This window comes from Crossiella sp. NPDC003009, from assembly GCF_053591555.1.
The window spans coordinates 1-112446 of the sequence record NZ_JBSFUA010000018.1 but is presented as its reverse complement, the minus strand read 5'-3'; the positions used below and the strand labels follow the sequence as shown (position 1 = coordinate 112446).

Here is a 112446-nt window from a genome sequence, read left to right as displayed (position 1 = left end):
CTCGGCGACCGTGCGGCCGTCCCGCGCGCCCTCCATGACGTGCGAGCTGAGCAGGGCGACCGCCTCGGGGTGGTTGAGCCGCAGCCCTCTGGCGCGGCGCCGGGCCGCCAGGTCGGCGGCCACGTGGACGAGCAGCTTCTCCTGCTCGCGGGGCGACAGACGCATCCTTCAGAACCTAGGCGGTGATCGGCTCGCGGCCAACGGTGCCGGTCCCGCCCGGCGCGGAGTTCACTCGCCCGAAACATTCCCCCGATCGACTGAACCCGAACGGCGGCGAAAGCTCCGCAGTCGTCGCACCCAGAACCACAGCGTTACGGCCACCGCGACCCCGAGCAGGTCGGCGACCGCGTCCGGCACGCCGCCGGTCCGGCCGATCGGCAGCACCGCCTGGAGCCACTCCGAGAGCCCGGCCCAGCCGATGAGTCCGAAGACGAGTGGACGCGGCGGGAACCTGGCGAGCAGCCCGGTCACCGCCAGTAGCGCGAACAGGCTGAAGTGGATCACTTTGTCCGTGCCGGGCGGCGCGGATGGCACACCTGACGCCGGAGTGAACAGAACCACAACGCTCAGTAGCGCGGCGGCGACAAAAGGGAACACCCGAACGTTCGCTTGACGCACAGTTCTTCATCTTGCCGGAACAAGGTGGACAAGTTCCCGTATCGGTACCGTGATCGGTACAGCCGCGAGCTAAGCTCCTAGACCGTGAGCCGACGAGCGAAGATCGTCTGTACGATGGGGCCCGCTACGGGGACCCCTGAGAAGGTGCGCGACCTGGTTGCCGCTGGCATGGACGTCGCCCGGCTGAACTTCAGTCACGGCACCCATGCCGACCACAAGCAGATCTACGACATCGTGCGCCAGGCCAGTGACGAGGCCGGCAAGGCGGTCGGCATCATGGCCGACCTGCAAGGACCCAAGATCAGGCTCGGGCGTTTCGCCAACGGGCCGGTCGAATGGCGCACCGGTGACCGGGTGCGCATCACGGTCGAGGACATCGCGGGCACGCACGACCGCGTCTCCACCACCTACAAGGGGCTGGCCGAGGACGCCAAGCCGGGCGACCGCATGCTGGTCGACGACGGCAAGGTCGGGCTGGTCGTGGTCGGCGTCGAGGGCCAGGACGTGGTCTGCGACGTGACCGAGGGCGGCACGGTCAGCGACAACAAGGGCATCTCCCTGCCCGGCATGGACGTCTCCGTGCCCGCGCTGAGCGAGAAGGACATCGAGGACCTGGAGTTCGCGCTCAGCCTGCGGGTGGACTTCATCGCCCTGTCCTTCGTGCGCTCGCCGGCCGACATCGACCTGGTGCACCAGGTGATGGACCGGGTCGGCAACGGCAGGCTGCCGGTGATCGCCAAGCTGGAGAAGCCGGAGGCGGTCGACAACCTGGAAGCCGTCGTGCTGGCCTTCGACGGCATCATGGTCGCCCGCGGCGACCTGGGCGTGGAGCTGCCGCTGGAGCACGTGCCGGTGGTGCAGAAGCGGGCGGTGCAGATCGCCCGCGAGAACGCCAAGCCGGTCATCGTGGCCACCCAGATGCTGGACTCGATGATCCAGAACTCCCGGCCGACCAGGGCCGAGGCCTCCGACGTCGCCAACGCGGTGCTCGACGGCGCGGACGCGGTCATGCTCTCCGGGGAGACCAGCGTCGGGCGCTACCCGATCGAGACCGTCCAGACCATGGCGCGGATCGTCCGGTACGTCGAGACCGAGACCACCACGGACACGGTCCCGCCGCTGACGCACGTGCCCAGGACCAAGCGCGGCGTGATCTCCTACGCCGCCCGCGACATCGGCGAGCGCCTCAACGCCAAGGCCCTGGTCGCCTTCACCCAGTCCGGTGACACGGTGCGGCGGCTGGCCCGCCTGCACACCACGCTGCCGCTGCTGGCCTTCACCCCGGAGGCCGAGGTGCGCAGCCAGCTGTCGCTGAGCTGGGGCGTGGAGACCTTCCTGGTGCCCGAGGTGGACTCCACCGACGCCATGGTCCGCCAGTGCGACCAGGCGATGCTGTCCATCGGCCGGTACCAGGAGGGTGACCTTGTGGTCATCGTCGCAGGTTCCCCGCCCGGGACCGTGGGCTCGACTAACCTCATCCGAGTACACCGCCTGGGTGAAGAGGACCACGCCTGAGTCACTCACCTGGGCCTAGCGCCCGATGGGGAGTGTCTAGACGTGACTGAGGCAGCCCGCGCCGCAGCCGCCGATCCGACCGGGGCCCAGGGAGCGCACCCCGCGCCCCTGGCCCTGGACGGAGTGCCGCACGGCCAGCCGATCCTCGACCGCCTGGTCGCGCTGCTCGACCTGGAGAAGATCGAGGAGAACATCTTCCGCGGGGTCAGCCCCTCGGTCTCGCCGACCAGGGTTTTTGGTGGTCAGGTCGCCGGTCAGGCGCTGGTCGCCGCGGGCCGCACGGTGTCGCCGGAGCGCAAGGTGCACTCGCTGCACGCCTACTTCATCCGCGGCGGCGACCCCAGGGTGCCGATCGTCTACGAGGTGGACCGGATCCGGGACGGGCGCTCCTTCACCACCCGCCGCGTGGTCGCCGTGCAGCACGGCAAGGCGATCTTCTCGCTGTCCGCCTCCTTCCAGGTGGTCGAGGAGGGTCTGGAGCACGCCAGCGAGATGCCGAAGGTGGCCGCGCCGGAGACCCTGCCAACGTATGCCGAGCGCACCGCGCCCTACCGCGAGCAGCTCAAGGCGTGGGCGACCATGCCAAGGCCGATCGACGTCCGCTACGTGACCGACCCGCCGTGGGTGTCCAAGGACTCCGGCCCGCGCGAGCAGGCCAACAACCAGGTCTGGATGCGCGCCGACGGCAAGCTGCCCGACGACGACCTGCTGCACGTGTGCCTGCTGGCCTACTGCTCGGACATGACCCTGCTCGACGGGGTGCTGGCCAGGCACGGCCTGAACTGGGGCTCCGACGGCGTGATCGGCGCCAGCCTGGACCACGCGATGTGGTTCCACCGGCCGTTCCGCGCCGATGAGTGGCTGCTCTACGACTGCGTGTCGCCGAGCGCCTCGGGCGGGCGCGGGCTCGCCACCGGCCGGTTCTTCTCGGCCGACGGCCAGCTCGTCGCCACGGTCGTGCAGGAGGGCCTCATGCGCTTGGCGACCGAGTCGCCGCTCTAGAGCCGGGACCAGTCCACCGCGAGCTCGTCGCGCTGGCCGAAGCGCACCAGGTGGCTGCCCACCACGTGCTGCATCCGCTCCAGGTTCTCCTCGGAGTCGGCGTGCACGCGCAGGCGCAGGATCCCGGTCTCGGCGGTCAGCTCGACCTTGCCCGCGCCGAAGGTGAGGTCGCCGCGTTCCTCGGAGAACTCGGCGGCCTCGATCTTGTGCGCGAAGTGCTTGCACAGCTGGGTGAGGTAGCGCGACGGGCGGTCGGTGCTGACCGCGGCCTCGGCGCTGAGCAGTGAAGCTGTCATGTCCTGAGCATAGCTAAAGACTTGTTAGGTTCACCTTAGTTATTCAGCCGGGGCTGGACCGGCCGTGCCGCCAGTACCCGACGAAGCCGATGTCCGGCTTGGCCATGCCGCGGTCGCTGACCAGGTGCCTGCGCAGCCCTGTGGCCAGCTTCGACTCCCCGGCGACCCAGGCGTAGCACGGGCCCGGCGGCAGCTCGGCCGCGCGGACGGTGTCCAGTGCGAGCACGCCCGGCCGCTGGTGCGGGTCCGTGCGAGGTAGCCAGTGCACTCGAACGCCGGGCGGTGCGGTGAGCTCCGCGCGGATGTCCGCGGCCCCGGGCACCTCCAGGAACACTTCCGCGGTCAGGGTTTCCGGGGCTTGTTCCAGGATCGACAGGGTGGCGGGCAGCGCGCTCTCGTCGGCGACCAGGAGCTGCCACCGCGCGTGCGCGGCGGGCAGGTAGGTGCGGCCGATGTCGAAGATCCCGGCCGGGTCGCCGGGCCGGACCCGCCGCACCCACTGCGACATCGGCGAGTCGCCGTGCACCGCGAACTCGATGTCGATCTCGCTCCGCTCGGGCCGGAACCGGCGGATGGTCAGGTTGCGCACCCACGGCCTGCGTGTCTTGGGCAGCAGCATGAACTCGGCCAGCCAGGCCTCGCTGGACAGCGTGGGCATCCGCAGGCCGGACTGCCCTTCGCGCGGGAAGAACAGGCGGACGCCCTGGTCGAACCCGGACGGCTCCAGGTGCGCCAGCTCAGGGCCGCCGAGGGTGACGGAGACGAAGTGCGGGCTCAGCGTGGTCCTGCCCAGCACCTCCAGAGTGATCATCTTCCGGGTACTGGGCTTGTGGACTTTGGGTAGCATCACGGCACCAATCTGGGTTTTCGCAGGTCAGGGCGCTATTATGAGCAATAACTCAGTTCGTGGTCTACTCGCTTTCGCCCCGCAGACCAGGAGGTGCCATGACGTCGGAGCGGCGCCGTCTCCACCCGCGCAAACAGCCCCGCCAGGCCAGGGCCGAGCTGACCCGGCAGCGGATCCTCACCGCCGCTGCTCAGGTTTTCGCCGAACACGGCTACGCCGCGGGCACCACGAACCGGATCGCCGAGCGCGCCCGGATCTCCATCGGCTCGCTGTACCAGTACTACCCGAACAAGGACGCGATCCTGCTGGAACTGGTGAGCAGGCACCTGGACGCCGGGATCACCGCAACCCGGCTGAGCAAACAGGCCGAGCTGCCGGAGTCGATCGAGGAGATCCTCCGGGTGTTCGTGCGCACCGCGATCGAGAACCACCGCGAGGACCCGCAGCTGCTCAGGGTGATGTTCGAGCAGGCGCCCCGCTCGCCGGAGCTGCTGGACAAGATCGAGCGGCAGGAGCGGGACCTGGTCGCCTTCGCCCGCGACCTGCTCGAGAAGCACCCCGAGGTCAGGGTGGCCGACACCGAGACCGCGGCCAGGCTGGTGGTCTCCACGGTGGAACTGGTGGTGCACCAGCAGATCGGCGCGCCCAGCCCGATCGACCTCGGCCGCTTGGAGCAGGAGCTGGTGGCCATGCTGACTCGCTACCTCACCGCGGGCTAGCCACCAGCGCCACCACCTTCGGCCGGGACAGCGCCAGCGCGGGCAGGGTCGCCGCGGCCGCCAGCACCGCGAGCCCCAGTCCCAGCCGCATGCCGGCGAGCGCGTAGCCGCTGGCCGCCCACAGCGTGGTGGCCAGCGCCGGGCCCAGCGCGAACCCGATGCTGCGGGCCAGCTGGATGGTCGCCGCGGTGGTCGCGATCCGGCTCCGCGGCGCGGCCGCCATCGCCAGCGACTGCACCGGACCGCCGTAGAGGCCCATGCCCAGCCCGGCCGCGAACAGCCGCCAAACCAGGTCAACCGGTTGCCAGGACTCGGAAAGCGGCAGCACCAGCAGCAGTCCGGCGGCCACCACGGTCACGCCGAGCAGGCCGGTGCGGCGGGCGCCCCAGCGGTCGCCGAGCACCCCGCCCAGCGGTCCGGCCAGCACCATGCCCACCGGGAAGGCCAGCACGGTCAGCCCGGTGGTGGCGGCGTCGGCGTGCAGCACCCGCTGCAGGTAGAACGGCAGGACCAGGTTCATCGCGGCGAAGGCCAGGCCGATGCCCAGCAAGGTCAGGTGCGGACCGGCCATTCCCGGGCGGCGCACCAGCTCCAGCACCTCGGCACTGGTGGATCGCCTGCGCCACAACAGGAACAGCGGCACCGCGAGCAGCAGCAGGCCGAGCCAGGGCAGGCCGTCGGTGGCCGCGAAGCTCACCCCGAGCAGCACCGCGCTCACCGCGCCCGCGACCAGCGCGGCCTCCGTCAGCCAGCTCCGGTCCGGCCAGCACAAGGGACGCCCGGCCGGGATGGCGCGCAGGCCGATTCCCAATACCAGCAAGCAGATCGGCACGTTCAGCAGGAACACCGCCGGCCAGCCGAAGGACTCCAGCAGCAGCCCGCCGAGCGCGGGACCGGTCAGCGCGCCCAGTGGACCGAGCGTGGCCAGCACGCTCATCGCCCGCGCCCTGGCCTCCGGCCGGACCGCGCGGCTGGCCAGCGCCGGGGTCAGCGCGAGCATCAGCGCGCCGAAGCAGCCCTGCAGAACCCGCACCGGCACCAGCACACCGAACTCACCGGCGGCCGCGGCGGCCACGCTGGTCAGCGCGAACCCGCCGACCGCCAGCGCCAGCGCGGGCCGGGGACCGACCAGGTCCAGCCAGCGGCCGCTGGGCAGCACCAGCGCGATCAACGGCAGCTGATAGGCGAGCACGATCCATTGCGCCGCGCTGGGCGGCACGTCAAATTCGTGTTGCATCGTCGGTAACGCGATGTTCACACTGTTCATCGTCAACAGCGAGGTGAACGCGACCATTCCGGCGGCGAACACCAGCGACCATTGATTGCGCTGGTTGATTTCCGGCATCAATCAGGCCACGTGCCGGCGGTGCGCGGCGCTCGCGGTGCCCGGACGCCCCCGTTTCAGCTGAGGGATATCAGCAACCGGAAACAAACCAGGCGGAATGTCGTAGTCCTCGTCCTCGACCAGGTCGGCGGGCGCCGGCCGGTGCCGGGAACCGCCGAAGCGGGCCAGCAGCACGATCAGCACCAGCCCGGCCAGCGCCACCAGGTGCGCGGCCACCCTGGTCGGCGCCACCCCGCCGCGCAGCAGGTCCAGCAGGCTCACCCCGAACAGCACCACCACGAACGTGGCCAGCACCGGGACCAGCCCGGCCACCTGCCGGGTGCGCAGCGCCGCCCAGCCGAAGGCCACCCCGAGCGCCAGGTTCCAGGCCGCGCTCTCGTGCGAGAGGTGGGTGGCGCCCGCGGCCAGCAGCCCGGCGCCGTGGTGGTCGCCGCCGCCGGGGCTGAGGAAGACCGACATGGCCAGCGTGACCTGGGTGATGCCGAGCAGGCCCAGCGCCCAGCGCAGCGCCGCGAGCAGGCTCACCCTGCGCCGCGGCGCAGCCTCGGCGAGCACGGCGGCGACCAGGTCCGGCCCGGCCTCGGCCACCCCGGTCCTGGCCAGCCTGGTGATCCGCGCCGCCCGCTCGTACCAGGCGGAACAGTCCTCACAGGTGTCCAGGTGCGCGTCCAGCCGTGCCGCGGGCGGCGGCTCCTCGCCGTCCAGCCGCGCGGAGAGCAGCTCCTGGTACTTCGAGCAGTCCACGTCTTTCAAGGTCGGACTGAACCCTCGTCCAGTTCCCTCCGTTCCCCTGTTCGTGGTTAGAGTTCCGGCCATGGCCGATGACACCCAGATCACCGAGTGGGCGCTGGCCGCCGGCCGGGGCGACCAGGTCGCGGCCGCGTCCTTCATCCGGGCCACCCAGCGCGAGGTCTGGCGGTTCCTGGTGCACCTGGCCGGCCGCGAGGAGGCCGAGGACCTCACCCAGGAGACCTTTGTCAGGGCGCTGCGCAGCGTGCACCGCTTCGCCGGCCGCAGCCACGCCCGCACCTGGCTGCTCTCCATCGCCCGCCGGGTCGCGGTGGACCAGATCCGCTCGGCGATGGCCCGGCCGCGGATCTCCGGCGGGGTCGACTGGCAGGACAGCGCCGAGCGCGCCACCCCGGTCACGCCGGGAGTGGACGAGGCGGTCGCGCTGCAGCTGGCCGTGCGCGAGCTGGGCGAGGACCAGCGGGCCGCGTTCGTGCTGACGCAGGTCATCGGCCTTGGCTACGCCGAGGCGGCCGAGGTGTGCGGCTGCCCGGTGGGCACCATCCGGTCGAGGGTGGCCAGGGCCCGCCAGGAGCTGGTGCAGGCGCTGGGCGAGGGCCCGCCGCTCCGCCGCCAGCGAGTGACGGGCTGACCCGGGTCCGGGGTTTGTCCGGTTCTTCCTCCTCGGCCGGGTAATTCCGTGACCCGTGCGAGCTGAGACCTGTTCGACATCTGCCGATCCGGGCCCTTTGCCGGGTTGTGGCTGACGCGTTCCCCTGAACAGCCCGGATGCCCGGAAGTAGCTATCCGAAAGGCTGCCAGCGGCCCGGTTTGTTGAGCCGTCAAACCAACGATGGGCAAGTTTTCAAGCAGCGATACGAGATTTTGAAGCAGGCACCCGGCAGTTCTGGCCGCTGCTAGGTTCCAGTAACGGATTCCCGAGCAAAGTTTTCGTGCTACCAAAGAACCACGCCTGCTCCGTTCGACCACTACGCGGTATGTGTCCTCCTCCTCCAAGGACACCTGCCGCCGAATGGCGCAGGCCGGACCGTGAGTACCGGCACAACAGAGCCGCGGAACTCGCCCCGGGTCGCCACCGACCCTGGTTAAGGACATGAGGAGGAGCTGTGCCGCTTTCAGACCACCCGCCAAGACCCGGGGAACCGGTCTTCCTGCACACGAGAGACTTCAAACGCGACCCGTACCCGGTCTACGCGCGGCTGCGCGAGCAGGGCCCGGTGCACCGGGTCGCCTTCCCCAGCGGCGTGGTGGGCTGGCTGGTGACCGGCTACGACGCGGCCGTGTCCACCCTGGCCGACCCGCGCCTGTCCAAGGACCACCGGCACGGCGGCGAGCAGTGGCGCAGGCTCTCGGCCAGCATGCCGGAGCCGTACCACGGCCAGTTGCAGGCGCACCTGCTGCACCAGGACCCGCCTGCGCACACCAGGATGCGCAGGCACGTCACCGACTCCTTCTCCCCGCGCCGGATGGCCGCACTGCGGGCCAAGGTCGAGGAGATCGCCGAGTCGCTGCTGGACGACGTGGTCGCCGAGGTGCGCAGGGGCGGCAGCGCGGACCTGGTCGAGCACTTCGCCGCGGAGTTCCCGTTCCTGGCGCTGAGCGAGGTGCTCGGCATCGACGCGGACTTCCGGGCCCGGTTCCGCCCGGAGTGGCGCAAGGTGGTCGCCCCGGTCGGACCGAACGAGCCCGGCCGCCCGGCGTACCTGGCACTGCTGGAGGGGTGCCAGGACTACATCGCCGAACTGGTGGCGCACAAGCGGAAACACCCGGCCGACGACCTGCTCTCCGCGCTGGTGCGGGCCAACGAGGCCGGTGACCTGGCCGAGCACGAGCTCAGCTCGATGATCTTCCAGCTGTTCGCCGCCGGGCAGGAGCCGGTGACCAACCAGATCACCACCATGACGGTGGCCCTGCTGGCGCACCCGGCGGAGTTCGCGGAGCTGGCCCAGCGCCCGGAGCTGCTGCCGGGCGCGGTGGAGGAGCTGTTCCGCTACGACGGCTCGTTCGAGATCACCACCTGGCGCTTCTTCCGCGAGGACAGCGAGCTGCACGGGATGCCGATCCCGGCGGGCGAGTCGGTGATCGTCTCCCTGGGCGCGGCCAACCGGGACGGGCGGCGCTTCGCCGACCCCGACCGGCTGGACTTCACCCGCTCGCCCAACCCGCACCTGGCCTTCGGGCACGGCATCCACTTCTGTCCCGGCGCGGCGCTGGCCAGGATCCAGGGCCAGACCGCGATCTCCGCGATGGTCCGCCGCCTGCCAGGGCTGCGCCTCGCGGTGGCCGCGCAGGACCTGGAGTGGATCCAGGCGGTGCTGGGCCGAGGGGTGGCCCGGCTGCCGGTGACCTTCGAGCACGCGCGGGCCCAGCCCGCACTCGCCTGAACTGACTGACCCGCCGGGGTCGTGACCCCCGGTTGTCCCGTCCGAGAACACATTTCCGTCCCCGCCGGGCGCGCACCCGGCGCGATGGGTGCTGCACGCAGCACTGGAGGCACGCCATGAGTCCCACCACGACCACCCTCTCCGCGGCAGGCTCCGACCACGCCTTAGCCGTGGCGGAGACCTGCGAGTCGATCCTGCGGATCCTGTTGCCGTACCGGCGCGCGGAGGCCGATGACACCTATGCCGACGACGAGGTCCGCACCGCCTTCGCCGACCAGCTCTCCCAGCTACGCGAGTTCGTCAGCGCGGGCGAGCCGATCGTGTTCACCCTGCCCGCGTTCCCGTGCAAGTCGCCCAACAACGACAAGGTGTTCGGCCACCTGCCCGACCTGGGCGAGCTGCTCTCGCTGCGGTTCCTGCACGGGCTGACCGAGCGGGTCCGCGAGGTCTACCCGCCCGGCGCGCGGATGCTGATCTGCTCCGACGGGCACGTCTTCGGCGACCTGATCAAGGTGCCGGACCACCACATCGACGAGTACGCCGAGACGCTGCGCCAGATGATCACCTGGGGCGGCTTCGACTCGATCGACACCTTCAGCCTGGAGAACGTCTACGGAGACGCCGGTTTCGAGGAGAAGCGGCGGATCCTGACCGAGGAGTTCGCCGAGCCGGAGGAGTCGCTGCGCGAGGAGGTCCGCGCCGGTGGCAAGGCGTTGCGGCTGTACCGGGGGATCACCCGGTTCCTGGTGGAGGACGCCGGCGACTTCGAGGGCACCAAGTCGGCGTTGCAGCGGGAGTGCCGCCAGCGCGCCTACGGGGTGATCCAGCGCAGCCGGGCCTGGGGCGACCTGATCGCCAAGTACCACGCCAAGCAGGTCCGGCTGTCCATCCACCCGCAGCCGGTGGGCGGGCCCAAGTTCGGCATCATGCTGCTCGGCTCGCCGGACTGCTGGCTGACCCCCTGGCACTCGGTGGCCGTGCAGCAGCGCGGGGAGCGCAACTACACCCTGATGAAGCGGATCGACGCGGCCAAGATCGGCGAGCCGGTGTGGCTCAACGGCCGTCCGTCGCACTACGTCGCGGTGTCCGCCTGATCTCCTCGGCCACGCCGGCGAGGCGGTCGTGCTCGCTGTTCCCGCCGGTGGTCACCACCTTCCACCGGTGGCCGTCCGCGGTGCGGTGGCAGCCCACCTCGACGTCCACCACCCCGGCTGAGTCGTCGATCCGGTAGCCACAGCGCTGGAGCGCCCGCCGGGTCCACACCTCGGCCAGCTCCGCGCCCGCGCCGGTGATCCGCGCCGTGCCGTGGACCTCGGCGCGAACCTGGAAACCGCCGGCCAGCGGGTCGAAGGTGTGGTCGCGGCCGCCGAAGGCCCGTTCCAGGACACCGTCCAGGACCAGGTCTTCCGGCGCGCCCGCGACCACACCGCCGCCGGGCAGCACCAGCCAGATGACGTCGGCGTTGCGCAGGGCCAGTTCCACGTCGTGGGTGGAGAGCAGGACCGCCAGGTCGGTGGCCCGGCCGAGGCCGCGCAGCATCGCGGTCAGCTCGGCCCGACGGGGTGCGTCCAGGAACGCGGTGGGCTCGTCCAGCAGCAGCACGGCGGGCTGCTGGGCGAGCGCCCGCGCGACCATCAGCCGCTGCCGCTCGCCGTCGCTGAGCTCGTCCAGCAGCCGCTCGGCCAGTGACTCCGCGCCGGTGAGCCGAAGTGCTTCTCGCACCACGGTTTCGTCCTCGGCGCTGAGCTTGCCGGACCAGCCGGTGTAGGGCGCGCGGCCCAGCTCGACCAGGTCGATCCCGCGCAGGTTGCCGACCTGGACCCTGGTGGTGAGCACCACGGCCAGCCGCCGCGCACGCTCCACTCTGGACAGTGAGGTGAGCGGAACCCCGGTCAGCTCCACCGATCCGGCCAGCGGTGGCTGCATCCCGGCCAGGGTGCGCATCAGGGTGGACTTGCCGGTGCCGTTGACCCCGAGCAGGCAGGCCAGCTCGCCCGCACGCAGGCCGAGGTCGATCCCGGAGAGCACGGTCCGGCTCCGCCGCCTGGCCCGGTAGCCAACCGCGAGATCGTTGGCGCGCAGCACTTCCGCGCCCATCACACCGCCAGCCCTCGGCCGCGGCCCAGGCGCACCAGCACCCAGGTGACCACCGGCGCGCCGAGCAGCGCGAGGGTGGTGTTCAGCGGCAGCACCGCCTCGCTGCCGGGCAGCTGGGTGAGGATGCTCGCGGCCACCGCGATGGTGGCGCCGAGCACGGCCGCGCCGGGGATCAGGTAGCGGTGGTCGGCGGTGCGCAGCAGGCCGCGGGCCAGGTGCGGGGCGGCGATGCCGAGGAAGGCGATCGGCCCGGCGTGCGCGGTGACCGCCCCGGCCAGCAGCGCGGCCCCGGCCATCAGCGTCCAGCGGAAGGCCCGCACGGACACCCCGAGCGACCCGGCGTAGCTCTCGCCGAGCAGGAACAGGTTGAGCCGCTTGACCGAGAGCACCGCCAGCGCCAGTCCGGCCAGCACCATCCCGGCCAGCACCGGCAGCGCCTGCCAGGTGACGCTCTGGAAGCTGCCCGCGCTCCAGTCGGTGAAGGTCTTCACCGCCTCCGGCTGGGCGTAGTAGACCAGCATGTCGACCATGGCCAGCACGAAGGCGTTCACCATCACGCCGATCACGATCACGATCACCGTGCTCCGGATCAGCGCGGCCACCAGCAGCATCACCGCCATCACCGCGGCGGCGCCCAGCGCGGCCGCGGCCACCGTGCCGATTCCCTCCACTGTGGACAGTGCGACGCCGCCGGTGAGCGCGCTGCCGCCGCCGAGCAGCACCAGGCTGACGCCGAAGCTGGCCCCGGCGTTGACGCCCAGCAGGTGCGGGTCGGCCAGCGGGTTGCGGAACAGGGTCTGCATCTTCAGCCCGGCCACCCCGAGCGCCGCCCCGGCCAGCAGCGCGGTGATCGCGCGCGGGATGCGGATCTCGGTGACGATGAACGCCCAGGACGGGCTTTCCGTTGGCTGGCCGAGGATCGCGCGCACCACGTCAGGCACCGGGATGCGCACCGAGCCGAGGCTGACCGCGAGCACCGCGAGCAGGAGGGCGACGCCGCCGAGACCGCCCAGCAGCGCCACTCGCCACCCGGCCCGGACGGGAGTGCGGACCGGCCGGGGTGGTGCCGTGGGTGGGGTGTCGGTGCCCGGCAGCGTCGCCTGGGTCATCAGCCGGCCTCGATCCGGCGCAGGAAGCTCAGCTGGTGACCGGGCAGCAGGTCCGGGTGCAGCACGCTGACCAGGTCGGCCAGCAGCTTGTCCGGGTTGACCAGGCCGGCCGCCGCGTACACCCTCGGATCGGCCCGGTCGATGCCCTTTCCGCTGCTCAAAGCGGTGATCCGGCTCAGCCGCGGCTCGCCTTCGAGGATCTTCTTGACGGTGGCGCCCTTGCCGACGAAGTCCGGCCGGAACCAGAACTCCGCGCTCGCGCCGCGCTCGATCATGGTTTCCATCGGCAGCCGCTGCAGGGCCTTGCCCGGCAGGTCGAACACGGTCCGGCCGCCGGCGTCGCGGACCAGGGTCGGTTCCAGGTAGTCGTTCTGCGGGGCCAGGAAGTCCCGGCCGTGCCCGTTGATGCCGACCAGCACGGCCGGTTTCGCGGCTGCCGCACCGGCTTTCGCGGTCAGCTCGCGGTAGCGGGACTCGACCGCGGTGTAGTGCGCGGTGGCCTTGGCCTCGCCGTTGGTGAACAGGGACAGGAACTTCACCGCTTCCGCACTGCCCAGCGGGGTCTCGTTGAACGGGTCGAAGAAGACCACGCCCACGCCGCCCTGGCCGAGCTTGTCGAAGCGCGCCTTGTCCCCGCTGGCGGCGAACATCACCTGCGGGCCCAGGTTGAGCACCCGCTCGGTGTCCAGCTTGTCGCCGTGCCCGACGCCGACCGCGGTCTTGTCCGTGATCCGCTTGTTGACCTGCGGCAGGTGCTTGTCCGCGGTCTCCGCGCCGGGGAACTCGCCATAGCCGGCCAGCACCTCGGGGGCCAGCACCTCGAACGCGCCGAGCAAGGTCGCCGGGTTGTCGATGGCCTTGCGCACCGGCACCCGGATCGCGGTGGCCCCGGCGAGCTCGCCGGTCAGCTCGGGCGCGGGGGTGCCGCACTGGTAGAGCACGTAGGAGCGCGGCGCGGTGTCGGTCTGCTCCAGGCTGGTCTTGGGCCCGGCGTTGACCTTGAGCAGCTTGTAGTGCTGCCGGTACTCCACCTGCCACTGCTTCGAGACCTGCGCGCTGACCTTGTCCGGGAAGTAGTCCCGGCCGGCTTCGTAGTTGCGCGCGCACCCTGCGTCCCCGCTCTCGGCCGCCGGTGCGCCCGCGCAGGCGCTCAGCAGCAGCAGCCCGGCGGCGGCCAGGGCGAGGGTGGTGCGGGTCATCGTTGACTCCTGAACGTGCGGGATCGGCTCTCGATGGTGATAGTCGGGCCGGGACCTGATTCAGTTCCCGCCGAGTTCACCGGGAAGTGTCCGCATGTCGACGCACTGTGACGCGGAACGCAGCCGTCACCGGTCCGGGCGTCACATGCGCTATTCCTCCGGCCAGGTCAGCGGTGTAAGGATGCGGGCATGCCCGTGCGAGTCAGAGCCGACCTTGCCGCGATGCCCGACTACGTTCCCGGCCGGAAGATCGCCGGGGCGATCAACCTGGCCAGCAACGAGGTGTCCTACCCGCCGCCGGCCGCGATCGTGGCCGCGGTCAGCGAGGCGGCCGCCTCGGTGCACCGCTATCCGGCGATGGGCAGCGAGGACCTGATCAGCAGGGTGGCCGAGTCCTTCGGCGTGGACGCCGCGCAGGTCGCGATCGGCTGCGGCTCGGTGGCGCTGTGCCAGCAGCTGGTGCAGGCGCTGTGCACGGCACAGGACGAGGTGCTCTTCGCCTGGCGCTCCTTCGAGGCCTACCCGATCGTCACCCAGGTGGTCGGCGCGATCCGGCACACCGTGCCGCTGGCCCCCGGCTACCGGCACGACCTGGCCGCCACCCTGGAGGCGATCAACGAGCGCACCCGGCTGATCTTCGTCAGCAACCCGCTGAACCCGACCGGCACCGCGCTGCGCCGGGACGAGCTGGTCGACTTCCTGGACCGGGTGCCCGAGGACGTGCTGGTGGTGCTGGACGAGGCCTACCGCGAGTTCGTCACCGACCCCGACGTGCCGGACGGCCTGGAGCTGGCCCGCGGCAGGCAGAACGTGGCCGTGCTGCGCACCTTCTCCAAGGCCTACGGGCTGGCCGGGTCCAGGGTGGGCTTCTGCGTGGCCTCGCCGGAGGTCGCCGGCGGCGTGCGCAAGGTGGCGATCCCGTTCTCGGTCAACCGGTTCGCGCACGCGGCCGCGCTCGCCTCGCTGGATGTGCAGGACGAGCTGATGGAGCGGTGCCGGTTGATCGCGGCGGAGCGGGACCGGGTCAGGGACGAGCTGATCAAGATCGGTTTCGACGTGCCGGAGTCGCAGGCCAACTTCGTCTGGCTGCCGCTGGCCGAGCGCGCGACCGCGTTCAACGAGCACTGCATTGAGCAGAAGGTGGTGCTGCGCTGCTTCGCCGGCGACGGCGTGCGGGTCACCATCGGCACGCCGGAGGAGAACGAGGCGATGCTCGCCGCGGCCCGCAGCTTCCCGGGCTGAGCCGATGCGGGTCCTGCGCGGCAGCGCCGAGCCACTGGCGCGGCGCTACCGGACCGCGCTGCTGGACCTCGACGGCGTCGTCTACCGCGGCTCGGTCGCGGTCGAGCACGCCGCCGAGGCCCTGACCGAAGCGCGCCGGCACGCCCTGCGGACCCTGTTCGTCACCAACAACGCCTCCCGCACCTCGGCCGAGGTGGCCACCCTGATCAGCGGTTTCGGCCTGCCGGTCGCTCCCGACGAGGTGGTCACCTCCGCCCAGGCCGCGGCCCGGCTGGCCGCCGAGCAGGTCCCGCCGGGCTCCCCGGTGCTGATCGTCGGCGGCCCCTCGCTGGAGCTCGCCCTGGCCGAGGTCGGCCTGCGCCCGGTCCGCTCGGCCAGCGACGACCCGGCCGCGGTGGTCCAGGGCTTCGCCCCCGACGTGGACTGGCGCCAGCTGGCGGAGGCCTCCTACGCGGTGGCCCGCGGCATCCCGTGGATCGTGTCCAACATGGACCTCGCGGTCCCGCGCGAGGGTGGCATCGCCCCCGGCAACGGCGCGCTGGCCACCGCCGTCCGCCTGGCCACCGGCAAGGAACCCCTGGTCGCGGGCAAACCACAACAGGCCATCTTCACCGAGTCCATCCGCCGAAGCGAACCCCCGCACCTGGTCGTCGGCGACGGCCTGATCACCGACATCGAGGGCGCCAACGCCAGCGGCCTGGACAGCCTGCTGGTCCTCAGCGGCGTCACCACCGTGCGCGCCCTGGCCGCGGCCCCACCGCAACACCGCCCCACCTACCTGGCCGCTGACCTGCGCGGCCTGCTGTTGCCCCACAACGACCTCACCGCCACCGGCACCACCGTCCACTGTGGATCCTGGACCGCCGAGCCAGCCCACGGCGAGCTGGTTCTCACCACCACCAACCCGGCCAACCACACCGACGGCGCCCGCGCCCTGTGCGCCGCGGCCTGGCTCGCCGCGGACTCCACAATGGACTGCGCACTGGAGACCGCCCTGGCCCACTGGACCGCGCTGGGCACGGACAGCCAGGCGGCCTGAGCCGTTCGAGTGTCACCCAGGTCACCTCCGAGCGGAGTTCGGCCAAACCCCACCACGGCCACCCACGGCCTTGCTACGTTCGCAACGCGCTGGGGGGCGACTGTTGGGGAATGGGCGAGCGTGAGGGGGAGGGACCGTCGTGTCGGCGGAGTTCGATTCACTGGTGGCGGAGTTCGAGCGTTTCCAGGAACAAGGCAGAAAAGCAGAGGCCCGCCTGGCGGCCTACGACGGCATGCGCGAGGAGATAGCCGCGGTGGAAGCCGTGGCCACCTCACCCGACCGGGGCGTCACGGTCACCGCGGGGCCAGGCGGCGCGATCCGGAACATCCAGTTCACCGAAGAAGCCCTCCGCCGAGGCCCACAAGCCCTCTCCGCCACGGTCATGGCCACCGTGCAAGCGGCCGTGGCCGAAGGCGCCCGCCGCCAAGCCGAGACCGTCCAACGCTACGTGGGCGACGACCTCAACATCCTGGACCAGGTCCTGGAAACCCAAGCCGAGATGCTGGGCGTCCCAGTAGAAGACCTCCGCACAGCCACCAGCCCCGCCCCTCGGCCCGCGGACCCGGACGAGGACTTCGCGGACCGCCAGTTCGCCAGGGACGAGGCGAACCCGTCCCGCCCGGCGCAGTCCCCGCCGCCCTCCTCGCTCAGCCCGGGGCAGGAGTTCCTGCGCAAGCTCTACGACGGGGAGGACCACTGATGTCCGGCAAGCTCAAGACCAACCTGACCGGCCTCGACAACTGCGCTGGCAAGGTCAAGGGCCTGGCGGGTAAGGCCGACGGCCTCAAGGGCAAACTGTCCGGCACCGAGGTCCCCGAACTCGCCTGGGGCCTGGTCGGCCAGGCACTCGCCGTGTTCTACCGCCCGATGGTGGCCGACTTCCGCGAGTTCCTGCACAAGATGGCCGAGGGCACCGGCAACGCCGGCGAGAAACTCACCGAATGCGCGGCCGCCTATCGCGAGGCTGACGAGTCGGCGCAGCAGTCGGCCAAGCAGCTCAAGGCGAAGCTGGGGGAGTCAAGATGACCACTCCTGGCTACTGGGAAGGCACCGTCGCGCCCAACCTGCCCGCCGGCATCGGTAGCGCGGTCAAGCTCGCGGACAAGGTGAACAAGCTCGACTTCAACAAGGACGCCGTCACGGTCGGCATCGAGGTCTCCGCGGTCGCCGCCGACGCCACGAGCCTGGTCAGCTCCTGCATCGGCACCGCCGTGAGCGCGGCCGCCGATCCACTGGGCTGGCTGATCAACCAGGGGCTCGGCTTCCTGATCAACATCTGCACGCCGCTGAAGCAGGCCATTCAGCTGGTCTCCGGCGATGCGGAGGCGTTGACGAAGTCGGCGCAGGGGTTCAGCGACCTCGGCAAGGAGATCGTCGGGTTCGGCAAGGAGTTGAGTGCCGCCCTGAAGGAGGACCTCAAGGACTGGCAGGGGGCGGCGGCCGATGCCGCCCGGACCCGGATGGCCGGTTTCCTGGAAGGAGTGGCCGGCGTCGCGGACAAGGCGGGGGACATCGCCGGGCTGCTCCAGATCTCCAGCATGGTGGTCAAGGTGGTCGAGGAGTTCATCCGAGGACTGCTCGCCGACCTGATCGAGTGGCTGATCATCACCTGGCTGGCCGCGCTGGCCACCGCCCCGATCACCCTAGGTGGGTCCACTGCCGTGGCAGGCGGGGTGACCGCGTACAAGGTCGCCAGCACCACGGTGAAGAGCACGCAGAAGGTCACCAGGCTCAGCCGGCTGCTCAACAAGATCAAGGAGCTGATCGCCAAGCTCCAGGGCTGGCTGAAGAACTCGAAGATCGGCCATGAGTTCATGGACACCGCCTCCGGCAAGGGAGGCAAAGCGCTGAAGAACATCCAGGACTCGGCGCTGGCCAAGGCCACGGACAAGGTCAACAACAAGCTGCCGGAGGGCGCCAAGCGGGAGCTCACCCGGGAAGAGTTCCGCAACACGCTGGAGCAGAGCAGCACTTCCACCGGGCAGGCGGTGCGGGCCGGATTTGGGCAGAAGCTCGGTGACTCGCTCAAGGACCAGGGCAAGAAGCTCATCGGTACGGACAAGGTCAAGACAGGTTTCGACTCGGAGGGCAACCCGGTGGACAAGGTTGATCCGAGCAAGATCGCCGGCAAGGTGGCGGGCTACGCCAAGGACGGGAAGAAGGCTTTCGACAACTACACCTTGGCGCCGGATCAGGACGAGGACAAGACGCGACGGGACCTCGATCTCTGATGGATCCGGGGCTTCTGGGTGTCTTGGTGGTCGGCGTGCTCCCGGTGTTCGGCCCGCTGGCTTGGCTGTTCGCGCACGAGATGCGCGTCCTCGCGTTCCGCCGGTTCCACCTGCGGTGGCTGGCGGGCAAGCACGGCTGGAAGTACCGGGTCTCGCCCCATCTCGTCACCAACAACCAGGAGACCTTGCGGTTCTCCGGTGTGTACCGCGCCCGTCCCTTCCGGTGCCGCGAACTGCGCGACACCGACGGTGGCAGCGCGGAGTCCTTCAAGGTCCTGATGGAGTTGCCCGGGTTCGGCCATCTGCCGGAATGCGAGATCCGGTATCGCCGAATCCGGTGTCGTGTCGAGTTGTGGCGCGGGGATGTCAGGGTGTTAGCGGAGACGGATCTGCGCCGGTGGATGCTGCGCCGACCGGTTACCGCCTGCACTGTCGAGGTGCGTGACGGGGTGCTGTGCGCGAGGTGGGGCTATCCGTTCCACGGCGGTGTCTTCCGGCGCAAGTTCGACTTCTTGCTCGGTGTGGCCAAGCGGCTGGAACAGGTGGCGGACTCGCGCCCGCCTGGGCGTCCGACCGGAACGTGAGAGCGCGACCACCCCGGCAACCGGCCCCACCTCATACCGCCAACCGGATCAGCCCAGGTCACCACCTGATCCCAGTGGTCCAGACCTATTGACGACCGTGGTCTGGACCTCTTACCTTTCGGGCACCCTGCACCACTGTGACCGCGCGCACGCGCGCACAGCCGCCTCCGCCGCCGCTGTCCCCTGGAGGTGAACCGTGATCAGGAAGGTGCCGCTTTTCGCCGCCCTGGTTGCCTTGCTGGCGAGTTTGATGTTCGTCGCGGTGCGGAGTCCGGAGTCGCGGGCCGAGGTGCCTGACACCGCGGCCAACGAGGACTGCCGCCCCGACGGGCTCTACCGCACGCCGAACGTGAACGTCCCCTACTGTCTGGCCTACGACGCCGAGGGCCGGGAGAAGATGGGCGCGGACCACCCGCGCCGGATCATCGGCTACTTCACCAGCTGGCGCACCGGCAAGAACGGCCAGCCCGCCTACCTGGCCAAGGACATTCCCTGGACCAAGGTCACCCACCTCAACTACGCCTTCGCGCACATCGGCGCGGACAACAAGGCATCGGTGGGCGCCGCCGGTCCGAACAACCCCTCCACCGGCATGGAGTGGCCTGGCGTGGCCGGGGCGGAGATGGATCCGTCGTTGCCGTACAAGGGGCACTTCAACCTGCTCAACAAGTACAAGAAGCAGTACCCCGACGTGAAGTCGCTGATCTCCATCGGGGGCTGGGCGGAGACCGGGGGGTTCATCGACGACAGCGGCAACCGGGTTGCCAGCGGCGGTTTCTACACCATGACCGACTCGCAGTCGACGATCAACACCTTCGCCGACTCGGTGGTGGACCTGGTGCGCCGCTACGGTTTCAACGGCGCGGACATCGACTACGAGTACGCGACCTCCATGCCGAACTCGGGCAACCCGCTCGACTTCTCCTTCTCCAACCCGCGCCGGGCCAAGCTGATGGCCGGGTACAACGCGCTGATGAAGACCCTGCGGGAGAAGCTGGACGCGGCCTCGGCCGCCGACGGCAAGTACTACCTGCTGACCGTGGCCGCGCCCTCCTCCGGCTACATGCTGCGCGGCATGGAGACCCACCAGGTGCTCCAGTACCTGGACTACGTCAACGTGATGTCCTACGACCTGCACGGCGCGTGGAACCACTTCGTCGGCCCGAACGCCTCGCTCTTCGACGACGGCAAGGACGCCGAACTGGCCGCGGGCAACGTCTACAGCACCCCGCAGTACGGCGGGATCGGCTACCTCAACGGTGACTGGTCGTACCACTACTTCCGCGGTGCCATGCAGGCCGGGCGGATCAACCTCGGCGTGCCGTACTACACCCGCGGCTGGCGCGGGGTCAGCGGTGGCACCAATGGCTTGTGGGGCAAGGCCGCGTTGCCTGACCAGGCCAAGTGCCCGGCAGGCACCGGCGGCTCGGTCGGGTCGACCACGCCGTGTGGCAACGGGGCGGTCGGGGTGGACAACCTCTGGCACGACCTGGACACCGCGGGCAAGGAGGTCCCGGCGGGCTCGAACCCCATGTGGCACGCCAAGAACCTCCAGGACGGCAAGCTCGGCAGCTATGCCGCGCAGTACGGCCTGAACCCGGCGGCCAACCCCGACCACGCGATCACCGGCGCCTACACCCGCCACTACGACAGCACCCTGGTCGCGCCCTGGCTGTGGAACGAGCAGAAGAAGGTCTTCCTGTCCACAGAGGACGAACAGTCCATCGCGGCCAAGGCGCAGTACGTGCTCGACCGCGGCCTGGGCGGCATCATGATCTGGGAGCTGGCCGGCGACTACGCCAAGGACACCGCGAAGAACGAGTACTTCATGGGGTCCACGCTGACCACCACGATGTACGACAAGTTCCGCACCGGCTCGGCCTACGGCAACCGCAAGGCCAAGCACACCACCCCGGCGGAAACCCTTGACGTGTCGGTGGAACTGGGCCAGTTCCCGGTCGGCGACGCGAACTACCCGATCAGCCCCAAGGCGAAGATCACCAACAACTCCACGGTGACCATCCCCGGCGGCGCAGACCTCCAGTTCGACTACGGCACCTCGGCCCCGGCCAACATGCAGCAGCAGTCCGGCTGGACGCTCGCGGTGACCCGCACCGACCACAGTGGACCGAACGTCGGCGGCCTCAAGGGCGACCTGCACCGGATCTCGCTGAAGCTGCCCGGCTGGCAGAGCCTGGCGCCGGGGGCCAGCGCCGAGGTGGCGATCGTCTACTACCTGCCGATCACCACCCCGTCCAACCTCACGCTGACCTTCGGCGGCAAGACCTACGGGCTCAAGCAGGACCACGCCCGCGGCGCCGGCGGCAGCACCCCCACGACCACCAGCAGCACGACCAGCACCACCACGAGCACGACGACCAGCACCACGACCACGACCACCACTCCGCCCCCGGCCTGTTCGGTGGCGGCTTGGAGCCGGGACGCGACCTACACCCAGGGCAACGAGGTCTCGCACAAGGGCAAGAAGTGGCGGGCCAAGTGGTGGACCAAGGGCGAGGAGCCAGGGGCCACCGGCGAATGGGGGGTGTGGCAGGACCTCGGCGCCTGCTGAGGCAGCCGAGTGGGCAGGGCGGCCGGAACTCGCACTCCGGCCGCCCCGCCCCGGTTACAGCCCTGCCGGATGACCAACGACGACAGCGTGGTCAGCTTCGACGGCCGCAGGTGCTGTTCGAGCCGGTCCGGACGAGGCGCACCCGGAGAAGCAGGCGGCCGGACCGCGCGCGGCCACCTGCGGGTACGCATCGCCGACTCACCCCGCTCCGCGCTGAGCCCCGGAGCCGACCCCTACGTGGTGACCTTCGGCCTTGGTGAGGGCGTGACCGCCGAGTCGCTGCCCTTCGCCGCCACCGTGCCAGCCGCGATCCCGCGAGCGCGCTGGCCGCCACCACCGACGAGGTGGTCGCCGCGATCCGCAAGCTCGGCGAGCTGCGCGAGGCCGGCCTGCTCACCGAGGCGGAGTTCGCCGCGAAGAGGACCGAGCTGCTCGGCCGCCGGTAGCAGCGGCGGCAGCCATTCGGCGGAAAACCGGCCGGAGCCATTGCCCGCGCTGGGCGTCCCGGGCCAGGTTCACCGCATGCCACGACCACGCCTGCTCGCCGTCCTGTGCGCCACCGCGCTGCTCGGTGGGCTCGTCACCGGCAGTGCCGCCGCCGGCGACGACCCGAGCACCCTGTCGCTGTCCGCGGACCTGGACCAGATCCTGGCCGACCCGAGGCTGGCCGGGGCAGGCACCGGCGTGGTCGTCCGCGAGGTGGACACCGGCCAGGTGCTCTACCGCAGGGGCGGCGCGGACCGGTTGCAGCCCGCCTCCAACGCCAAGCTGCTCACCTCCGCGGCCGCGCTGGAGGTGCTCGGCCCGGACCACCGCTTCACCACCAGCGTGCTGGCCGACAGCTCGTTGCGCGGCAAGGTCCTCAACGGTGACCTCTACCTGCGCGGCACCGGCGACCCGACTACCCTGGCCGCCGACTACGACGCGCTGGCGCAGCGGATCGCCGACACCGGCCTCCAGGTGGTCACCGGCCGGGTGGTGGCCGACGACTCCGCCTTCGACCCGGTCCGGCTCGGCCCGAGCTGGGCCTGGGACGACGAGCCGTTCTACTACTCCGCGCAGGTCGGCGCGCTGTCGGTGGCCCCGGACACCGACTACGACGCGGGCACCGTGATCGTCAGGGTCCGCCCGGCCGCGGCCGGGCAGCGGCCTGCCGTGGAGCTGACCCCGCCGACCTCGGTGATCACCGTCGACAACCGGGCCACTACCGGCGCGCCCGGCTCGGCGAGCACCATCGCGGTGGAGCGGCAGCACGGCACCAACACCGTGCTGGTCACCGGATCCGCGCCCGCCAACGGATTTGCCAGCGCGCACTTCTCCACTGTGGACGATCCGGCCCGCTACGCCGCCGACGTCTTCCAGGCCGCGCTGCTGCGCCGTGGCGTCCGGGTGCTGGACCCCAAGCCGGGCGCCGGCGTCACCCCGCCGCACTTCGCCGAGCTGGCCGCGCACCGCTCGATGCCGCTGTCGGAGCTGCTGGTGCCGTTCATGAAGCTGTCCAACAACGGCCACGCCGAGATCCTGGTCAAGGCCATGGGCAAGGCCGTGCACGGCAAGGGCACCTGGGCCGACGGCATCCGCGCGATGGCCCCAAAACTGGCCGCGCTGGGTGTGCCGCCCGCCGCGCACCGCCTCGTCGACGGCTCCGGACTGTCCAGAATGGACATGGTCACCGCCGATCAGCTCTCCGCGCTGCTGGCCGCCGCCCGCACCCGCCCCTGGTACCCGGTCTGGCACCACTCGCTGCCGGTGGCGGGCAAGGCCGACCGCCTGGTGGGCGGCACCCTGCGCAACCGGCTGCGCGGCACCCCGGCCGAGGGCAAGGTGCGGGCCAAGACCGGGTCGCTGACCGGGGTGAGCGCGCTGTCCGGCTACGTCACCGGCAGCGACGGCCGGGACCTGGTGTTCGCGGTGGTCACCAACAACACGCTCAGCGGCACCAAGGACCTGGAGGACCGGATCGCGGTGCGCCTCGCCGCCCACCCCGGCCCCGCCGCCCGCGCTGCGATCCCCGAGTCCCCGGCCGATGCGGACCCGTGGACCGAATGCTCCTGGCGCAAAGCCTGCTGAGCGCGGCAAAGAGGTCCACACTCGGAGGCATGGCCATCCCGCGCGACTACGACGACAACCCGGACCGCTACCGGCGTGGCATGACCGCCTCGCCGGGCGCGCCGGACCTGTACGCGGTGCTCGCCGCCGAGCTGCCCGAGGGCGGCGCGGTGCTGGACGTGGGCTGCGCCGAGGGTGTACTCAGCCGCGCGGTGGCCGCCGGTGGCCCCCAGCCGCGGTTGCTGGTCGGCCTGGACCGCTCGGCCACCATGCTGCGCGCCCACCCCGGCCCCGCCGTGCGCGCCTGCGCGACCGCGTTGCCCTTCGCCGATGGCGCTTTCGACGTGGTGGTAGCCGCCAACTCCTTGTGCCACCTCACCGATCCGCGCCCCGCGCTGCGCGAGGCCCGCCGGGTGCTGGCCGAGGGCGGCCTGTTCCTGGCCGCCACCGTCGCGCACAGCGACTCGCCGGAACTGGCCCCGGTCTGGCGACCGCCGCGCACCGCTTTCGACGCCGAGGACGCGCCCGGCCTGGTGCGCGCGGTGTTTGACCGGGTCGAGGTGCGGCGGTGGGACGCGCCCATGGTCCAACTGCCCGACCCGCCGGCCGTGCGGGACTACCTGGTGGCCCGGCTGATGCCCCCGGCCGAGGCCGAGATCAGCGCGCGCTGGGTCGAGGTCCCGATGACCGTCACCAAACGAGGCGCGCTGATCTTGGCTCGTTAGCCGGACTCCTCGTCCATCAGCTTCTCCCGCAGCGTGGCCAGCGTGCGGCCGAGCAGCCGGGACACGTGCATCTGCGAGATGCCGACCCGGTCCGCGATCTGCGTCTGCGTCATGTTGCCGAAGAACCGCAGCACCACGATGGTCCGCTCCCGCTCCGGCAGCTGGGCCAGCAGCGGTTGCAGCGACTCGCGGTACTCCACCTCGGCCAGCCCGGAGTCCTCCTCGCCGAGCGCGTCGCCGAGGGAGACCGAGTCGTCGTCGGCGATGAGCAGGTCGTCCAGGGAGGCGCTGCGGTAGGCGTTGGTGGCCTCCAGGCCCTCGTAGACCTCCTCGCGGGTGAGCTGGAGGTGGGTGGCGATCTCGCTGGGCGTCGGCGCGCGACCGAGCCGCTGGGACAGCTCGCTGGTGGCCGCGCTGATCGACAGGTGCAGCTCCTTGAGCCGCCTGGGCACCCGGACCGCCCAGCTGGCGTCCCGGAAGTGCCTGCGCACCTCGCCCATCACGGTGGGCACCGCGAAGGACAGGAAGTCCACGCCGCGCTCCGGGTCGAACCGGTCCACCGCGTTGATCAGGCCGAGCGTGGCGACCTGGATCAGGTCCTCCTGCGGCTCGCCGCGCTGGCTGAACCGGCGCGCGATGTGCTTGGCCACCGGCAGGTGCCCGGTGACCAGCGCGTCGCGCACCTGGGACCGGCGAGGGTCATCCGCTGCCAGCGCGGCGAACTCGCTGAACAGCGGCTTCAGGTGGTCGTATCGGCCGGAGTCGCTGGACTGCGGCTCGGCCGTGTGGTCGGCCTGGGTCACCCGCCCACCACCGAGTTGCTCCTCTTCGCCAGCTCGATGCGGACCAGGTGGAAGCCGTCCTGAGCCGGTTCCACGGTGGCCTGCACCGAGTCGGTGAGGGTGCTGAGCACCTGCCAGCCGAAGGAGTCCTTGCGGGGCAGCGCGTCGCTGGCCGACAGCACGCCCGCGCGCACCGTGATCTCCCCGGCGGCCGGCCGGAACTCACAGCTGAGCACCACTCCCGGCGCGGCCAGCCGGACCAGGGTCGAGCACACCTCGTCCACGGCCAGCTTCAGGTCGGCGATCGCGTCCAGGTCGAAGTCCTCGCGCATGGCGAGGTCCGCGGCGACCGCGCGCACCGAGGAGATCTGCAGTGCGGTGGCGGCGATGCGCACCTCCACCGGGGGAATGGCCGGTTCGGAAGTCGAATCGGGCTGCGACACGGTCACCTCGACATCTCGGAAATTGCGGTGTGCTGGCGCGATCACGCTACGACACCTGGACATCATCACCTCAGCTGGCCGGACAAAGATGGACATACCCCGGCGATTCGGGGGCCAACCCTCAGACGATGGGGTGCCGTGCCACCCGGTTTAGCGCTTCGGCGGTTCGGAGAACCCCGAGGGAGGAGGTGCTCCGATGAGGATCGCGATGGTGTCCGACCCGACCGTCTCCGACCAGGACCCACAGGTGACCAGACTGGCCGCCGGGCTGACCGGCGCGGGCCATCGGGTAACCGTGTACACCCGGTCGGACCGAGAGTCGCTACCCATGGGGGAGTTCACCGAATTCCTCGCCCGGCGGTTCCGGCAGCGGCCGCCGGATCTGGTGCACGCGCACTGCTGGACCGCCGGACTGGCCGCGCTGATGGCCGCCGCCGACGCGGGCGCCCCGCTGGTGCAGACCTATCACGGCCTGGACGCCGGGCAGAGCGACCGGCACACGATCGAGCGGATGCTGGGCCGCAAAGCCCGGCTGGTGCTGGCCGGGGACAACGACGAACGGGACCGCCTGGTGCGCATGGGCGTGCCGCGCGGCCGGATCTGCGTGGTGCCCTGCGGCATCGACCTGAACCGCTTCCACCCCGAGGGCGAGGTGGCCACCCGAGGGGCCAGGCACCGGCTGCTGGGCCTGGGCGCGGTGGTGCCCGGCCACGGTTTCGACCGGATCATCGAGGTGCTGCCCGCGGTGCCGGACACCGAGCTGGTGCTGGCCACCCCGAACGGCAGGTCCACAGTGGACGGTGACGAGCTGCGCAGGCTCAAGCAGCTGGCGCAGGCCAGGGGCGTGGCCGACCGGGTGCACCTGCTCGGCATGGTCACCGCCCGCGCGCTGCCGCCGCTGCTGCGCTCGGCGGACGCGCTGATGTGCTTGCCCCGCAAGGGTTCCTGCGGAACGATGCCGCTGGCCGCGATGGCCTGCGGCACCGCGGTGATCGCCACCGGCGAGGGCGAGCTGGCCGACACCGTGGTGCACGGCGTCACCGGACTGCACGTGCGCCCCGACGACCCGCGCGGGCTGGCCAAGGCGCTGCGCGGTTTCCTGGCCGATCCGGCGATGATCGAGTCCTGCGGGGTGGCCGGGCGGGACCGGGTCAGCGCCCGCTACTCCTGGGACCGGGTGGTCGCCGACACCGACCGGGTCTACGAGCGGGTGCTTGCCGGCGAGGTGGTCCCGGCCCAGCGGCGCGGTCGCTGATCAGGCGAGAGCGCCGTCGAGGGTCTGGTGGATGTCGAAGACCTCGCCGAGGCCGGTGGCGTGCAGCGGGCGGGTCACCGCGTGGGTGGCGCAGACCAGGCGCAGCTCGGCGTCCTGCCGCTGCACCACCTGGCGGGCCTCCACCAGCGCGGCCAGCCCGCTGGAGCCGAGGAAGCTGACCCCGGTGAGGTCCACCACCAGCCTGCGGCAGCTCTCGTCCACCTCGGCGCCGAGGAGCTCCTGGAAGGCCGGGGTGGAGGACATGTCCAGCTCGCCGACCACGGTGATCACCACGATGCCGCCCGGCCGGTGCGAGGCGGTGGTGTCGGCCACCTCTTCCCCCGGCAGGTCGATGGGGTGAGCCTGCTGGATGTGCTCGGTCACGGCGCCTCCTCCTGCCCTACTCGCGTGAATCTCTGCGTCGAGCCGCATCGGCAAGGCGTTGTAGTGCGGAATCCGGCGACCGGGCTGGGCCCGCGCGCCGACACGGCCATTCGGCCGTAACCACACCCACCGTAGAGACGCGCCCGGCCCCAGACAACCACCCGAGCGTGGTGACCCTGCGTGTCCGGGGCGTGAACCCCGCGCTGACCTGCGGAGGGTGCCGTGGGCGCGGATTTCGCGAACCACGTCACCCTCCGCGATCAGCCGGGGGTCAGGTGGTCGCGCCGGAGGTGACCGGGGTCAGCCTGCCGGTCTGCTGGTCCACCAGGTACATGCGCGGGCCGGCGATGTCGAAGAACATGCCGATGAGGTTCAGCCGCCCGGCCAGCACCGCCTCCCTGACCACCGGGAAGGTCATCAGGTTGTCCAGCTGCTGCGCCACGTTGGCCACGCTGAGCCGGTCGTGCGCGGCCAGCCCGGCCTCCTCCTCGACGGCGTGGAAGCGGATCAGGCTGGGCTGGATGTGCCGCAGCCACTCCGCCAGCCGGGAACCAGTGCGCACCGCGCCGGAGAGACCGGCCTTCATCGCGCCGCAGTCGGAGTGCCCGCAGACCACGATGGCCGCCACCTTCAGCACGTCCACCGCGTACTCCACCGTGGCGCCCACCGAGGCGTCCGCCGGTCCCTCGTCGTGCCGGGGCACCAGGTTGCCGATGTTGCGCAGGGTGAACAGGTCACCCGGTCCGCTGGTGGTGATCAGGTTGGGCACCACCCTGGAGTCCGCGCAGGTCACGAACAGTTGCCGGGGGCTCTGCCCGTTGGCCAGCTCGGCGAAGAACGGCCGGGCCAGCGGCGCGCAGCTGCGCTCGAACTCGTGCACGCCCAGCAGCATCGAGTCATCCAGCGCGCCGGAGGCGGCACGCGGCCGGGGAATCAGCGCCGTGGCCGAGTCGCCGTCCCGGCGCTGCCACACCGACCAGGGCGCGAACCAGCGCAGCAGCGGTCCGGGCAGCGAGCGGCGCTGCTCGGCGCGGCTGTGCTGGGCGCGGTGGAACCAGGTGTCGCCGTGGTCCTCGCTGACGGTCACCGCGCCGCCGAGCCGCTCGTGCGTGCGGCACCAGCCGTGGATGGCCTCGTAGGCGGCGTGGTCCAGGTAGTCCACGTGCAGGGTGAGCAGCACCTTCGCCCGCTCCGGCACGCGGTGCAGCTCGCTGGTCAGCCGGGCCACGCCGAGGAAGACCAGCGAGCCGCGCACGCTCACCGACCAGGTGTCCTCACCCTCGGCAGGCGGGTTCACCCGGATCGTGGCGTGCGTCAGTCGGTAGAGGGCCAGCGCGAGGGCCAGCAGGATGCCCAGCGTGACGCCCTGGACCAGGTCCAGGAAGACGACACCGGCGAAGGTGACCGCGTACACCGGGAACTCGCGGTGCCGCCACAGCTCGCGCATGTGGCTCAGCCGGACCAGCTGCACGCCGGAGACCACCAGCACCGCGGCCAGCGCGGCCAGCGGGATGCGCTCCAGCAGACCGGCCAGGACCAGCACGAAGGCGGCCACCCACAGCCCGTGCAGGATGGTCGAGGCGCGGCTGCGGGCCCCGGCGGCGACGTTGGTGGAGGAGCGCACGATGCCACCGGCGATGGGCAGCCCGCCGAGCGCGCCGGAGGCCATGTTGGCCACCCCCTGGGCGACCAGCTCGCGGTCCAGGTCAGCGCGCGGGCCGGTGTGCAGCCGGTCCACCGCGACCGCGGACAGCAGCGACTCCACGCTGGCCACCGCGGCGACCAGCAGCACGGAGAGCGCGATCCCGCTGGGCGTGCCCTCGGGCAGCACGGGCAGGGTGAAGGCGGCCAGCGGCTGCTCGGGCAGGTCCACCCTGGGCAGGTCGAGGCGGAAGATCCAGGCCACCGCGGTGGCCAGCGCGACCGCGACCAGCGCCGCCGGCACCAGGCGCACCCTGGGCAGGCGCGGCCACAGCAGCAGCACGGCGATGGCGATCAGGCCGATGAGGAAGGCCGAGTCGTGGTGCGCGGCGAGCTGGGCGGGCAGGTCGCGCAGGTTGGCCAGCACCGAGGTCTGCGGCTGCCCGCCGAGCACCACGTGCAGCTGGCTGATCGCGATGACCACGCCGATCCCGGCGAGCAGGCCGTGCACCACGGCGGGGGAGAGGGACAGGGCGGCCCGGCCGATCCTGGACAGGCCCAGCAGCAGTTGCAGCAGCCCGGCCGCGACGGTGATCCCGGCGGTGGCGGCGAACCCGTACTGGTGCACCAGCCCGGCGACGATGACGGTCAGTCCGGTGGCGGCCCCGCTGATCTGGAGCGGGGCCCCGCTGAGCGACCCGGCGACCACACCGCCGACGACGGCGGCGATCAGGCCTGCCATCAGCGGGGCGCCGGAGGCCGCGGCGATGCCGAGGGAGAGCGGAACGGCGGTGAGCAACACGACCAGGGACGCGGGCAGGTCGTGGCGGAGCAGGCTGAGCAGTCGGTTTCCACTCCTCACGCCGGGCGGGGAGTGCACAGGTGGCCGGCTGGAGGTGGTGTGCTCGCTGCTGCGGTGCCGGGGACGGGGTGCGCTGATCATGGCGCGGTGAACCTCCGATGGATGTGCGGTCTCGCGTGCCGCCGCGGGTGGCGGGCACGCGCGTCAGCCCCGGGCACGGCGGCCCGGCGGTGAAGGGGAGACGGGACGGCGGGCGCGTCAGCGCGCACGCGCGGGGAACATCAGCGGCGGGTTCGCCAAGGCCGGGCGGGCGCGGATAACGGCTCGGCGCACCGAGTCCCTGTCATGCGCGACCTCCGACTGCTGATGACCACCGCGGCGAACTCGTGGCACTTTTCCGCCGCTGTGGCCATCGTCACATGCCTAGTGATCTTCTTGTAGACCCGTCAACCAGTCGGGCAGGCAAGTTCACACCCCTCGGGGACAACCCCCGAACCCCTGGTCACAACCCCTAGACGAAAGTCAGGGACCCGATAACCGGAAGTCCGGGACGACGAACTGTCCGTTTCTGAAAGACTTGCCGGGCAGTCACAACACCCGAGGGGGACACGAAGTCATGGGGTTCATCACCGAGGCGCTGGAGTCGATCGCCGGCCTGCCCAAGCCCGCCGTGCTCATCGCGACCGGCCTGCTGACCTTCGGCGAGTGCGCCATCGGCCTGGGCTTCATCGTCCCCGGCGACACCGGCCTGCTGGTCGCCGCGACCACGGTCAAGACGGTCCCGTTCTTCCTCACCATGTGGGTGGTCATGACCATCTGCGCCGCCGCGGGCGACTCGGTCGGCTACCTGCTGGGCCGCAAGTTCGGCGTCAAGCTCAGAAACACCAAGCTGGTGGCCAAGATGGGCGCCGAGAACTGGGACAAGGCCACAGACCTCATCCGCCGCCGCGGCGCCTGGGCCGTCTTCTTCGCCCGCTTCCTCCCCGTCGTCCGCACCCTGACCCCAGCCGCCGCCGGCACCTCCGGCCTGGCCTACCGCAAGTTCCTCCCCGCCAGCATCATCGGCGCCACCCTGTGGTCCCTGCTGCACATCGGCATCGGCGCGGGCCTGGGCGAAGCGGCCAAGCGGGTCGAGGGCGTACTGGGCACCGCCAGCTGGGTCCTGCTGGCCGTCCTCGCCGTGGTGGTCACCATCGTGGTGCTCCGCAAGCGCGCCAAGTCCAAGGCCGAGGCCGCCGCGAAGGCAGAACCCCAGCTGGAAACCGCGAGCTGATCTTCCTCCGCTAGCTCTTCCGCTCCGCCTCGGCGATCTGGGCCAGCACCTCCATGGTGCGCTCCTCGCCGGGGCGGTGCCCGGTTTTCCGGTGGCTGGCAAGGGCTTTGGCGGCGTGCGCGCGAGCGGTCGGCAGGTCGCCGAGATCGAGGTGGATCCGGGCGAGCGAGGTGTGCGCTTGCCCGAGCCGGACGCCGTAACCGACCTCGGCGGCCAGGGTGAGCGCGGCCAGCGCGTGGTCGAGCGCGACCTGCGGTTCGCCCATCGCCTGATGTGTGTCGGCCAGCCCGAGCAGCGCGTCGGTCTCGAAGTGTGCGAAACCGGTGTCCCGGCTCAGTTCCAGCGACTGGTGGTGGTGGGCCACCGCTTGGTGGAACCTCCGCCGTTCCCGCGTCACGACGCCGAACACGTTGTGCCCATGGGCGAGCTCCTTGTGGTCCGCCGAGGACTCCGCTCGGGCCACCGCCTCCGCCACCAGGTCCTCGGCCCGGTCAAGCGCACCCAGCTCCGTGTGCACCGCGGCCAGGCCGATGAGCGTGTTCAGCTCCCCGTACCTGCCGCCCATCCGGTCGAAGACCGCCAACGCCTCGTGCAGCCTGGCGAGCGCCTCCTCGAGATCGCCCAGATCCCACAGGACGAAGCCGAGGTTGTTGTGCAGCACCGCCTCGGAGTTGGCCAGGCCCCGCCTGCGCGCGATCTCCAGCGCGCGCAGGTAGCAGTTCCGCGCGGTGTCCAGCTGGCCGAGCTCGCGCAGGACGATGCCGAAGTTGCTCAGCAGCGGCACCTGCCGGTACTCGTCGCCGAGCGCCACGTACATCTCCAGCGCCTGCCGGTAGCAGCGGATCCCCTGCCGGTGGTCCCGCCGGTCCACGTGGTTGATGCCCTGGTTCGCGATCACGTTGGCCAGCCGTACCTGTTCGGGGCTGTCCGCCAGGTCGGCCCGCGCCAGTTCCAGGTGCTCCATCGAGGTGTCTTGCTGACCGAGGAACCAGTGCAGCACACCGAGCCCGTGGTGCATGCACGCCTGTGCGATCGGGTCCTCCAGCCGGATCGCGCTGCGCAGACCGGCTTCGGTCGTGGTCAGCCAGTCGTTGAGCAGCCTGGCGTGCTGGAAGTAGCCGCGCAGCGTGTCGGCCAGTCGCCACGCGCGGTCGTCCCTGGACTCCTCCGCCGCGCGCAGCGTCGCGGCCACCAGGTTCGGCCGTTCCAGGTCGAACCAGTGCCGCGCGGCGCGGTGGTCGGGGAAGCCGCTCGGGCCGGTGCCAGGCGGTGGATCGTCCAGCCTGGTCCTGGACACCTCCCGGTACAGCAGCTCGGTGGCCCGGTCCGCGCCGTAGAGGTAGAAGTCGAACCAGCGCTGGAACGCCGCGTCCCTGGCCTCGACTGACTCCTCGGCGTGGCAAAGGTGCTCGGCGTAGAGCCGGATCAGGTCGTGCAGCTGGAACCGGCCGTCGTCCTGTCGCTGCACCAGGTTCGCCGTGGCCAGCTCTTCCAGCAGCGCGGCCGCGTGCCGCTCGGGCACACCGATCAGCGCCGCCGCGGACGCCGCGGTGAAGTCCGGTCCTGGTACCAGCCCCAGGAACCGGAACAGTCGCTGGTGCTCCGGCATCAGGGTCTGGTAGGAGCGGCCGAACGCCTGCTGGACGGCGGCCTCCGGATCCCCGTCGATCGCCAGCGAGGCCAACCGGTTCCCGCCGCTGATCTGCCGTACCCGGTTGGCCAGGCAGGTTCCGGTCGTCTCGGCCAGGTTCGCCGCCGCGATCCGCAGTGCGAGCGGCAGGTGCGCGCACAGTTCGGCGAGCTCGTCCAGCGCTTCCGGCTCCTCCGAGCCGAGCGTGCGGGTGAGCAGTGCCAGCGCGTCCTCGTGCCGCAGCACATCCAGGGTGATCGTCAGGCCGAGGCCGGGGAGCTGGTTGCGGCTGGTGACCAGGGCCGCGCAGCCCGGTTCGGCCGGGAGCAGCGGCAGCACCTGCTCCGCCGCGGAGGCGTTGTCCAGCAGCACCAGCACCCGCCGGCCGCGCAGCACCGAGCGGAACAGCTCCGCCTGCTGCTCCTGCTCCAGCGGGATCTGCGCGGGCGGCACGCCCAGCCCGCGCAGGAACCGGGCCAGCACGTCGGTGGGGCGCAGGGCGGCCTCGGTGGCGTAGCCGTGCAGGTTCACGTGCAGCTGGCCGTCGGGGAAGTCCGCGCGCAGCCGGTGGCCGACCCGGACCGCGAGCGCGGTCTTGCCCACCCCCGGCGGACCGGACACCAGCACCGGGCCGCCGCGGCGCAGCTCCTCGGCGATGCGGTGGCCGAGGCGGTCCCTGCCGACGAAGTCACCGATGTCCGGCGGAAGTTGACAGACGGGCTGCCAGGCGGCGACCGCGGTTGTCATCGGCGCGGGCGCGGCCAGGGCCGGGTCGTTGGTCAGCACCGACTGGCGCAGGTCGCGCAGGCGGGCGCTGGGTTCGACGCCGAGTTCCTGGCGCAGCACGTCCGCGGCCCGCTGGTAGGTCTCCAACGCCTCGGCCTGGCGCTGGGTGCGGTACAGGGCGAGCATCAGCTGGTGCCAGAACTCCTCGCGCAGCGGGTGCTCGGCGGTCGCCTTCCACAGGTCCGGCACCAGCGACTCGTGCCTGCCCAAGGCCAGTTCGGTGTCGAAGCGCAGCGCCAGGGCGTCCAGGCGCTCGGTGTCCAGCGGGTCGCCGTAGTCGCGACGCAGCCCGGCCGAGGTGACGTCGGCCAGCGCCGGGCCGCGCCACAGGGCCAGCGCGGAGTGCAGGACGGCGGCGCGTTCGGCCGGGTCCGCGGTCTGCCGCGCGGTGTGCAGCAGCTGCCGGAAGCGGTGCGCGTCGGCGGCCTCCGGCTCGGCCGCCAGCCGGTAGCCGCCGGCCACGGTGCTGATCAGCCCCGCGCCGAGCAGATGTCGCAGCCTGCGCACATAGGTTTGCAGGGCTCCGCGCGGATGTGCGGGACGGTCCTCGTCATCCCACAGGTAACCGACCAGCTCCGTGGCCTCGACCCGTTGCCCGGCCCGCAACACCAGGCACGCCAAAAGGGTTCGATGCTTCGCTGCCTCCACCGGCGCGGACCGTCCGGATAGGACGATCTCCACCGGTCCGAGCAGCCGGAACTCCACGCCGCGACCAGCCATTGTTGCCCCCCTCTGTAGTCCTTTCGGACCACACCCCGGAGGCAGACTAGCTGGTCAGCCGCTCAACCGTCGTCGGAAAGCGGCAAACAACCCACGCCTGGCCGCGGCCGCCACATCCGGCGCGGCAGGGAAGCGGTGCGGCGCGCCGTGCTGGCCCCGCTGCGCCGCGTCCGGGTCGAGCACGAACTCCGGGCGCAGGTGCTCGGTCTCGTAGTAGCGGTGGAAAACCGGGGTCAGCGAGCCGGACATCGGGGGGACGATCCAGCTCCAGTCCGCGGGGCAGGTCCGCCCCGCCTTCTCCTCCTTCTTGAGGTGGGTGAGGAAGCGCTCGGACTCGGTGTGGTGGTCGGTGATGGTGACCCCGGCCGAGGCGTAGGAGTGCAGCACCGCCCGGTTGATCTCCACCAGCGCCCGGTCCCGCCACAGCGTGGCCTCCGAGCTGGTGTCCAGGCCGAGGCGCTCGCCGATCTCCGGCAGCATGTCGTAGCGGTCGGCGTCGGCGAGGTTGCGCGCGCCGATCTCGGTGCCCATGTACCAGCCGTTGAACGGGGCGGCAGGGTAGGAGACGCCGCCGATGGACAGCCGCATGTTGCTGATCGCCGGGACGGCGTGCCAGCGCAGGCTCAGGTCGGTGAACCAGGGCAGGTCGGGATGCTCCAGCGGCACCTCCATGACCACGTCCCTGGGCACCGGGAACAGCCGCACCCCCTCGTGCGCGGTCTCCACCGCCAGCGGCAGCAGGTCGAACGGGCTGCGCTGCGTCGGCGGCCGCCAGCCCAGCTCGGTCACCGCCTCGGTGAACCCGGCGTAGCGCGGATCGCCGACCACGTTGCCGAAGGCGTCCCGGTAGCCCGCGTAGCGGACCAGCTGCTCGTTCCAGATGCACGGGCCGGGCTGCTCGGGGGTGTCCGGCGCGAACACGGTCATCACGGGCCGGACGCGGCCGGCGTTGGTGGCAAGGCGCAGGTGCTCGACGCACTCGGCGGCGATGTCCGCGGCGCCGGTGACCTGCCGCAGGTCGCGCACGGCCAGGCTGCGCCAGTACAGGCGGCCGATGCACCGGGCGCTGTTGCGCCAGGCGACCCGCGCGCCGAAGACGAGTTCGTCGGGAGTGTGCAGGTAGGTGCCGCGAAGGGCGATCTCGGCCCGCACCGCGGAGAGTCGGGGCTCCACCGGTCCGGCCTGGGGATTCTCGGCGTGGAAGAGCCGGAGGAAGTCCTCCGCCTCGTCAACGTCGACACCCTCGCCACCACCCGCCCGCACCCCCGTCTCCAGGGGCATCGCCCCGTGGGCGACTGGGCAGGCCATGGGGGCCATCGGTCGCTCGCTGAGGGTAGTCACGGCGCGGAAACTTAACCCGGCAAACATGTCACCGGTGACCGCCAGACGGGCCACGAGCTGCGGTTTAGTGGTGCACACTATCGAGGAATCTAGTTACGGAGGGTGCGGTACTTGACCGGTGCGGGGGGTGGCTTGAGGACCCGGCAGGGTGGTGTGGGGTGGGTCTGGACACGAGAAACGGGTTGTCTCGCCGCCGCCGAGACAACCCGTTTACTCGATGAAGTGGCAGTTCGTTGCGCAGGGGACGACGCAGAACCTCATCTACCGGGGTGGACGATGTCAGTCACACCGTCCCGCCCGGGACTGGGATGGAGGATGTCGGAGTCCTGGGTCGCGCCACCGCCCGGCTTGCTCGGGTGGACGATGTCGTTCGTGGCCGCGGCGCCCGAGCCGGGGCTGGGGTGGATGATGTCCAGAGTGCCCGGTGCCGCGTTGACTGACAGGTTCTGGACCTGCGTAGGCGACGAATAGATATCGGTGGATTGAGCGCTGCTGTCCGCGAGTGGAACAATTCCCGCGTAAAGTGTCATCAGAAGGGCAACGAACATGCCTGCCTCCTTGGGTTGCTGCCTGTCATGAGTTCTGCCGAACGTGTCAGCACCGAACGTGAGCTTGCCGCGACGTTCGGGGATCAGTTGCGCGCCTTGCGTACCGCGCGAGGACTCACGCAACGTGATCTTGCTGGCGAGGGTCTGTCCAGTAGCTACCTCTCGCGCCTGGAGTCTGGGCAGCGCATGCCCACGGCTAAGGTCGTCGAGCAGCTCGCTGCGCGCCTCGGCGTGCCGCCGGACGCCTTCGCCGGTCTTGGCAACGGGGCCAAGGTGAGCGGGGGCGGGTTCCTCACCGCCGTGGTGCGGGTGATCGAACACCTGCTCAGCGGCCGGACGGAGGCCGCGCTGGCGGTGCTCGACAATCTCCGTGCCGAGGCCCGCGACCCGCAGGCCCGCTGGCTGTGCGAGTACGCGGCCGCGGCCTGTGCGAGCAGGCTGGGGCGTACCCAGGACGTCCACCAGCGGTTGTCCGACCTCGAACCCATGTACCGGGGACTGCCGACCGCGGCCAGGGCGCTGACCTCGACCATGCAGACCGGCACCGCGCGCGAGCTGGGTCGCAACCGGGAGGCACTCGACCTCGGGCAGCGTGCGGTGAGCGAGGCCGACGCCGTCGCCAACGACAGCGGCTTCCGGGCTGAGCACGTCGCGGCGCTGCGGGTCAAGGCCCGGACCACCTACGCCGCGGCGCTCGGCGCCGCCGGCCGGATCTCCGAGGCGCTGGACTTCTGCAGGCAGGCTGTCGACCTGGCCGCCGAGTACGCGCTGAACCGGCCGGATGAAGGACACGACGACACCGCGCCCGAGCTGACCGTGGTGAGCCACTGGATGTACGCGGTCGCGCTCACCAGGGATGGGAAGTACGACGAGGCGAGTACTCAGCTGTCCGTCGCGCTGCGGGCCACCACCGAGGAGGTCGGCACCGAGCTGTGGTGCCGGGTGCGCCTGGCGGTGGTCTCGCTGTTCCTGGACCCCGGTGTGCCCAGTGAGAGCTCGCCCGAGGTCCTGCTGAACGAGGTCGCCGGGGTTCGCCACGCGGCCAAGGGACAGCTGGACGCGCAGATCTTCACCCTGCGGGCCGAACTGTCCCTGAGGTCCGGGGACATCGAGGCCGCGCTGGAGCACGCCCAGGCCGCACTCGACTCCGGGATGCTCGGTTCGGCCGACCGGATTCGCACCCTGATGACCGTGGTCAAGGTGAGCACCGACCTGGGGCTGGAGGAGAGGCGACTTTCCGCTCTTGACGAGTTGCTCCAGCACCTGGACACCGCGGATCCGGAGGAGGTGCGGCCCGCTTTGCTCAAGGAAGTGGCTGCGCTGTCCGTGCGGACTTTGCGCAACCACCACGGGCGCTCCTGACGTCTCCACCGTGACAGGCACGGCTCCGGCCGCCGTGCGGACGTTTGCGCGCGCGGCGGTGCGGCACTTTCCACGCACAGTCATGTCTAGCCCAAACGGGTGTCGACGCGGATCTGCATGCTGTGCCTCTGGTGAGTGTCGTAGCGGCCGTGGTGTTCACCCACGGTGGTTATGAGGCGAGGGTAAGAGTCCCGTTCGTGCTGCGTCAACGTGACAGGGCTGGGTTGGAGGGTGTGTCAACTGGTTGGCAATCCTTCGATCGGGGGGATTGGTGACTGTGGGTGGCGGTCGGCGGGGGGTCAGGGGTTCCGACGAATGTCGGTTGTGACATCTATGGGTGATCTGAACGGGTCTGGTCGTCGCCGGTTGTTGACTAGTTAATTGACCATCAGTCAGGGGGTCGGTACCATGCTGTTGTCATCAGTTGTCAACTCGATGATCAGCATTTGCCAGTCATGACTGGGGCCGTCTGAGCAGGGGTGTGTCATGTCGCTGAGCCAGCGTCCAGGCGCGGTGCGACCGGGGAGCTTCGGGCAGTCTCCGCGTGAGGGAGAACCACGCGCGCAGGCAATCAAGGTCCTGGTCGTCGACCGGCACCCGATCGTCGCGGACGGGCTGCGCGCCTGTTTCGCTCAGCACTCCGACATCGAGTTCACCGGTGCGCTCCAGGACGCGGAGCACATCGTGGACGAGGTGACCGCCCGTCGTCCCGACGTCGTCCTCGTCGATCTGGACCTCGGTGAGGTGGACGGGCTCGAGGTGGTCAAGGCGGTGCTGCGCACCCGGCTGCCCATCGTCGCCGTGGTCTTCTCCGACCAGCGTTCCCGGGTCGGCGCGGCGCTCCAGGCCGGCGCAATGGGCTTCGTGCTGAAGTCCGCGACGGGGGATGAGGTCGTCGCGGCGATCAGGCAGGCGCGCAGCGGTGTCACGTCGATGTCGCCACAGTTGACACCGCTGACAGTCACGCCGCTGCCCCGGGCCCAGATACGTTCCGTGCTGTCCGGGCGGGAACTGGACGTGCTGCGACTCGTCGCCGAAGGTCACACGAACGCGGAGATCGGCAGGCGCCTGTTCGTCGCCGAGACCACGGTCAAGACCCACCTCCAGCGGATCTTCGCCAAGCTGCACGTCAGCGACCGCGCCGCGGCCGTGGCCACCGCGCTGGCCACCGGGCTCCTGGTGGCGGGACCGGACGGCTTCGGCGGCCAGGTCTACTCCTTCCGGCCGCACAACGTCGCGGTCATGCCGCTGCGCCAGCAGGCGGTCGGCGGTTCCTGACCGGCGTCACCAGTCTTGGGGTCAGCGCGGCGCGGGTGCGTCGCGCTGACTGGCGTATCCGGGTGAGCCGCCGCCACACTCACCCGTCTGGCCGCGCCGTTGTGCTGCCCGTTTGGCAGGAACTTCGGGCACACTGGTGTCGTTGAAGCAAACAGAACTGTTCTGTTTGAGGTGGGGGCACCGATGCGGTATCAGGTCGCTGTCGATGGCGGAGCGATCGAGGTGGTGGTTCACCGGCCGGTCTGGCTGGGACCGCTGCCCTGTTACCTGCACCTGCCCAGCGGATATGACAGCCACGGCGAACTCTCCGACCTGGCCACCGAGGCCGGCTGCGCGATCGTCTCGGTCGAGCACCGCCTCGGCTTCGGGCACCCGTTCCCGGTTGCCCTCGAGGACTGCTACTCGGCGCTGATGTGGCTGCTGGACAACGCGGCCCTGCTCGAACTGGACGCCACCCGGCTCGCCGTCGGCGGCGCGCGCGAAGGTGCCGACCTGGCCGCGGCCCTGCCGTTGCTGATCAAGGAACGTGGTGGGCCTGCGATCAGTCTGCAGGTCCTGGAGCTGCCCACGCTGACCCCGGAGCCCGGCGCGGACCTGGCCGGTCTGCCGCCCGCGCTGATCGCGGTGGGTGAGGCGGACGGCGGTCGCGCCGCCGCGGAACGCTACGCCCGGCGGCTCACCAAGGCAGGGGTGCCCAGCACGCTGCACCGGCTCGGACCGGACTCCTTCGCGGCCCTGCCCTGGCGGATCGAGCTGGCCCGCACCCTGCGCGCCGCGCACGTGGCCACCCGGCTGCCTGCCTAGGTCGTGTCCGCACAGCCCCGCCCGCGCTAGCCGCGCCGGTTCGGCCGCTGGCGGCGCGGCCGGAACGCCCGGATACGGCCCGGTATGAGGGCGTCCCGGCCGCACCGTCAGCGGCCGAACCGATCACGACTCCCGCGGGCGGGGCTGTGCGGACACGACCTAGCGGGCGCGGTCCTTGGCGCAGGTCCACAGGCAGAGCAGCTGCATGCTGAAGCCGACCGCGAGCACGATCGCCATGTCGAAGGCCTCGGCGCTGGCCGCGAGCACGGCGAGCGCGGCCACCAGCACCATGACCAGCGCGAGCGCGTGCCGCCGCGGGTGCCAGGACCGGGTGACCGGCGCGGGGCGGGGAACGTGTGCCCGCCGGGGCCGGATGGCCGGGCGAGGCGGGTGGGTGAAGGGCACGGTCGCGGTGCGGCGGACCCGCCGGGCCGGACGCCACTGGAGTTCGACACGCACGCGGTCACGTGCCGGGCTCGGCTCGAGCAGAGCGGTACCTTCGTCAGGACCGCTGGGGCGGGGTGGCGCTGCGTTCACCGGACCGTCGTTTCCTCAATCACCCTGTGGTTGCGTCAACAAACGTTGTCGCATTGTTGCTTTTACGGGTTGACTTTAGTGCCTTTGGGCTAGTTGTCGACCCCGAATGTCGGTACTTGAGTCTCGAAAGTGCGCTAGGTCACGTTCGGATGGGGTGCGGAATGCGGCGTTGGTTCCTGGTCGCGATGGCGGCGGGACTGGCATTCACAGCAGGTTGTACGGCCAAATCTCCGACCGGGGCGCCACCACCGGCGACCTCCGCCCCGCAGCCGGGCGGCGCGCAGCCCGCCGCCGCGGACGCGGCCCGGGCGCGCACCGAGCTCGGCACACTCAAGGTGATCGCCTGGGCGCCGATGAAGGGCTACTCGCGGGAGCGCTTCAAGCACTGGACCACCCAGGGCGAGTCCTGTGACACCAGGGAGTTCGTGCTCCGCCGCGAGGGCGAGGACGTCAAGACGGACAAGGCGTGCAAGGTCATCTCCGGCCGCTGGCGCAGCGTCTACGACGACAAGGTGATGACTGGCCCGGAACAGCTGGACATCGACCACACCGTGCCGCTGGCCAACGCCTGGCGCACCGGCGCGGCGGACTGGAGCGACGAGCGCCGTTCGGAGTTCGCCAACGACACCCGCAACCCCCAGCTGATCGCGGTCTCCGCCACCAGCAACCGCTCCAAGGGCGACCAGGACCCCTCCCAGTGGAAGCCCCCGGCCCAAGGAGTCTGGTGCACCTACGCGGTGCACTGGATCCGGGTCAAAGCGGTCTACGCCCTCGGCGTGACCGAGGCCGAGCGCGGTGCGCTGACCGACATGCTCGGCCACTGCCCGAAGTAGCTCGAAGTACAGGGAAGCCGCGTTCGTCGCCCCTGCGCGGCGAACGCGGCTTCCCCTGTCGCGAGCCCGGTCAGCCGATGCTGCCCGTTCCCGCGTTCAGGCGGCGACGGGTCACCGGCACCAGCACGGCCAAGACGGCCATGAGTGCCAGCGATCCCGCCGCGGAGTACAGGAGGAACTCGCCCAGCGCGCCCCGGTTGAGGAAGCTGCCCAGTACCAGGGCGACCACGGCGCAGACGGCGCGGTCGATGATGGACTCGATGGACAGCAGGGTGGCGCGGTAGGGGGTTTCCGGAATGGCGTCGTTGATGAGCTGGCGCTGGATCGGGAAGGCGAACCCGCCGGCCAGTGCGAAGACGCAGAGCAGGGCGATGGTGCCGGGGATGCCGGCGAAGACGGTGGCGGCCAGGGTCAGGGCCATCACGATGGTGATCAGGAAGACGGCCTTGGTGTCGCTGAGGAAGCGGCGCAGCACGCCGGGGCGCAGGGAGCCCAGGGCCTCGAAGGCGGTCATCGCGGCGAGCACGGCGCCATGGGAGATCACCGGGAGCTGTTTGTCCAGCAGGATGGGCTGGAACAGGTTGACCTGGCAGATGCGGACCAGGGTGAAGATGGCCACGCCCTGCACGATCAGCAGCTGGAGCACCGGGGCCTCGCGCAGCACGGACAGCGCCTTGCGCATGGTGGCCAGTGGCGAGTGCGCGACCGGCTCCGCGTCCACAGTGGACGGTGGCAGGGCGGGCAGCCGGTAGGCGATCAGCACGGCGACCGCGGCGCTGATCGCGGTGATCCAGTACGGCGAGGGCAGGTGCCAGGCCATCAGCAGGCCGACCGCGGGCCAGGCGGCGATCCGGCCGATCAGGCTGTAGAACCGGGCGCTGCCCTCGGACTGTTTGTACGCGGCGCTGTCGCCGGTGCGCTGCAGGAAGGTGTACAGGTAGGCGCTGGTGGCCACGATGGTCAGCGAGCGGGCCACCGCGATCAGCAGGAAGTGCGCCAGGAAGCCCCAGTAGGACGGCGCGGCGACCACCAACAGGTTGCTGGCCACCAGGATCGCCGAGCCGGCCAGCATCGAGTTCCGGTAGCCGAGGCGGTCGGAGATCATCCCGGTGGGCACGGCGAGCAGGCAGAACGCCACGTAGTAGATGCTCTGGATGCCCAGGATCTCGGCCGCGGACAGGCCGAAGCGGCGCTGGTACTCGTAGAAGATCGGCGTCCACAGCAGCAGCGTGAAGAAGAACTGGAAGCCGATGGACAGCCGGATGACCCGCTTGGCGGCGTCGGACACCGGTGTCCTTGGCGCGCGGGAGAGCAGCAGTGGCATGGGTTTTCCCGCGCTCAGACCGAGTAGGGGCGCAGTTGGAGGATGTGCACGCGTTCGGCGCTGGTGACCCACTCGATGTCCACCGGCGCGGCGAAGGTGTAGTCCGGGGAGAAGTGCGACTGGAGCAACCTGCCTGCCAGCGCGAGCTTCTGCAGCATGGCCTGGATGGGCTCGGGCAGGTCTTGCCCGGCATCGCCAAGGGACAGCGTGCGGCCGCCGCCCTCGACCGTGCTGTACAGGTACTGCATCGGCAGCACCGTGCCCGAGACCACGTCGGTGACCTGCGGCGAGACGTTGACGTAGACGTTGCGGAAGTCGTTGCGCGCCATGGGGTTGGTGGTGACCAGCACGCCGCCGACCGGGGCGTCCACCTGCTCCTGCACGATCACGCCCATGTAGCAGTCATCCAGCGAGATGCCTGCCTGCTGGCGCAGCCGGACGCTGCGCGGGGAGACCAGCGAGGCCCAGACCAGCTTGATGCTGTCCAAGATCGCCTCGGCGGTGCTGACGTGGTTGACCGACTCGTAGATGCCCGCGGCGGAGAAGCCGTCCAGGTCCTCGGCGTTGGAGGAGCTGCGGACCACGAAGGTGCGCACGCCGCCGAGCTGTTCCACGATCGCGGAGTCGATCTCCTGCCGGATGTCTTCCGGCATGCGGGCGCCGCGGATCAGCTTCTGCAGCGCCAGGCTCAGCGGTTCGACCTCGGGCGCGTCCAGCTCCAGGGCCATCTTCAGCTTGCCGATGGTCTGCTGGATGCGCGCGGAGGACTCCAAGAACCGCTGCTGCACGGCGAACGGGATGGCGATGCCGCGCGGGATGCGCACGTTCTCCCGCAGGAACTGCCAGGCCGCGGTGGCGAGCTTGTCGTCGGCCGGCACGTCCAGGTTGCGGGCCAGGTAGCTGAGCAGGTTCGGCCGGGGCGGGCGCGGCACCTGGTAGAAGCCGAGCAGCCGGTCCGAGCCGTGGTCCAGCACGTGCCGCAGCTCGCCGAGGTTGGCCGCCTTGGTGCCGTAGCGGTGCCGGTCGGTGGCGCGCAGCTTGTGCATGTCCAGGATCGGCGTGCGCTCGGTCTCCGGCTCCTCCAAGGTGATCTGCTGCGCGCGCCAGGCGGGCGGCGCGGCCAGGTCAGCAGGGGCCTCGGTGCGGGACAACGAGATCTCGGTGCCGCCGGACTCCACCTGGTACTCGACCCATTGCCCGTCAAGGCCTTCCGCCTCGATGCGCTCCAGCACGCCGAGCTGGATGGCGTTGGGGATCTTCCAGCCGGAGGCGAGCACGTTGGTGTGCGACAACGGAGTGGTGTGCTGGGCGTTGATGATCCCGGCCAGCCGGGGGATGTCGTCGGGCACCCGGTCCATCACGATGATGTCGAACCACTCCAGGGTGTTCGCCGCGGCGGCGTAGTCCTTGCCCGTGGCGAAGGCGCGCAGGCGGCCGGTGGCCGAACCCGGGTTCAGCGGCACAAAACGGGTGGAGGCGAACAGCTCGTGCGCGGTCACCCTGGGCAGCTCGGCAGGCGGAATGCCGTCCAAGAACCGTTCCTGGAGGTGCGTGGCGGGCTTGAACACCAGCGGCACCGAGGGGTCGACCCATTCCCGGACGAAGCCGTAGAAGAAGCGGATCATCTCCGCGGACATGGTGTCCACCTCGACGGTCTCCAGCGAGATGAACTTGCGCTCGGCGCCGCCGTCGTGGCCGGATCGCTTGTGCAGGGCCAGGATGCCGAGGTAGAAGCGGCGGTCCGGGTCGTGGTAGACGCTGTCGTTGAAGGAGTTGACGTTGGCCGCCAGCTCGTCGAAGTCCATGCCCAGGATGTCCAGGCCGACGTACTGGACGTGGAACTCCCGGTGCGCGTTGTTGATGAAGTGGATGACGCCCTGTTCCCGATCGACCACCAACTTGACGAACGGCTGTCCGGCGAGCATGCCGGAGAGCTGGTCGAAAGCCGCCAGGGACAGCTTCTCGCCGATGATGGCGTGAACCAGGTCCGAGTCGGTCGGGGCCGCGGGCACGGGTCCTCTTCTTTCCGGGGGAGTCGGGGCGTGCCGGGACGGCGGCAGCGAACCAGGGGGAGAACAGCGGGTGAAGCTAGCAGGTTCTGACAAACCGGTCAGGTAGCCCGAATGGCCCTCTGGTAGGTCATTCGGATGACCTCGGCAATCGTCATACCATTCCTGCCATGTGGGAACGGCGGGTGCTTTCCCTGGCTGCGACGGAGTCCGGCTGTTCGGCACTCCCAGTCATTGAGAGGCTGATCTTGGGCGTGACCCGGCCCTGCCGCTGAGTGCTGTTGGACACAGTGCGCGGGACAACACCCGTTCAGCCCAACGGGTTTCGAGTGTCCACATCGGACCCTTCGGCCACGTCGTCACATGGTATGGGCAGCGGTGGGTGCGCGGCGAGGTAGGCCCTGGCCCCGGCGTCGCCGGTGGCCGAGGCGGCGGCCCCGGCCCAGTGCGCGCGGCCGAGCAGCACCGGGTGGCCGCGGCGGCCGTGGAAGGTGGCGGCGGCCAGCGCGGTCGGCGAGGCGTGTGCGAGCACGCGGCGGACGGCCTCGGCGGTGATGCCGGGCATGTCGACCGGGAGCACCACCACGGCGTCGGCGTCCTCGGGCAGCGCGGCGAGTCCGGCCCGCAGCGAGGAGCCCATGCCGGTGGGCCAGTCGGGGTTGCGGACCGGGGTGACGCCGGTGAGGCGGGCTCTGGCCAGCACCTCGTCCGCGGCGGCGCCGAGCACGGCGAGCACCGGGTGGCAGCCCGCTTCGGCGAGCACGGTGGTGGCGCGGTCGACGAACAGCGTGCCGTCGAGCTCGGCGAGGGCCTTGGGTCCGCCGTAGCGGCGGCCCGCGCCCGCGGCGAGCACAAGCCCGGCGACCCTGGGCGGCGGAGCGGCCATGGCCGGACCCTACCGCCGGGGCCGTCAGGCGGTGCGCTCGGCGAGGTAGAGCATGAAGGCCAGCCAGGCCAGCAGGACGGTGGCGCCGACCAGCAGCGCGCCCAGGGAGACTGAGCGGGCCGAGACGGCGCGGTCGGGGGCCTCGGGCAGGTAGAGCAACTGAACCGACTCGCCGACGCTGTGGTCGCCGCGGATCTCGGTGACGTGCTCGACGCCGCGCCCGTCCCGGTAGGCGACCGTGGCGTAGTGCTCGACCCTGGTCACCCATTCGGGGCCGACGCCGGGGTTGCGGTCCTCGTACAGCTGGGTGCGGCTGCTCAGCACGGTGGCGCTGGCGTTCACGCCCTGGGTGCGCCAGTGCAGCGTGCGCAGCAGCAGGATCGCCAGCACCACGCTGACCAGGAGGATCAGGGCGCCGGGTAGCCACTCCCAGTGCAAGTCGCCCGGTGTCATGCGCGGAAGCATCGTCGGGGTCGGGATGCCGGTCAACGGCGTGTGATGACTCCGTGACGGGTTGCTTGCCTGGCTGGAATATTTGTCAGGACGGCGTGATGAAGGTGTCCACGCCGAGTTCGCGCAGCTCAGCGGGCAGTTCGGTGGACGGGCGGGCCGCGGTCAGCGTTCGGCAATCGTTCTCCGGCAGGCCGTGTGCGGCGAGCAGGGCCTCGGCCGCGCCGGGGGTGAGCGCGTTGAACCAGCGCAGGGCCAGCTCGTGCCGGCCCGGGGTGGTCAGCGGGCCCCAGACGCGCAGCCTGCCCACGCCGCCGTCGGGGTGGATGTCCAGGCGGACCTCGGTGACCGGGCGGGGTTCGGCGAGGCGGAAGCGGTGGCCGGTGTCGGGCAGCAGCGGGGTCTCCGGCAGCAGCGGGGTCCACTCCCCGCCGGGGACGCGGCCCCAGATCGCGGCGCTGCCGGGGCTGTTGCCCTTGTAGTGCAGGGTGCTCAGGTCGATCACCCTGGGCAGTGCCTCGGCGGTCAGCCGGATCACCGCCCAGTCGTGGCCGGGGCCGCGGCGGCGGGCGGTTTCCCAGCCGTCGCTCATGAACCGGGACTCGCCGGGTTGCAGCATGTTGTCCGGTGGGGAGAAGAAGCCGTCGCTGGCCTCGACCGTGCGGCCGCCGTTGGCCAGAGCGGCCAGGTCCAGCGGCACGCCGATGAGCTCGCGCGGATCGGGCAGGGGCTCGCCGTGCACACGCAGCCGGGCCACGCCGCCGTCGGGGTGGATGGTCAGCCGGATGTGCGTGATGCGCAGCGGGGTGGCCACCGCGAAGGTGTTGTGGGTGTGACCCAGCAGCGGACTGCGCGGCACCAGCTCGACCCACTCGGCGGCGGCCAGCTCAGCGGGGCCGGGGTAGCCGTCCAGGGCCGCGCCGTGCACGGTGGCCTGTTCCGGGAAGTTGCCCTTGAAGAAGCTGGTGTCCACGGTGACCGAGCGCGGGATGCCGGGCACGCCGAGCCGGATGACCACCCAGTCCTCGCCGGGCACGCCGCGCCGCCGCCTGGTCTCCCAGCCGTCGTACTCCTGGCCCTTGGGGGTGAAGGTGTGCGGCCGGAACACCGGCGGCTCCGGCTTGATCAGGTTCTCCTTCTCGGCGAAGAACTCGTCGTTGGCGGCCAGCACCGAGCCGCCCAGGTTGCGGGCGGCCAGGTCGGGCAGGGCGGTGTCCATGTCAGCCTCCGTCGCGCCGCAGCAGCTCGCCGTGGGGTTGTGCGCCGATCTCCTTGCCGCGCAACCAGGTCCGGTGCACCACGCCGGTCAGCTCCCGTCCGGCGTACGGGGTGATCGGGTGCCGGTGGCGCAGTTCCCCTGGTGTCACGGTGAACCGCTCGTCGGCGGCGAAGGCGACGAGGTCGGCGTCGCCGCCCACCGCGATGCGGCCCTTGTGGGACAGGCCGACCAGGTCGGCGGGGCGTTCGGCCAGCCAGCGCACCACCTCGGCCAGCGGGCGGCCGCGGGCGCGGGCCGCGGTCCACAGCACCGGCAGGCCGAGCTGGAGCGAGGACACCCCGCCCCAGGCCTGGCCGAAGTCGCCGTCGCCCCGGCTCTTCAGGTCGGGGGTGCAGGGGGAGTGGTCGGAGACGACGCAGTCGATCACCCCGTCGGCCAGGCCGGTCCACAGCTGGTCCTGGTTGGCCGCGTCCCGGATCGGCGGGCAGCACTTGAACTCGGTGGCGCCGTCGGGCACGGACTCGGCGGTCAGGGTGAGGTAGTGCGGGCAGGTCTCCGCGCTCAGCCGGACCCCTGCCGCCTTGGCTTCGGCCACAATGGACAGTGCCTCGGCCGAGGACAGGTGCAGCACGTGCGCCCTGGCGCCGATGCCGGCGGCGATGGCGGCCAGCCTGGCGATGGCGGTGTTCTCCGCGCTGGTCGGCCGGGAGGCCAGGAAACCCTGGTAGCCCTTGCCTTCGGCCGCCGGTGCGGCGGCCAGCTCCTCGCTGTCCTCGGCGTGCACCACCAGCAGCGCGTCCAGCTCGACCAGCTGGTGCAGGGCCTGGTCGATCTCCGGCCAGGACAGCGGCGGGAACTCGGGCACGCCGGAGTCGACGGTGAAGCACTTGAAGCCGAACACGCCCTCTGCGTGCAGCGCGGGCAGCTCGTGCAGCTTGCCAGGGATCGCGCCGCCCCAGAAGCCGACGTCGACGAAGCAGCGGCCTCGCGCCGCTTGGCGTTTGAGGTTCAGCGCGGCCACGTCCACGGTGGGCGGCAGCGAGTTCAGCGGCATGTCGATGATGGTGGTGACGCCACCGGCCGCGGCGGCGGCGGTCGCGGTGGCGAAGCCCTCCCACTCGGTCCGGCCGGGCTCGTTGACGTGCACGTGCGTGTCCACCAGGCCGGGTAACAGGGCCAGCTCGCCGAGGTCGATGTCGACTTCGGCAGGCAGTTCGGCATCGACCGCCGCGACCGCGACGATTCGTCCATTGTGGACAGCGGTCGCGGCCGGTCGCTCGCCGTCGGGCAGGCAGGTTCGCCGGGAGCGCAGCACTAGGTCGTACACAGGGCTCCCTAGGTTCCGGTGAGGTGTTCTGGGCGGACGGGGACGCGGTCCAGGGGCAGGCCGCTGGCGGCGCGGATGGCGGCGGCGATGGCCGGGGTGACCGAGATGGTCGGTGGCTCGCCGACGCCGCGCAGGCCGTAGGGGGCGTGCGGGTCGGCCAGTTCCAGGACGTCGATCACCATCGGTGGCATGTCCAGGATGGTCGGGATGAGGTAGTCGGTGAAGGAGGGGTTGCGGATCAGGCCGTCCTGGGTCTGGATCTCCTCCATCACGGCCAGGCCGAGGCCCTGGGCGGAGCCGCCCTGGATCTGGCCGAGCACCGCGTCCGGGTTGAGCGCCTTGCCCACGTCCTGGGCGCAGGCCAGCTCGACCACCTTGACCAGGCCCAGCTCCACGTCCACGTCGACCACGGCGCGGTGCGCGGCGAAGGCGTACTGCACATGCGCGTTGCCCTGACCGCTTAACGGATCCAGCGTTTCGGTGGGCCGGTGCCGCCACTCCACGGTCTCCTCGATCACCGCCTGGCCGAGCACCTCGGCGATCTCCTCGGGTGTCAGCGGCCACCGGTCTCCGCTCAGTGCCAGCAGTTTCGCCCGGACCGCCTCGCAGGCGGCCTTGGCCGCGCCGCCGGTGACGTAGCTCTGCCGGGAGGCCGAGGTGGAGCCCGCGCTGCCGATGGAGGTGTCCGCGGGCGCGATGGTGACCTGCTGGACGCCGAGCTCGGTGCGGGCGATCTGGCCGAGCAGGGTGACCAGGCCCTGGCCGACCTCGGCGGCGGCGGTGTGCACCAGCGCGACCGGTTCGCCGCCGAGCACCGACAGCCGGACCCTGGCGGTGGAGTAGTCGTCGAAACCCTCGGAGAAGCAGACGTTCTTGACCCCGACGCCGTAGCCGACCCCGCGCCGCACGCCCTCGCCGTGCGTGGTGTTGGCCGCGCCGCCGGGCAGGTCCAGGATGTCCCGCGCACCGTCCACTGTGGGCAGTGGCTTCTCCTTGACCAGGCGGAGCAGCTCGGCGACCGGGGCGGCGGAGTCGATGACCTGGCCGGTGGGCATCACGCTGCCCTCGGCCACCGCGTTGCGGATGCGCAGCTCCACCGGGTCCAGCTCCAGCGCGGCGGCCAGCTTGTCCATCTGGGACTCGTAGCCGAAGCAGGCCTGCACCGCGCCGAAGCCGCGCATCGCGCCGCAGGGCGGGTTGTTGGTGTAGACGCCGTAGCCGTCCAGCACCACGTTGGGCACCTCGTACGGGCCGACGCCCAGCGTGGTCGCGTTGGCCACCACCGCGGCGGTGGTGGAGGCGTAGGCGCCGCCGTCGAGGTAGAGCCTGGCCTTGACGTAAACCAGCTTCCCGTCCCTGGTCGCGCCGTGCTCGTAGTGCATCCGGGCCGGGTGCCGGTGCACGTGGCCGAAGAAGCTCTCCTCGCGGTTGTAGACCATCTTCACCGGACGGCCGGTGTGCAGCGCGAGCAGACAGGCGTGCACCTGCATGGACAGGTCCTCGCGGGCGCCGAACGCGCCGCCCACCCCGGCCAGCGTGATGCGCACCCGATCCGTTGGCAGGCCAAGGGCTTGGGCTACCTGGCCCTGGTCCACGTGCAGCCACTGGGTGGCCACGTACAGCTCGACCCCGCCGTCCTCGGCCGGCACCGCGAGCCCGGACTCCGGGCCGAGGAATGCCTGGTCCTGCATGCCCACCTGGTAGACCCCGGAGACCACGACCTCGGCTTCGGCATCGGGGTCGCCGCGCCGGATCGGCACGTGCCGGACCAGGTTTCCGCTCTCGTGCAAGGGATTCCGCTGGGGTTCGTGCGCGGCCAGCTCGGCGTCGACCACCGGTTCCAGGACCTCGTAGCCGACCGCGATCCGGTCCATCGCCCGGCGCGCGGTCTCCGGGTGGTCGGCGGCCACGATCGCGATCGCCTCACCCTGGTAGCGCACCCGGTCCACCGCGAGCACCGGCTGGTCCACGTGCTCCAGTCCAAAAGCGTTGCGGCCGGGGACATCGGTGTGGGTGAGCACCGCGTGCACGCCGGGCACCGCGAGGGCGGCGGCGATGTCCACGCTGGTGATCCGGGCGTGCGCGTGCGGGCTGCGCAGGGTGGCGCCCCACAGCATGTCGGCGGCCCACAGGTCGGAGGAGTAGGCGAACTCGCCCTTGACCTTCAGGTTCCCGTCCGGCCGCGGCGGCGACTGGCCGATGCCGCCGGTGACGGAGACCTCGCTCCTGGTCATCGGGCCACCTCCAGGTGCGCGCGCAGCTGGCGGCTGGCCGAGCGCAGGTCACCGGCCAGCTCGGCCTCCTCCGCGGTGCGCAGCTCGCCGTCGACGACCACACTGCGGCCGCCGACCAGCAGCCGGGCCAGCGGCGGCAGCGAGGCGAACACCAGCGCGGCAACGGGATCGGCGATCCCGGCGTGGCCGAGTCCGTCGATCCGCCACACCGCCAGGTCGGCCAGCTTGCCCACCTCGATGGAGCCGATCTCGTGCGCCCGGCCGAGGCAGCGCGCCCCGCCCATGGTGCCCAGCCACAGCGACTGCCGCGCGGTCAGCGCTGCCGGGCCGCCGCGCTGCCGGGCCTGGTACAGCGCCTGGCGCAGCTCGTCGCCGAGGCCGCCGCCCTCGTTGGAGGCCGCGCCGTCCGCGCCGAGCCCGACCGGCGCGCCCGCGCCGAGCAGGTCGATGACCCGGCAGGTGCCCGCGCCGACCCTGGCGTTGGAGCTGGGGCAGTGCGCCACCCCGGTGCCGGACGCGCCGAGCCGCGCGATTTCGGAGTCGGAGAAGTGGATGCCGTGCGCGAACCACACGTCCTCGCCGAGCCAGCCGAGCGATTCGGCGTACTCCAGCGGCGTGCAGCCCAGCTCGGCCAGGCACTTCTGCTCTTCTTCCACCGTCTCGGCCAGGTGGGTGTGCAGCCGGACACCCTTGTGCCGGGCCAGTTCCGCGGCCTCGCGCATCAGCCGCTCGCTCACCGAGAACGGCGAACAGGGGCCGACCGCGATCCGGATCTGGGCGTCGAAGGAGGTGTCGTGGTGGGTGTCGATGGCGGCCTCGGTGGCGGCCAGCGCGGCGTCGGTGTCCTCCACGATGTGATCCGGCGGCAGCCCGCCCTGGGACTCGCCGCGGTCCATCGAGCCACGCACCGCGTGCAGCCGCACCCCGATCCGCCTGGCCGAGGAGATCACCGCGTCCAGCTGGTCGCCGCCGGTGCGCGGGTACACGTAGTGGTGGTCAGCGGCGGTGGTGCAGCCGGTGCGGGCCAGCCAGGCCAGGCCGGCGCTGGCCGCGGCGTGCGTGACCGAGGCGTCCAGCCTGGCCCAGATCGGGTACAGCTCGACCAGCCAGCCGAACAGGTTCTCCTGCTGCGCCAGGCCGCGGGTGGCCCACTGGTACAGGTGGTGGTGGGTGTTGACCAGGCCGGGGGTGACCAGGCAGCCATGCGCGTCGATGTACTCGGAGGTGTGCTCGGCCAGCGGGGCCGGGCCCGCGCCGACCGCGGTGATGATGCCGTTCTCCACCACCACGTGCCCGTTCGCGTACTCGGTGCCGCTGCTGTCCACAGTGGACACAGCGGCGTTGTCGATCACGATACGGCTCATCGGGCTTCCTCCCGCCGGGCCGCGGCCAGCCGCACCGCGTCCATGATCTTCTCGTAGCCGGTGCAGCGGCACAGGTTCCCGGCCAGTGCCTCGCGGATCTCCGGGTCGGTCGGCTTGGCGTTGCGGCGCACCAGGTCGTGCGTGGCCACGATCAGACCGGGGGTGCAGAAGCCGCACTGCACGGCCCCCGCCTCCACGAAGGCCTGCTGCACCGGGTCCAGCTCCTCCTCGGTGGCCAGACCCTCCACGGTGCGCACCGCGCGGCCCTCGGCCTGGCCGGCGGCGACCAGGCAGGCGCACACCGGGGTGTCGTCCAGGTACACCGTGCAGGACCCGCATTCGCCTTGCTCACAGGCGTTCTTGGACCCGGGCAGGCCGAGCCGCTCGCGCAGCACGTAGAGCAGGCTCTCGCCGGGCCAGACGTCGTCGGCCTGCCTCGGCTCGCCGTTGACGGTGAGGTTCACGCGCATCGCGACCACCTTCCGGAGCGGTAGTCCTGCCAGGTCCAGGCGAGGGTGCGGCGGGCCAGCACGGCCAGCGCGTGCCGCCGGTAGGCCGCGCTGCCGCGCACGTCGTCGATGGGCGCGGCCGCGGCGGCGACCAGCTCGCCAAAACGGATCAACAGGCCTTCTGACAAGGGTTGTGGCTGGTGCCAGTCCAGCTCACCGGCCAGCAGCGCCTCGGCCTCAGGCGCGCGGCGCGGGGTGGGCGCGGCCGAGCCGATGCCGGTGCCGACCGTGCCGCGGGCCGGGTGCAGGGCCAGTGCGAAGGAGCACACCGCGATCACCATCGCGTTGCGCGTGCCCACCTTCGAGAACTGTTGCGGCCCATCGGCCACCGGCTGCCGCACCGCGCGGATCAGCTCGTCCTCGGCCAGCGCGGCGCGCTTGACGCCGAGGAAGAACTCGCTGACCGGGATGGTCCGGGCGCCGCGCACCGAGGCCACCTCGACCACCGCGTCCGCGGCCAGCAGCGGCGGGTGCGCGTCCCCGGCGGGGGAGGCCGAGCCGAGGTTGCCGCCTACGGTGCCCCGGTTGCGGATCTGCGGCGAGCCCACCGTGCGCGCGGCCATCGCCAGTCCGGGCAGCCGGTCCCGCAGTTCGGTGATGATCCGCTGGTACGGCACGGCCGCGCCCAGCCACACCACACCGTCCACTTCGGACCACTCGGTCAGCTCGGTGATCCGGCCCAGGTCCAGGATCGCCGGTGGCCGCCGCTTGTCGAAGTTCAGCTCGACCATCAGGTCGGTGCCACCGGCGATCGGCACCGCGTCCGGGTGCTCCGCCTTCAGCGACAGGGCTTCCGGCCAGCTAGCCGGTCGGAGGAACTCCATCCACCGCCTCCTCCCGCGCCGGTTCCCGCCGGACGCCGTGGTTGAACAACAGGTTGAGCAGGACCGCCGCCAGGCACCCGGCGCTGATGCCGGACTGCATGACGGTCTTGAACCACACCGGGAACGCCTCGTAGATCCCCGGCACGCCGACCGGGATCAGCCCGATGCCCAGGGACACCGCGACCACGGTGAGGTTGTGGTTGCCCGAGAACGAGACCCGGGACAGCGTGCGCACCCCGCCCGCGGCCACCGTGCCGAACATGGCCACGCCCGCCCCGCCCAGCACCGGCAGCGGGATCGCGGCGACCACCGCGCCCAGCGCGGGCACCAGGCCGAGCAGCACCAGGATGCCGCCCGCGGTGGCCACCACCCACCTGCTGCGCACCCCGGTGAGCGCGACCAGGCCGATGTTCTGGCCGAAAGCGGTGTAGGGGAAGGTGTTCAGCACGCCACCGAGCACGGTGGACGCGCCGTCGGCACGCAGCCCGTCGGCCAGTGTGCGCTGGTCCACCGGCTTGTCCACCAGTTCGCCGATGGCCACGATGCTGCCGCTGGTCTCGATCATGGTCACCGCCATCACGATCAGCATCGCGGTGATCGCGGACAGCTCGAAGGTGGGCAGCCCGAAGTGGAACGGGGTGCTGATGCCCAGTAACGGGGCCTCGGCGACGGCGGCGAAGTTCGCCCGCCCCAACGGGATCGCCACCAGGGTGCCGGCCACGATGCCCAGCAGCACCGCGATCCGGGACCACAGGCCGGGCAGGAACCGTTGTGCGGCCAGGATGACCAGCAGCACGCCGAGGGCCAGCGCCAGGTTGCCCGGCGCGGCGAAGTCCGGCGCGCCGACCCCACCCGCGGCCCAGTTGACCGCCACCGGCAGCAGGGACAGCCCGATCACCAGGATCACCGTGCCGGTCACCACCGGCGGGAAGAACCGCAGCAGACGGCTGAACCAGGGCGCGGCCAGCGTCATGGCCAGCCCGGCCACGATCACCGCGCCGTAGATCGCGGGCAGCCCGCCGCCCTGGGTGCCGATCAGCACCATCGGGCTGACCGCGGCGAAGGTGCAGCCCTGCATCAGCGGCAGCCGCACGCCGAAGCGCCACACCCCGACGCACTGGATCAGGGTGGCGATGCCGCAGACCAGCAGGTCGGCGTTGATCAGGTACGCGATGTCGGCGGCGGGCAGCTTCATCGCCCCGCCCACGATCAGCGGCACGGCGACCGCGCCCGCGTACATGGCCAGCACGTGTTGCAGCCCGAAGGCGAGCAGCCGCCCGGCGGGCAGGACCTCATCGACCGGATGCGCTGGGCTCCCGGTGGCGCGCTTGGTGCGGAATGGCATGGCTCACCATGCCTCACCCGGCGGGGGCGCGTCCTCGCGCAGCGCCGAACCCTCGATCAGCCCGTACGGCCGGTCCGCGGCGAAGAACACCTCACCGGGGTTGTCCAGCCCGAAGGGCGACAGGTCGACCAGGAAGTGGTGCTTGTTCGGGAGAGCCAGCCGGACCTCCACGACGTCCGGCTGGCCGGTGAGGACCCTGGAGCCCATCGCGTGCAGGGTCTGCTGCAGGGAGAAGCTGTGCGTGTCCGCGAACGCGGCCAGTAGCGCGGCCTTGGCCTGCCGGTGCGACTCGGCCCAGTCCCGCTCGCCGGCGTCCCGGTGCCGCCAGCGGGCGTCCACCGCGGTGGCCAGGATGCGGTCGGTGGCCTCGGGCAGGGTGGTGTACTCGTCCTTGGCGTAGCCCCAGAACTCCGAGCCGGTGGAGTTGAGCACGGTCAGCTCGGTGACCCCGGAGACCACCCACGCGGTGTCCCCGTCGTAGGTGACCGTGGTGGTCCGGGTGCCGTCGCCGGTGCGGTGGAAGGAGTGCGAGGCGGGCTGGCCGTCCACCAGCGTCCGGGCCCAGCCGTACTGCTCGATGGCCACCCTGGCCCGGTGGATCGCGGGCTGGGTGTCGACGAAGTGCCTGGCCAGCCGCAGCGCGAAGTCCTCGATCTCTCCGACCCCGTCGCGGGCGAAGGCGTAGACGGTGTTCTTCTGGCTGTCGGTGGGCAGCACCTTGGCGTTGTCACCGGTCAGGTGGGTCTCGGCCAGATCCCCCGACAGGGCGATGCTGGCATTCAGATCCGTGATGTGGTGCCCGGCCGCGCCCCGGTCGATCCGCACCAGCCGGACCTCGGCCTTGCCGTACTGGTTGTCGCCCAACACGATGCCCACGGTCAGCTCCCCCGGTAGGTCGAGTACGCGAACGGGCTCAGCAGCAGCGGCACGTGGTGGTGCTCGGCCGGGTCGGCGACCAGGAAGCTGATCACCACCTCCGGGTAGAACACCGGCCTGCCGGTGGCGGCCAGATACGGCCCGGTGTGGAAGAACAGCCGGTGCGCGCCCTCGGCGATGGGCAGGTCCCGCAGCCTGCCGTCGGCGTCGGTGACCCCCTCGGCGACCTGTGTCCACACCGCGTTGTCCAGGTGTTCCAGGTGCACCCGCACCCCGGCCGCCGGGCGGCCCAAGGCCGCGTCCAGCACGTGCGTGGAGATCGCCATCAGCCCACCATCTTGGTCAGTCGCAGTCGGACGATCCCGGCCAGCTCGGCCTTGACCACCTCACGTTCGGCGAAGGGCTCGTTGCCCAGCCGGTGCCGCAGCGCGGAGAGGATCTCGCCAGCGGTCTTGCCGGTCGCGCAGATCAGGAACACGTGCCCGAACCTGGCCTCGTAGCGCTGGTTGCCCTCCACCAGCTGCCGCTGCACGTCGGCGTCCACGGTCTTGGCCGCGGCCTGCTCGCCCCGCGACCAGCGGGCCTCCTGACCGCCGCCCGCCGCGCGCTGCCCGATCCGCGGGTGCGCGTCCAGGGCCTGCCGCAGCTGGGTCCAGTCCAGCGCCTTGAGCGCGTCCGCCCCGGCGGTCTGCAGGGCGCGCAGGTCGCGGTAGGGGCGTCCGGCCAGCACCCGGCGGATCCACGCCGGGCTCGCGCAGCACGCGCGCAACAGCTCGACCGCCCTGGACTCGGGCAGCGCGTTGAACTCCTCCAACAACTCCCGGACCCCCGTTACACGGTGCTCACCAGGTGGTGTCGGCCAGTACATCCAGGTTGGGCAGGCTGCGACTAGGTATGAGAAGCATGAAAACACCGTCTTGTGCGGGCCGGTCTTTTGTGGCTTCCTCCAATGCGGTGAGCTGAGGTGGAGGCGACGCGGATGCGGTTGCGCACACTGCTGGCGGTCTCGGAGCTGAAGCTGGTCCTGCTGACCGGCGCGCAGCACCTGGACCGGCCGGTGCGCTGGGTGTACACCACCGACCAGCGCGACCCCAGCCGCTACCTCTCCGGCGGCGAGCTGGTGCTCACCGGCATGGTGTGGCGGCGCGGGCCGGAGGACGCGGAGGCCTTCGTCTCCGCGATCGCCGCCGCCGGGGTGGCCGGACTGGCCGCCGGGGACGCCGAGTTCGGCTCCGTGCCCCCTGACCTGGTCGAAGCCTGCGCCCGGCACGGGGTGCCGCTGTTCGAGGTGCCCATCGACGTCTCCTTCGCCACCATCACCGAGCGGATCGTGCTGGCGCTGGCCGCGGACCGGCCGGACCACGCCGCGGTGGCGCTGGACCGGCACCGCCGCCTGGTCGAGGCGGTGGCTGAGGGCGCAGGCCTGGCCACCTTGCTGGAGCTGGGCTCCACCGGGATCGGCGCGCACTGCTGGGTGCTCTCGCCCACCGGCCGGGTGGTCGCGGGCAGCACCCGCCCGCCCTCGCCGGGCAAACGGGAGCTGCTGGTCCGGCAGTTCCTGCAGGCCGACCGGCTGCCGCGCACGGTGCGGCACCGGGACAGCCCGCCGTGCACCCTGCTGCCGGTGCCAGGGCGGGGCGGGCAGCGGATGGCCAGCTGGTTCCTGGTGGTCGACGGCGACCAGGAGCAGTGGGACCAGGGCCAGCGGGAGGTAGCCGGGGAGCTGGCCACCCTGGTCTCGCTGGACCGCTCCCGGCTGGAGGAGCGGCGGCGGGTGGAGAACCGCTCGTTCGCGCCGCTGCTGCACGCGCTGACCACCGGCAGGGCCGGGGCGGGGGAGATCGAGTCCAGGCTGGCCGCGGCCGGGCTGGCGCCGGGGGACGCGGTGTGCGCGCTGTCGGCGGCCACCGTCGGCGGCGGGCCGGGACTGGCCGCGCTGGTGCTCGGCGAACTGGCCGCCGAACGCGCCAACCGGGTGCTGCTGGGCACCCTCGGCGAGGAGGCCTGCGCGGTGCTCTCCGGCACCCCGGAGGCGCTGACCGGCGCCTTGCGCGAGCTGCGCGCCGCGGTGGAGGTGGTCGAACCGGGACTCGGCTCGGCCAGGCTGGTCATCGGGATCAGTGGAGTGACCAGCGCCTCCGGGCTGGCCGGTGCGGTGGAGGAGGCGCGGCACGCGCGCACCCTGGCCGAGCACCGGGACGCCAGGACCGCGGTGGTGGCCGCCGAGGAGATCGCCTCGCACCTGCTGCTGCTGGCCACCGTGCCCGAGGAGCTGCGCCGCTCCTTCGCGCACCGGCTACTCGGCCCGCTGCGCAACTACGACCGGGAGCACGGCTCTGACCTGGTGGCCACCCTGCGGGTCTTCCTGGACTGCGCGGGCTCGCCGACCAAGACCGCGGCCAAGCTGCACGTGCACGTCAACACGCTGCGCTACCGGATCGCCAGGATCGAGGAGCTGACCGGCCGCGACCTGAGCTGCTTCCCCGATCGGGTGGATCTGTACCTCGGGCTGAACCTGGACCCCGGCTGACCGGACCCGTCAAGATCATTCGTCGGGGAGTTGTGGCACTGTCGGGGTATGACTCCGGAGCCGGTGGTCCGTCCGCGCGGGGACGCCTTCGACGCCGCGGTGGAAACCCTGGCCGTGGCCTACCTCGACGATCCGCTGGTGAGCTGGCTGTTCCCGGAACCGACCAGCAGGCTGCGCTTCCAGCGCGGCTTCATCCGGTTCCTGCTGGCCGCGGGCGAGGCCGAGCTGGAGACCACGGCGGAGGGGGCCGCGGTCGCGCTGTGGCTGACCGTGGAGGCCAACGGCGAGTTCACCGGCCTCACCGCCGACGAGCTGACCGCCCTGCACGCCTCCTTCGGCCCGGCCGCGCACCGCCTGGCCGAGCTCGGCGGCGAGTTCACCCGGCGGCACCCGCACGGCGAGCGGCACCTGTACCTGCCGCTGATCGGCGTGCTGCCGGAGGCCCGCGGCCAGGGCCACGGCAGCCTGCTGCTGCGCCACCGCCTGGCCGGGACCAGGCTGCCCGCCTACCTGGAGGCCAGCACCGAACGCGGCGTCGCGCTCTACGCCCGGCACGGGTTCGTGCCGCTCGGCGAGCCGATCCGGCTGGCAGGCGGCCCGGACTGCCACCCCATGTGGCGCCCGGCCGAGTGACTGCGGGTAGTGACCGCCCGGACCCGGTGTTACGTTGCGTGCAACGTTGGAAACTGTCTGGGGAGGACGACGTTGAAGCGCACGTTCCTGCGGTTGTGGCTGGTCGTGCTGGGCACCCTCGCGCTGACCGGGGCACTGCTGCCCGGCACCGCGCTGGCGGTGGACCTGCCGGGCGGCAAGCGGATCTACGCGGTCACCATCGGCCAGGTGGCGCCGACCGGCACGACGCCGACCGGGAACGAGTTCTCCCGGCTGGCCATGTACTACTTCAACGGCGACGGCACCGTGCGGGAAGGGTTCTGGTTCTGGAGCTGGAACAAGGGCTACCCGGGAGTGCCGATCCGCACCACCTCGGCGGGCTGTGACAACTGCAGGATCCACACCGCCGGTGGGTTCCAGACCGGGGCCGAGGTCAAGTCGCTGACCGGCAAGTACACCACCAGCGGCAACCAGGTCACGGTCACCTGGGACGGCGGGGTCACCGAGAAGTGGACCGTGGCCACGCCGGAGCCTGGGATCAGCGCGATCTCGCTGACCGGCTCGAACTACGGCGCGAACGTGGGCCAGGGCTACGGCAGCAACGCCAGCAACGACCTGGCCATCCCGATGAACGAGGTGCCCAAGAAGGCCTACCGGGGCCGCTTCGCGCACAACTTCTTCGTCCAGTCCACCGGCAAGCTGTCCTCCGGCACCGGCGCGTCCAAGATCGACCTGGCGCTGGACGGGTGGAAGCAGTGCAACGGCAACTGCCTGAGCGGTCTGTTCGACGCCGGTCCCAACGCCTGCACCGCCTGCCCGGACGGCAAGCCGGGCAAGATCCGGTACTACATGGCGTCCGAGGGTGGGCGGAAGAACTTCTACGAGCACTTCTGCACCTGCCTGGTGCAGGGCGGCAGCACGCCTTGCTACACCGGCGGCTCGCACCGCAAGCCGCAGCTGCAGGTGATCGACGACGCGGGCAAGTTCCGCGGCTGGGTCGGCATCGAGGCCCAGCACCGGGAGCCGCGGCGCGGCACGCTCGGCGTGCACTGGCACGTGGACCTCTGAGCTCCAGGGGACGGCGGTGGTGGGGCCGCCCCCTGGAGTGAGCTCAGTACATCGTGCGGCGGCTGATCTTCTCGGTGAACCAGGCGAACCGGCTGCCCAGCAGGGCCTGGAGCACGTTGAGCGCGTGTGCGTCCGGGCCGATCAGGATGCGCGCCTGGTTGCGCTGGATGCCGCGGATGATGGTCCGGGCCGCGGCCGGCGCGCTGGTGCCCGCGATGCGGTCGAAGGCCGTGCTCAGCGACTTGCCGTACTCCGGCGTGCTGTGCCGGGCGTTGTTCACGATGTTGGTCTTGATCCCGCCGGGGTGCACGCAGCTCACGCCCACCGGGTGCCCGTCGATGCGCAGCTCCTGGCGCAGCGACTCGGTGAAGCCGCGCACCGCGTACTTGGCCGCGTGGTAGGCGGTCTGCCTCGGCACGGTCAGCAGGCCGAACAGGCTGGAGATGTTGACCAGGTAGCCGTCCCCGGAGGCGATCAGGTGCGGCAGGAACGCCTTGGTGCCGTTGAGCACGCCACCGAAGTCGATGTTCATCACCCAGTCGAAGTCGGCGATGTCGGTCTCGGTGAAGCTGGAGGTCGCGGTCACCCCGGCGTTGTTGACCACCAGCTCGGCCCGGCCGAAGTCACTGACCACCTCGTCGGCGTGCGCCAGCACCGCGGCCCGGTCGGCCACGTCCAGGTGGTAGCCCTTGGCCCGCGCGCCGATCCGCTCGGCCTGGCGCACCGTCTCGGCCAGCCCGTAGTCGTCCACATCGGACAGTGCCAGCTGCGCGCCCCGGCGCGCCAGGTCCAGGGCCAGCGCCCGGCCGATGCCGGAACCGGCTCCGGTGATCACAGCGACCCTGCCGCGGAACTCCCGCATGTCAGTGCACCGCCTCATCGGTCCTGGTCACCGCGGCGACCTCCTCGGTGGCGCGCAGCCGGATCGAGTAGGCCTGCGCGTCGAACTTGCGGGTGAGCTGCCGGTAGCTCCAGGTGAAGGTAGGCCACAGCGTGGTGTTGCGCCCCTTGGCATCCAGGTACCAGCTCTCGCAGCCGCCGGTGAGCCAGACCGTGCCCCGCATCTGCTTCTGCACCTGCTCGTTGAAGGCGTGCACCCGGTCCACCCTCGGGTCCAGCTCGACGACCTCCTTGCGCCCCAGCACCTTCAGCGCGTCCATCACGTAGTTCACCTGCGACTCGATCATGAACACGATCGAGTTGTGGCCGAGACCGGTGTTCGGGCCGACCAGCATGAACAGGTTGGGGAACCCGGCGATGGTGGTGCCCTTGTAGGCTTCCATGCCGTCCTGCCAGGCCTCGCCGAGGCGGACCCCGCCGCGGCCGTAGACCTTCTCCAGCGAGGGCGGGTCGGTGGCGTGGAAGCCGGTGCCGAAGATGATGGTGTCCACCGGGTGCTCAGTGCCGTCCGCGGTCACCACGGAGTTCGCCCGCACCTCGGTGATCCGGTCGGTGACCACGTCCACATTGGACTGCGCGACGGCGGGGTAGTAGTCGTTGGAGATGAGGATCCGCTTGCAGCCCATGGCGAAGGTGGGTAACAGCTTCTTGCGCAGCTCCTTGTCCTTGACCGCGCGGAAGAGGTTCTTCTTGGCCCAGCGCTCGCCGAGACGCAGCATCTTGGGCTGCCGGGTGAAGCCGATGACGTAGGTCTCCCGGCCCCAGTAGATGGCCGCGCGCACCAGCCGCTGCAACGGCGGGAACCACCGGAACAGGGTGCGCTCGACGCCGGTGATCGGCCGGTCCCTGCGCGGCATCACCCAGGGCGCGGTGCGCTGGAACAGCCGCAGCCGCTCCACCTTCGGCTGGATCTGTGGCACGAACTGGATGGCCGAGGCGCCGGTGCCGATCACCGCGACCTTCTTGCCGGTCAGGTCGTAGTCGTGGTCCCAGCGCGCGGAGTGGAAGGCGTGGCCCTCGAAGGTGTCCAGGCCCTTGATGTCGGGCAGCTGCGGCTCGCACAGCGGGCCCATGCCGGAGACCAGCACCTTGGCCGCGAAGGTCTCCTGGCTGGTGCGCACGATCCACCGGCCGCGCGCCTCGTCCCAGTCCGCGCGCTCGACGTCGTGGCCGAAGCGGATGTGCGGGTACACGCCGTGCTCGCGCGCGGTGCGGCGCAGGTAGCGCCAGATCTCCGGCTGCGGAGAGAACGAGCGGGTCCAGTCCGGGTTGGGCGCGAAGGAGAAGGAGTACAGGTGCGAGGGCACATCGCAGGCCGCGCCGGGGTAGGTGTTGTCCCGCCAGGTGCCGCCGACCTCCTGGGCGCGCTCCAGCAGGACGAAGTCGGTGATGCCGCGCTGTTTCATCCGGATGGCCATGGCGAGGCCGGCGAATCCGGTGCCGATGACGGCTACGTGCACCTCGTGCATGAGCTGGCCTCCTTATTGACTGATATTCAATAAGCTAGTGGCGCTGTTGAGCCGGAGTCAATAAGCTGTTCGTTGTGACCCAGCGCACTCGTCTCAGCCCCGAACTCCGGCGGGCTCAGCTGCTCAAGCTCGGTGTGGAGCTGCTCTCCACCCGCACCCTGGACGAGCTCTCCATCGAGGACCTGGCCGCCGAGGCCGGTATCTCCACCGGCCTGCTCTTCCACTACTTCGGCTCCAAGCGCGAGTTCCACCTGGCAGTGGCCAGGGCCGCGGCCGCCCAGCTGCTGGAGTTCCTGGCCCCGGACAAGGCACTGGAGCCCGCGCCGCGGATGCGGCAGAGCCTGCGCGGCTTCGTCGACTACGTCAGCCAGAACCGGGACGCCTACACCTCGCTGGTGCGCGGCGCGGCCACCGGCGATGAGGCCATGCGGGCGCTGTTCGAGGAGACCAGGACCGCGATCGCGGACATCGTGCTGAGCAACGTGCGCGAGCTGGGCATCGAGTCCACCCCGGCGCTGGTGATGACCGTGCGCGGCTGGGTCGCCTTCGCCGAGGAGGTCACCATCAGCTGGCTGCGTGCGCAGCTGATCGACCGGGACGCCCTGCTGGACCTGCTGGAACGCGGCTTCTTCCAGCTGGCCATGGTGGCCGTCGGCGCGGACGCGGTCTCGCCGTACCTGCCCGATCCGTCCTGATTCGCGCGCCGGGGCCGCTCATCCGGTCGGATGAGTCGCGGTGCTACCGTCAATGCCGTGCGCAGCCGGTACCTCAGCCCTGGATGGCTGGCCGGGCATGTCCTGGTGCTGTTGTGCGCGCTCGTCTGCGGCTGGCTCGGCTGGTGGCAGCTGGAGCGGGCGCTGTCCTCCACCGGCAGCGGCCTGAACCTGGGCTACGCGTTGCAGTGGCCGCTGTTCGGCGTCTTCGGCATCGTCGCCTGGATCCGGTTCCTGCGCATGGAGGCCACCCGCGGCGAGGAGGACGGCGAGACCCCCGAGGCCGCCGGGACCCCTGAGCCCGTGGTGCCCGCGCAGGCGGAGCCGGTGGCGGAGAAGTGGCTGCCGGGGCGGCCCCGGCCCGCGGCCCAGGACGCGGACATCGACCCCGAGCTGGCGGAGTACAACCGCTACCTCAAGCAGAAGGCGGAACAGTGGCAACAAAGGTGAAGCCGGGCACGCTGTCCCGGTTCCGGATCATGGCCTACATCGTCGGCGTCGGCCTGCTGCTGCTGGTCGTGGTGGCCATGCCGCTGAAGTACCTGGCCGACATGCCCGGCCCGGTCGCGGTCATCGGCCCGATCCACGGTTTCCTCTACGCCATCTACCTGGTGCTCGCCTTCGACCTGGCGATCAAGAGCAAGTGGTCCATCGGCGGCACCCTGCTGGTGCTGCTGGCCGGGACGGTGCCGTTCCTGTCCTTCGTGGCCGAGCGCTGGGTGACCCGCAAGGTGCAGGCGGGCGAACGGATCTAGCCTTCGGCGCGCTGCTTGACCAGCACCTCGATGCCGTCGAGCACCCTGGCCAGCCCGAACTCGAAGTTGTGCGCCGGATCGGTCGCGCCGCCGTGCTCCATGCCTGCGGCCTGGCCGACCCGGCTGGCCACCGGGTAGCGCGCCGGGTCCAGCACCTTGCCCAACAGGGGCGCGTGCGCCTGCCACCACTGCTCGTCGGTGACCCCGCTGCGGGCGGCGGCCACCTCCGACTCCACCGCGCCGCGCACCGCGCTGTGCGTGAAGTCCAGCACCAGCCACAGCACCGAGTCCATCTCCACGTCGGACAGGCCGATGCCGTCGATCGCGCTGAGCTCGTGGTCGTACTTGGCGGTCACGTTCGGGCCCAGCACCGGACGGCTCATCAGCACGTAGGGCAGCCAGTTGTGCCGCTGGTACAGCTCCTTGTTCTGCCGCGCCACGTGCTCCAGCCGGTCCCGCCAGCTGCCGGGCGGGTGCTCCCTGGTGATCTCGCCGAAGACGGTGTCCAGCATGACGTCGATCAGCTCGCCCTTGCCCGGCACGTAGGTGTAGAGCGACATGGTGCCCACGCCCAGCTCCTCGGCCACCCTGCGCATGGACAGCGCGCCAAGGCCCTCGGCGTCGGCGATCCCGATCGCGGTGCGCACGATCCGCTCCACGTTCAGCTCGGGCTTGCCCTTGCGGCTGGCCCGTTCGCTGGTGCGCCACAGCAGGGCGAGGCTGCGGGCCGGGTCCCCGTGGCCGCTGAACTCGATAGTCGACATGGCCGGATCAGCCTAAACGGGTGTGGTTGAGCCGCCTCGGGCCGGGTATTCGGCTGACCGTACCCACCACGAGGAGGACCCCATGACTCGCGACGCCGTTTCGCTCATCAAGGCCGACCACCGGGTGATGGAGCGGTTGTTCGAGCAGGTCAAGCAGGCCGACCCTGAGCAGAGGGCACGCCTGGTGCACGAGGTCGAGGCGCGGTTGAACGCGCACAGCAGGGCCGAGGAGGAGCACGTCTACCCCGCCCTGATCGCGGCCGATCCCGACGAGCGCGGCGAGGTGCACCACGGCGCGGAGGAGCACCTGGAGGCCGAGGAGCTGCTGACCAAGGCCAAGAAGAGCACGCTCAACTTCAGCGGCAAGTTCCAGAAGTTCGTCGACGCGGTCCAGCACCACATCGAAGAAGAGGAGACCGACCTCCTCCCGGCCCTGCGCAAGGCCGTCTCCGCCGACGAGCTCCGCCGCCTCGGCGAGCAGTTCGACAAGGCGCGCAGGCAGCACCTGGCCGAGGCCGGGATCACCGCCGAGGTGCCCGCGCAGGGGGACAAGAGTGGCGAGCCCACCAAGGAGGAGCTGTACGAGCAGGCCAAGGCCGCCGACATCCCCGGGCGGTCGAGCATGACCAAGGACCAGCTCGCCGAGGCAGTGCGCAAGGCCTGACCACGGCGGGCGGAGGCGCCGGCCGGGTCGGCACGGGGCTCAGCGAGGAGCCCCGGCGGACTCAGATCGGCGCGGCCAGCGCCTCCTCCAAGGTCTCCCGCAGGTCGAACAGCGTGCTCAGGCCGGTGGTGGCCAGCGGGCGGAACACCGAGCGGTTCCCGGCGACCAGGCGCAGCGCGGTGCCCTTGTCCTGTGCGGCCTCCCTGGCCTCCACCAGTGCGGCCAGGCCGCTGGAACCCAGGAACGAGACCCCGGTCAGGTCGATGACCAGCAGCGGGCGGCTGCGCGCGAGCTGCTCCTCGATGCCGGTCTTGAGTAGCGGCGTGGTGAGCAGGTCGACCTCGCCGCCGACCTTGAGCACCCCGGCTAGCTCGGTCGAGGCCGCCGAGTCGAGGTCGATCAACGCCGCCGCGCGAGTCTGGTCCTCCGCGAACTCATCGGCCGTCGACACAGCGTCCTCCACTGAAGCTTCCGCAAGTGAACAGGTGTTTCACTTTTACCGTAGGCAGGTACTGGGTAAGGCACAACATAGCCGGGGCGCACGACACCGGCGCGGTCGGAGGGCGGACCGACGCACAGGAGGGCCGGGATGTTGGCGAGCGAGCGCACGGGCAGTGGCGAACCCGGGGAGTCCGAGGGGAACCAGGAGCGGATCGCGGCATTCGAGGACCTGCCCGCGATCGTCTGGGCCTTCGCCGGACCCCGGCACGTGGTGGTCGCGGCCAACCGGGCGGCGCGGGCCAGCATCGGCAACCGGCGCGAGGTGCTCGGCAGGCCGATCCGCGAGGTGATGCCGGAGGCGGCCGGCCAGCACATCTTCCCGCTGCTCGACGAGGTTTACCGGACCGGTAAACCCATGCGTGGCGAGGAACGGCGGGTGCTGATCGATGTCAACGGCGACGGCAAGGCCGAGGAGGGCTACGTCTCCTTCTCCCTGGTGCCCAGGCTGGCCGCGGGCGGAGCGGTCATCGGCCTGCTCGCCCTGGTCACCGACGCCACCGGCAGTGTGCGTGGCCGCCTGGCCGCCCAAGCCGGTGAGCAGCGGATGAGCGAGCTACGGGACGAGCAGCACGACATCGTGCGGACGCTGCAGGACAGCCTGCTGCCCACCGCGCTGCCGGTGCTGCCCGGCGCCCGGCTGGCCGCCCGCTACGCCACCGCGGGCTCGGCGCTCAGCGCGGGTGGCGACTGGTACGACGCGATCAGCCTCGGCGACGGCAGGCTCGCGATCAGCGTCGGTGACGTGGTGGGCAGCGGGCCGGGCGCGGCCGCGGTGATGGGCCAGCTGCGCAGCGCGCTCACCGCCTACCTGCTGGCCGGGATGGAGCTGGCCGAGGTGATCACCCGGCTGGGCGAGTTCGCCAGGCAGACCCCGCAGGCCGCGGGCGCCACCGCCTGCGTGGCGGTGCTGGACCCGGTGCGCGGCGAGCTGACCTACACCAGCGCCGCGCACCCGCCGATCGTCTGGGCCAGGCCGGGCCGGAAGGCGGAGTACCTGCCGAGGGCGGCGGGCACCCCGCTCGCGCTCGGCGCGGGCGAGTTCGAGGTGCGCAGGGCCGAGGTGGCCGCCGACGACCTGCTGGTCTTCTACTCCGACGGCGCGGTGGACCGCAACGGCCAGTCCCCGCACCGCAGCGCGGCCGGTCTGCTGGCCTGCGCGGCCGAGGTGGCCGCGGAGAAGGACACCAGCGTGGACTCCCGCTGCGACCGGCTGCTGGCCGGGCTGCTCAGCTCAGGCCCCCCGGAGGACGACATCGCGCTGCTGCTGCTCCGGATCCAGGAGCCCTTGGCCGGGCTGCGCCGCACCGTGCCGGGCCGCTCCGACCAGCTCGGCGGGCTGCGCAGGGACCTGCGCGACTGGCTGGCCGAGCGGGAGATCGACGGCGAGGACGCGCTGGCCGTGCAGATCGCGGTCGGCGAGGCCACCGCGAACGCGGTCGAGCACGGCTACGCCGACCTGGCGCCCGGCCCGGTCACGCTGACCGCCGACCTGGACCAGACCGGCACGCTGCGGCTGACGGTCACCGACTCCGGCCACTGGCGGCCACCATCGGAGGACCCGCAGGGGCGGGGGAGGGGACTGCTGCTGATGCAGGCCGCGATGGACTCGGTGCGGGTCCGGCACACCGAGGACGGCACCACCATCGACCTGCGCCGACGGCTGGGCGCGGGCCCAGGCCGGGAGGTCGAGCCCGGTTCCGACGAGCTGGGCATGGACATCGGGCACGGCAAGCACGGCCCGGTGGTCCGGCTGCACGGCGCGATCGACTCCACCACGGTGGACCTGGTGCAGCCGGTGCTGCGCCGCACCAGCAGGGGCGGGGCGCTGGCGCTGACCGTGGACCTGGCCGAGGTCAGCTACCTGGCCAGCGCCGGGGTGCGGATGTTCTTCGAGCTGGCCGCCGAGGCCGCGGCCGCGGGCGGGCGGCTGGTGCTGTGCGCGCCAGAGGGGACCTCGGCCAGCTACGTGGCCAGGCTGACCGGGCTGGACGCCTACGCGGAGGTGAGGACCAACTGAACGCGACACCCCCACGAGGCGCCGCGTCCAGTGTGCCCGTGCCCCGGCCTGGGGACTCAGTCCTTGTCGAAGGTCTGGTCGCCGGGGATGGCGCTGGCCCGGAAGTCGCTGATGGCCTGCTTGGCCGCGAACACCGCGGCAACCGCCTGGCCGAGCGCGATGGCGCCCTTCAGGCTGACGATGTTCTTCTCCCGCACCAACCTCATGAGCAAGCGGACCGTGTTGATCGCCGACACCGCGGCGAAGGCCAGCTTCAGACCCCCCTGGGCCATTTCGAGCTTGTCCACAGTGGACCTGGCCTTGACGCTGTCCATCCGGCTCCTCCTTCGACGACTGACATGGATCGGGTACCCCCTATGGCCGGAACCACGCACTCCGCCCCGGCGTTCGCGTCACCCGCTGCGTATTCTCCGGTGGAGCAGGAAGGCGGGCCGGAGGTGGGTGACCCAGCGGGCGGTGAGCGGTACTCGATCGTGCTGGTCGAGGACGACCGGGGGGACGCGTTCCTGGTCGAGGAGCTGCTGGCCGAGGCAGGACTGAACATCGAGCTGCACTGGGCGCGCAGTGTCGCGGACGCGCGGTCGCACCTGCGGCCAGGGGTGCACTGCGTGCTGCTGGACCTCAACCTGCCCGACGCCGAGGGCTTCCAGGCCCTGCACACCGTGCTGGAGCGGGTGCCCGGCGCGGCCATCCTGGTGCTCACCGGGCACGCCGACGAGCACCGCGGCGTGCAGGCGGTGGCCGCCGGCGCGCAGGACTACCTGGTCAAGGGGCAGGTCGACGGCGGCCTGCTGGCCAAGGCGATCCGCTTCTCGGTGGAGCGCAAGCGGGTGGAGGTGGGGCTGCGCAAGCTGCGCGAGGCCGCGCTGGTCGCCCAGGAGAACTCCCGGCTGGAACGTGGCCTGCTGCCCACCCCGCTGCTGGCCGACCCGCGCATCGGCTACCGCTCCCGGTACCGGCCGGGCCGCAGTCAGACCCTGGTCGGCGGCGACTTCTACGACCTGGTCGAGGCCGAGGACGGCACCCTGTACACCCTGATCGGCGACGTGTCGGGGCACGGGCCGGACGAGGCCGCGCTGGGCGTGTGCCTGCGCGCGGGCTGGCGGACCCTGGTGCTGGCCGAGACCTCGCCGGAGCGGATGCTGCCCGCGCTCAATCGCAAGATCATCCGGCATCCGTACCCGCGGATGGTCTTCGCCACCGTCTGCATGCTGGTCTTCTCCCCCGACCGCAAGGTGGTGGACCAGTACCTGGCCGGGCACCCGCCGCCGATCGCGCTGGCCGGCCCGGACACCCGGCAGCTGCCGGAGCAACCCAGCGGACCGGCGCTGGGCATCTTCGAGAGCGCGGAGTGGCCGGTGCAGCGGCTGGAGCTGCCGCCGGAGTGGACCCTGATGCTGTACACGGACGGGCTGTTCGAGGGCAAGACCGGCCGCGGCCGGGAACGGCTCGGCGAGGACGGCCTGGTGCGGCTGCTGCGCGCCCACTCCACCGCCGCCGCCACCCGGACGGAGTGGCTGGACGAGCTGATCAACGAGGTGCAGCAGCTCAACGGCGGCCCGCTGACCGACGACGTGGCGCTGCTGCAGCTGTCCTTCCGCCCCGACGCCGGGTGAGCGCCGGAGTGGCCGATAGACTGTCCACTGTGGAGGGACGGGTGCGCTGGTCGCTGCGGCGGCGGCTCGCGGTCGCCTTCGGCGTGCTCGGCGGGCTGCTCGCGATCGGCGTGCTGGCCGGGGTGCTGGCCGCCACCCGGCTCTTCGCCGCCAGCACGGACGTGGTGGACGACGTGTCCCCGGCCCGGATCCGCTCGGCCATGCTCGGCCAGACCTACGGCGACCAGCAGCTGGCCGTGCGCGACTACGTGCTCAGCGGCACCGAGAACAGGCTGGCGCGCTACCAGTCCGAGCGCACCGAGGAGTTCGCCACCCTGGCCAGGCTGCGCGAGCTGCTCGCGGGCCGGCCCGAGCTGAGGGCCAAGGTGGACGTCGTGCAGGCGGCGGCCGGCACCTGGCAGCGCGAGCTGGCCGAACCGGCCATCGCGCGGGTGAAGGCCAGCGGGGCCAGTGGCGCGCTGCTGGGCGGCCTGGACTACACCGAGCCCAGGTTCGTCGCGCTGCAGGACGCGCTCAAGGAGCTGGACGCCGCGATCGGTGAGCAGCGACTGGTCAGCAAGGCCGCGATGGAGCGGGCGCTGTGGACGCTGACCGGGCTGGGCATCGGGTTCGTGGCTTTCGCGCTGGTGTGCGCGGTGGCGCTGTGGCTGGCGCTGCGCCGCTGGGTGACCGCGCCGCTGGGCAGGCTCGGCGAGGAGACCACCAGGGTGGCCCAGGGCGACCTGTCCAGGCAGGTCGGCAGCAACGGGCCGCAGGAGATCGCCGCGCTGGCCGCGGACATCGAGGCCATGCGGGTGCAGATGTTCACCGCGCTGATGACCGCGGTGCGGGTGCAGGAGACGCTGCGGGAACAGGCCGAGCAGCTCGCCGAGTCCGCGGAGGACCTGCGCCGCTCCAACGCCGAGCTGGAGCAGTTCGCCTACGTCGCCTCGCACGACCTGCAGGAGCCGCTGCGCAAGGTGGCCAGCTTCTGCCAGATGCTGCAACGCCGCTACAGCGGCCAGCTGGACGCGCGCGCCGAACAGTACATCGAGTTCGCGGTCGACGGCGCCAAGCGGATGCAGCAGCTGATCAACGACATGCTGGCCTTCTCCAGGGTGGGCCGGACCACCGGCGGGTTCACCGAGGTCGAGCTGGATGAGGTGCTGGGCAGGGCGCTGACCAGCCTGACCGCCGCCCGCGAGGAGACCGGCGCGGTGGTCGAGGCGGACCCGCTGCCGCCGGTGCGCGGCAACGCCACCCTGCTGGCCCAGGTGCTGCAGAACCTGGTGGGCAACGCGATCAAGTTCCGCGGCGAGGCCGTCCCGCACATCCGGATCACGGTGGAACGGCACGCCGAGGAGTGGCTGTTCCGCTGCGCCGACAACGGGATCGGCATCGAGCCGCAGTACGCGGAGAAGATCTTCGTGATGTTCCAGCGCCTGCACGCCAAGGAGGACTACACCGGAACCGGCATCGGCCTTGCCCTGTGCCGCAAGATCATCGAACACCACGGCGGCCGGATCTGGCTCGACACCGAGATCAGCCAAGGCACTACCGTGTGCTGGACCCTGCCGGTTCTCGCCGAGGAGCACGAGTGATCGAACCCTCAGACATCCGCCCCATCGAGGTCCTGCTGGTCGAGGACGACCCCGGTGACGTGCTGATGACCACCGAGGCCTTCGAGGAGAACAAGGTCGGCAACCGCCTGCACGTGGTCAGCGACGGCGTGGAGGCGATGGCGTTCCTGCGCCGCGAGGGCAAGTACGCCGACGCGCCCCGCCCGGACCTGGTGCTGCTGGACCTCAACCTGCCCAAGATGGACGGGCGGGAGGTGCTGACCGAGATCAAGGGCGATGAGAAGCTGCGCCGCATCCCGGTGGTGATCCTGACGACCTCGGAGGCCGAGGAGGACGTGCTGCGCAGCTACCAGCTGCACGCCAACGCCTACGTCACCAAGCCGGTGGACTTCGAGCAGTTCGTGAAGGTGGTCCGCCAGGTGGACGACTTCTTCCTGACCGTGGTGCGCCTGCCCAGGGTGCAGTAAGACGCGGGGTGCGGTGGCGGCGGGTCAGGGTCCCGCCGCCACCGGCGTGTCTCACCTGGCGAACTGGAACCAGTTCAGGTTGGCGAAGTTCGCGCCCCCGCCGCCGGCCGCCACCACGTACAGCCGCTGCACCCCGGTCGCCGATCCGCTCACGTTCGCGCTGCGGCTGGCCCAGGTCTGCCAGCCGCCGGTGCTCGCCGCGGACACGGTCGCGACCACCGGCCCGGCCGGCGAGCCCAGCCGGAACTCCAGGGTCCCGTTGGTGCTCGCGCCGGAGGCCAGGCGGGCTGTGACCGTGCGCGGTGCGGTCGCGCCGAAGTCCACGTCGGCGTAGCCGAGGTAGTCGCCCGCGGCGATCCAGCCCACGTTGCGGCCGCAGCCGGCGTCGGTGCACCGCTGCACGTCGGTGCCGCGCTGCTCGTCGTAGTAGGCCGCGCCGATGATGGTGTACGGGCTCTGCGTGGCCGGGAACCGCTCGCCCGCGCCGTAGCCGAACAGCGGGGCCTTGCCGTCGCCGACGTTCACCGGCTGCTGGGCGGCGCCGGTCATCCAGCTCACCGGCAGGGTGGCGGTGGGCTTGTGGTCGCCGAAGAGCACGTCGGCCACGCCGTTGCCCTCGGTGCCGGGCAGCCAGGCGGCCACCAGCGCGCTCCAGTCCGGCAGTTGCGCGGCGATGTCCAGCGGGCGGCCGGAGACCAGCACCGTGACCACCGGCACCCCGGCGGCCTTGAGCCGGTTCAGGGTGGCCAGGTCCTCGGCGTCCAGGCCCATGCCGCCGGGGCGGTCGCCGTTGAACTCCGCGTACGGGGTCTCGCCGACGACCGCGATCGCGGCCTGGTAGCTGTCGTTGATCCCGTTGCCGCCGCGGTCGTAGGTGACCGTGGTCTGCGGTGAGACCGCGGCCCTGATCCCTTTCAGCACCGTGGTTCCCGGCGTGATGTTGCCGCTGCTGCCCTGCCAGCTGATGGACCAGCCGCCGCTCTGGTTGCCGATGTCGTCGGCGTTCTTGCCGGCCACGAAGATCTTGCTCGCGGTCTTGGGCAGCGGCAGCACCCCGTGCTGGTTCTTCAGCAGCACCTGGGACTTGCGCACCGCCTCCCGGGCCAGCGCGCGGTGCGCCGGGCTGCCCACGGTGGCGGTGAAGGACCGGTCGGTGAACGGCTTCTCGAACAGGCCCAGCTCGAACTTCTTGGTCAGGATGCGCCGGTTGGCGTCGTCCACCCGCGACATCGGCACCCGGCCCGCCTGCACCTCGGCGCGCAGCAGGTCGATGAACTTCCGCCACTCCGAGGGCACCATCACCATGTCGATGCCCGCGTTGATCGACTGCCGCACCTCGGCGGCGGTGAAGCCGGGCTGGCCGTCGATCTGGTCGATGGCGTTGTAGTCGGAGACCACCAGGCCGGTGAAGCCCAGCTCGGTCTTGAGCAGGTCGGTGATCAGGTATTTGTGGCCGTGCAGCTTGGCGCCGTGCCAGCTGCTGTAGCTGATCATCACCGAGCCGACCTTGCGCGCGATGGCCTCGCGGAAGGGCGGCAGGTGGATCGAGCGCAGCTCGGCCTCGGAGATCTGGGTGTCGCCCTGGTCCTTGCCGCCGGTGGTGCCGCCGTCGCCGATCCAGTGCTTGACGGTGGCCAGCACCGCACCGGGCTGGTTCAGCGCGCTGCCCTGCAGGCCGGTGACCAGCGTGGCCATCGAGGTGGCGATCTCGGGGTGCTCGCCGAAGGACTCGTAGGTGCGGCCCCAGCGGTCGTTGCGGGCCACGCACAGGCAGGGCGCGAAGTCCCAGTCGATGCCGGTGCCGGACACCTCCTTGGCGGTGGCCTCGCCGATCCGCCGGACCAGCTCCGGGTCGCGGGTCGCGCCCAGGCCGATGTTGTGCGGGAAGAGGGTCGCGCCGCGCACGTTGTTGTGCCCGTGCACCGCGTCCACGCCGTAGATCAGCGGGATGTTCAGCGGGGTGGCCAGCGAGGCCCGCTGGAAGTTGTCGTACATGTCGGCCCAGGCGGTGGCGGTGTTGGGGCTGGGCGCCGAACCGCCGCCGGAGAGCAGCGAGCCGATCCGGTAGGTGGTCAGGTCGGCGGCGCTGACCGAGGCGCGCTCGGCCTGGGTCATCTGGCCGATCTTCTCGTCAAGGGACATCCGGGACAGCAGGTCGGCGACCCTGGCGGGCACCGGCTGGGCCGGGTCTTTGTAGATCGGGTCGGCCGCCGCGGCCGGACCCGTGACCAGGGCGGAGCCGAGCAGGGCGAGGGTAAGCGCGCCGGTGGTCAGTCTCGCGAGCGACCGTGTGCGAGCGCTCTCACGTCGTCGTGGAAGAGGCATGGCAGGGCCTTTCGGGGAATTCGTTGCGACTCACAACAAGGCGGCCCCCTGACCGTAACCGGTCAGCCTGGCTTAGGCCTAGACCAATCGGGTGCCTACTTTCAGGCTGAACCGAGCAGTCTAGAAAACATCCCTGTTCGGCTTATCGACCCCTCGCGGAAATGGAGCTACGCTTTTCTTCCATTTCCTACGATTGCGTTTCCATGAGAAGCGCGAACGGCGAACTCTCTTTCCTAGCGTACTTTCGTGTTCCCTGTCCATGTCTGTACGTGAGGGCAAACAGTGAATTAGAGTCCGCCCTTACGTTCGCGCGAGCGTGCCTCACTTCCGTTCTGCACAAGAGCCAACCCTGCCCGGTGGTGCCAACAGGTGCCATCCGGCAGCTCTGCGGGAGAGGACAATGTTGATGAGTGGAACCCGGGACTGGCGGGGCAAGGCCGCAGCGGTGACGCTGCTGGCCGCCGCCACCACCGCCCTCGCCGCCCTGCCGGCCACCGCCGCGCCGGCGGCCGCCATCCGCAACGCGGGTGGTGAGGGCGCCGTGCCCAACAGCTTCATCGTCGTGCTGAAGGACAGCGCCGAGGTCAGGGCAGCCTCGGTCGCCACGGTCGCGAGCGATCTCGCGACCACCTATGGCGCGAAGGTCGGACGAACCTATGACACCGCCATTCGTGGTTTCTCGGTGACCGTCGGGGAATCGCAGGCGCGGCGTCTGGCCGCCGACCCTCAGGTCGCATTTGTGGAGCAGAACCGCACGGTGCGTATTTCCGGGACGCAGCCTAATCCGCCATCCTGGGGACTTGACCGAATCGACCAGCGGGCGCTCCCGCTGAACCAGTCCTACACGTATCCGAATGACGGCACCGGAGTGAACGTCTACGTCGTGGACACCGGTATCCGGGTGACGCACCAGGACTTCGGCGGCCGCGCGGTCTCCGGGTACGACTTCATCGACAATGACACCAACGCCGATGACTGCCAGGGTCACGGCACGCACGTCGCGGGCACCGTGGCCGGTACCGCGCACGGCGTGGCCAAGGGCGCCAAGGTGCACGCGGTCCGGGTGCTGAACTGCCAGGGCTCCGGCACGTACGAGCAGGTCATCGCCGGTATCAACTGGGTGGCCAACAACGCGGTCAAGCCCGCGGCCGCCAACATGAGCCTCGGTGGCGGGGCCAGCGACGCGGTGGACGCGGCCGTGCGCGGCGCCATCACCAAGGGCGTCACCTTCGCACTGGCCGCGGGCAACGGTGACATCTTCGGCCGTCCGCAGGACGCCTGCACGGTGTCCCCGGCCCGGACCCAGGAGGCCATCACGGTCGGCGCCACCGACCGCAACGACAACAAGGCGACCTTCTCCAACTTCGGCACCTGCGTCGACATCTTCGCCCCCGGCGTGGACATCACCTCGGCGTGGAAGGACAACGACACCATCACCCGCACCATCTCCGGCACCTCGATGGCGGCCCCGCACGTCGCGGGCGCGGCGGCCCTGGTGCTGCAGGCCAACCCGGCCTTCACCCCACAGCAGGTGCGGGACGCCATGGTGAACGCGGCCACCCCGGACAAGGTGGTCAACCCCGGCACCGGCTCGCCGAACAAGCTGCTCTTCGTCGGTGAGGGCGGCACCACGCCGCCGCCGAGCTGCACCATGACCAACGACAACGACGTCCCGGTGCCCGACCTGGCCACCGTGGAGAGCCCGGTGACCGTGGCCAACTGCGCGGGCAACGCGGCCACCGTGACCGTGGACGTCAACATCAAGCACACCTGGCGCGGTGACCTGGTGGTCGACCTGCTCGCGCCCGACGGCACCCCGTTCCGCCTGAAGGGCTCCAGTGGCTCCGACAGCGCGGACGACGTGGTGGGCTCGTTCACCGTCAACGCCGGTGGCAAGGCGAAGAACGGCGTGTGGAAGCTGCGGGTGCAGGACGTGGCCCGTTCCGACACCGGCACCATCCTGAGCTGGACCATCAAGCTCTGAGCTGATCCCGGCGTGGCGGCGGTTGTTGACTGGGTCTCAACCGCCGCCACACCGGCGCGCTCCGGGTTAGCTTCACCGGGTGCCCACCGTTGTCGCTGGTTTTGTGCCGATCTGGGCGCTGACCGGGGTGGGCTACCTGGTGCGGCGCACCAACCTGTTCGGCCTGGCCGCCGAGCGCGCGCTGACCAGGGTGGTCTTCTACCTGGCGATGCCGGCGGTGCTGTTCACCACGCTGAGCCGGGTCTCCCTGGACGGCCTGGCCAGCGGCTCGATCCTGGCGTTCGCCGCGAGCACGGTGCTGGTCGGCGCGCTCGGCCTGGCCGCCAGCCGCTGGCTGTTCCGCCGCAGGCTGGCCGACCAGGCCATCGGCGGCATGTCCTCGGCCTATGTGAACGCGGCCAACCTGGGCATCCCGGTGGCCATCACCGTGCTCGGCGACCCGAGCTTTGTGGTGGCCGCGCTGATGTTCCAGCTGCTGGTGGTCATGCCCACGGTGCTGACCCTGATCGACACCGACCTCAACGCCGGTGGCGGCGGCCGCTACGGCGCGATCCGCCGGGTCCTGCTGCTCCCGGTCCGCAACCCGGTGATCCTGGGCGCCGCGGGCGGCCTGGCCATCGCCGCCCTGGGCTGGAAACTGCCGCCGCTGCTCGCCCAGCCGCTGGACCTGCTCGGCGGCGCGGGCGTGCCACTGGCCCTGCTGGTGCTGGGCATGTCCCTGTTCGGCCGCGCCGAGTCCGCCGACCTGCCCCGCCGCAGCGAGGTGCTGGTGGTGGTCGTGCTCAAGATCGTGCTGCAACCCCTGGTGTGCTTCCTCATCGGCCGCTTCGCCTTGGGCCTGGACGGTCCGGCGCTGCTGGCCGCGGTGCTGTTCTCGGCCCTGCCCACCGCGCAGAACGCCTTCGTCTTCGCCAGCCAGTACCAGCTCCGCGCGGGCGCGCTGGCCCGCGACTCGATCCTGCTGACCACCCTGCTGTCCATGGCCAGCCTGACCTTGATCACCTACCTGCTGAGCTAGCCGGCCACCCGGTAGGTGACGTGGGTGACCATGGGCGAGTGCTCCACCAGCACCGGCTCCAGCTCCAGCCGCGGCCCCTGGTCGAACAGCGGCGTGCCCGCCCCCAGCAGCACCGGAGCCACGTGCAACCGCAGCTCCTGCACCAGCCCCGCGTGCATGGCCGCCCGGATCACCTGCGCCCCACCGGCCACCACCACGTCCTGTCCCTGCGCCGCCGCCCGCGCCCGGTCCACCGCCCGCCGCACCCCGTCGGTGACGAAGGTGAACCGGGTGACGCCCTGGATGTGGTCCGGCCGGTCCCGGTTGGTGAGCACAAAACAGGGCCGCTGCCAGGCCCCGTCCCCGCCCCACTTGCCGATCCCGACGTCGAAGAGCCGCCGCCCCAGCACAAACGCCCCGGTGTTGGCGAACATGCGTCTCGCCACCGCCAGATCCGCCTCACCCGGTGGCGTGTCCCCGAACCCGAGCCAGTGGTGCAGCCGCAACCCGTGCAGCCCCATGGGTTGCGCGGCGCTCACCTCCGGCCCGGCGACGAACCCGTCCACCGACACGGTGATCTCCGCGATGACCCGTCCCACACCATCTCCCTGCCCGCGCCGGTTAGCGTGTCCGCATGCCGGAGAAGCCCCCGGCGCACTGGGAGGAAACCTTATGGCCCCGAGCACCAGACCCCTCTGCCTGACCTGCGGCACCCAGTACGCGGCCCCCCGCACGGACTGTCCCATCTGCACCGATGAGCGCCAGTACGTGCCCGCGACCGGCCAGCGCTGGACCGACTTCGACGCGCTGCGCGCCAACCCGGAGCTCAAGCCCCGCATCCAGGAGGAGGGCCCCGGCCTCACCGGCATCGGCACCGAACCGAGGTTCGCCATCGGCCAGCGCGCCCTGCTGGTCCAGGCCCCCACCGGCAACATCCTCTGGGACTGCACCGCCTACCTGACCGACGAGATCATCACCGCCGTGCAGGACCGGGGCGGCCTGTCCGCCATCGCGATCAGCCACCCGCACTACTACACCACCATGGTCGAATGGGCCCACGCCTTCAACGTCCCCATCCACCTGCACGAGCACGACGCCGAGTGGATCGGCCGCCCAGACCCGTCCATCCACCTGTGGTCCGGCACCCGCAAACCCTTGGCCGACAACCTCACCCTGGTCAACCTGGGCGTGCACTTCGCGGGCGGCACGGTGCTGCACTGGAACCGCGCCCTGCTCACCGGCGACATCGTCCAGGTCATCCCGGACCGCAGCCACGTGGCCTTCATGTACAGCTACCCGAACCTGATCCCGGAGCGACCGGCAGTCGTCCGTAGAGCCCAGGAACTGTTGCGGGACTTGGACTTTGACGCCATCTACGGGGCTTGGTGGGACTCGACGATCCCGGAGAACGCCCACGAGATCGTGCAGCGCTCGGCCAAGCGGTACTTGGAGTACGTCCACGACGACAGCTGAGATTTTCACAACCTGTCCGAAGTCTTGAGGTTCCCCATGCCCGTCAACCTGGAGACATCGCACCACATCCCAGCGAGCAGACGCTCACAGCAACCGCCGGCAAAGCCTCGCACCTCAAGACCCGCTTGCGTCTCTGCCTTTGACTTTCCCCCCCATGCTTTGATTCCTGCCCGTCCGGCGAGGACGCTCTTGATCTTCGCTTGTAACCCCGAAGATCAAAAGAATGTCCTCGCCGGACGGGCAGACCCCCGGAGGGGTTGACAAGTCAAGGGCCGGGACGAGCAGGTTGCGGGGTTGAGCAGGCTGCCGACTCAAGACCCAGCGTGCTCGCGGGCCTCTCGTCTTCTCCGCACGACCTTCCGACAGCGAACCACATCCCACCGAGCAGCCGCCGTCACGCTGATCGGTGTTGGCGGCGGTTGCTGTGAGCGTCTGCTCGGTGGGATGCGGTGCGCGGTCTCCAGGCCGTACGGAGAAGACGAGAGGCCCGCTTTGTGGGTTTTCAACCCCGGCCTTCTTCTTACTTCGCGTCGGCGTAGCAGTCGGCCACCACCGCGTTCAACGGGAACCGCACCGGTGTATCCCCGAACAGCAACCGCGTAGCCCGTTCCGCGCACTCCTGCACCGCCGCCGCCACTTCCTCCGCCAGCTCCGAAGGACAGTGCACGATCACCTCGTCATGCTGGAAGAACACCAGTTCCGCCGGCTCCCGCAACGACGTCCGCAAACACGCCAGCAACGCCAGTGCCCACTCCGAAGCCGTCGCCTGCACCACGAAGTTCCGCGTGAACCTTCCCCGGGCCCGGGCCTGCCGCGCCTGACCGGTCTCCGTCTCCGCGTCCTCCACGATGCCCTGCCAGTCCGATCCCGGTGGCGGACAAGTCCTCCCCAGGTGCGAGCGAACCAGCCCGCCCAGTTCGCCAGTCCGCGCCGCTCGCTCCACGTACTCGATCGCCGCCGGGTAGCGCTTCCGCAGTGCCGCAAGCAGTTCGCCTGCGCCGCCACTGGTCTGGCCGTACATCACGCCCAGCATGCCGATCTTGGCTCGGTCGCGGTCGCCGCCGAAGGCCTCCTCCGCCAAGGCGGTGTACAGGTCACCGCTCGCCCCCGCCGCCGCCAGGCGCTGGTCACCGGCCAGGGCGGCCAGTACCCGGGGTTCCAGTTGGCTGGCGTCGGCCACCACCAGCGACCAGCCCGGGTCGGCGACCACGGCCCGTCGCACGGTCTTGGGGATTTGCAGTGCGCCGCCGCCCCTGGTCGCCCATCGCCCGGACACCACGCCACCGGCCACCCACTCCGGGCGGAACCGGCCGTCGCGCACCCAGGCCGACAGCCAGGACCAGCCGTGCGCCGTGTAGATCCGGTACAGCTCCTTGTACTCCAGCAGCAGGGGCACTGCCGGGTGGTCCACGCCCTTGATCACCCAGGACCGGGTGGACGGCAGGGAATGGCCTGCCTTGGCGAAGGCTTTCAGGACCTCGGCGGGGGAGTCCGGGTGGAACCGGCGGCCGCCGAAGGCGTCGATGATCCGTTCGGTCAGCTCGGCCAGCCGCTGCGGCGGCACTCCGGCCGGTGGGCGTGGACCCAGCAAGTCAGTGAGCAGCTTGTCGTGGATGTCGGCTCGCCACGGCACCCCGATGTGGCCCAGTTCCGCCGCGGCCAGGCCACCGGCGGACTCCGCGGCCACCAGCAGGCGGAACCGGCCCGGCTGGGCCAGCGCGCCGATCCTGGCCTGCTGGTCCCGGTGCACCGCGATCACCGCGTCCAGTGGGTCCACCTCGGGCAGGTCGGTGCGCGCGGTCTCGAACAGCGTCGGGTGCTCGTCCCTGGGCCGCACCGGTGGGTCCGGCGGCACCGGCAGACCGGCCTGGCGCGCGTAGGCCGCGGCCAGTCCGCGGGGCTCGCCCCAGCGGCCGGCGTGGCCGGACAGCAGTGACTCGGTCAGCTCCAGGTCGTGGCAGCGGGTCAGCCGCACCCCGGCGCGCAGCAGCCTCGGGTACAGCTCGGCGCTGTTGGCCAGCACCCAGCGGGGCTGGTGCGCCCGTTCCAGCTCGGCCACGGTGCCCGCAAGGGCAGTGGTGGACGTGACCTCGCTCACGGGCTGTCCGTCCTCGGACAGCTCGCACAGCCTGGCCTCCCCGTTGGGGCTGGTCACCACCGCGATCCGCATCACGAGCGATTGTGCGCCACGGCACCGACAATCCTGTGTGGACCGGCCATGGGTAGCGTGTCCGGAGCACCCATGAGGGAGTTTTTCTGAGGAGGGAACATGAGTGCGAGCGAACGACCGCTGATCGACCTGTCCCGGGATCCGAACCCGGGGAAGCCGGATCACGCGCTGCCGGAGGGGGCGCCGCGTCATCCGCTGATCGACCTGTCCCGGGACCCGAACCCGGGCGTGGCCGACCACGCGAAGCCCGACGACGAGGACTGAGGAACGTGCCGCGCGGGGTCTACAGCAGGCCCCGCCGGTACGCCTCGCCGACCGCGGCCGCGCGGTCCCGCACGTCCAGCTTCGCGTAGATGTGCAGCAGATGCGTCTTGATGCTCGCCTCGCTGATGAACAGCCTGCGCGCCGCCTCCCGGTTGGTGGCGCCCCCGGCGACCAGGGTGAGCACCTCCAGTTCCCGCTTGCTCAGCGCGCCCCGCGCGGGCTTGCGCACCTGCCCGATCAGCCGCCCGGCCACCGTCGGCGCGAGCACCGACTCGCCGCGGCTGGCCGCCCGCACCGCCTTGAGCAGCTCCTCCGGCGGGGCGTCCTTGAGCAGGTAGCCGGTGGCCCCGGCCTCGATCGCGGGCAGCACGTCGGAGTCGGTGTCGAAGGTGGTCAGCACCAGCACCCGGACCTGGGGGCTCTGCTCGCGCAGCCGCCGGATCGCCTGCACGCCGTCCAGCTCCGGCATCCGCAGGTCCATCAGCGCCACGTCCACCTCGACCTCGGCGGCCAGCCGCACCGCCTCCAGGCCGTTGGCCGCCTCGCCCACCACCTCGATGTCCGGCTCCGCGCCGAAGGCCGCGGACAGGCCGTTGCGCACGATCGGGTGGTCGTCCACGATCAGCAACCGGATCCGGCTCATGCCCCGCCTTCCCTGGCCTCGAACGGGATCACGGGCACCGCGGCCGCCACCGCCGTGCCCTGCCCCGGACCGCTCTCGATCTCCAGCACGCCACCCACCCCGCGCACCCGCTGCCGCATCACACCCAGCCCATATCCGTCCACTGTGGACTCGCATCCGGTGGACGGCGTGATGCCCACCCCGTCGTCGACGATGTCCAGCAGCACCAGATCGTCCTCATAGGACAGTGTCACGCCCACCCTGGACGCCTTGGCGTGCTTGGCGATGTTGGTCAGCGCCTCCTGCGCCACCCGGAACAGCACCACCTCCACCCCGGTGGCCAGCCGGTCCGGCGTGCCGGTGACCGCCAGTTCCGGCGTGATCCCGTTGGCCGCGCCCCACTTCGCGGTCAGCTCGGCCAGCGCCTCCGGCAGCGGTGACTCGGTCAGCGGCTCCGGCCGCAGCGCCCGCACCGAGCGCCGGGCCTCGGCCAGGCTGTCCGCGGCCAGCGCCCGCACCCGATCCAGGTGCGCCTTGCGCTCCGGCTCGCCGCCGACCCGGTCGGCCGCGTTGAGCTGAGTGATGATCCCGGTCAGCCCCTGGGCGATGGTGTCGTGGATCTCCCGCGCCATCCGCTGCCGCTCCAACCGCACCCCGGCCTCGCGGGCCTGGGTCAGCAACTGCGCGTGCAGGCCCGAGTTCTCCGCCATGGCCTCCCGCAGCGCCGCGTTGGCCGCGGTCAGCTCGGTCACCATGGCCCGCCGCCGCTCGCTCTCCCGCCCCACCACCCAGCCGCCGAAGGCCAGCGGCAGCAGCAGGCCCAGCAGCGCCGAGTAGGGCTGGATGTACTCGGTCAGCCACCGGGTCTGCGCGGCCAGGTTCACCACCGCGGTCACCCCAACCCCGATCATCGCACCCCGCGGCGGGAACAGCAGGAAGGCGAACGGGAACCCCACCGAGGCGAAGGCGGCGAACTGCGCGCTGATCGACATCAGCCCGCCGTTGATGGCCACCATCCCGGCGAAGTAGCCGATCGCCAGCCACCGCCGGGTGCCGGTCATCTCCGCCGCGGTGACCCAGAGCCGCCCACCGTCCCGGCGGCTGGCCACCAGACCCGGCAGCCAGGGCAGCCACAGCACCGCCAGCGCGAGCAGCACCAGCACCGCGGTCAGCTCGGGACCGCCGGCAGGCCACTCGCCGGTGACCCACACCAGGAACCCGGAGACCGCGAGCGTCCCGTACACCCAGGCCAGGTGCACCCACCTGCTCGGCGCGGCCCGGCCACGGTGCAGCTCCGGGATCACTCCCATCGGAACGTCCGCGCCGCGATCCCGCCGAAGACCACGATCAGCCCCGCCATCGCCAGCAGCGGCAGCGTCTCCGGCCACTGCCCGGCCCAGCTGGCCCGCAACGCCTGCATGGAGGCCCCGATCGGCAGGTAGGTGCCGATCTCCACCATGACCTTCGGCATCACCTCGGCCGGCATGAACACCCCGCCGAAGACCATGGACACGAAGAACACCCCGGCCCCGATGCCACTGGCCACCCGCCCGTTGGGCGCGACCGCGGCGATGCACAGCCCCACCGCGAACAGCGCTCCCGCGCCCAGCGTGAAGGCCATCACGAAGCCCAGCGGCTCCCTGGGCAGCGGGAAACCGAGCACGACCGAGCCGAGCAGCAGCACCCCGCCCAGCGTGACCAGCGCCATCACCACGCTCACCGCGAGCTGCGCGCCCAGCAGCTTGCTCGGGTGCACCGGAGTGGAGGCCATACGTCGGAGTATGCCTTTCTCCCGGTCGTTCGCCAGCGCGGCGGGCAGCACGGTCAGCGCCAGCTGCGCGAGGCCGATGGACAGCGCCATCGCCGGGAAGAAGGTCAGGATCGAGCTGGTGTTCTCCCGCGGCTTGCTGACCAGGCCGAACGTGGTGACCAGGGCCAGCGGCAGCAGCAGCACCAGCAACCAGGCGGCGGGCTCCCGGAACAGCAGCTTGAGCTCGACGAAGAACAACTTGCGCAACACACGCATGGTGAAGTCCCCTTGTGGAAGATCAGCGGTTGGTGGTGAGGGCGACGAAGGCGTCGTCGAGGCCGGTCTGGTCCAGCCGCAGGTCCTCCGCGACGATCCCGGCGCGGGCCAGGGTCGCGGTGACCGCCTGGAGCAGGTTCCCGGTGCCCCGCACTGTGGTCACCCGCGCGGAAACGTCCACAGTGGACACCTCAGGCAACGACTCCAGCAACCCCGGCGGCAGCGGGACCGAGGGCCGGAACCGGATCCGCACCTCCGCGCGCACGCTCGCCACCAGCCCGCTGGGCGTGTCCAGCGCGACCACCCGGCCCGCGTCGATCACCGCGATCCGGTCGCACAGCCGTTCCGCCTCGGCCATGAAGTGGGTCACCAGCAACACCGTCACGCCCCTGGCCCTGATCCGCTCCACCAGCTCCCAGGTGTCCCGGCGGGCCTGCGGGTCCAGGCCGGTGGTCAGCTCGTCCAGCACCGCGATCTCCGGGTTGCCGACCAGTGCCAGCGCGATCAGCAGCCGCTGCTGCTGCCCGCCGGAGAGCTTGCGGAAGGCGGTGTTCCGCTTGGCCCGCAGCCCCCACTCCTCGATCAGCTGATCGGGACTGGCCGGGTCGGGGTAGAAGGAGGCGTAGAGGTCCAGCGCCTCCCACACGGTGATCTTGTCCGGCAGTCTGCCCTGCTGGAGCTGCACCCCCAGGGCAGCCCGCAGCGCCAGGCCGCCGCGCGCCGGGTCCTCGCCCAGCACCCGGACCGTGCCGCCGTCCCGCGCCCGCAGTCCGGTGACGCACTCGACCGTGGTGGTCTTGCCCGCGCCGTTGGGGCCGACGATCCCGAAGATCTCGCCGCGGTCCACGGTGAAGGACACATCGGCCACCGCGGTGTGCTCGCGGTACCGCTTGTGCAGGTTGGCCACCTCGATGACCGGCATCGCCGCCCGCCTTTCGCTCGTTCCGTTGTCGGAACACAGCTTCCGGCGGGCGGCGGGGTTTCCGGATCGCCCAGGTGGCCGTCGATGCGGTGGATGACCGGCATCAGCCGATCGGTTGATGTCAGCCCGTGGTGATCAGGTCCTGGGGGAGCTGGGTGTCGTTCTTCAGCGCCTCGAAGAACCGCTTCGACCTGGCCGGATCCCACTGCACCACCGAGCCGACGCCGGAGACACTGCGGCTGGCGCCCAGCGGCACCGTGGTGGTCACCAGGCCGCCGTCGGCCGCCCCGCGCATCGCCCAGGCCAGGCCGGCCAGGTTGTGCAGGTGGTCGCCCTCGTTGACGGTGAGCGTCTCCACCGTGTTGTTGGCCAACGGGATCGACCGGAACGGGTTGATGATGGTGCCGAAGCTGGTCGCCTTGTCCACCAGCGCGGAGAGGAACTGCCGCTGCCGCGCGATGCGGTCCAGGTCGGCGCGCGGGGTGGCCCTGGTGCGCACGTAGCCCAGCGCCTGCGCGCCGTCGAGCTCCTGGCAGCCCGCCTGGATGTCCAGTCCGGCCTTGGGGTCCTTCATCGCCTTGTCGATGCACATGTCCACCCCGCCGACCGCGTCGACGATGTGCACGAACCCGCCGAAGCCGATCTCGGCGTAGTGGTCGATGTGGATGCCGGTGCTGGTCTCCACCGTGCGCACCAGCAGCTCCGGCCCGCCGAGGGCGAAGGCCGCGTTGAGCTTCTGCTTCTTCTTGCCGGGGATGTCCACAAAGGAGTCACGCGGCAGCGAGACCAAAGTGGACGGTCCGGAGCCGTCGGGGATGTGCAGCAGCATCATCGTGTCGGTCCGCTTGCCCGCCGCGCCGCCGGTGGCCAGCTCCTCGCGGTCCTCCTCGCTGAGGCCCTCCCTGCTGTCCGAGCCGACCACCAGCCAGTTGGTGCCCGGTGTGTCCGCGGGCCGACCGGGGTAGTCCTTGAGCGCGTTGATCCGGTTCAGCTTGGAGTCGAGGTAGAACCAGAACACCACGAACCCGATGAGCAGGACCAGCAGCACGATGAGCGTGATTCGGCCCCAGCGCCGTTTGCGACGCGGTTTCGCCTGCACCGGCGGAGCCTCCCGGTAATAGTGACCAGACACGACGTCACCTTACGCAGTTCGCTCCGTTCGTGACCCGGTGGTGCCGGTGTTTCACCGAGCGTGCCTGCCGGGTACCCGGCAGGCAGACCAACACGTGCTGGTCCAGACGTCGAGGAAGTGAGTCGGGTGGACGAGAACCTCAACGGGTATGTGGCGTTCCTGGTGCTCGGAGTGATCCTGGTGCTCATCGACGGCCAGCTGATCCTGCGCAGCGGCAAGGCCTACCTGCAACAGGGCTACCGGGACCAGGCCGCGGCCGCGTCCATGGCCCGGCTGATCGCGGTGCTGTTCCACTTGGTGGTGCTCGGCCTGTTCATGATCATCTCGACCATGAACGTGGACGCCGGCGGCGCCGTGCAGACCGTGGTCACCAAGCTCGGCATCGTGTTGCTGCTGCTGGGCGTCATGCACGCGGTGACCATGGCGATCCTGAACCGGATCAGGGCCCGCCAACGCGAGCAGCTGATGGCCGATGAGATGAACGAGCGGATCGAGGAGCGGCACGCCCAGCAGATCCAGCAGGACTCGAACCAGACCTACCCGCCGGTGCCTGCGCAGGGCCAGACCACGGTCACCCCTGGCACCAGCCCGTCACCGGGGCCGGTGGTCAGCCCGGCCATCGAAGACCAGCCAGGCGTGGCGCGCCGCTGACCGTCGTGCCGTCGGCCCAGCGCGCCGCGTCCCGTTCGCGGCCTGACCACACCACCCCTCCAACGGTCAGGCCGCGAACACCTGGTCATCGTGGGCGAAGGCCTTGAACTCCAGCGCGTTGCCCGCCGGGTCGCGCAGGAACATGGTCCACTGCTCGCCCTTCTCCCCGGCGAAGCGCAGGTAGGGCTCGATCACGAACTCGGTGCCCGCCGCGCGCAGCCGCTCGGCCAGCTCGTCGAACTGCACCGTGCCCAGCAGCAGCCCGAAGTGCGGCACCGGCACGTCGTGCCCGTCCACCGGGTTGTGCGCGTCCGGGTTGCGCGGCGCCAGGTGGGTGACCAGCTGGTGGCCGTAGAAGTTCCAGTCCACCCAGGTGTCCGAGGACCGCCCCTGCGGACAGCCCAGGGTCTCGCCGTAGAACCGCCGTGCCGCGGCCAGGTCGTCGACCGGGATCGCCAGGTGGAAACGGGGCACCGACATGCGCACTCCTCAGACAGGCCACTCGGGAACGTCTTGATGTTAACATTGAGACAATCGACGGCCCGGCTGCTGGAGGACAACGTGACCGAGACCACGCCGCTGCGCCCAGCCGACCGCCGCGGCCTGGCCGACGAGGTGGCCGACCGCATCCGCGCCGCGATCTTCGACGGCGCCTTCCCACCGGGCGCGCCGCTGCGCGAGGTCGAACTGGCGGCCCGCCTGGAGGTCAGCCGGGGCCCGATCCGGGAGGCGCTGGCCAAGCTGGAGCGCGAGGGCCTGGTCCGCACCCAGTGGCACCGCGGCGCCACCGTCACCACGCTCTCCGCCGAGGACGCCGAGGAGCTCTACACCCTGCGCTCGGCCCTGGAACGCCTCGCGGTGGCCCGCTTCCACACCCACGCCACCCCGGCCGACCTGGCCGCGCTGGAGGAGGTGGTGGACCGCATGCACGCCGCCGCCACCGACCACGACATGCTGCGCCTGGACCTGGAGTTCCACGACGCGGTCTACGCCGCCACCCGGCACGAGCGGCTGCGCCAGGCCTGGTCGGCCATCCGCGCGCAGATCATCCTGTTCCTGCTCAGCCGCATCGGTGCCACCACCGACTACCGCGCCCAGGTCCCGGCCGAGCACCGCGCCCTGGTCGCCGCCCTGCGCGCGGACGACCCGGCGCACAGCACCGAGCTGTTCCTGGCGCACCTCCGCCTCGCCTACGACCGCCTGGCCGCCACCTTCTGACCGCGCCCTAGGCGCGCATCACGATCACGTCGCCGTGCCCGCCGTAGCCGAGCACCGGCTCGGCGTACTGCGTCCCGTCGAAGGTGACCATCAGCCAGTTCCTGCCCACCGGCACGATCTGCGGGTGCGGGATGTTGGTCTTGTACGGCGCGTCCAGCGTGCCCAGGAAGTTCACGTCCAGGTCGTACACCCGGTACTGCCGCCCGATCCCGTCGCTGGCCAGCAGGTACCACTGCCCGCCGACCCGCTGCAGGATGGTGCCCTCGCACTCCTTCACCCCGGCGTCCCGGCCGCGCAGGGTGAGCCGCTCGTGGTAGTCCGCGCCGCGCGGGGCCACCGCCAGCGCCGGGTGGAAGTTGAACGGGGTCTGGCTCGGGCTCTCCACGAAGCCGACGTGCCAGCGCCCGTCGATCTTGGTGATGGACGGGTCCCAGGAGCTGACGTCGGTGGGCAGGGTGAGCCGCTTGGCCGGCAGCACGTGCACGCCGGCGAGCACGTTGGCCTTGGTGCGCAGGTGCCGGACGTGCACGCCCTTGAACGCGAAGTCGCCCCAGCTGCTCATCGCCACGATGTACTCGTCGCCGTCGAGCACGATCTGCCCCGCGTGGTCGCCCACGATGACGCCGTCCTCGCGGCTGAAGTACAGCTGCGCGACCTGGGTCATCCGGCTGGGGTCCTTGAGGTCCAGGGTCCACACGCCCCAGTGCGCCTGTTGGAAGAAGCCGAGCCCGGCGCAGGTCGCGGTGAGGTAGAGCTTCCCGTCGCGCACCAGCGGCTTGCCGTCGGCGGTCTGCACCGCGTGCAGGTCTCGCAGCCCGGCCTGCCCGAAGTACCCGGCCTGCACCCGCCCGAGCACCACCGCGCCGTCCCCGCCCGCGCCGTAGGCGTAGGAGAAGGTGCCCAGCGTGGCCGGGCGGCGCAGGTCGATCTTGGCGGACACCCCGTCGCGCTCGCTCACCAGCGGCGCCCAGCCGGTGCCCGTGCCGGTGCTGTCGTGCAGCACGGTGACCGCGTTCTCGTTGACCACGAAGGCGAACCGGAACGGCGCCCGCAGCCGCGCGGCCACCGACTTCACCACCGTGGTGGTCCCGTTCACGGTGACCTCGACGCTGGCCGTGCCCTTGGCGGCGTCGTAGCGGGCCAGCACCCGGTTGGCCGAGTTGGCCGCCAGCCCGGCCACCACCGACGCCTGCGGGGCCAGCTCGCTGACCTCCACCAGCACCGAGGCGAACGGCGCGCGCGGGCTGACCCCGGTGCGCACCAGGAAGTCCCCGCTGGCCCTGGGCAGCGGCGGGGCCGCGCTGTCGTACTGCTCGAACCCGGGCGCCAGCAGCGCGAACGGCCGGAACTGCGCGGCGATCCGGAACCGCAGGTCCATCGGCGTGGTCGCGGCCGGAGCGGCCTGGGCTGCGGTTGCCTGGGCTGGGGTGCCTGCGCCCACCACGGCGGCGGCGCCCAGCGCGCCGAGCCCGGTGAGCAGGTGACGGCGGTCGATACCGCGCGGCTGGCCGGGAATCGTCATTGTTTCCCCCAGGTCGAGTGCCTACTTCGTCAGCTTGAGGATGTCGATGCCGCGCTTGTTGTCCGCCACGTACACCAGTCCCCGGTGCCAGGCAGGTTCCCACGAAGCGGCGTCCGCCGGACGGAAGTAGCCGACCTGTGTCGGGTTGGTGGGGTCGCTGACGTCGAGGAACCGGGTGCCCTGGGCGTAGAAGGACTGCACCAGGATGTTGCCGCGGATGTCGAAGTAGTGCGCCGAGCAGTCCCCGCTGTCCGGGTTGCTGCCCTCCTGCCCGGCCACGCTCCAGGTGCCCACGGTGTTCAGCCGGAACGGGTCCTCCGTGGTGGAGCGCCAGCCCTGGCCGCCGTAGGAGCCCTTGAGCGAGGCGATCACCAGCACGCCGTCGGCCGCGCAGCCGGGGTTGAACGCCTCCTCGGTGGTGAACAGCAGGTCCCCGCCGCCCCAGTGCCAGGGGTTCGCACCGTCGCCGGCGCGCCGGCCGACCTGGCGGTAGCTGTTGTGCATGAACTTCGAGGCCGCGGCCAGCTCGTCGATGCCGCCACCGGCGTAGGGCACCGGGTTCCACGGCGTGGCCTTGCGGAACTTGTTGACCACCGCATCCCAGTGCCAGCCGCTGGTCCGGTAGCCGCGCACGCCGCCGCGGCCGGAGGCCCAGGCGATGCCGGTGGCGTCGACCTGCACGTCGTGCACGTAGTCGGTCTTGCCGTCGTTGCGGCCGGTGTCGATGGGCTGGGGGAAGACCTTGGGGTTGCGCGGATCGCGGATGTCGGTGACCCACACCGGCCGCCCGCCCCAGTCGGCCGGCATGTCCGCGGCCTTGGCCGGGCCGCCGGTCCACAGGTAGCGGCAGTCCTCGATGCAGCTGGTGGTGTGCCCGGCGGGCAGCTCGACGAAGCTGAGCACGGTCAGCTTGGCCGGGTCCTTGGCGTCGACGATGTAGACCCCGGACTTGCCGGTCTGCACGTTGCCGCCGAAGGCCCTGGGGTCCCTGGCCAGGAAGACCAGCTTCCGCTTGGGGTCGACCTCGGTGTCCTCGGTCTCCCACAGGCCGGGCATGGCCAGCTCGCCGATCTGCACCGGGTTGGCCGGGTCCTTGCTGATGTCGTAGGACTTCAGGCCGAACTGCCCGGAGACCAGCAGCACGTCCTTGCGGCCGTACTGCAGGAAGTCCAGCGCGATCGCGCCCTGGGCGCCCGGCACCGAGCCGACCAGCTCGACGTTCTTGACCGCGCCGGAGTCCTTGCCGCCCTTGCCGTGCCCGTGTCCGGCGGCGGCCGAGGGCGCCTGGAACTCCGGCTGCTCCTCATCGCACGCCCACGCCGGTAGCGCGCTGGCCGCCAGCGCCAGTGCGCTGATCATCGCGACGATCCCGGCCCGCTTCTTCCCCAGTGCCATGACGCCCTCCCGATCGTTCGGCCAGGAACAACCTAGGCTGGGTTCCCGTGGGGGACAAGGCATCGTCCCCGGAGGAGGAGCCCGGATGCGCCGCCGCGACACCCTGCTGACGGCCCTGGCGGTCAGCGCGCTGACCGCCTGCACCACCGCCGAGACCCCAGCGCCACCCCAGCCGGGCACGTTCACCATCGCGGTGACCGAACCGGCCACCCTGCTGCCCGGCCAGGCCGTGGACCAGCCGGGAAAGCTGCTGACCGGCGCGCTGTGGACACCGCTGCTGGCCGCGGACAACCCGGGCGCGGCCCCGGTGCCGGCCGCCGCGGAACGGGTGGAATCTCCCGACCAACGGCGGTGGACGATCCGGCTGCGACCGGGCTGGCGCTTCCATGACAAGACCCCGGTGACCGCGAAGTCCTACGCCCAGACCTGGGCGGCGGCCCGGCAGGAGAGGTGGGCCGCGGGCGCGCTGCTGGACGAGCTGGGCGTGCGGGAGGTGGGCGTGCCGGACGAGCTCACCCTGGAGGTCACCCTGGCCAAGCCGCTGCGGCACTTCCCGGTCGCGCTGACCAGCACCCTGCTCGCCCCGCTGACCGAAGCGGCGCTGACCCGCAAGGACTGGACCACCCTGGTCGGCAACGGCCCGTTCCGCGCCGAACGCCCCTGGTCGGGCGGTACCCGCCTGGTCGCCAACCCGGACTACGCGGGCGCCACCAAGGCCAAGTCCCAGGCCATCACCGTGCTCATCGCCGACGCCGCGGCCCAGTACGCCCAGCTCACCGCGGGCAAGATCGACCTGGCCACCGAGATCCCGGCCGCCGAGCACGGCCAGCTCACCGGCCAGTTCGCCAGCCGCAGCGCCACCTGGCCGCAGCCGGAGGCCACCTACCTGGCCTTCCCGGCCCGCCCGGAGTTCGCCGACCAGGCCCGCCGCCACGCCGTGTCCATGGGCATCGACCGCGAGGCCCTGGCCACCGGCCCGCTGGCGCACCGGGTCACCCCGGCCACCGCGCTGCTGCCGCAGGCCCTGGGCGCGGACCGCAAGGACTCCGCCTGCCGCCCCTGCAACCACGACGTGCAAGCCGCCGCCCTGCTCTCCCGCCAGAGCGAACTGCCCAAGAACCTCACGATCTACTTCAACCAGGAAACCGACCAGCGCACCTGGGCCGAACCCCTCGCCGCCCAGCTCCGCCTGTCCCTCAACGCGCCGGAGATCAAGGTCAAGGGCCTGCCCGGCGCCGAGTACGCCGAGTCCATGCGGAACCACCGCTTCGACGGCCCCTACCTGCTCACCGCCCGCGCCACCTACCCCCACCCCACCGCCCTGCTGACCACCCTGGCCGCGGAAGTCGGCTTCACCAACGCGACCTACACCGAGCTGATCACCACCGCGGCCACCTCGGATGCCGCTGACCGCGACCTCCGCCTGGCCGAGAACATCGCCCTCCGCGAGCTCCCGCTGGCCCCGCTGTGGTCCCCGCACGGGCACCTCTACTGGTCCACCCGCCTGGCCGAGGTCACCCCCGACCCGGCCACCGGCCTGCGCCTGTCCGCGATCCGCGCGGGCTAGGGGCTCAGGGTGAGGTAGACGAGAAGGGCGACGCTGATCGCGAGCATGGCCATCCCGGCGAAGAGCAGGCTGGTGCGGCGCGGCGGCGGGCCGGTGGGCGGGACCGGCGGCGGGGGACTGCCCGCCCGGCCGGTCATGATCCGCTCGAACTGTTCGCGCAGCTGGTCCGGTCCCGGCCGGTCCACCGGGTTGCGCCGCAACAGCGCCGAGACCACCGGCGCCAGCGCGCCCGCCCTGGACAGCGGCGGCGACTCCGCGGTGATCGTCGCGGTCAGGGTGGCCGCCGCGGTCTCCCGCGCATACGGCGAGCGCCCCTCCACCGCGGTGTACAGGGTCGCGCCCAGCGACCAGAAGTCCGAGGCGGGCCGGGGCAGTTGCCCCTTCAACCGCTCCGGCGCCAGATATCCCGGCGAACCGTGCAGCGCGCCGGTGGTGGCCGCGGTCTCCGCCTCGGTCAGCCGGGCCACGCCGAAATCGGTCAGGAAGATCTGGCCGTCATCGGCGAGGAGGATGTTCGCCGGTTTCACGTCCCGGTGCAGAATTCCCCGGTGGTGCGCGTTGTCCAGCGCCTCCACCACGGCCAGCCCGATCCGCGCCACCACCATCGGCGGCAACGGCCCGTCCTCGTCCACCACCTGTTGCAGCGACCGGCTGGGAATCTGCTCCATGACGATCCACGGCCGCCCATCCGCACTCACCAGATCGTGCACCCTGACCACGTTCGGGTGATCGATTCGGGCGGCGCTGGTGGCCTCCCGCCGGATGCGCTCGTGCTGCGCGGCAGCGGTGGCGGGCGACCAGTCAGGCGGAGTGCGCAGTTCCTTCACCGCGACCTCGCGCTCCAGCACGGTGTCGAACCCGTGCCAGACCACGCTCATTCCGCCCCGGCCCAGCTCACCGTCAAGGCGATAGCGGTCGGCGAGCAGGTAGTTCACGCGGGGGCTCGCTTTCGTCAAGCTGCGAACAGCGGCCCAAGTGTAGTCGTCATTCCGCACAATACAGAAATCAAATACTCGCGGTAATTACCTCACCCAATGGCATTTCCTGGATCGGGTTAAACGAGCGGCAAAAGCACACGGAAACGCGAACCCTGGCCGGTGTGCAGCTCCACCCGCCCGCCATGTGCGTGCACGATCGCCGCCGTGATCGCCAGCCCCAGCCCCGAGCCGCCCTTGGCCCGGCTGCGCCCCGGATCGGCCCGGTAGAACCGGTCGAACACGTGCGCCGCGTGCTCCGGCGGGATGCCCGGCCCGTCATCGGCGACCTCCAGCACCGCCACCTCGCCCCCGGTCGGCGGCGCGGTCCCGGCCGCCGCCGCGGGCGCCGCGCGCTGTGCCGACGCGGGCTCGCGGGTCAGCGTGATCCGCACCTGGGTGCCCGCCGGGGTGTGCCGCAGCGCGTTGGTCACCAGGTTCGCCAGCACCTGCCGCAGCCGGTACTCATCGCCCAGCACCCGCACCGGCCCGTCCTTGGCCACCAGGGTGATCTTGCGCCCGTCATCCAGCGCCCTGGCGTCGTGCGCGGCGTCCCCGGCCAGCACCAGCAGGTCCACCTCGGCGAAGTCGAACAGCCGCTGCTGGTCCAACTGGGCGAGCAGCAGCAGGTCGTCCACCAGCAGGCCCATCCGGCTGGCCTCGGCCTCGATCCGGCTCATGATCCGGTCCACGTCCGCCCGCTCCGGCGCGCCGCCCTTGCGGTACAGCTCGGCGAAGCCGCGGATCGAGGTCAGCGGGGTGCGCAGCTCGTGCGAGGCGTCCCCGACGAACAGCCGCAGCCTGCCCTCGGACTGCTCGCGGGCGCGCAGCGCGTCGCCGAGCCGCCCGAGCATCACGTTCAGCGCCGCGCCGAGCCGCCCGGTCTCGGTGCGCGGATCCTCATCCGGCACCCGCCGGTCGAGCTCCCCGCCCGCGATGGCCTGCGCGGTGTGCTCGATCCGGGTCAGCGGCCGCAGCCCGATCCGCACCACCGCGGTGGCCGCCGCGCCCAGCAGTCCCAGCACCAGCACGCCGACCACCAGCTCGATCAGCAGCAGCTGGTTGAGCGTGGCGTCCAGCCCGGCCAGCGAATGCGCGGTGACCACGGTGTCGCCGTTGGGGGCCACCGCCGCGCGCACCCGCCAGTCGCTGCCGCCGGAGCGGTCCGGCACCTCGAACGGCCGCTCGTTGTGCGCCAGCGCGGCGGCGCGGTCCAGGCCGGAGAGGTCGGGGCCGCTGGTGTCGCCGGGCAGGTTGCCCAGGCTGTCCCACAGGTCGCCGCCCGCGCTGAAGAACAGCACCCTGACGTCGGTGGGCAGCTGCCGGTCCGGGCGGTGGTCCTCCGGCGGGCGCATCCGCGGCGGCGGGCGGTCGTTGGCGAAGGGCCGGGCCAGGCCGCGCAGCTGTTCGTCCACTTTGGACATCAGGGACTGGGCGAGCAGCAGGTGGCTGGTCACCGCGACCACCGCCAGCCCCAAGCCGGACAACAGCAGCAGGGTCAGCAGCAGCCGGGCGTGCAGGGTGAGCGCCCGCCTCACCTGGCGCCGGTCCTGGGCAGCCGCAGGGTGTAGCCGACGCCGCGGATGGTGTGGATCAGCGGCGGATCGCGGAAGTCCAGCTTGCGCCGCAGGTAGCTGATGTAGGACTCGACGATCCGCCCGTCGCCGTCGAAGTCGTAGCTCCACACCCGGTCCAGGATCTGCGCCTTGCTGACCACCTTCTCCGCGTTGGTGATCAGGTAACGGAGCAGGTTGAACTCGGTGGGGGACAAGGTGATCAGCGTGCCGTCGCGGCGCACCTCGTGCGCGTCCTCGTCCAGCACCACATCGGCGTAGCGCAGTTTCCCGTTCGCCCCAGCCGGTTCGGCCACCGCCCTGGTGCGGCGCAGGATCGCCCGCAGCCGCAACACGACCTCCTCCAGGCTGAACGGCTTGGTCACGTAGTCGTCGCCACCGGCGGTGAGCCCGGCGATCCGGTCGGCCACCCCGTCCCGCGCGGTGAGGAAGAGCACCGGCAGGTGTTCGCGCACCGCGCGCAGCCGCCGGGCCAGGGTGAACCCGTCCTGGTCCGGCAGCATCACGTCCAGCACCACGATGTCCGGCGCGACCTCCCGCGCGATGGCCAGCGCCCGGCCGCCGGTGTCCGCGGCGTGCACCTCGAACCCGCTCAGGCGCAACGCGGCCGAGAGCAGCTCCAGGATGTTGGGCTCGTCGTCCACGACGAGCACCCTGGCCGGGCGGGAAGGCTCAGCGGTGTCCACACCACCAGTCTTCCCGCCCAACCTGGGAGTTTCCTGGGAGCCGGCTGGATGGCCCCGATCAGGTGAGACAGGAGTACAGCTTCTGCTCACCGGACCCGCCGTAGGCGCTCGGCTCGACCAGCGCGCAATGCTGCTCGATCCAGCTGTTCCGCCCGGTCTCGCCACCGCGCACCCGCATGCCGGAAGCGCCGTCGGTGAGCACGAAGGCCAGCCTGCCCTCGGCCTGCCACCGGCTCAGCTGGTCGAGGCTCGGGGCCGGATCCCCGCCGCTGAACCCGCCCATGCCGACCACGGTCACGTCGCTGTTGATCAGGAACGGGGAGGCCCCCATCGACCCGCCCTCCGTCGCCAGCACGATCTCCGCGCCCCGGGAGTTCGCGGTGGCATAGGCGAGGATCTTCTTCTGCTCCGCCGACAACGCGGTCCCGTTCCCACCGAACCGCTGGCCACCGATCACCAGCCGAGGACCGCCGGCGCCACCCTGCGCGCCATCCGGTCGCTGCCCACCCTGCCCGCCGGATGCCTGCCCGCCAGCGCCCGGCCCCGAAGCCCCTGGCGGCAACGTTCCCCGCCCGCCTCGCCCGGCACTCTCCGGCCCGGCCGTCGGATTTGTCCCGTCCATCGCCCCGGCGGTCCCGGCGAACGCCTTCTCCGCCGACCACACCGCGGGTGTCAGCAACAACCCGGCCACCGCCGCGAAAGCTCCGACTCGCCGCGCCACCACGATCCTGGGCAACCGCCCCAGCACCAGCGCCAGCACCGCGATCCCGGCCACCGCCACCGTCGCCCACCGGGTCCACCCCTGCCAGCTGATGTCCCGCGACACCAAGGCGAACGCCCACGCCGCCGTCCCGGCCACCGCCACCGGCGTCAGCACCCACCAGAACCCTGGCTGCCGGTACCGCCGCCACAGCTCCCGCGCCCCGGCCGCCGACACCGCGGCCACCGCGGGGGCCAGCATCGTGGTGTAGTAAGGGTGGAAGGTCCCCGCCGCGAAGCTGAACACCGCGCCGGTGACCAGCAGCCAGCCACCCCACAGCACCCAGCCGGCCCGCACCTGCCCGGACACCCCGCGCCGGAACACCGTAGCCGCGGCCAGCACCAGCGCCACCGCGCACAGCGGCAGCAGCCAGCTGATCTGCCCGCCGTTCTGCTCGTTGAACATCCGCAGCGGCCCGGCCGTGCCACCGAACCCGCCGCCGCCCATCATGACCGCCCCGCTGGGCGCCTCCGCCCCCGGCGGCGGCATGCCCCCGCCACCGCCGCGTCCGAAGATCCGCCCCAAACCGTTGTACCCCAGCACCAGATCCAGCGCGGACCCGTCCGCAGACCCGCCGATGTACGGCTTCTCGCCCGGCCACAGGTCCACCACCGCGACCCACCAGAACGAGGACGCCACCACCATTCCCGCCGCCGCGAGCAGGTCCAGCAGCCGCCGCCGCACCGTGCCGACCCCAGCCACCAGGTAGGCCGCCACGAACACCGGCAGCACGATCCACGCCTGCAACATCTTGGTCAGGAACCCGCACCCGATCAGGAACGCGGCCAGCAACAGCCACCGCGTCCGCCGCCCCGGCGCGACCTCCGTCTCCACCGCTCTGGTGAAGGCGTAGGCCGCGGCGACCAGCAGCAGCACCAGCAAGGTGTCCGGGTTGTTGTCCCGGTTGATCGCCACCGTGATCGGCGTCAGCGCGAACACCAGCGCGGCCAGCAGCGCCACCCGCTCCCCGGCCCAGCGGCGCACCGTGCGGTGCGACACGAACACCGCCGCGACCCCGGCCAGCACCTGCGGCAGCAGCACCGCCCAGCCGGTGTAGCCGAAGATCCACACCGACAGCACCTGCGGCCACAGGCCCATCGGCGGCTTGTCCACCGTGACCACGCCGACCGGGTCGAAGCTGGCGAACAGGAAGTGGGTGAAGCTCTGCGACATCGACTTCACCGCGGCCGAGTAGTAGGCGTTGCCCCAGCCCTGCGGGCTCAGCGCCCAGCCGTAGAGCACCGCGGCCAGCCCGCAGATCGCGAGCAGTGCCCAGTGCCGCCAACGGATCCGGCTCATGCGGAGTTGTCCTTTCGGTTCTTGAAGACCCAGCCGCGCAGCACCACGAACCGGGCCGCGGTGCCCAGCACCGAGGAACCCAGCAGCACCGCGACCTCCAGCCAGCGCGAGGGTTCCGGCTCGGCGGCGTGCAGCGCGAGCAGCGCGCCCGAGGTGAGCGCGTAGTACAGCGCGAAGACCAGCAGCCCTTGCAGGTGCACCTTGCGCTTGGAGCCCGTCCAGCCGAGGAAGGTGAACCGCCGGTTGGCCTCGGTGTTCAGGATCGTGGTCAGGGTGAGCGCGAACAGGTTGGCCGCCAACGGATCCAGCCAGCCGCGGAACAGCGCGTACAGCGCCGCGGTGGCCACTGTGGACAGTGCGCCGATCAGCCCGAAGGACACCAGCTGCCACAGCAGTCCGCCGTCCCTTCGGCCCAGCACCGCGTCCGGGTGGGTCGGCGCCGGATCGGGCCGCTGCGGCAGGTCGTCCACGGTGGCCGTCCCCCTCGCCTTGGCCCGCGCCACCCGCAGCAGCCCGCGCACGTCCTCCCAGGCGGTCCTGGCGATCCGCACCCGGCTGTCGGTGTCCTCCACCCAGTCCACCGGCACCTCGTGCACCCGCAGCCCGTTGTGCTCGGCCAGCAGCAGCAGCTCGGTGTCGAAGAACCAGGAGTTGTCCGCCACCCGCTCCAGCAGCGGCCGGATGACCTCGGCCCGCGCGGCCTTGAACCCGCACTGCGCGTCGGAGAACCGCGCGCCGTGCGCGAGCCGGACCAGCGCGTTGTAGCCGCGTGAGATCAGCTCCCGCCGCGGCCCGCGCACCGTCCGCGAGCCCGCCGCCAGCCGCGATCCGATGGCCAGATCGGAGTGCCCGTTGACCAATGGCGCGACCAGCGGCAGCAGCGCGTCCAGGCCGGTGGACAGGTCGACGTCCATGTACACCACCACATCGGCGTCGCTGAAGCCCCACGCGGTGCGCAGCGCCAGCCCGCGCCCCTTCTCCTCCAGCCGCAGCACCCGCACCCTCGGCGCGGCCTCGGCGATCCGCCTGGCCACGGTGAGCGTGCCGTCGGTGCTGGCGTTGTCGGCCACCGTGATCGTCCAGTCGAACGGGAAGTGCGCGTTGAGGTAGGCGTGCAGCACGCGTAGGCAGCCGGGCAACGCCTTCTCCTCGTTGAACACCGGCACCACGATGTCCACGGTCGCCGTCCGCGCCCGCTCGCCTGGACGTTCAACCCGGGGCGTCACCACCGCACCGCCCATGTCGATCACCAACCCTCCACCGGGACGGCCGCGTTCCTCGCGACCGGTGTCAGGTATGGCCGCCGGATCTGCGAGCAGCCTGGACCGGGGCTGGGAGACAGCTGGGAGCGACACGGTTCGGTCGATCGGCTTACGCTGTCGGGTGATGAGCACCGAGAGCACGCCAGCGAACCCCGCCGCGCCCCGCCGTCTGCTGTTGACGCTGCTGGTGGCCGCGGTGCTGCTGGTGCTGGACCAGCTGACCAAGTTCTGGGCGGTCGACGCGCTGACCGGCCAGGCCCCGATCCCGGTGATCGGGGAGTTCATCCGCTTCCGGCTGCTCTACAACCCGGGCGCGGCCTTCTCCCTCGGCGCCGAGTCGACCTGGGTCTTCGCCATCCTCAGCGGGGTGGCGGTGATCGCGCTGGTGTGGATCGCGCTGCGGGTCCGCTCCACCGGCTGGGCGCTGGCCCTGGGCCTGCTGCTCGGCGGCGCCAGCACCCACCTGCTGGACCGGCTCTTCCGCGAACCGGGTTTCGCCAGGGGCCACGTGGTCGACTTCATCGACTACAACGGGTGGTTCGTCGGCAACGTGGCCGACATCGCGCTGTTCTTCGGCGCGGTCTCGCTGCTGGTGCTGAGCTTCCGCGGGGTCAACCTGGACGGCACCCTGGAGAAGGACAAGCAGGCCGAGCAGAGCGCCTAGCTCACCCGCTGCGCGCCTGGCCCAGCTGCTGGCGCCCGTAGAAGGTGGACAGCAGCAGCATCGCCGCGCCCGCGGCCACCAGGTCCTGCTCCAGGTCGGAGACGGTGACCCGGACCGGCTGCCACTCCGGCGAGCGGATCTGCGTGCGCAGCGCCCGCTCGATCTCCCGCACGTAGTACTCCCGCGCGGTCTCCACCGCGCGCCCGGCCAGCACCACCTGGTCGATGTCGAGCAGGTTCACCAGGTCCGCCACCGCCCCGCCGAGCAGCCGGGCCGCCCTGGTCAGCTCGGCCCTGGCCACCCCGTCCCCGGCCGCGGCGTCCGCGCACAGCTGCTGGAACTCCGGCAGCACCTCGGGGTTGATCGGCGAGGGCGGCCCGCCGGTGCCGCGACGGCGGCGCACCCTGGCCAGCACGGTGGCGGGCGAGCAGAGCACCTCCACGCAGCCGCGCCGCCCGCACGCGCAGTGCGGCCCGGTGGCCTGCAGCGTGGTGTGGCCGAACTCGCCGGCGTTGGTCCGGCTGCCCCGGTGCACCACGCCGTTGAGCACCAGACCGGCGCCGATGCCGGTGCCGATGTAGACCAGCGCGGCTTCGGAGAGGCCCTCGGTGCGCCAGCCCTCGGCCACGATCGCGGTGTTGGTGTCCTTGTCCAGGATCACCGGCAGCCCGGTCATCGCCGCCACCCGGTCGCGCAGCGGCACGTCCACCCAGCCGGGCAGGTGGGTGGCCTGGTGCACGACACCGGTGTGGTGGTCCAGCGGGCCGGGGCAGCCGATGCCGAGGCCGAGCAGCTTGCCCTGCGGCACCGCGCCACCGCTGACCATGCCCAGCGCGTGCTGGGCGAGCAGCGGGATCACCACGTCCGGCGTGGGCACGGCGGGCATCGGCACCCGGCGGCGGTCCAGCACCGCGCCGGCCAGGTCGACCAGCACGAACCGCAGCTCGTCCCGGTCCACGTGCGCGCCCAGGGCGAAGCGGGCCTCGGGCAGCAGCCGCAGCAGCGTGCGCGGTTTGCCCACCGTCGGCGCGGCCTGGCCGGACTCGGCGACCAGGCCCTCCTCGATCAGCCGCGCCACGATCTTGGACACCGCCTGCGCGGTCAGCCCGGTGCGCTGGGCGATCTCCACCCGGCTCAGGCCCTCGGTGCCGCGGATGAGGTCGAGCACGAGCGTGCTGTTGTGGCCGCGCAGCGCGCGGAGGTTGGCGCCGCTCGCAGGCGGTCGCGGGGTCGACGGTTCCGACATCAGTTTCAGATCATGGCATCTTGCTGTTAATCAACAGTGTTGTTTTAATCTCGATATGGTCTCCACAGACGATCTCCGCGTCGGGGTGCTCGGGTACGGCATCGCAGGCGCCGTCTTCCACGCCCCACTGGTCGCCGCCACCCCCGGTCTGCGGCTGAGCGCCGTGGTCACCGCCAACCCGCAACGCCAGGCCGCGCTGCGTGAACGGCACCCGGACACCCGCGTGCTGGACTCCGCCGAGGACCTCTTCGCCGCCAGGGACGAGCTGGACCTGGTGGTGGTGGCCACCCCCAACCGCACGCACGTGCCGCTCGCGCTGGCCGCGATCGAGGCCGGGCTGCCGGTGGTGGTGGACAAGCCGTTCGCGCCCAGCGCCGAGCAGGCCAGGCAGCTCACCGAGCGCGCCGCGGCGGCCGGGGTGCCGCTGACGGTGTTCCAGAACCGCCGCTGGGACAACGATTTCCTGACCATCCGCAAGCTGGTCGAGGACGGGCGGCTGGGCCGGGTGCACCGGTTCGAGTCCCGGTTCGAGCGCTGGGCGCCGACCCCCTGGGACAACTGGCGCGAGCTGCCCGGCGCGGAAGAGGCCGGCGGCATCCTGTTCGACCTGGGCGCGCACCTCATCGACCAGGCGCTCCAGCTGTTCGGCCCGGTGACCTCGGTCTACGCCGAACTGGGCCAGGTCAGGGCCGGTGTCCAGGTCGACGACGACGCCTTCGTCGCGCTCACTCACCAGGGCGGGGTGCGCTCGCACCTGTGGATGAGCGCGCTGTCCGCGCAGCTCGGCCCGCGCTTCCGGGTGCTCGGCGACGCGGCCGGCTACACCAAGTTCGGCCTGGACCCGCAGGAGGACGCGATGGCCGCGGGCGGGATTCCAGGTTCACCGGGTTGGGGGACCGAAGTTCAGTCGGCCTGGGGACAGCTCGGCGTCGGCGCGGACGCCGAGCCGGTGCCGACCGAGCCCGGCGCGTACCAGGACTTCTACGCCGCGGTGGTCGCGGCGCTGCGCGCGGGCGGCCCGCTGCCGGTCGAACCGGCCGGCGCGATCGCCGCGTTGGAGATCATCGAGGCGGCCAAGCGGTCCGCCGAGTCGAACGAGCCCGTGGTGGTGACGGCATGAGCAGCCCCTGGACCCTGGACGAACTCGCCGAGCAGGAGCTGGACCTGCAGTTCGACCGCTTCGACAACGACACCGCCTGGGAGCTGGGCTCGCGCCTGGTGGCGGCGGCGCGCGCGGCCGCGCTGCCGGTGGTGGTGGCCATCCACCGCAACGGCCAGCGGCTCTTCCACGCCGCGCTGCCCGGCACCTCCGCCGACAACGACGCCTGGGTGGAGCGCAAGGCCAGGGTGGTCGCCCGGTTCGGGCACAGCTCCTTCCTCATCGGCGAGCAGTGCCGGGCCAAGGGCAGCACCTTCGAGGAGACCATGCGGCTGGACCCCGACGTCTACGCCGCACACGGCGGCTCGTTCCCGGTGACGGTGCGTGGTGTCGGCGTGGTGGGCTCGATCACCGTCTCCGGGCTGCCCCAGGTGGAGGATCATCGGTTCGTGGTGGCCCAGCTCACGGAGTACGCCCGCGAGACCACGAGCACTCACTCCTTGTGACTAGCAGAATCCGGCCCCATCCGTTCGATTGGAGGATGTACCGCTCTCCGACGGACGAGCTATAGTTGACGAGTCTCAGCGCGATGGTGGTTCTACCACCAAGATAATGAGACCTCAGAGCCCCGAGGCCGGACCCCCAGCGGCCTCGGGGCTCTCTTTTATGCCGCGATCTTGGCGACCAGTTCGAAGGAGCGCAGTCGCTCCGCGTGACCGGGCACCATCGAGGTCACCATCAGCTCGTCGGCCAGCGTCTCGGTCAGCAGCTTCTCCAGCCCGGCCGCCACCGTCTCCGGCCCGCCGATGATCTGGCTGGCGAACCTGGCCTCCACGAACTCCCGCTCCAGCGCCGAGTACGGGTAGTCGGCGGCCTCCTGCGCGGTCGGGAACAGCCCCGGCCTGCCGCCGCGCAGCCGCAGGAAGGACAGTCCACCGGGACCGGCCAGCCAGCGCGCGTGCTCGTCGGTGTCCGCGGCGATCACCGAGGCGCAGACCATGGCGTAGGGACGGTCCAGCTCGGCGGAGGGCCGGAAGTTCTCCCGGTAGAGCCGCAGCGCGGGCAGCGTGTTCTCCGCGCTGAAGTGGTGCGCAAAGGCGAACGGCAGCCCCAGCATCCCGGCCAGCCGCGCGCTGTACCCGCTGGAGCCCAGCAGCCACACCGGCGGCCGGTTGCCCGCGGCCGGCACCGCGCGCACCGCCGGCTCGGGCTCGCCCGGCACCGGCTCGTCGAAGTAGCGCACCAGCTCGCCGAGCTGTTCGGGGAAGTCGTCGGCCGACAGCGGCGAGGCCGAGCGGCGCAGCGCCTGCGCGGTGCGCGGGTCGGTGCCCGGCGCGCGGCCGAGGCCCAGGTCGATCCGGCCGGGGTAGAGCGCCTCCAGCATGCCGAACTGCTCGGCGACCACCAGCGGCGGATGGTTTGGCAGCATCACCCCGCCGGAGCCGACCCGCATGGTCGAGGTGACCGCGGCCACCTGGCCGATCAGCACCGCGGGCGCGCTGCTGGCCACGCCGGGCATGTTGTGGTGCTCGGCCAGCCAGAACCGGTGGTAGCCCAGTCTCTCCGTCTGCGCGGCCAGGTCCAGGGTCTCGCGCAACGCGGTGGTCGCGGTGGAGCCGTTGGTGATGATGGCCAGGTCGAGCACGGACAGTGGGACGGAACGAGACAGGGGCATGTCCGGTGCAACGCGCGGGTAGCCCGGCTGCTTCCCGGTAATCGGTTCCTTTGGCGGCTTTACCACCCTGCGCTGACTGTCTAGACAGGGCACATGGCCCCTGAGTCGCCCAGCCGACGCACCTTCCTGACGGCCGCCCTGACCACTGCGGCGGCCCCGCTGATCTTCCCGGCAGGCGCCGCGCAGGCCGCCGCCGAAGCCGCCGCCCCGGCGGGGCGGCCGGCCGACCGCGAGCTGCGCGCCCTGCTGCGCGAGATCGACCCGAAGCGCATCGAGGCCACCGTGCGCACCCTGGCCGCCTTCGGCACCCGGCACACCCTCTCCAGCCAGGACGACCCGAAACGCGGCATCGGCGCGGCCCGGGACTGGCTCTTCGCCGAGCTCAGCCGCTACGCCGCGGCCTCCGGCGGCAGGCTCACCGTCGAGCTCCAGTCCTACATCCAGCAGCCGGACCCGCGCATCCCGGTGCCCACCAAGATCACCAACGTGCTCGCCACCCTGCGCGGCAGCACGACCACCAAGCGCACCTACGTGGTCGCAGGCCACTACGACTCGCGCGCCTCGGACGTGATGGACGCGGTAAGCGACGCGCCGGGCGCCGACGACGACGCCTCGGGCGTGGCGGTGGTGCTGGAACTGGCCCGGATCATGGCCAAGCGCCCGGTGGAGGCCACCGTGGTCTTCGCCGCGGTCGCGGGGGAGGAGCAGGGCCTGCACGGCTCCCGTCACCTGGCCAAGCAGCTCAAGGCGGCGGGCGCGGACGTGCAGGGCATGTTCACCAACGACATCGTGGGCAGCAGCACCGCCGACGACGGCAGCAAGGACCCGCGCACGGTGCGCCTGTTCGCCGAGGGCGTGCCCACCTCGGAAACCCCGGAGCAGGCCAACGTCCGCCGCTCGGTCGGCGGCGAGAACGACTCGGCCACCCGCCAGCTGGCCAGGTACGTCCGCGAGGTCGCCGGCCAGGACGTGACCGGCATGAACGTCCGGGTGATCCACCGCAGGGACCGGTACCTGCGCGGCGGCGACCACATCCCGTTCCTGGAGCTGGGCTTCCCCGCGGCCCGGTTCACCGAGCCGAACGAGGACTTCGCGCACCAGCACCAGGACGTCCGGGTGCAGGACGGCAAGCAGTACGGCGACCTGCCCGAGTTCTGCGACTTCGACTACATCGCCCGCGTCGCCAAGGTCAACCTGGCCACCCTGTGGTCCCTCGCGCAGGCCCCCGGCACACCCACCGGCGTCGGCATCCTCACCCAGGCGCTGACCAACGACACCGAGCTGGTCTGGCAGCGGGGCCCGGAGGCCGACCTGGCCGGGTACGAGGTCCTCTGGCGGGAGACCACGGACACCTGGTGGACCCATGTCGTCCCGGTAGGCGATGTCACCCGGGCGACGGTCAAGCGGTCGAAGGACAACGTGTTCTTTGGAGTGCGGGCGATTGATCGCGCCGGACGTCACAGTCCAGTGGCTTTTCCGTTGCCAGTGCGTTGAGCGGGCCCAGAAAACCCACTTGCGGAGCGTGCGGACACGTACACCCGATGTAAGGACTAATAGGGTGGATGTCGTCAGCTTCCGGTGAAGTGGGTCTGGAGGGGTTCGTGGACGCGGTCGTCCATCTGGTCGGCTCGCTGTTGTCGACGCTGCACGGCCTGTTCGGCTTCGCGGTCTGCCCAGGCGACTGGGCCTGGACCGTCACCGCCGCCGGTGTGGTCTTCGGCCTGCTGCCACCGCTGGGCGCGATCTGCGTCGCCCTGCTGCGGCACGGCATCGGCAACCGGTACACCCCGGCGACCACCATCCCGATCGCCGCCTTCGGCCTGGCAGGCACCCTGGTCCTGCCCTGGCTGGCCTTCACCGCCACCGACCGGATCATCACCGCGGCCGCCCGGGGCGTCCAGGTCGGCGGCCTGACCGGCGCTGGCGAGTCCATGGGCCGGGACTTCTGTTTCCTGGGCACCCAGGGCCAGTACCTGGCCAACGCCCCGGAAGCCGCGGACGCCCTGTTCAACCCCGGTGGCGCCACCAGCTGGCTGGGCTCCATCGGCTACATCTTCCTGATCGGCGTGCTGCCGGTGCTCATCCTGCTGGCGGTGATCTTCCAGAGCCTGCTGGCCTTCCGCCGCGGCCCGAAGTGGCCCGCCTGGCTGTTCTTCCGGCTGCCGTACGTCCTGCTGGCCATCCTGACCGTGCCGCTGAGCGCCAGCATCCTCGGCCACCTGTGGCTCGGCTTCCTGCCCACCTCGATCGCGGGCATCTTCGCGGTCATGCTGATCGGCTCACCCCGCCGCTCGGTCATCGTCCGCTCCGAACGCGACCCCGAACCCGCGGAGAAACGCCAGTTGGAACCCCGCCAGCCCCTGCCGCCCCCCAAACCGAAACCCCTGGCCGAGCCGGTCCGCCCAGCCAGCAACCAACTCCCGCGCAAACCGTCCACCGCGCCCCCCAACCCCACCCGCATCGACCCAGCCGTCCGCCTGGCCGAACCCCTCCCCGCAAAGCCCTCCGCCGCGACCAAGGTCGCCCCGGCCCCGATGCACGCGGCCCACGCCAACGCCGGCCACGCCCACTCGGCCCAGTCCGCACCACCGCCCCAGTCCGCGCGCAACGCGCCGCAGCCCTCGCCCGGCCCAGGCCGCCCCGGCCAGGAGCCGCCCACGGTGGTCCGAGGTCAGGAGCCACCCACGGTGGTCCGGAGCCAGGAACCGCCAACGGTCGTCCGCGGCCAGGAACCCCCCACCGTGGTCCGCGGCCACGCCCCGCCGACCGTCGTCGCCGGCCACGAGCCGCCGACGGTCGTCCGCAGCCAAGCCTCGCGAACCACCAGCGCGGGCCAGGAACCGCCCACGGCCTTCGTCGGCCAGCCCCCGCACCCCGCCGCGGGCCAGCAGCCCCCATCCGCCGCAGGCCAGCAACCGCTGTCCGCGGGTCAGCAGCCCCTTTCCGCAGGCCAACAGCCGCTGTCCGCAGGTCAGCAACCCCTTTCCGTAGGTCAGCAACCCCTTTCCGCAGGCCAACAGCCGCTATCGGCAGGCCAACAGCCGCCGCCCGCAGGCCAGCAACCCCCGCCCGGCACCTCCGGCCGCCCACCCGCGGTCATGAGCGGCAAGCCCCCGACCCTCCAGGCCCCAGCCGGCGCCCTGGCCAACACCCCAGGCCCCCTGCCCGCCTTCCTGGCAGGCGCCGGTGCCGCTGGCGCCGCCGCCGCGGGTGCGGCCGCAGGCGCGGGCCGGATGGCCTCCGGCGGCACCCGCACCACCCCGGTGCTGCCCCGAGGCGGCGTCTGGCACCCCGCCGGCGGCCGGTTCCGCAGGCTGCGCAAGCTCGGCGCCGGCGGCTTCGGCCAGGTCTGGCTCGCCATGGACACCAGCCTCGGCCGCACCGTCGCGGTGAAACTGGCGCACGCCCCCGACGCCGAGACCGAGCAGCGCATGCTCCGCGAGGCCCGCGCCCTGGCCGCCGTCCGGCACCCGAACTGCGTCCGGGTCTACGACGTCGTCGAGGAACCCGACGGCCTGGCCATCGTCATGGAGTACATCGAAGGCGGCACCCTCGCCGACGCCGTGCACAACGGCGGTGTCATCGACGACGTCTCCGCCGCTCGCCTCTGGGCCACCATGGCCGGCGCACTGGCCGACGCGCACGACCAAGGCGTGCTGCACCGCGACGTCAAGCCCGCGAACGTGGTCCTCGACGAGGGCGGCACCGCCCACCTCATCGACTTCGGCATCGCCCGCTCCAAGGGCGACAGCACCCTGACCGCCACCGGCATGATGATGGGCACTCCCGACTTCATCGCCCCCGAGGTCGCCGCGGGCGCCTCCGCCTCCCCTGCCGCCGACGCCTGGCAGTTGGCCGCCACGGTCAGCTACGCCCTGGCCGCCCACCCACCCCGAGGCGTCTTCGAAACCCCGGTCTCGGCATTGATGGCCGCAGCCAAGGGCACCCCCTGCACCCACATCCCGCAACAGAGCGCCCACCGCCACCTGCTGGCCGCCGCCCTGGACCCCGACCCGCGCCGCCGCCCCACCCTGGCCGTGGTGAAAACCGAGGTCTCGGCCTGGCTGATGCGCCATGGCGCGGTCATGGACGGCCCGGTCTCCACCACCGTCATGCCCCGCACCCCCGACCCCACCACACCGCCACCCAAGTACAAGCCCTAGTCCGCACAAGCGAAAGCCCCACACCCGGACTCCGGATGTGGGGCCTTCGCCTGTGCGCCCCGGCCGAGGCCCCGCTCGCCTCGCTAGCTGCCCCCGTACTGCCACTTCTTCCCGGGCCTGCGACCTGACTGATCACCATCCCGGCACGACCCGACCGTCTCCGGCGACCGCTCAGCCCTGCTGCCGCCGGCCGAGTTGGGACCTGCTCGTCAAGGCACCAGGTGCTGCCGGTAGTAGTTCAGCTCCTCGGCGCTCGCCACCCGGCGCTGGCCCGGCAACGGCCCAGGCAGCGGCGGTTGCACCGCAGGCGGTGCCGGCACGCCCTCGGTCGCCGCCACCGACGCCAGCAGTTCGATCGACCGGAGCAGCGCGGTGACCGCCAGCACGATCAGCACACTGGCCGACTGCGCCGCCGCCATCGCGATGTCCGTCGGAGTGGCGTCCGCGCCGGTGTACCGCAGCACGAACCAGCCGACCGCGGCCACCGCCGCGAGCCAGCCCAGCGTCAGCCCGATCGGGCTCGGCCGCCGCAGCACCCGACGAGCCTGTCCCACCGCCAGCAGCACACCCACCAGCAGGCAGCACACCGCCGCCGCCAGCAGACCGCCGCCCAGCGTGTCGCTCAGCCGGTGCCAGCCCGCCTCCATGGTCGCGGTCGACACCGTCGCCACCCACAGCGCGCCCGGCACGGCCGCCAGCACCCGCAGCCTGCTGGGCAGCACCACCAGCAGCGCCAGCACCAACGCCATGGCCAGGCTGACGTGACCGCTGGGGAAGCTGTTGTGCGAGGGCAGGAACCGCCCAGCGCCAAGCCTGGGCCGCTCCAGCAGCGACAGCTTCAACACCTGCGAGCAAGCCACGGTGAGCCCGGTCGCCACCAGCGCGGCCAGCCCTGCCCACCAGCGCCGCCCGACCAGCGCCACCAGGATCACGCCGACCACCGCGCCGATCAGCAGCGGACGATCGTTCATCAGCTCCAGCAGCCCGGAGTCCTCGTCCCTGAGCAGCAACCCCGGCCCGCGGCCACCGGCCGCCAGCACCTCGTTCTCCCAGCGCTGCCCCTCGGGCGTGCGCACGAAGGAGATGTAGCTGACGACGAAGGCGAGCAGGAACAGCGGCGCGGACAGTGCGATCCGCCAGGCCACGAAGGAACCGGTCGAGGAGGGACGCATGCCTACACCGTCCATCCGCGATGTATCAGCCATGCCCGTGGCATGTCATGGTTCTGTCACAGACCAGCCGAACCTCCTTCACGTCTCTCGCCGGAACACCAGGTACAGCACCCGCAACGCGATCACCGAGCTGATCACCAGCAGGTTGTAGCCGAACACGTGCAGCAGGCTGATCCCGTCGGCCACCATCGGACCGGCGGTAGTGCCCAGCAACAGCACCGCCATCACGCCGGTGGTCGCGGTCAGCACGGTCAGCAGCACCTGGTTCAGGAACCCGCGCAGCACCCGCCGGTCCCGCTCGTCGGCGAACAACCGCACGTTCACCCCGAGCCTGCCGCGTTCCAGCGCGCCGGTGATCCGCTCCAGCCGCCGCGGCAGCCTGCGCAACACCGGGATCAGCGCCAGCAGCTCCTGACTCGCCGCCTCCTTCAGCGAGGACGGGTGCAGCGCCGCGCTCACCTTGTCCCCGGCGAAGGACCGCGCTTCCGCCACGATGTTGAACCCGGGTGCCAGCGCGGCCAGCGTGCCCTCCATCGTGGCCAGCGCGCGGAACACCGCGGCCACCTCCGGCGGCACCGTCAGCCGATAGGCGGCGACCAGCCGGAACAGGTCGGTGAACATCTCCACGTCCGGCCGCATACCTGGACCCAGGTGCCGGGCCATGAACTGCCCGACAGCCCGCTCCAGCGCGGACTCGTCGATCTCATCCGGCCTGCTCACCACCTCCAGCAGGGCATCGCTCATCGCCGCGGGATCACCACGGTCGATGGCCAGCAACAGGTTCTGCACCGCGCCCCGCAACTGACCGTCGAGCCGGCCGACCGACCCGAAGTCCAGCAGCCCGAGCCGCCCGTCGGTCAGTGCGAGGATGTTGCCCGGATGCGGATCGGCGTGGAAGACGCCGTCCACCACCACCTGCTGCAGCAGGCACCGCAGCAACGCGCGCGCCAGCTCCGGACGGTCCGCGCCGTCGGGTAATCGCCCGCTGAGCGGCACCCCGTCGAGGCGTTCCATCACCAGCACCCGCTGGGTGCACAGCTGCTCGTGCAACACGGGCAGCCTGATCCCCGGATCACCGCCACGCACCGCGGCAGCAGCCTCGACCGCGGCCATGTTGCGCGCCTCGATCCGGAAGTCGAGCTCCTCGCGCAGCGCGTCGGCGAACCCCTTCGCCAACTCCACCACACCCAGCGCCCGGCCCCAGCGAGTCCGCGCCTCCAGGGTCCGGGCCAGCCGGTCCACGATGTCCAGGTCACGCTCGACCACCGGCCGGATGCCGGGCCGCTGCACCTTCACCACGACCTGCTCTCCGGTCCGCAGCGTGGCCCGGTGCACCTGCGCGATCGAGGCCGCGGCCAGCGGTACCCGGTCGAACTCGGCGAACACCTCCTCCGGCGCGCCGCCCAGCTCTGCCCGCAGCACCAGCTCGACCTCGGCATACGGCGCCGGAGCCACCTGGTGCTGCAACCGGCTCAGCTCGGTGACGAACTCCTCCGGCAGGATGTCCCGCCGGGTGGAGAGCACCTGGCCGAACTTGACGAACGTGACGCCGCCGTCCTCCAGCGCCAGCCATACCGACCTGGCCAGCTTGGACTGCCCCTGCGTCGCCGACTTCCGGCTGCCGCGCAAGTAGGGGCTGAGCCCGTGCCGGAAGGCGATCCGGCTGATCTGCGAGTACCGCCGCGCCCGCCCGAACCGGCGCCGCAGCCCGCGCAGCCACTCCACCGGACCCGGCACGGATCCGGGCGGCACCAGCACCTCGGCCAGCACGAGCAGCACCATCGGCACCAGCACGGCCAGGCCGATCCAGACGGTGATCAGCGAGCCCGCGCTGTCGGCCTGGAACATCACCCTGGCCAGCGGCGGTATCAGGAGCAACCCGATGACCGCGGCGATGACCGCCCGCACCAGGCCGACCCGGAAGCCCAGCAGCCTTCGCAACACGATCACGAAGACGGTAAGGACCACCAGGTAGGTCGCCGGGGCGAGTACGAGGTTCACGAGCCAGTTGTCGTCCATCGCCTTCGGACGCTACCGAGATTTCCGAGGGCGTCCGACCAACTTGGCGCGATGCGTTCACCCAGGTCAGCGATGAAATTGACTGCGCAGCGTCAGCTCAACGGAGTAGCGAAACGCTGATCAGCAATGACGCCGCGGCACAAGATCATCAAACCGGCTACCAAGTTCTGCTGCCCGCGGAATCGGCACCAGCCTGACCGGCTCGTCGCCAGGAACCGCAGCAGCTCCCTGGCCACCTTGTCGTTGCGCCGGAACGAGGGCGCGTTGGTCCGCGGCCGGGCGAACGCGGCCACCGATCGGCCGCTGGTGTGCGCGTCGAGCGCGAACCAGCGCGGATGCGCCCGCCCGTCCCGGTCCAGCACCCGCACGTCGTCCCCGCGAACCAGCAGCAGCCCGGTGTTGTGCCCGAACGCTCCCTCGGCCAGCACCTCCTCGGCGCCGTCCCCGGCCAGGACCAGGCGCCGCAGCAGCTCATTCGCACTGCCCCTGGCGTTCGCCCTGGGCAGCCGCGCCTCGATCAGCCCGGTCACCACCAGCTGCTCGGCCACCGCGGCGCTGCCGGCCACGAACCGCCCGCGCCCGGCATCCGCCCGCACCCACATGTCCGGCCCGAGGAACCGCACGATCCCGGCCTCGGCCAGGGCCAGCAGCTGCTCCAGCCGGGGTCACCCGGCGGACCGCTGGTGTAGAAGCTGCAGAACCCGGCCCACCACCCGTCGAACTCCTCGACCTGCGACCGTGCCGACAACCGCCCGCTCGCCAGCAGCCGCGGCAGTTGCCCGTACCCCGACAGCAGCGCCAGGAACGCCCCCAGATCCGTGGAGAACGCCGGGTCCGACCGCCGGGCCAGATCCTGCTCGATGTAGTCCCGCAGATATCTGCCCAGGCCAGCGAACCGGTCGAAGCTCAGCCCGCGCAACGGCCGGTCCAGCGTGGCCAGGTCGAGCCGGTCCACGCTCGCCGGCACCGCCCGCGCCACCAGGTCCCGCATCCGCTGCCCGAGGAACTCCAGTTCGGCGAAGCTCCCGGCGAACTCGTCTCAGTCCATCGTGACCTTGTCCGGGTGGCCGGTGAACAGCTCGCGGTAGTAGCCCCAGCCGATCTCCTTGGCGATCGCGGGCCACACGTCCCGGCGGAACTCCAGCCGCCCCGGCTGGGCCAGCAGCCGGTCCACCGCGTCCGCGTCGAAGAACCTGGGCAGGTCCGGCGCCGCGCCCTGCAACCGATAGGTGGTCTTCGCGTGATGGGGAACTCCGCGCCTGGACCCGACGTACAGCACCGGCTCCCGCCCCGAGGGCAGGTAGCGCAGACCGTCCGTAGTGGCCTCGAACCGTCCGCCGCGGCCCTCGGTCAGCAACACCATCGGGTCAATGAACGCCTGCCCGAACCCGCGCATGACCACGGTCTTCCCGGACGCGATCTCGGACAGGTCAGCGTCGGCCGAGTACTCCGGCGGCAGGTAGGACAGCCCGTGCTCGGCGGCGAAGGCGGCCAGCCGCCGCTGCTCAGCGTCGGGCTGGGAGTCAAGGTGCCCGAGCGCCAGCACCACCGCGCCCGCTGACAACGGCGTCGCCCGGTCGGCCAGCCACACCTGCTGCAGCTGGTCACAGCTCCCGGTGATGGCGGTCGCGGTGCTCGCGTGCACGTGCACGGTCACCGAGTCCGGAAGTCCCCGGATCGTGTGACGGAAGAACCAGTCCAGATACTTGCCCTACACCTGCCGGGAAGGAAAGCCGTTGCCGCGCAACGACACCAGCTCCGGATCAGGCTCCACGTCGGCGATCTTGCCGGTGCCTACATCGGCTGCCCACTCCGCGAATGAGCGACCGGGGCGCACCGGCCCCTGACATCGCACCGACTCGTCGGTGAACATCGTGACGTCCTCGGCCATCGAGTTCATCCGCAGCAGCGGTGACTGCGCGTGCCGCCACACCCGTCCGGGTCCCGGCGGAAAGGGATCGACCAGGTGAATCTCCAGCGGACCCCCGTACAACTCCTCGGCCGCGCCCAGGTTGGCGCTGATCCGTTCCAGCAGGCCGGTCCCGTTCGGGCCGGCGCCCACGATGGCGATCACGGCTGAGCTCGGCATGCCACCTCTCCTTGCGTGACGAGGGGAGACGCGTGACCGCGACGGCGCGCGTCAGGAGAAGGTCAGGCAGGTGGAACGCCGGAGAAGGCGATGTCATCACGCGGGAGGGGCCCCGGTTTTGTGGAGGACGTGCTGGTGCACCCGCCGCTCGTGACCCGCGACCACATCGACTTCGGTCGAGTGTGGTCCAGCTCGTGTCGTAGCTGACCGCTCTCCCCGGTTGGCCACGCTCGCGGAGTCCACCGCTCAGCCGGACCCGGTGCCGACCGGCTCGTCGCCCGTCATCACGCGTTGGCCCTGTACTTCACCAACGACGACTTCGTCAGTGATGTCTTCCGGCACCGGGGACCTGTGGACGCCAACCGCCACGGCCACCTCGTGCGCGGCCGAACTCGCGGTACGGGCCTGAATGTGGCCGGGGCCACTCCAACCCGATCTACGTGATGTGCCCGAGATCGACTCGCGCGCAGGCCGCTGACCTGGGCTTCCTTCGCGCTGAACTGCCGATTTGACTTCGCATTCGCCCGGGCGTAACTTTCTCCCTGCCAGCGCGGAACGGCCCCCAGAAAGACCGGGGAACGGGCGCGGGGCAGGGGTCGCGAACCAAGCTCCCATCGACAGGTGGTAGAGTGGGCGACCGTAGCAAGATCTAGCAACAAAGCTTCCAGGACAAACAAGCCCCGGAACAGCTGTCGGCCTCTGCGGCGGGCGGGTGTGCGGTGTTGCGTGTGTTCTTTGAGAACTCAACAGTG

The 112446-nt window shown here is 71.3% G+C and carries 103 protein-coding genes and 2 pseudogenes (1 of these 105 only partly in view); 45 read left to right on the top strand and 60 right to left on the bottom strand.

Annotated features, from left to right (window positions below; all coding sequences use genetic code 11):
- Positions 1 to 165: the 5' portion of an urease subunit gamma gene (locus ACWDY5_RS20665; RefSeq protein WP_449723804.1), read on the bottom strand. 138 nt of this gene lie to the left of the window's left edge; the window shows 165 of its 303 coding nt (coding positions 1-165); the start codon lies at positions 163 to 165; its stop codon lies beyond the left edge, outside the window.
- A 63-nt stretch (positions 166 to 228) separates the two neighbouring features.
- Positions 229 to 534: a VanZ family protein gene (locus ACWDY5_RS20660; RefSeq protein ID WP_449723803.1), complete on the bottom strand. Its 306-nt coding sequence runs from the start codon at positions 532 to 534 to the stop codon at positions 229 to 231.
- A 168-nt stretch (positions 535 to 702) separates the two neighbouring features.
- On the opposite strand from ACWDY5_RS20660, the gene pyk reads away from it, so the two are divergent.
- Both pyk and tesB read left to right on the top strand, forming a co-directional pair.
- Positions 703 to 2133 (top strand): pyruvate kinase, encoded by a 1431-nt coding sequence (gene pyk, locus ACWDY5_RS20655; protein ID WP_449723802.1) that lies wholly within the window; start codon positions 703 to 705, stop codon positions 2131 to 2133.
- A 42-nt stretch (positions 2134 to 2175) separates the two neighbouring features.
- Positions 2176 to 3135: an acyl-CoA thioesterase II gene (tesB, locus tag ACWDY5_RS20650; RefSeq protein WP_449723801.1), complete on the top strand. Its 960-nt coding sequence runs from the start codon at positions 2176 to 2178 to the stop codon at positions 3133 to 3135.
- On the opposite strand, the gene ACWDY5_RS20645 is transcribed toward tesB, so the two are convergent.
- Both ACWDY5_RS20645 and ACWDY5_RS20640 read right to left on the bottom strand, forming a co-directional pair.
- On the bottom strand, positions 3132 to 3431 hold the full coding sequence (locus ACWDY5_RS20645) for a DUF2218 domain-containing protein (RefSeq protein ID WP_449723800.1): 300 nt from the start codon (positions 3429 to 3431) through the stop codon (positions 3132 to 3134). The genes tesB and ACWDY5_RS20645 overlap by 4 nt on opposite strands.
- 43 nt (positions 3432 to 3474) lie before the next feature.
- Positions 3475 to 4242, bottom strand: coding sequence for a siderophore-interacting protein (locus ACWDY5_RS20640; RefSeq protein ID WP_449723799.1), 768 nt, complete (start codon positions 4240 to 4242; stop codon positions 3475 to 3477).
- A 134-nt stretch (positions 4243 to 4376) separates the two neighbouring features.
- Between ACWDY5_RS20640 and ACWDY5_RS20635 the strand changes: the two genes are divergently transcribed.
- On the top strand, positions 4377 to 4997 hold the full coding sequence (locus ACWDY5_RS20635) for a TetR/AcrR family transcriptional regulator (RefSeq protein WP_449723798.1): 621 nt from the start codon (positions 4377 to 4379) through the stop codon (positions 4995 to 4997).
- Here ACWDY5_RS20635 and ACWDY5_RS20630 read toward each other — a convergent pair.
- Together ACWDY5_RS20630 and ACWDY5_RS20625 are read right to left on the bottom strand one after the other, a co-directional pair.
- A complete protein-coding gene (locus ACWDY5_RS20630) occupies positions 4984 to 6291 on the bottom strand; it encodes an MFS transporter (protein ID WP_449723829.1) in 1308 nt (435 codons plus the stop codon). The genes ACWDY5_RS20635 and ACWDY5_RS20630 overlap by 14 nt on opposite strands.
- Before the next feature lie 54 nt (positions 6292 to 6345).
- On the bottom strand, positions 6346 to 7086 hold the full coding sequence (locus tag ACWDY5_RS20625) for a zf-HC2 domain-containing protein (RefSeq protein ID WP_449723797.1): 741 nt from the start codon (positions 7084 to 7086) through the stop codon (positions 6346 to 6348).
- Positions 7087 to 7156: 70 nt separating this feature from the next.
- On the opposite strand from ACWDY5_RS20625, the gene ACWDY5_RS20620 reads away from it, so the two are divergent.
- From ACWDY5_RS20620 to ACWDY5_RS20610, 3 genes are all read left to right on the top strand, one after another.
- The gene (locus ACWDY5_RS20620; protein ID WP_449723796.1) at positions 7157 to 7723 is read left to right on the top strand and encodes a sigma-70 family RNA polymerase sigma factor; all 567 of its coding nucleotides are present in this window, start codon (positions 7157 to 7159) and stop codon (positions 7721 to 7723) included.
- A gap of 475 nt (positions 7724 to 8198) precedes the next feature.
- Positions 8199 to 9476 carry a cytochrome P450 family protein gene (locus tag ACWDY5_RS20615; RefSeq protein WP_449723795.1) on the top strand — a complete coding sequence of 426 codons (1278 nt, stop codon included), beginning with the start codon at positions 8199 to 8201 and terminating at the stop codon, positions 9474 to 9476.
- 116 nt (positions 9477 to 9592) lie between these two features.
- On the top strand, positions 9593 to 10570 hold the full coding sequence (locus tag ACWDY5_RS20610; RefSeq protein ID WP_449723794.1) for an L-tyrosine/L-tryptophan isonitrile synthase family protein: 978 nt from the start codon (positions 9593 to 9595) through the stop codon (positions 10568 to 10570).
- Here ACWDY5_RS20610 and ACWDY5_RS20605 read toward each other — a convergent pair.
- Genes ACWDY5_RS20605 through ACWDY5_RS20595 form a run of 3 tightly spaced genes read right to left on the bottom strand, consistent with a single transcriptional unit; the run spans position 10530 to position 13881 of the window.
- Entirely contained in the window at positions 10530 to 11573 is a 1044-nt protein-coding gene (locus ACWDY5_RS20605) for an ATP-binding cassette domain-containing protein (protein ID WP_449723793.1), read from the bottom strand. The genes ACWDY5_RS20610 and ACWDY5_RS20605 overlap by 41 nt on opposite strands.
- Positions 11573 to 12682 (bottom strand): FecCD family ABC transporter permease, encoded by a 1110-nt coding sequence (locus ACWDY5_RS20600; protein ID WP_449723792.1) that lies wholly within the window; start codon positions 12680 to 12682, stop codon positions 11573 to 11575. The genes ACWDY5_RS20605 and ACWDY5_RS20600 overlap by 1 nt, the downstream gene beginning before the upstream one ends.
- Complete coding sequence (locus tag ACWDY5_RS20595; RefSeq protein WP_449723791.1) at positions 12682 to 13881, bottom strand: ABC transporter substrate-binding protein; 1200 nt, start codon at positions 13879 to 13881, stop codon at positions 12682 to 12684. Before ACWDY5_RS20595 ends, ACWDY5_RS20600 begins: the two co-directional genes overlap by 1 nt.
- A 189-nt stretch (positions 13882 to 14070) precedes the next feature.
- Here ACWDY5_RS20595 and hisC point away from each other — a divergent pair, with 189 nt between their 5' ends.
- The 10 genes from hisC to ACWDY5_RS20545 all read left to right on the top strand — a co-directional run bounded on the left by hisC (position 14071) and on the right by ACWDY5_RS20545 (position 24323).
- Complete coding sequence (gene hisC / locus ACWDY5_RS20590) at positions 14071 to 15123, top strand: histidinol-phosphate transaminase (RefSeq protein ID WP_449723790.1); 1053 nt, start codon at positions 14071 to 14073, stop codon at positions 15121 to 15123.
- Between the two features lie 4 nt (positions 15124 to 15127).
- Positions 15128 to 16162, top strand: a complete 1035-nt coding sequence (locus ACWDY5_RS20585) for an HAD-IIA family hydrolase (RefSeq protein WP_449723789.1) — start codon at positions 15128 to 15130, stop codon at positions 16160 to 16162.
- A 139-nt stretch (positions 16163 to 16301) separates the two neighbouring features.
- Entirely contained in the window at positions 16302 to 16862 is a 561-nt protein-coding gene (locus tag ACWDY5_RS20580; RefSeq protein WP_449723788.1) for a YbaB/EbfC family nucleoid-associated protein, read from the top strand.
- Positions 16862 to 17188, top strand: a complete 327-nt coding sequence (locus tag ACWDY5_RS20575; protein ID WP_449723787.1) for a hypothetical protein — start codon at positions 16862 to 16864, stop codon at positions 17186 to 17188. Before ACWDY5_RS20580 ends, ACWDY5_RS20575 begins: the two co-directional genes overlap by 1 nt.
- A complete protein-coding gene (locus tag ACWDY5_RS20570) occupies positions 17185 to 18393 on the top strand; it encodes a WXG100 family type VII secretion target (RefSeq protein WP_449723786.1) in 1209 nt (402 codons plus the stop codon). Before ACWDY5_RS20575 ends, ACWDY5_RS20570 begins: the two co-directional genes overlap by 4 nt.
- A gap of 23 nt (positions 18394 to 18416) precedes the next feature.
- A complete protein-coding gene (locus ACWDY5_RS20565) occupies positions 18417 to 18977 on the top strand; it encodes a hypothetical protein (RefSeq protein ID WP_449723785.1) in 561 nt (186 codons plus the stop codon).
- Positions 18978 to 19227: 250 nt separating this feature from the next.
- The gene (locus tag ACWDY5_RS20560; protein ID WP_449723828.1) at positions 19228 to 21549 is read left to right on the top strand and encodes a chitinase C-terminal domain-containing protein; all 2322 of its coding nucleotides are present in this window, start codon (positions 19228 to 19230) and stop codon (positions 21547 to 21549) included.
- Between the two features lie 344 nt (positions 21550 to 21893).
- Positions 21894 to 21995, top strand: coding sequence for an SHOCT domain-containing protein (locus ACWDY5_RS20555; RefSeq protein ID WP_449723784.1), 102 nt, complete (start codon positions 21894 to 21896; stop codon positions 21993 to 21995).
- A gap of 76 nt (positions 21996 to 22071) precedes the next feature.
- Positions 22072 to 23619 carry a D-alanyl-D-alanine carboxypeptidase/D-alanyl-D-alanine endopeptidase gene (dacB, locus tag ACWDY5_RS20550; RefSeq protein ID WP_449723783.1) on the top strand — a complete coding sequence of 516 codons (1548 nt, stop codon included), beginning with the start codon at positions 22072 to 22074 and terminating at the stop codon, positions 23617 to 23619.
- Positions 23620 to 23648: 29 nt separating this feature from the next.
- Positions 23649 to 24323 (top strand): class I SAM-dependent methyltransferase, encoded by a 675-nt coding sequence (locus ACWDY5_RS20545; protein WP_449723782.1) that lies wholly within the window; start codon positions 23649 to 23651, stop codon positions 24321 to 24323.
- Here ACWDY5_RS20545 and ACWDY5_RS20540 read toward each other — a convergent pair.
- Together ACWDY5_RS20540 and ACWDY5_RS20535 are read right to left on the bottom strand one after the other, a co-directional pair.
- A complete protein-coding gene (locus tag ACWDY5_RS20540) occupies positions 24320 to 25126 on the bottom strand; it encodes a SigB/SigF/SigG family RNA polymerase sigma factor (protein WP_449723781.1) in 807 nt (268 codons plus the stop codon). The genes ACWDY5_RS20545 and ACWDY5_RS20540 overlap by 4 nt on opposite strands.
- Positions 25123 to 25554: an ATP-binding protein gene (locus ACWDY5_RS20535; protein ID WP_449723780.1), complete on the bottom strand. Its 432-nt coding sequence runs from the start codon at positions 25552 to 25554 to the stop codon at positions 25123 to 25125. The genes ACWDY5_RS20540 and ACWDY5_RS20535 overlap by 4 nt, the downstream gene beginning before the upstream one ends.
- A 190-nt stretch (positions 25555 to 25744) precedes the next feature.
- Here ACWDY5_RS20535 and ACWDY5_RS20530 point away from each other — a divergent pair, with 190 nt between their 5' ends.
- A complete protein-coding gene (locus ACWDY5_RS20530) occupies positions 25745 to 26803 on the top strand; it encodes a glycosyltransferase (RefSeq protein WP_449723779.1) in 1059 nt (352 codons plus the stop codon).
- Here the strand turns inward: ACWDY5_RS20530 and ACWDY5_RS20525 are convergent, their stop codons facing one another.
- Positions 26804 to 27187, bottom strand: a complete 384-nt coding sequence (locus tag ACWDY5_RS20525; RefSeq protein WP_252485401.1) for an STAS domain-containing protein — start codon at positions 27185 to 27187, stop codon at positions 26804 to 26806.
- A 271-nt stretch (positions 27188 to 27458) separates the two neighbouring features.
- Entirely contained in the window at positions 27459 to 29771 is a 2313-nt protein-coding gene (locus ACWDY5_RS20520; RefSeq protein ID WP_449723778.1) for a SulP family inorganic anion transporter, read from the bottom strand.
- A 475-nt stretch (positions 29772 to 30246) separates the two neighbouring features.
- On the opposite strand from ACWDY5_RS20520, the gene ACWDY5_RS20515 reads away from it, so the two are divergent.
- Positions 30247 to 30903, top strand: coding sequence for a DedA family protein (locus tag ACWDY5_RS20515; protein ID WP_252485399.1), 657 nt, complete (start codon positions 30247 to 30249; stop codon positions 30901 to 30903).
- A 10-nt stretch (positions 30904 to 30913) separates the two neighbouring features.
- Here ACWDY5_RS20515 and ACWDY5_RS20510 read toward each other — a convergent pair whose 3' ends face one another.
- The 3 genes from ACWDY5_RS20510 to ACWDY5_RS20500 all read right to left on the bottom strand — a co-directional run bounded on the left by ACWDY5_RS20510 (position 30914) and on the right by ACWDY5_RS20500 (position 36051).
- Entirely contained in the window at positions 30914 to 34039 is a 3126-nt protein-coding gene (locus tag ACWDY5_RS20510) for a BTAD domain-containing putative transcriptional regulator (protein ID WP_449723777.1), read from the bottom strand.
- Positions 34040 to 34093: 54 nt separating this feature from the next.
- Positions 34094 to 35320, bottom strand: coding sequence for a nitric oxide synthase oxygenase (locus ACWDY5_RS20505; RefSeq protein WP_449723776.1), 1227 nt, complete (start codon positions 35318 to 35320; stop codon positions 34094 to 34096).
- A gap of 317 nt (positions 35321 to 35637) precedes the next feature.
- Entirely contained in the window at positions 35638 to 36051 is a 414-nt protein-coding gene (locus ACWDY5_RS20500) for a hypothetical protein (protein WP_449723831.1), read from the bottom strand.
- On the opposite strand from ACWDY5_RS20500, the gene ACWDY5_RS20495 reads away from it, so the two are divergent.
- The 3 genes from ACWDY5_RS20495 (at position 35956) to ACWDY5_RS20485 (ending at position 39372) form a co-directional block, all read left to right on the top strand.
- A complete protein-coding gene (locus ACWDY5_RS20495) occupies positions 35956 to 37290 on the top strand; it encodes a helix-turn-helix domain-containing protein (RefSeq protein ID WP_449723775.1) in 1335 nt (444 codons plus the stop codon). The two genes, ACWDY5_RS20500 and ACWDY5_RS20495, sit on opposite strands and share 96 nt — an antisense overlap.
- Before the next feature lie 486 nt (positions 37291 to 37776).
- Positions 37777 to 38568, top strand: coding sequence for a response regulator (locus ACWDY5_RS20490; RefSeq protein ID WP_449723774.1), 792 nt, complete (start codon positions 37777 to 37779; stop codon positions 38566 to 38568).
- 222 nt (positions 38569 to 38790) lie between these two features.
- Entirely contained in the window at positions 38791 to 39372 is a 582-nt protein-coding gene (locus tag ACWDY5_RS20485) for an alpha/beta hydrolase (protein ID WP_449723773.1), read from the top strand.
- A 159-nt stretch (positions 39373 to 39531) separates the two neighbouring features.
- Here ACWDY5_RS20485 and ACWDY5_RS20480 read toward each other — a convergent pair whose 3' ends face one another.
- Positions 39532 to 39831 carry a hypothetical protein gene (locus ACWDY5_RS20480; protein ID WP_449723772.1) on the bottom strand — a complete coding sequence of 100 codons (300 nt, stop codon included), beginning with the start codon at positions 39829 to 39831 and terminating at the stop codon, positions 39532 to 39534.
- A 239-nt stretch (positions 39832 to 40070) separates the two neighbouring features.
- Between ACWDY5_RS20480 and ACWDY5_RS20475 the strand changes: the two genes are divergently transcribed.
- Entirely contained in the window at positions 40071 to 40742 is a 672-nt protein-coding gene (locus ACWDY5_RS20475; protein WP_449723771.1) for a GmrSD restriction endonuclease domain-containing protein, read from the top strand.
- 70 nt (positions 40743 to 40812) lie between these two features.
- Here the strand turns inward: ACWDY5_RS20475 and ACWDY5_RS20470 are convergent, their stop codons facing one another.
- The 14 genes from ACWDY5_RS20470 to uraD all read right to left on the bottom strand — a co-directional run bounded on the left by ACWDY5_RS20470 (position 40813) and on the right by uraD (position 55926).
- The gene (locus ACWDY5_RS20470) at positions 40813 to 42066 is read right to left on the bottom strand and encodes an MFS transporter (RefSeq protein ID WP_449723770.1); all 1254 of its coding nucleotides are present in this window, start codon (positions 42064 to 42066) and stop codon (positions 40813 to 40815) included.
- A gap of 14 nt (positions 42067 to 42080) precedes the next feature.
- The gene (locus tag ACWDY5_RS20465) at positions 42081 to 44078 is read right to left on the bottom strand and encodes a PEP/pyruvate-binding domain-containing protein (protein WP_449723769.1); all 1998 of its coding nucleotides are present in this window, start codon (positions 44076 to 44078) and stop codon (positions 42081 to 42083) included.
- Positions 44079 to 44385: 307 nt separating this feature from the next.
- Complete coding sequence (locus ACWDY5_RS20460; RefSeq protein ID WP_449723768.1) at positions 44386 to 44961, bottom strand: nucleotidyltransferase family protein; 576 nt, start codon at positions 44959 to 44961, stop codon at positions 44386 to 44388.
- A gap of 24 nt (positions 44962 to 44985) precedes the next feature.
- Positions 44986 to 45414 carry a hypothetical protein gene (locus ACWDY5_RS20455; protein ID WP_449723767.1) on the bottom strand — a complete coding sequence of 143 codons (429 nt, stop codon included), beginning with the start codon at positions 45412 to 45414 and terminating at the stop codon, positions 44986 to 44988.
- Between the two features lie 85 nt (positions 45415 to 45499).
- The gene (alc, locus tag ACWDY5_RS20450; protein ID WP_449723766.1) at positions 45500 to 46630 is read right to left on the bottom strand and encodes an allantoicase; all 1131 of its coding nucleotides are present in this window, start codon (positions 46628 to 46630) and stop codon (positions 45500 to 45502) included.
- Position 46631: 1 nt separating this feature from the next.
- Complete coding sequence (allB, locus tag ACWDY5_RS20445; RefSeq protein WP_449723765.1) at positions 46632 to 47957, bottom strand: allantoinase AllB; 1326 nt, start codon at positions 47955 to 47957, stop codon at positions 46632 to 46634.
- A gap of 8 nt (positions 47958 to 47965) precedes the next feature.
- The gene (gene pucD, locus ACWDY5_RS20440) at positions 47966 to 50191 is read right to left on the bottom strand and encodes a xanthine dehydrogenase subunit D (protein ID WP_449723764.1); all 2226 of its coding nucleotides are present in this window, start codon (positions 50189 to 50191) and stop codon (positions 47966 to 47968) included.
- Positions 50188 to 51555, bottom strand: coding sequence for an 8-oxoguanine deaminase (locus ACWDY5_RS20435; RefSeq protein WP_449723763.1), 1368 nt, complete (start codon positions 51553 to 51555; stop codon positions 50188 to 50190). The genes pucD and ACWDY5_RS20435 overlap by 4 nt, the downstream gene beginning before the upstream one ends.
- The gene (locus ACWDY5_RS20430; protein WP_449723762.1) at positions 51552 to 52025 is read right to left on the bottom strand and encodes a (2Fe-2S)-binding protein; all 474 of its coding nucleotides are present in this window, start codon (positions 52023 to 52025) and stop codon (positions 51552 to 51554) included. The genes ACWDY5_RS20435 and ACWDY5_RS20430 overlap by 4 nt, the downstream gene beginning before the upstream one ends.
- Positions 52016 to 52888, bottom strand: a complete 873-nt coding sequence (locus tag ACWDY5_RS20425; RefSeq protein WP_449723761.1) for an FAD binding domain-containing protein — start codon at positions 52886 to 52888, stop codon at positions 52016 to 52018. The genes ACWDY5_RS20430 and ACWDY5_RS20425 overlap by 10 nt, the downstream gene beginning before the upstream one ends.
- The gene (locus ACWDY5_RS20420; protein WP_449723760.1) at positions 52866 to 54233 is read right to left on the bottom strand and encodes a nucleobase:cation symporter-2 family protein; all 1368 of its coding nucleotides are present in this window, start codon (positions 54231 to 54233) and stop codon (positions 52866 to 52868) included. Before ACWDY5_RS20420 ends, ACWDY5_RS20425 begins: the two co-directional genes overlap by 23 nt.
- 3 nt (positions 54234 to 54236) lie before the next feature.
- Positions 54237 to 55109: a factor-independent urate hydroxylase gene (gene pucL / locus ACWDY5_RS20415; RefSeq protein ID WP_449723759.1), complete on the bottom strand. Its 873-nt coding sequence runs from the start codon at positions 55107 to 55109 to the stop codon at positions 54237 to 54239.
- 2 nt (positions 55110 to 55111) lie between these two features.
- Complete coding sequence (gene uraH / locus ACWDY5_RS20410; protein WP_449723827.1) at positions 55112 to 55438, bottom strand: hydroxyisourate hydrolase; 327 nt, start codon at positions 55436 to 55438, stop codon at positions 55112 to 55114.
- Positions 55435 to 55926: a 2-oxo-4-hydroxy-4-carboxy-5-ureidoimidazoline decarboxylase gene (gene uraD / locus ACWDY5_RS20405; protein ID WP_252485379.1), complete on the bottom strand. Its 492-nt coding sequence runs from the start codon at positions 55924 to 55926 to the stop codon at positions 55435 to 55437. The genes uraH and uraD overlap by 4 nt, the downstream gene beginning before the upstream one ends.
- A 162-nt stretch (positions 55927 to 56088) precedes the next feature.
- On the opposite strand from uraD, the gene ACWDY5_RS20400 reads away from it, so the two are divergent.
- The 3 genes from ACWDY5_RS20400 to ACWDY5_RS20390 all read left to right on the top strand — a co-directional run bounded on the left by ACWDY5_RS20400 (position 56089) and on the right by ACWDY5_RS20390 (position 59319).
- On the top strand, positions 56089 to 57639 hold the full coding sequence (locus ACWDY5_RS20400; protein WP_449723758.1) for a PucR family transcriptional regulator: 1551 nt from the start codon (positions 56089 to 56091) through the stop codon (positions 57637 to 57639).
- A gap of 48 nt (positions 57640 to 57687) precedes the next feature.
- Positions 57688 to 58272, top strand: coding sequence for a GNAT family N-acetyltransferase (locus tag ACWDY5_RS20395; protein ID WP_449723757.1), 585 nt, complete (start codon positions 57688 to 57690; stop codon positions 58270 to 58272).
- Positions 58273 to 58344: 72 nt separating this feature from the next.
- Positions 58345 to 59319: a hypothetical protein gene (locus tag ACWDY5_RS20390; protein ID WP_449723756.1), complete on the top strand. Its 975-nt coding sequence runs from the start codon at positions 58345 to 58347 to the stop codon at positions 59317 to 59319.
- Positions 59320 to 59362: 43 nt separating this feature from the next.
- Here ACWDY5_RS20390 and ACWDY5_RS20385 read toward each other — a convergent pair whose 3' ends face one another.
- Together ACWDY5_RS20385 and ACWDY5_RS20380 are read right to left on the bottom strand one after the other, a co-directional pair.
- Positions 59363 to 60181, bottom strand: coding sequence for an SDR family NAD(P)-dependent oxidoreductase (locus tag ACWDY5_RS20385; protein ID WP_449723755.1), 819 nt, complete (start codon positions 60179 to 60181; stop codon positions 59363 to 59365).
- Between the two features lies 1 nt (position 60182).
- Positions 60183 to 61688 carry a flavin-containing monooxygenase gene (locus ACWDY5_RS20380; protein ID WP_449723754.1) on the bottom strand — a complete coding sequence of 502 codons (1506 nt, stop codon included), beginning with the start codon at positions 61686 to 61688 and terminating at the stop codon, positions 60183 to 60185.
- Between the two features lie 74 nt (positions 61689 to 61762).
- Here ACWDY5_RS20380 and ACWDY5_RS20375 point away from each other — a divergent pair, with 74 nt between their 5' ends.
- The 3 genes from ACWDY5_RS20375 to ACWDY5_RS20365 are packed head-to-tail and all read left to right on the top strand — an operon-like array spanning position 61763 to position 63156.
- A complete protein-coding gene (locus tag ACWDY5_RS20375; protein WP_449723753.1) occupies positions 61763 to 62383 on the top strand; it encodes a TetR/AcrR family transcriptional regulator in 621 nt (206 codons plus the stop codon).
- A 57-nt stretch (positions 62384 to 62440) separates the two neighbouring features.
- On the top strand, positions 62441 to 62851 hold the full coding sequence (locus ACWDY5_RS20370) for a hypothetical protein (RefSeq protein WP_449723752.1): 411 nt from the start codon (positions 62441 to 62443) through the stop codon (positions 62849 to 62851).
- The gene (locus tag ACWDY5_RS20365) at positions 62836 to 63156 is read left to right on the top strand and encodes a DUF3817 domain-containing protein (protein WP_283660725.1); all 321 of its coding nucleotides are present in this window, start codon (positions 62836 to 62838) and stop codon (positions 63154 to 63156) included. The genes ACWDY5_RS20370 and ACWDY5_RS20365 overlap by 16 nt, the downstream gene beginning before the upstream one ends.
- On the opposite strand, the gene ACWDY5_RS20360 is transcribed toward ACWDY5_RS20365, so the two are convergent.
- Positions 63153 to 63920, bottom strand: a complete 768-nt coding sequence (locus ACWDY5_RS20360) for a TetR/AcrR family transcriptional regulator (protein ID WP_449723751.1) — start codon at positions 63918 to 63920, stop codon at positions 63153 to 63155. The genes ACWDY5_RS20365 and ACWDY5_RS20360 overlap by 4 nt on opposite strands.
- Before the next feature lie 82 nt (positions 63921 to 64002).
- Here ACWDY5_RS20360 and ACWDY5_RS20355 point away from each other — a divergent pair, with 82 nt between their 5' ends.
- The gene (locus ACWDY5_RS20355; RefSeq protein ID WP_449723750.1) at positions 64003 to 64584 is read left to right on the top strand and encodes a hemerythrin domain-containing protein; all 582 of its coding nucleotides are present in this window, start codon (positions 64003 to 64005) and stop codon (positions 64582 to 64584) included.
- Positions 64585 to 64645: 61 nt separating this feature from the next.
- Here the strand turns inward: ACWDY5_RS20355 and ACWDY5_RS20350 are convergent, their stop codons facing one another.
- The gene (locus ACWDY5_RS20350; RefSeq protein ID WP_283660722.1) at positions 64646 to 65035 is read right to left on the bottom strand and encodes an STAS domain-containing protein; all 390 of its coding nucleotides are present in this window, start codon (positions 65033 to 65035) and stop codon (positions 64646 to 64648) included.
- 138 nt (positions 65036 to 65173) lie between these two features.
- Here ACWDY5_RS20350 and ACWDY5_RS20345 point away from each other — a divergent pair, with 138 nt between their 5' ends.
- Positions 65174 to 67102: a SpoIIE family protein phosphatase gene (locus tag ACWDY5_RS20345; RefSeq protein WP_449723749.1), complete on the top strand. Its 1929-nt coding sequence runs from the start codon at positions 65174 to 65176 to the stop codon at positions 67100 to 67102.
- Positions 67103 to 67158: 56 nt separating this feature from the next.
- Here the strand turns inward: ACWDY5_RS20345 and ACWDY5_RS20340 are convergent, their stop codons facing one another.
- Entirely contained in the window at positions 67159 to 67416 is a 258-nt protein-coding gene (locus tag ACWDY5_RS20340) for a hypothetical protein (RefSeq protein ID WP_449723748.1), read from the bottom strand.
- A 123-nt stretch (positions 67417 to 67539) separates the two neighbouring features.
- Here ACWDY5_RS20340 and ACWDY5_RS20335 point away from each other — a divergent pair, with 123 nt between their 5' ends.
- Genes ACWDY5_RS20335 through ACWDY5_RS20325 form a run of 3 tightly spaced genes read left to right on the top strand, consistent with a single transcriptional unit; the run spans position 67540 to position 70744 of the window.
- Positions 67540 to 68718 carry a PP2C family protein-serine/threonine phosphatase gene (locus ACWDY5_RS20335; RefSeq protein WP_449723747.1) on the top strand — a complete coding sequence of 393 codons (1179 nt, stop codon included), beginning with the start codon at positions 67540 to 67542 and terminating at the stop codon, positions 68716 to 68718.
- 29 nt (positions 68719 to 68747) lie between these two features.
- Complete coding sequence (locus ACWDY5_RS20330; RefSeq protein ID WP_449723746.1) at positions 68748 to 70298, top strand: sensor histidine kinase; 1551 nt, start codon at positions 68748 to 68750, stop codon at positions 70296 to 70298.
- Entirely contained in the window at positions 70295 to 70744 is a 450-nt protein-coding gene (locus ACWDY5_RS20325; protein ID WP_449723745.1) for a response regulator, read from the top strand. Before ACWDY5_RS20330 ends, ACWDY5_RS20325 begins: the two co-directional genes overlap by 4 nt.
- Positions 70745 to 70795: 51 nt before the next feature.
- Here ACWDY5_RS20325 and ACWDY5_RS20320 read toward each other — a convergent pair whose 3' ends face one another.
- On the bottom strand, positions 70796 to 71185 hold the full coding sequence (locus ACWDY5_RS20320) for a carbohydrate-binding protein (RefSeq protein ID WP_449723826.1): 390 nt from the start codon (positions 71183 to 71185) through the stop codon (positions 70796 to 70798).
- A 27-nt stretch (positions 71186 to 71212) separates the two neighbouring features.
- Positions 71213 to 73069: pseudogene (locus tag ACWDY5_RS20315) on the bottom strand (glycoside hydrolase family 3 protein); the annotation flags it as partial.
- Positions 73070 to 73475: 406 nt separating this feature from the next.
- Here ACWDY5_RS20315 and ACWDY5_RS20310 point away from each other — a divergent pair.
- Both ACWDY5_RS20310 and ACWDY5_RS20305 read left to right on the top strand, forming a co-directional pair.
- Positions 73476 to 75053 (top strand): S8 family serine peptidase, encoded by a 1578-nt coding sequence (locus ACWDY5_RS20310; protein ID WP_449723744.1) that lies wholly within the window; start codon positions 73476 to 73478, stop codon positions 75051 to 75053.
- Positions 75054 to 75132: 79 nt separating this feature from the next.
- The gene (locus ACWDY5_RS20305) at positions 75133 to 76071 is read left to right on the top strand and encodes an AEC family transporter (RefSeq protein WP_449723743.1); all 939 of its coding nucleotides are present in this window, start codon (positions 75133 to 75135) and stop codon (positions 76069 to 76071) included.
- On the opposite strand, the gene ACWDY5_RS20300 is transcribed toward ACWDY5_RS20305, so the two are convergent.
- Positions 76068 to 76649 (bottom strand): dihydrofolate reductase family protein, encoded by a 582-nt coding sequence (locus tag ACWDY5_RS20300; protein WP_449723742.1) that lies wholly within the window; start codon positions 76647 to 76649, stop codon positions 76068 to 76070. The genes ACWDY5_RS20305 and ACWDY5_RS20300 overlap by 4 nt on opposite strands.
- Before the next feature lie 73 nt (positions 76650 to 76722).
- Between ACWDY5_RS20300 and ACWDY5_RS20295 the strand changes: the two genes are divergently transcribed.
- Positions 76723 to 77523 (top strand): MBL fold metallo-hydrolase, encoded by an 801-nt coding sequence (locus ACWDY5_RS20295; protein ID WP_449723741.1) that lies wholly within the window; start codon positions 76723 to 76725, stop codon positions 77521 to 77523.
- A 520-nt stretch (positions 77524 to 78043) separates the two neighbouring features.
- Here the strand turns inward: ACWDY5_RS20295 and ACWDY5_RS20290 are convergent.
- The gene (locus tag ACWDY5_RS20290; protein WP_449723740.1) at positions 78044 to 79693 is read right to left on the bottom strand and encodes a bifunctional 3'-5' exonuclease/DNA polymerase; all 1650 of its coding nucleotides are present in this window, start codon (positions 79691 to 79693) and stop codon (positions 78044 to 78046) included.
- 99 nt (positions 79694 to 79792) lie between these two features.
- Between ACWDY5_RS20290 and ACWDY5_RS20285 the strand changes: the two genes are divergently transcribed.
- Positions 79793 to 79957, top strand: a complete 165-nt coding sequence (locus ACWDY5_RS20285; protein ID WP_252486611.1) for a hypothetical protein — start codon at positions 79793 to 79795, stop codon at positions 79955 to 79957.
- 19 nt (positions 79958 to 79976) lie between these two features.
- Here the strand turns inward: ACWDY5_RS20285 and ACWDY5_RS20280 are convergent, their stop codons facing one another.
- The 5 genes from ACWDY5_RS20280 to ACWDY5_RS20260 form a co-directional block, all read right to left on the bottom strand.
- Entirely contained in the window at positions 79977 to 80600 is a 624-nt protein-coding gene (locus ACWDY5_RS20280) for a response regulator (protein ID WP_449723739.1), read from the bottom strand.
- On the bottom strand, positions 80597 to 81889 hold the full coding sequence (locus ACWDY5_RS20275; RefSeq protein WP_449723738.1) for a sensor histidine kinase: 1293 nt from the start codon (positions 81887 to 81889) through the stop codon (positions 80597 to 80599). Before ACWDY5_RS20275 ends, ACWDY5_RS20280 begins: the two co-directional genes overlap by 4 nt.
- Positions 81880 to 82605, bottom strand: coding sequence for an ABC transporter permease (locus tag ACWDY5_RS20270; protein WP_449723737.1), 726 nt, complete (start codon positions 82603 to 82605; stop codon positions 81880 to 81882). Before ACWDY5_RS20270 ends, ACWDY5_RS20275 begins: the two co-directional genes overlap by 10 nt.
- Before the next feature lie 22 nt (positions 82606 to 82627).
- Complete coding sequence (locus ACWDY5_RS20265) at positions 82628 to 83527, bottom strand: ABC transporter ATP-binding protein (protein ID WP_449723736.1); 900 nt, start codon at positions 83525 to 83527, stop codon at positions 82628 to 82630.
- 121 nt (positions 83528 to 83648) lie between these two features.
- Positions 83649 to 84659: an LCP family protein gene (locus tag ACWDY5_RS20260; protein WP_449723735.1), complete on the bottom strand. Its 1011-nt coding sequence runs from the start codon at positions 84657 to 84659 to the stop codon at positions 83649 to 83651.
- A 126-nt stretch (positions 84660 to 84785) separates the two neighbouring features.
- Here ACWDY5_RS20260 and ACWDY5_RS20255 point away from each other — a divergent pair, with 126 nt between their 5' ends.
- Positions 84786 to 85310 carry a hypothetical protein gene (locus ACWDY5_RS20255; RefSeq protein WP_449723734.1) on the top strand — a complete coding sequence of 175 codons (525 nt, stop codon included), beginning with the start codon at positions 84786 to 84788 and terminating at the stop codon, positions 85308 to 85310.
- Positions 85311 to 85376: 66 nt separating this feature from the next.
- Here ACWDY5_RS20255 and ACWDY5_RS20250 read toward each other — a convergent pair whose 3' ends face one another.
- A complete protein-coding gene (locus ACWDY5_RS20250; RefSeq protein ID WP_252486604.1) occupies positions 85377 to 85790 on the bottom strand; it encodes a VOC family protein in 414 nt (137 codons plus the stop codon).
- Positions 85791 to 85835: 45 nt separating this feature from the next.
- Between ACWDY5_RS20250 and ACWDY5_RS20245 the strand changes: the two genes are divergently transcribed.
- On the top strand, positions 85836 to 86528 hold the full coding sequence (locus ACWDY5_RS20245; protein WP_449723733.1) for a GntR family transcriptional regulator: 693 nt from the start codon (positions 85836 to 85838) through the stop codon (positions 86526 to 86528).
- Between the two features lie 7 nt (positions 86529 to 86535).
- Here ACWDY5_RS20245 and ACWDY5_RS20240 read toward each other — a convergent pair whose 3' ends face one another.
- The gene (locus tag ACWDY5_RS20240) at positions 86536 to 88050 is read right to left on the bottom strand and encodes a hypothetical protein (protein ID WP_449723732.1); all 1515 of its coding nucleotides are present in this window, start codon (positions 88048 to 88050) and stop codon (positions 86536 to 86538) included.
- A gap of 21 nt (positions 88051 to 88071) precedes the next feature.
- Positions 88072 to 89445, bottom strand: coding sequence for an LVIVD repeat-containing protein (locus ACWDY5_RS20235; protein WP_449723731.1), 1374 nt, complete (start codon positions 89443 to 89445; stop codon positions 88072 to 88074).
- 85 nt (positions 89446 to 89530) lie between these two features.
- Here ACWDY5_RS20235 and ACWDY5_RS20230 point away from each other — a divergent pair, with 85 nt between their 5' ends.
- Positions 89531 to 91012: a peptide ABC transporter substrate-binding protein gene (locus ACWDY5_RS20230; protein WP_449723730.1), complete on the top strand. Its 1482-nt coding sequence runs from the start codon at positions 89531 to 89533 to the stop codon at positions 91010 to 91012.
- Here the strand turns inward: ACWDY5_RS20230 and ACWDY5_RS20225 are convergent.
- The 5 genes from ACWDY5_RS20225 to ACWDY5_RS20205 all read right to left on the bottom strand — a co-directional run bounded on the left by ACWDY5_RS20225 (position 91009) and on the right by ACWDY5_RS20205 (position 97546).
- Entirely contained in the window at positions 91009 to 91947 is a 939-nt protein-coding gene (locus tag ACWDY5_RS20225) for a serine/threonine-protein kinase (protein ID WP_449723729.1), read from the bottom strand. The genes ACWDY5_RS20230 and ACWDY5_RS20225 overlap by 4 nt on opposite strands.
- A gap of 119 nt (positions 91948 to 92066) precedes the next feature.
- Complete coding sequence (locus ACWDY5_RS20220; RefSeq protein WP_449723728.1) at positions 92067 to 93524, bottom strand: sensor histidine kinase; 1458 nt, start codon at positions 93522 to 93524, stop codon at positions 92067 to 92069.
- Positions 93521 to 94246 (bottom strand): response regulator transcription factor, encoded by a 726-nt coding sequence (locus ACWDY5_RS20215; RefSeq protein WP_449723727.1) that lies wholly within the window; start codon positions 94244 to 94246, stop codon positions 93521 to 93523. Before ACWDY5_RS20215 ends, ACWDY5_RS20220 begins: the two co-directional genes overlap by 4 nt.
- Before the next feature lie 58 nt (positions 94247 to 94304).
- Positions 94305 to 96305, bottom strand: coding sequence for an ArnT family glycosyltransferase (locus ACWDY5_RS20210; protein ID WP_449723726.1), 2001 nt, complete (start codon positions 96303 to 96305; stop codon positions 94305 to 94307).
- Positions 96302 to 97546, bottom strand: coding sequence for a glycosyltransferase (locus ACWDY5_RS20205; protein ID WP_449723825.1), 1245 nt, complete (start codon positions 97544 to 97546; stop codon positions 96302 to 96304). The genes ACWDY5_RS20210 and ACWDY5_RS20205 overlap by 4 nt, the downstream gene beginning before the upstream one ends.
- 145 nt (positions 97547 to 97691) lie before the next feature.
- On the opposite strand from ACWDY5_RS20205, the gene lspA reads away from it, so the two are divergent.
- Positions 97692 to 98231, top strand: a complete 540-nt coding sequence (lspA, locus tag ACWDY5_RS20200) for a signal peptidase II (protein ID WP_449723725.1) — start codon at positions 97692 to 97694, stop codon at positions 98229 to 98231.
- 1 nt (position 98232) lies between these two features.
- Here lspA and ACWDY5_RS20195 read toward each other — a convergent pair whose 3' ends face one another.
- Positions 98233 to 99477: an ROK family transcriptional regulator gene (locus tag ACWDY5_RS20195; protein ID WP_449723724.1), complete on the bottom strand. Its 1245-nt coding sequence runs from the start codon at positions 99475 to 99477 to the stop codon at positions 98233 to 98235.
- Positions 99478 to 99532: 55 nt separating this feature from the next.
- On the opposite strand from ACWDY5_RS20195, the gene ACWDY5_RS20190 reads away from it, so the two are divergent.
- Together ACWDY5_RS20190 and ACWDY5_RS20185 are read left to right on the top strand one after the other, a co-directional pair.
- Positions 99533 to 100597, top strand: coding sequence for a Gfo/Idh/MocA family protein (locus ACWDY5_RS20190; RefSeq protein ID WP_449723723.1), 1065 nt, complete (start codon positions 99533 to 99535; stop codon positions 100595 to 100597).
- Positions 100594 to 101082: a heme-degrading domain-containing protein gene (locus tag ACWDY5_RS20185; protein WP_449723722.1), complete on the top strand. Its 489-nt coding sequence runs from the start codon at positions 100594 to 100596 to the stop codon at positions 101080 to 101082. The genes ACWDY5_RS20190 and ACWDY5_RS20185 overlap by 4 nt, the downstream gene beginning before the upstream one ends.
- Before the next feature lie 158 nt (positions 101083 to 101240).
- On the opposite strand, the gene ACWDY5_RS20180 is transcribed toward ACWDY5_RS20185, so the two are convergent.
- Positions 101241 to 102251: an LLM class flavin-dependent oxidoreductase gene (locus ACWDY5_RS20180; RefSeq protein WP_449723721.1), complete on the bottom strand. Its 1011-nt coding sequence runs from the start codon at positions 102249 to 102251 to the stop codon at positions 101241 to 101243.
- A gap of 93 nt (positions 102252 to 102344) precedes the next feature.
- Here ACWDY5_RS20180 and ACWDY5_RS20175 point away from each other — a divergent pair, with 93 nt between their 5' ends.
- Positions 102345 to 103745, top strand: a complete 1401-nt coding sequence (locus ACWDY5_RS20175; RefSeq protein ID WP_449723720.1) for a M20/M25/M40 family metallo-hydrolase — start codon at positions 102345 to 102347, stop codon at positions 103743 to 103745.
- A 107-nt stretch (positions 103746 to 103852) separates the two neighbouring features.
- The gene (locus ACWDY5_RS20170; RefSeq protein ID WP_449723719.1) at positions 103853 to 106414 is read left to right on the top strand and encodes a protein kinase domain-containing protein; all 2562 of its coding nucleotides are present in this window, start codon (positions 103853 to 103855) and stop codon (positions 106412 to 106414) included.
- Between the two features lie 209 nt (positions 106415 to 106623).
- Here the strand turns inward: ACWDY5_RS20170 and ACWDY5_RS20165 are convergent, their stop codons facing one another.
- The 5 genes and pseudogenes from ACWDY5_RS20165 to ACWDY5_RS20145 form a co-directional block, all read right to left on the bottom strand.
- A complete protein-coding gene (locus tag ACWDY5_RS20165) occupies positions 106624 to 107586 on the bottom strand; it encodes a phosphatase PAP2 family protein (protein WP_449723718.1) in 963 nt (320 codons plus the stop codon).
- Between the two features lie 78 nt (positions 107587 to 107664).
- The gene (locus tag ACWDY5_RS20160; protein WP_449723717.1) at positions 107665 to 109605 is read right to left on the bottom strand and encodes an ABC1 kinase family protein; all 1941 of its coding nucleotides are present in this window, start codon (positions 109603 to 109605) and stop codon (positions 107665 to 107667) included.
- A gap of 92 nt (positions 109606 to 109697) precedes the next feature.
- Complete coding sequence (locus tag ACWDY5_RS20155; RefSeq protein ID WP_449723716.1) at positions 109698 to 110171, bottom strand: hypothetical protein; 474 nt, start codon at positions 110169 to 110171, stop codon at positions 109698 to 109700.
- Complete coding sequence (locus tag ACWDY5_RS20150) at positions 110132 to 110596, bottom strand: hypothetical protein (RefSeq protein ID WP_449723715.1); 465 nt, start codon at positions 110594 to 110596, stop codon at positions 110132 to 110134. Before ACWDY5_RS20150 ends, ACWDY5_RS20155 begins: the two co-directional genes overlap by 40 nt.
- 48 nt (positions 110597 to 110644) lie before the next feature.
- Positions 110645 to 111694 (bottom strand): annotated as a pseudogene (locus ACWDY5_RS20145) (FAD/NAD(P)-binding protein).
- Positions 111695 to 112446: the final 752 nt, after the last annotated feature.

What these genes read in the sequence shown, in the direction of transcription:
- ACWDY5_RS20645 (WP_449723800.1), bottom strand. Translation starts at nt 3,431, where the DNA reads ATGACAGCTTCACTGCTCAGCGCCGAGGCCGCGGTCAGCACCGACCGC.
- ACWDY5_RS20640 (WP_449723799.1), bottom strand. Translation starts at nt 4,242, where the DNA reads ATGATCACTCTGGAGGTGCTGGGCAGGACCACGCTGAGCCCGCACTTC.
- ACWDY5_RS20635 (WP_449723798.1), top strand. Translation starts at nt 4,377, where the DNA reads ATGACGTCGGAGCGGCGCCGTCTCCACCCGCGCAAACAGCCCCGCCAG.
- ACWDY5_RS20630 (WP_449723829.1), bottom strand. Translation starts at nt 6,291, where the DNA reads ATGGTCGCGTTCACCTCGCTGTTGACGATGAACAGTGTGAACATCGCG.
- ACWDY5_RS20620 (WP_449723796.1), top strand. Translation starts at nt 7,157, where the DNA reads ATGGCCGATGACACCCAGATCACCGAGTGGGCGCTGGCCGCCGGCCGG.
- ACWDY5_RS20610 (WP_449723794.1), top strand. Translation starts at nt 9,593, where the DNA reads ATGAGTCCCACCACGACCACCCTCTCCGCGGCAGGCTCCGACCACGCC.
- ACWDY5_RS20605 (WP_449723793.1), bottom strand. Translation starts at nt 11,573, where the DNA reads ATGGGCGCGGAAGTGCTGCGCGCCAACGATCTCGCGGTTGGCTACCGG.
- ACWDY5_RS20600 (WP_449723792.1), bottom strand. Translation starts at nt 12,682, where the DNA reads ATGACCCAGGCGACGCTGCCGGGCACCGACACCCCACCCACGGCACCA.
- ACWDY5_RS20595 (WP_449723791.1), bottom strand. Translation starts at nt 13,881, where the DNA reads ATGACCCGCACCACCCTCGCCCTGGCCGCCGCCGGGCTGCTGCTGCTG.
- hisC (WP_449723790.1), top strand. Translation starts at nt 14,071, where the DNA reads ATGCCCGTGCGAGTCAGAGCCGACCTTGCCGCGATGCCCGACTACGTT.
- ACWDY5_RS20585 (WP_449723789.1), top strand. Translation starts at nt 15,128, where the DNA reads ATGCGGGTCCTGCGCGGCAGCGCCGAGCCACTGGCGCGGCGCTACCGG.
- ACWDY5_RS20575 (WP_449723787.1), top strand. Translation starts at nt 16,862, where the DNA reads ATGTCCGGCAAGCTCAAGACCAACCTGACCGGCCTCGACAACTGCGCT.
- ACWDY5_RS20570 (WP_449723786.1), top strand. Translation starts at nt 17,185, where the DNA reads ATGACCACTCCTGGCTACTGGGAAGGCACCGTCGCGCCCAACCTGCCC.
- ACWDY5_RS20560 (WP_449723828.1), top strand. Translation starts at nt 19,228, where the DNA reads ATGTTCGTCGCGGTGCGGAGTCCGGAGTCGCGGGCCGAGGTGCCTGAC.
- dacB (WP_449723783.1), top strand. Translation starts at nt 22,072, where the DNA reads ATGCCACGACCACGCCTGCTCGCCGTCCTGTGCGCCACCGCGCTGCTC.
- ACWDY5_RS20545 (WP_449723782.1), top strand. Translation starts at nt 23,649, where the DNA reads ATGGCCATCCCGCGCGACTACGACGACAACCCGGACCGCTACCGGCGT.
- ACWDY5_RS20530 (WP_449723779.1), top strand. Translation starts at nt 25,745, where the DNA reads ATGAGGATCGCGATGGTGTCCGACCCGACCGTCTCCGACCAGGACCCA.
- ACWDY5_RS20520 (WP_449723778.1), bottom strand. Translation starts at nt 29,771, where the DNA reads ATGATCAGCGCACCCCGTCCCCGGCACCGCAGCAGCGAGCACACCACC.
- ACWDY5_RS20515 (WP_252485399.1), top strand. Translation starts at nt 30,247, where the DNA reads ATGGGGTTCATCACCGAGGCGCTGGAGTCGATCGCCGGCCTGCCCAAG.
- ACWDY5_RS20510 (WP_449723777.1), bottom strand. Translation starts at nt 34,039, where the DNA reads ATGGCTGGTCGCGGCGTGGAGTTCCGGCTGCTCGGACCGGTGGAGATC.
- ACWDY5_RS20505 (WP_449723776.1), bottom strand. Translation starts at nt 35,320, where the DNA reads ATGCCCCTGGAGACGGGGGTGCGGGCGGGTGGTGGCGAGGGTGTCGAC.
- ACWDY5_RS20495 (WP_449723775.1), top strand. Translation starts at nt 35,956, where the DNA reads ATGAGTTCTGCCGAACGTGTCAGCACCGAACGTGAGCTTGCCGCGACG.
- ACWDY5_RS20490 (WP_449723774.1), top strand. Translation starts at nt 37,777, where the DNA reads ATGTCGCTGAGCCAGCGTCCAGGCGCGGTGCGACCGGGGAGCTTCGGG.
- ACWDY5_RS20475 (WP_449723771.1), top strand. Translation starts at nt 40,071, where the DNA reads ATGCGGCGTTGGTTCCTGGTCGCGATGGCGGCGGGACTGGCATTCACA.
- ACWDY5_RS20470 (WP_449723770.1), bottom strand. Translation starts at nt 42,066, where the DNA reads ATGCCACTGCTGCTCTCCCGCGCGCCAAGGACACCGGTGTCCGACGCC.
- ACWDY5_RS20460 (WP_449723768.1), bottom strand. Translation starts at nt 44,961, where the DNA reads ATGGCCGCTCCGCCGCCCAGGGTCGCCGGGCTTGTGCTCGCCGCGGGC.
- ACWDY5_RS20455 (WP_449723767.1), bottom strand. Translation starts at nt 45,414, where the DNA reads ATGACACCGGGCGACTTGCACTGGGAGTGGCTACCCGGCGCCCTGATC.
- alc (WP_449723766.1), bottom strand. Translation starts at nt 46,630, where the DNA reads ATGGACACCGCCCTGCCCGACCTGGCCGCCCGCAACCTGGGCGGCTCG.
- pucD (WP_449723764.1), bottom strand. Translation starts at nt 50,191, where the DNA reads ATGACCAGGAGCGAGGTCTCCGTCACCGGCGGCATCGGCCAGTCGCCG.
- ACWDY5_RS20435 (WP_449723763.1), bottom strand. Translation starts at nt 51,555, where the DNA reads ATGAGCCGTATCGTGATCGACAACGCCGCTGTGTCCACTGTGGACAGC.
- ACWDY5_RS20430 (WP_449723762.1), bottom strand. Translation starts at nt 52,025, where the DNA reads ATGCGCGTGAACCTCACCGTCAACGGCGAGCCGAGGCAGGCCGACGAC.
- ACWDY5_RS20425 (WP_449723761.1), bottom strand. Translation starts at nt 52,888, where the DNA reads ATGGAGTTCCTCCGACCGGCTAGCTGGCCGGAAGCCCTGTCGCTGAAG.
- ACWDY5_RS20420 (WP_449723760.1), bottom strand. Translation starts at nt 54,233, where the DNA reads ATGCCATTCCGCACCAAGCGCGCCACCGGGAGCCCAGCGCATCCGGTC.
- ACWDY5_RS20400 (WP_449723758.1), top strand. Translation starts at nt 56,089, where the DNA reads ATGCGGTTGCGCACACTGCTGGCGGTCTCGGAGCTGAAGCTGGTCCTG.
- ACWDY5_RS20395 (WP_449723757.1), top strand. Translation starts at nt 57,688, where the DNA reads ATGACTCCGGAGCCGGTGGTCCGTCCGCGCGGGGACGCCTTCGACGCC.
- ACWDY5_RS20385 (WP_449723755.1), bottom strand. Translation starts at nt 60,181, where the DNA reads ATGCGGGAGTTCCGCGGCAGGGTCGCTGTGATCACCGGAGCCGGTTCC.
- ACWDY5_RS20380 (WP_449723754.1), bottom strand. Translation starts at nt 61,688, where the DNA reads ATGCACGAGGTGCACGTAGCCGTCATCGGCACCGGATTCGCCGGCCTC.
- ACWDY5_RS20360 (WP_449723751.1), bottom strand. Translation starts at nt 63,920, where the DNA reads ATGTCGACTATCGAGTTCAGCGGCCACGGGGACCCGGCCCGCAGCCTC.
- ACWDY5_RS20355 (WP_449723750.1), top strand. Translation starts at nt 64,003, where the DNA reads ATGACTCGCGACGCCGTTTCGCTCATCAAGGCCGACCACCGGGTGATG.
- ACWDY5_RS20345 (WP_449723749.1), top strand. Translation starts at nt 65,174, where the DNA reads ATGTTGGCGAGCGAGCGCACGGGCAGTGGCGAACCCGGGGAGTCCGAG.
- ACWDY5_RS20340 (WP_449723748.1), bottom strand. Translation starts at nt 67,416, where the DNA reads ATGGACAGCGTCAAGGCCAGGTCCACTGTGGACAAGCTCGAAATGGCC.
- ACWDY5_RS20310 (WP_449723744.1), top strand. Translation starts at nt 73,476, where the DNA reads ATGAGTGGAACCCGGGACTGGCGGGGCAAGGCCGCAGCGGTGACGCTG.
- ACWDY5_RS20295 (WP_449723741.1), top strand. Translation starts at nt 76,723, where the DNA reads ATGGCCCCGAGCACCAGACCCCTCTGCCTGACCTGCGGCACCCAGTAC.
- ACWDY5_RS20290 (WP_449723740.1), bottom strand. Translation starts at nt 79,693, where the DNA reads ATGCGGATCGCGGTGGTGACCAGCCCCAACGGGGAGGCCAGGCTGTGC.
- ACWDY5_RS20285 (WP_252486611.1), top strand. Translation starts at nt 79,793, where the DNA reads ATGAGTGCGAGCGAACGACCGCTGATCGACCTGTCCCGGGATCCGAAC.
- ACWDY5_RS20280 (WP_449723739.1), bottom strand. Translation starts at nt 80,600, where the DNA reads ATGAGCCGGATCCGGTTGCTGATCGTGGACGACCACCCGATCGTGCGC.
- ACWDY5_RS20275 (WP_449723738.1), bottom strand. Translation starts at nt 81,889, where the DNA reads ATGGGAGTGATCCCGGAGCTGCACCGTGGCCGGGCCGCGCCGAGCAGG.
- ACWDY5_RS20270 (WP_449723737.1), bottom strand. Translation starts at nt 82,605, where the DNA reads ATGCGTGTGTTGCGCAAGTTGTTCTTCGTCGAGCTCAAGCTGCTGTTC.
- ACWDY5_RS20265 (WP_449723736.1), bottom strand. Translation starts at nt 83,527, where the DNA reads ATGCCGGTCATCGAGGTGGCCAACCTGCACAAGCGGTACCGCGAGCAC.
- ACWDY5_RS20250 (WP_252486604.1), bottom strand. Translation starts at nt 85,790, where the DNA reads ATGTCGGTGCCCCGTTTCCACCTGGCGATCCCGGTCGACGACCTGGCC.
- ACWDY5_RS20240 (WP_449723732.1), bottom strand. Translation starts at nt 88,050, where the DNA reads ATGACGATTCCCGGCCAGCCGCGCGGTATCGACCGCCGTCACCTGCTC.
- ACWDY5_RS20235 (WP_449723731.1), bottom strand. Translation starts at nt 89,445, where the DNA reads ATGGCACTGGGGAAGAAGCGGGCCGGGATCGTCGCGATGATCAGCGCA.
- ACWDY5_RS20230 (WP_449723730.1), top strand. Translation starts at nt 89,531, where the DNA reads ATGCGCCGCCGCGACACCCTGCTGACGGCCCTGGCGGTCAGCGCGCTG.
- ACWDY5_RS20210 (WP_449723726.1), bottom strand. Translation starts at nt 96,305, where the DNA reads ATGAGCCGGATCCGTTGGCGGCACTGGGCACTGCTCGCGATCTGCGGG.
- ACWDY5_RS20205 (WP_449723825.1), bottom strand. Translation starts at nt 97,546, where the DNA reads ATGGGCGGTGCGGTGGTGACGCCCCGGGTTGAACGTCCAGGCGAGCGG.
- lspA (WP_449723725.1), top strand. Translation starts at nt 97,692, where the DNA reads ATGAGCACCGAGAGCACGCCAGCGAACCCCGCCGCGCCCCGCCGTCTG.
- ACWDY5_RS20195 (WP_449723724.1), bottom strand. Translation starts at nt 99,477, where the DNA reads ATGTCGGAACCGTCGACCCCGCGACCGCCTGCGAGCGGCGCCAACCTC.
- ACWDY5_RS20190 (WP_449723723.1), top strand. Translation starts at nt 99,533, where the DNA reads ATGGTCTCCACAGACGATCTCCGCGTCGGGGTGCTCGGGTACGGCATC.
- ACWDY5_RS20185 (WP_449723722.1), top strand. Translation starts at nt 100,594, where the DNA reads ATGAGCAGCCCCTGGACCCTGGACGAACTCGCCGAGCAGGAGCTGGAC.
- ACWDY5_RS20180 (WP_449723721.1), bottom strand. Translation starts at nt 102,251, where the DNA reads ATGCCCCTGTCTCGTTCCGTCCCACTGTCCGTGCTCGACCTGGCCATC.
- ACWDY5_RS20175 (WP_449723720.1), top strand. Translation starts at nt 102,345, where the DNA reads ATGGCCCCTGAGTCGCCCAGCCGACGCACCTTCCTGACGGCCGCCCTG.
- ACWDY5_RS20165 (WP_449723718.1), bottom strand. Translation starts at nt 107,586, where the DNA reads ATGCGTCCCTCCTCGACCGGTTCCTTCGTGGCCTGGCGGATCGCACTG.
- ACWDY5_RS20160 (WP_449723717.1), bottom strand. Translation starts at nt 109,605, where the DNA reads ATGGACGACAACTGGCTCGTGAACCTCGTACTCGCCCCGGCGACCTAC.
- ACWDY5_RS20150 (WP_449723715.1), bottom strand. Translation starts at nt 110,596, where the DNA reads ATGCGGGACCTGGTGGCGCGGGCGGTGCCGGCGAGCGTGGACCGGCTC.